At 56.3% G+C, this 113664-nt stretch carries 104 protein-coding genes, 9 tRNA genes and 2 pseudogenes (1 of these 115 only partly in view); 56 read left to right on the top strand and 59 right to left on the bottom strand.

What is annotated here, in order from left to right:
- The 6 genes from IE099_RS04565 to IE099_RS04540 form a co-directional block, all read right to left on the bottom strand.
- Positions 1-140: the start of an FG-GAP-like repeat-containing protein gene (locus IE099_RS04565; RefSeq protein WP_189567750.1), read on the bottom strand. The gene continues 4288 nt to the left of window position 1, outside the view; the window shows 140 of its 4428 coding nt (coding positions 1-140); the start codon lies at positions 138-140; its stop codon lies beyond the left edge, outside the window.
- A 6-nt stretch (positions 141-146) separates the two neighbouring features.
- Positions 147-1466, bottom strand: a complete 1320-nt coding sequence (locus IE099_RS04560; protein ID WP_189567748.1) for a FecR family protein — start codon at positions 1464-1466, stop codon at positions 147-149.
- Positions 1459-1995: a sigma-70 family RNA polymerase sigma factor gene (locus IE099_RS04555; RefSeq protein WP_189567746.1), complete on the bottom strand. Its 537-nt coding sequence runs from the start codon at positions 1993-1995 to the stop codon at positions 1459-1461. The genes IE099_RS04560 and IE099_RS04555 overlap by 8 nt, the downstream gene beginning before the upstream one ends.
- Before the next feature lie 71 nt (positions 1996-2066).
- Positions 2067-2579 (bottom strand): septal ring lytic transglycosylase RlpA family protein, encoded by a 513-nt coding sequence (locus tag IE099_RS04550; protein WP_189567744.1) that lies wholly within the window; start codon positions 2577-2579, stop codon positions 2067-2069.
- Between the two features lie 31 nt (positions 2580-2610).
- The gene (locus IE099_RS04545; protein WP_189567742.1) at positions 2611-3105 is read right to left on the bottom strand and encodes an SRPBCC family protein; all 495 of its coding nucleotides are present in this window, start codon (positions 3103-3105) and stop codon (positions 2611-2613) included.
- A gap of 67 nt (positions 3106-3172) precedes the next feature.
- The gene (locus IE099_RS04540) at positions 3173-3556 is read right to left on the bottom strand and encodes an HU family DNA-binding protein (RefSeq protein WP_229809385.1); all 384 of its coding nucleotides are present in this window, start codon (positions 3554-3556) and stop codon (positions 3173-3175) included.
- A 178-nt stretch (positions 3557-3734) separates the two neighbouring features.
- Here IE099_RS04540 and IE099_RS04535 point away from each other — a divergent pair, with 178 nt between their 5' ends.
- Entirely contained in the window at positions 3735-4757 is a 1023-nt protein-coding gene (locus IE099_RS04535) for an A/G-specific adenine glycosylase (protein WP_194598367.1), read from the top strand.
- A 20-nt stretch (positions 4758-4777) separates the two neighbouring features.
- Here IE099_RS04535 and IE099_RS04530 read toward each other — a convergent pair whose 3' ends face one another.
- Both IE099_RS04530 and IE099_RS04525 read right to left on the bottom strand, forming a co-directional pair.
- Positions 4778-7366 (bottom strand): PH domain-containing protein, encoded by a 2589-nt coding sequence (locus IE099_RS04530; protein ID WP_189567738.1) that lies wholly within the window; start codon positions 7364-7366, stop codon positions 4778-4780.
- 93 nt (positions 7367-7459) lie between these two features.
- Entirely contained in the window at positions 7460-8623 is a 1164-nt protein-coding gene (locus IE099_RS04525; RefSeq protein ID WP_189567735.1) for a hypothetical protein, read from the bottom strand.
- A 204-nt stretch (positions 8624-8827) separates the two neighbouring features.
- On the opposite strand from IE099_RS04525, the gene IE099_RS04520 reads away from it, so the two are divergent.
- The gene (locus IE099_RS04520; protein ID WP_189567733.1) at positions 8828-9496 is read left to right on the top strand and encodes a cyclase family protein; all 669 of its coding nucleotides are present in this window, start codon (positions 8828-8830) and stop codon (positions 9494-9496) included.
- A complete protein-coding gene (locus IE099_RS04515; RefSeq protein ID WP_189567731.1) occupies positions 9493-10989 on the top strand; it encodes a GMC oxidoreductase in 1497 nt (498 codons plus the stop codon). Before IE099_RS04520 ends, IE099_RS04515 begins: the two co-directional genes overlap by 4 nt.
- 64 nt (positions 10990-11053) lie before the next feature.
- Here the strand turns inward: IE099_RS04515 and IE099_RS04510 are convergent, their stop codons facing one another.
- From IE099_RS04510 to IE099_RS04500, 3 genes are all read right to left on the bottom strand, one after another.
- Positions 11054-11947 carry an SDR family oxidoreductase gene (locus IE099_RS04510; RefSeq protein ID WP_189567729.1) on the bottom strand — a complete coding sequence of 298 codons (894 nt, stop codon included), beginning with the start codon at positions 11945-11947 and terminating at the stop codon, positions 11054-11056.
- A 104-nt stretch (positions 11948-12051) separates the two neighbouring features.
- Positions 12052-12513: a DUF2383 domain-containing protein gene (locus tag IE099_RS04505; protein WP_189567727.1), complete on the bottom strand. Its 462-nt coding sequence runs from the start codon at positions 12511-12513 to the stop codon at positions 12052-12054.
- Positions 12514-12772: 259 nt separating this feature from the next.
- On the bottom strand, positions 12773-13267 hold the full coding sequence (locus IE099_RS04500) for a redoxin domain-containing protein (protein WP_189567725.1): 495 nt from the start codon (positions 13265-13267) through the stop codon (positions 12773-12775).
- Positions 13268-13351: 84 nt separating this feature from the next.
- Here IE099_RS04500 and IE099_RS04495 point away from each other — a divergent pair, with 84 nt between their 5' ends.
- Entirely contained in the window at positions 13352-14614 is a 1263-nt protein-coding gene (locus IE099_RS04495; RefSeq protein WP_189567723.1) for a valine--pyruvate transaminase, read from the top strand.
- Positions 14615-14618: 4 nt separating this feature from the next.
- Positions 14619-15692, top strand: coding sequence for a peptidylprolyl isomerase (locus IE099_RS04490; RefSeq protein WP_189567721.1), 1074 nt, complete (start codon positions 14619-14621; stop codon positions 15690-15692).
- 17 nt (positions 15693-15709) lie between these two features.
- On the opposite strand, the gene IE099_RS04485 is transcribed toward IE099_RS04490, so the two are convergent.
- Positions 15710-17527, bottom strand: a complete 1818-nt coding sequence (locus tag IE099_RS04485; protein ID WP_189567719.1) for a glycoside hydrolase family 36 protein — start codon at positions 17525-17527, stop codon at positions 15710-15712.
- A 285-nt stretch (positions 17528-17812) separates the two neighbouring features.
- Here IE099_RS04485 and IE099_RS04480 point away from each other — a divergent pair, with 285 nt between their 5' ends.
- The 9 genes from IE099_RS04480 to IE099_RS04440 all read left to right on the top strand — a co-directional run bounded on the left by IE099_RS04480 (position 17813) and on the right by IE099_RS04440 (position 22160).
- The gene (locus IE099_RS04480) at positions 17813-18028 is read left to right on the top strand and encodes a hypothetical protein (RefSeq protein ID WP_189567717.1); all 216 of its coding nucleotides are present in this window, start codon (positions 17813-17815) and stop codon (positions 18026-18028) included.
- Positions 18029-19784: 1756 nt separating this feature from the next.
- A tRNA-Asn gene (locus IE099_RS04475) sits at positions 19785-19858 on the top strand.
- Positions 19859-20364: 506 nt separating this feature from the next.
- Positions 20365-20440: transfer RNA gene (locus IE099_RS04470), tRNA-Leu, on the top strand.
- Positions 20441-20566: 126 nt separating this feature from the next.
- The gene (locus tag IE099_RS21135; RefSeq protein WP_377047526.1) at positions 20567-20704 is read left to right on the top strand and encodes an SEC-C metal-binding domain-containing protein; all 138 of its coding nucleotides are present in this window, start codon (positions 20567-20569) and stop codon (positions 20702-20704) included.
- 6 nt (positions 20705-20710) lie between these two features.
- Positions 20711-20786 (top strand) — tRNA-Arg (locus tag IE099_RS04460).
- A gap of 404 nt (positions 20787-21190) precedes the next feature.
- Positions 21191-21265: transfer RNA gene (locus IE099_RS04455), tRNA-Lys, on the top strand.
- Positions 21266-21300: 35 nt separating this feature from the next.
- Positions 21301-21376: transfer RNA gene (locus tag IE099_RS04450), tRNA-Glu, on the top strand.
- A gap of 7 nt (positions 21377-21383) precedes the next feature.
- A tRNA-Pro gene (locus IE099_RS04445) sits at positions 21384-21458 on the top strand.
- A 108-nt stretch (positions 21459-21566) separates the two neighbouring features.
- Positions 21567-22160 carry a GNAT family N-acetyltransferase gene (locus IE099_RS04440; RefSeq protein WP_229809384.1) on the top strand — a complete coding sequence of 198 codons (594 nt, stop codon included), beginning with the start codon at positions 21567-21569 and terminating at the stop codon, positions 22158-22160.
- A gap of 551 nt (positions 22161-22711) precedes the next feature.
- Here the strand turns inward: IE099_RS04440 and IE099_RS04435 are convergent.
- A complete protein-coding gene (locus tag IE099_RS04435; RefSeq protein ID WP_189567716.1) occupies positions 22712-22951 on the bottom strand; it encodes a hypothetical protein in 240 nt (79 codons plus the stop codon).
- Positions 22952-23101: 150 nt separating this feature from the next.
- Between IE099_RS04435 and IE099_RS04430 the strand changes: the two genes are divergently transcribed.
- The 4 genes from IE099_RS04430 (at position 23102) to IE099_RS04415 (ending at position 26439) form a co-directional block, all read left to right on the top strand.
- On the top strand, positions 23102-23722 hold the full coding sequence (locus tag IE099_RS04430; RefSeq protein WP_189567715.1) for an HNH endonuclease: 621 nt from the start codon (positions 23102-23104) through the stop codon (positions 23720-23722).
- Between the two features lie 72 nt (positions 23723-23794).
- A tRNA-Phe gene (locus IE099_RS04425) sits at positions 23795-23849 on the top strand.
- A gap of 183 nt (positions 23850-24032) precedes the next feature.
- Positions 24033-24800 (top strand): slipin family protein, encoded by a 768-nt coding sequence (locus IE099_RS04420; protein WP_189567714.1) that lies wholly within the window; start codon positions 24033-24035, stop codon positions 24798-24800.
- Between the two features lie 64 nt (positions 24801-24864).
- On the top strand, positions 24865-26439 hold the full coding sequence (locus IE099_RS04415; protein WP_189567713.1) for an RtcB family protein: 1575 nt from the start codon (positions 24865-24867) through the stop codon (positions 26437-26439).
- 63 nt (positions 26440-26502) lie between these two features.
- Here the strand turns inward: IE099_RS04415 and IE099_RS04410 are convergent, their stop codons facing one another.
- On the bottom strand, positions 26503-26946 hold the full coding sequence (locus IE099_RS04410; RefSeq protein ID WP_189567712.1) for a 23S rRNA (pseudouridine(1915)-N(3))-methyltransferase RlmH: 444 nt from the start codon (positions 26944-26946) through the stop codon (positions 26503-26505).
- A gap of 113 nt (positions 26947-27059) precedes the next feature.
- On the opposite strand from IE099_RS04410, the gene IE099_RS04405 reads away from it, so the two are divergent.
- Entirely contained in the window at positions 27060-28649 is a 1590-nt protein-coding gene (locus IE099_RS04405; protein ID WP_189567711.1) for a solute:sodium symporter family transporter, read from the top strand.
- Positions 28650-28714: 65 nt separating this feature from the next.
- On the opposite strand, the gene mntR is transcribed toward IE099_RS04405, so the two are convergent.
- On the bottom strand, positions 28715-29161 hold the full coding sequence (gene mntR / locus IE099_RS04400; RefSeq protein WP_229809383.1) for a transcriptional regulator MntR: 447 nt from the start codon (positions 29159-29161) through the stop codon (positions 28715-28717).
- Between the two features lie 158 nt (positions 29162-29319).
- On the opposite strand from mntR, the gene IE099_RS04395 reads away from it, so the two are divergent.
- From IE099_RS04395 to IE099_RS04375, 5 genes are all read left to right on the top strand, one after another.
- On the top strand, positions 29320-30546 hold the full coding sequence (locus tag IE099_RS04395) for a hypothetical protein (RefSeq protein WP_189567709.1): 1227 nt from the start codon (positions 29320-29322) through the stop codon (positions 30544-30546).
- Between the two features lie 109 nt (positions 30547-30655).
- Positions 30656-31561 carry a 30S ribosomal protein S6--L-glutamate ligase gene (gene rimK / locus IE099_RS04390; RefSeq protein ID WP_189567707.1) on the top strand — a complete coding sequence of 302 codons (906 nt, stop codon included), beginning with the start codon at positions 30656-30658 and terminating at the stop codon, positions 31559-31561.
- Positions 31562-31567: 6 nt separating this feature from the next.
- Positions 31568-32641, top strand: coding sequence for a succinylglutamate desuccinylase/aspartoacylase family protein (locus tag IE099_RS04385; RefSeq protein ID WP_189567705.1), 1074 nt, complete (start codon positions 31568-31570; stop codon positions 32639-32641).
- The gene (locus IE099_RS04380; RefSeq protein ID WP_189567703.1) at positions 32641-33258 is read left to right on the top strand and encodes an NUDIX hydrolase; all 618 of its coding nucleotides are present in this window, start codon (positions 32641-32643) and stop codon (positions 33256-33258) included. Before IE099_RS04385 ends, IE099_RS04380 begins: the two co-directional genes overlap by 1 nt.
- 197 nt (positions 33259-33455) lie before the next feature.
- Positions 33456-34448 carry a hypothetical protein gene (locus IE099_RS04375; RefSeq protein ID WP_189567701.1) on the top strand — a complete coding sequence of 331 codons (993 nt, stop codon included), beginning with the start codon at positions 33456-33458 and terminating at the stop codon, positions 34446-34448.
- Between the two features lie 107 nt (positions 34449-34555).
- On the opposite strand, the gene IE099_RS04370 is transcribed toward IE099_RS04375, so the two are convergent.
- The 4 genes from IE099_RS04370 to IE099_RS04355 all read right to left on the bottom strand — a co-directional run bounded on the left by IE099_RS04370 (position 34556) and on the right by IE099_RS04355 (position 37709).
- Entirely contained in the window at positions 34556-35770 is a 1215-nt protein-coding gene (locus IE099_RS04370) for a hypothetical protein (RefSeq protein ID WP_189567699.1), read from the bottom strand.
- Positions 35767-36375, bottom strand: a complete 609-nt coding sequence (locus tag IE099_RS04365) for an RNA polymerase sigma factor (protein ID WP_189567697.1) — start codon at positions 36373-36375, stop codon at positions 35767-35769. Before IE099_RS04365 ends, IE099_RS04370 begins: the two co-directional genes overlap by 4 nt.
- 77 nt (positions 36376-36452) lie before the next feature.
- Positions 36453-37004 carry a hypothetical protein gene (locus tag IE099_RS04360; RefSeq protein WP_189567695.1) on the bottom strand — a complete coding sequence of 184 codons (552 nt, stop codon included), beginning with the start codon at positions 37002-37004 and terminating at the stop codon, positions 36453-36455.
- A gap of 78 nt (positions 37005-37082) precedes the next feature.
- A complete protein-coding gene (locus IE099_RS04355; RefSeq protein WP_189567693.1) occupies positions 37083-37709 on the bottom strand; it encodes a carboxypeptidase-like regulatory domain-containing protein in 627 nt (208 codons plus the stop codon).
- 396 nt (positions 37710-38105) lie between these two features.
- Between IE099_RS04355 and IE099_RS04350 the strand changes: the two genes are divergently transcribed.
- Positions 38106-38411 carry an HPF/RaiA family ribosome-associated protein gene (locus IE099_RS04350; RefSeq protein WP_189567691.1) on the top strand — a complete coding sequence of 102 codons (306 nt, stop codon included), beginning with the start codon at positions 38106-38108 and terminating at the stop codon, positions 38409-38411.
- A 17-nt stretch (positions 38412-38428) separates the two neighbouring features.
- Here the strand turns inward: IE099_RS04350 and mgtE are convergent, their stop codons facing one another.
- Positions 38429-39802 carry a magnesium transporter gene (gene mgtE, locus IE099_RS04345; RefSeq protein ID WP_229809382.1) on the bottom strand — a complete coding sequence of 458 codons (1374 nt, stop codon included), beginning with the start codon at positions 39800-39802 and terminating at the stop codon, positions 38429-38431.
- Positions 39803-39882: 80 nt separating this feature from the next.
- Positions 39883-40656 carry a phytanoyl-CoA dioxygenase family protein gene (locus IE099_RS04340; RefSeq protein ID WP_189567687.1) on the bottom strand — a complete coding sequence of 258 codons (774 nt, stop codon included), beginning with the start codon at positions 40654-40656 and terminating at the stop codon, positions 39883-39885.
- Positions 40657-40762: 106 nt separating this feature from the next.
- Here IE099_RS04340 and IE099_RS04335 point away from each other — a divergent pair, with 106 nt between their 5' ends.
- A complete protein-coding gene (locus tag IE099_RS04335; RefSeq protein ID WP_189567685.1) occupies positions 40763-42469 on the top strand; it encodes an ABC transporter ATP-binding protein in 1707 nt (568 codons plus the stop codon).
- Between the two features lie 731 nt (positions 42470-43200).
- Here the strand turns inward: IE099_RS04335 and IE099_RS04330 are convergent.
- From IE099_RS04330 to IE099_RS04315, 4 genes are all read right to left on the bottom strand, one after another.
- Entirely contained in the window at positions 43201-44265 is a 1065-nt protein-coding gene (locus IE099_RS04330) for a 3-deoxy-7-phosphoheptulonate synthase (RefSeq protein ID WP_189567683.1), read from the bottom strand.
- 117 nt (positions 44266-44382) lie between these two features.
- Positions 44383-44760, bottom strand: coding sequence for a DUF3127 domain-containing protein (locus IE099_RS04325; RefSeq protein ID WP_189567681.1), 378 nt, complete (start codon positions 44758-44760; stop codon positions 44383-44385).
- A 65-nt stretch (positions 44761-44825) separates the two neighbouring features.
- Positions 44826-46739 (bottom strand): selenocysteine-specific translation elongation factor, encoded by a 1914-nt coding sequence (gene selB / locus IE099_RS04320; protein WP_189567679.1) that lies wholly within the window; start codon positions 46737-46739, stop codon positions 44826-44828.
- A gap of 94 nt (positions 46740-46833) precedes the next feature.
- Complete coding sequence (locus IE099_RS04315; RefSeq protein ID WP_189567677.1) at positions 46834-47067, bottom strand: hypothetical protein; 234 nt, start codon at positions 47065-47067, stop codon at positions 46834-46836.
- Between the two features lie 144 nt (positions 47068-47211).
- Between IE099_RS04315 and IE099_RS04310 the strand changes: the two genes are divergently transcribed.
- The 4 genes from IE099_RS04310 to IE099_RS04295 all read left to right on the top strand — a co-directional run bounded on the left by IE099_RS04310 (position 47212) and on the right by IE099_RS04295 (position 52579).
- The gene (locus tag IE099_RS04310; RefSeq protein ID WP_189567675.1) at positions 47212-48066 is read left to right on the top strand and encodes a hypothetical protein; all 855 of its coding nucleotides are present in this window, start codon (positions 47212-47214) and stop codon (positions 48064-48066) included.
- A 46-nt stretch (positions 48067-48112) separates the two neighbouring features.
- Complete coding sequence (locus tag IE099_RS04305; RefSeq protein ID WP_189567674.1) at positions 48113-48631, top strand: exonuclease domain-containing protein; 519 nt, start codon at positions 48113-48115, stop codon at positions 48629-48631.
- A gap of 259 nt (positions 48632-48890) precedes the next feature.
- The gene (locus IE099_RS04300) at positions 48891-50738 is read left to right on the top strand and encodes an ABC transporter ATP-binding protein (protein ID WP_229809381.1); all 1848 of its coding nucleotides are present in this window, start codon (positions 48891-48893) and stop codon (positions 50736-50738) included.
- A complete protein-coding gene (locus IE099_RS04295; protein ID WP_189567673.1) occupies positions 50735-52579 on the top strand; it encodes an ABC transporter ATP-binding protein in 1845 nt (614 codons plus the stop codon). Before IE099_RS04300 ends, IE099_RS04295 begins: the two co-directional genes overlap by 4 nt.
- An 18-nt stretch (positions 52580-52597) precedes the next feature.
- Here the strand turns inward: IE099_RS04295 and IE099_RS04290 are convergent, their stop codons facing one another.
- Both IE099_RS04290 and IE099_RS04285 read right to left on the bottom strand, forming a co-directional pair.
- The gene (locus IE099_RS04290; RefSeq protein ID WP_189567672.1) at positions 52598-54316 is read right to left on the bottom strand and encodes an arylsulfatase; all 1719 of its coding nucleotides are present in this window, start codon (positions 54314-54316) and stop codon (positions 52598-52600) included.
- Between the two features lie 104 nt (positions 54317-54420).
- A complete protein-coding gene (locus IE099_RS04285) occupies positions 54421-55068 on the bottom strand; it encodes a fatty acid desaturase CarF family protein (RefSeq protein ID WP_189567671.1) in 648 nt (215 codons plus the stop codon).
- Positions 55069-55220: 152 nt separating this feature from the next.
- On the opposite strand from IE099_RS04285, the gene IE099_RS04280 reads away from it, so the two are divergent.
- Positions 55221-55793 (top strand): hypothetical protein, encoded by a 573-nt coding sequence (locus tag IE099_RS04280; protein WP_189567670.1) that lies wholly within the window; start codon positions 55221-55223, stop codon positions 55791-55793.
- Positions 55794-55883: 90 nt separating this feature from the next.
- On the opposite strand, the gene IE099_RS04275 is transcribed toward IE099_RS04280, so the two are convergent.
- Genes IE099_RS04275 through IE099_RS04260 form a run of 4 tightly spaced genes read right to left on the bottom strand, consistent with a single transcriptional unit; the run spans position 55884 to position 60899 of the window.
- A complete protein-coding gene (locus tag IE099_RS04275) occupies positions 55884-57338 on the bottom strand; it encodes a DUF4340 domain-containing protein (RefSeq protein ID WP_189568147.1) in 1455 nt (484 codons plus the stop codon).
- Between the two features lie 54 nt (positions 57339-57392).
- Positions 57393-59360, bottom strand: a complete 1968-nt coding sequence (locus IE099_RS04270) for a Gldg family protein (protein ID WP_189567669.1) — start codon at positions 59358-59360, stop codon at positions 57393-57395.
- A 42-nt stretch (positions 59361-59402) separates the two neighbouring features.
- Complete coding sequence (locus IE099_RS04265) at positions 59403-60137, bottom strand: ABC transporter permease subunit (RefSeq protein ID WP_189567667.1); 735 nt, start codon at positions 60135-60137, stop codon at positions 59403-59405.
- A 33-nt stretch (positions 60138-60170) separates the two neighbouring features.
- Complete coding sequence (locus IE099_RS04260) at positions 60171-60899, bottom strand: ABC transporter ATP-binding protein (RefSeq protein ID WP_189567666.1); 729 nt, start codon at positions 60897-60899, stop codon at positions 60171-60173.
- 388 nt (positions 60900-61287) lie between these two features.
- On the opposite strand from IE099_RS04260, the gene recF reads away from it, so the two are divergent.
- Positions 61288-62334, top strand: a complete 1047-nt coding sequence (gene recF / locus IE099_RS04255) for a DNA replication/repair protein RecF (RefSeq protein WP_189567665.1) — start codon at positions 61288-61290, stop codon at positions 62332-62334.
- Between the two features lie 170 nt (positions 62335-62504).
- Positions 62505-63434, top strand: a complete 930-nt coding sequence (locus tag IE099_RS04250) for a hypothetical protein (protein ID WP_189567664.1) — start codon at positions 62505-62507, stop codon at positions 63432-63434.
- A 141-nt stretch (positions 63435-63575) separates the two neighbouring features.
- Here the strand turns inward: IE099_RS04250 and IE099_RS04245 are convergent, their stop codons facing one another.
- The 6 genes from IE099_RS04245 to IE099_RS04220 all read right to left on the bottom strand — a co-directional run bounded on the left by IE099_RS04245 (position 63576) and on the right by IE099_RS04220 (position 69298).
- The gene (locus tag IE099_RS04245; RefSeq protein WP_189567663.1) at positions 63576-64343 is read right to left on the bottom strand and encodes an SDR family NAD(P)-dependent oxidoreductase; all 768 of its coding nucleotides are present in this window, start codon (positions 64341-64343) and stop codon (positions 63576-63578) included.
- Positions 64344-64524: 181 nt separating this feature from the next.
- On the bottom strand, positions 64525-65211 hold the full coding sequence (locus tag IE099_RS04240) for a beta/alpha barrel domain-containing protein (RefSeq protein WP_189567662.1): 687 nt from the start codon (positions 65209-65211) through the stop codon (positions 64525-64527).
- A 278-nt stretch (positions 65212-65489) separates the two neighbouring features.
- Entirely contained in the window at positions 65490-66365 is an 876-nt protein-coding gene (gene lsrF / locus IE099_RS04235) for a 3-hydroxy-5-phosphonooxypentane-2,4-dione thiolase (RefSeq protein WP_189567661.1), read from the bottom strand.
- A gap of 17 nt (positions 66366-66382) precedes the next feature.
- Entirely contained in the window at positions 66383-67609 is a 1227-nt protein-coding gene (locus IE099_RS04230) for a Tm-1-like ATP-binding domain-containing protein (RefSeq protein ID WP_189567660.1), read from the bottom strand.
- 5 nt (positions 67610-67614) lie between these two features.
- The gene (locus IE099_RS04225) at positions 67615-68475 is read right to left on the bottom strand and encodes a phosphoenolpyruvate hydrolase family protein (protein ID WP_189567659.1); all 861 of its coding nucleotides are present in this window, start codon (positions 68473-68475) and stop codon (positions 67615-67617) included.
- 91 nt (positions 68476-68566) lie between these two features.
- A complete protein-coding gene (locus IE099_RS04220) occupies positions 68567-69298 on the bottom strand; it encodes an AraC family transcriptional regulator (RefSeq protein ID WP_189567657.1) in 732 nt (243 codons plus the stop codon).
- Positions 69299-69450: 152 nt separating this feature from the next.
- Here IE099_RS04220 and IE099_RS04215 point away from each other — a divergent pair, with 152 nt between their 5' ends.
- Positions 69451-70161, top strand: a complete 711-nt coding sequence (locus tag IE099_RS04215; RefSeq protein WP_189567656.1) for a hypothetical protein — start codon at positions 69451-69453, stop codon at positions 70159-70161.
- 89 nt (positions 70162-70250) lie between these two features.
- Complete coding sequence (locus tag IE099_RS04210; protein ID WP_189567654.1) at positions 70251-70691, top strand: Dps family protein; 441 nt, start codon at positions 70251-70253, stop codon at positions 70689-70691.
- Between the two features lie 130 nt (positions 70692-70821).
- Here the strand turns inward: IE099_RS04210 and IE099_RS04205 are convergent, their stop codons facing one another.
- The 10 genes from IE099_RS04205 to IE099_RS04160 all read right to left on the bottom strand — a co-directional run bounded on the left by IE099_RS04205 (position 70822) and on the right by IE099_RS04160 (position 79430).
- Entirely contained in the window at positions 70822-71193 is a 372-nt protein-coding gene (locus tag IE099_RS04205; RefSeq protein WP_189567652.1) for a VOC family protein, read from the bottom strand.
- A 52-nt stretch (positions 71194-71245) separates the two neighbouring features.
- A complete protein-coding gene (locus tag IE099_RS04200) occupies positions 71246-72115 on the bottom strand; it encodes a sugar phosphate isomerase/epimerase family protein (RefSeq protein ID WP_189567650.1) in 870 nt (289 codons plus the stop codon).
- Positions 72116-72143: 28 nt separating this feature from the next.
- A complete protein-coding gene (locus tag IE099_RS04195) occupies positions 72144-73604 on the bottom strand; it encodes a sulfatase family protein (RefSeq protein ID WP_229809380.1) in 1461 nt (486 codons plus the stop codon).
- A 21-nt stretch (positions 73605-73625) separates the two neighbouring features.
- A complete protein-coding gene (locus tag IE099_RS04190) occupies positions 73626-74405 on the bottom strand; it encodes an alpha/beta fold hydrolase (RefSeq protein WP_189567645.1) in 780 nt (259 codons plus the stop codon).
- Between the two features lie 23 nt (positions 74406-74428).
- A complete protein-coding gene (locus tag IE099_RS04185; protein WP_189567643.1) occupies positions 74429-74794 on the bottom strand; it encodes a hypothetical protein in 366 nt (121 codons plus the stop codon).
- A gap of 217 nt (positions 74795-75011) precedes the next feature.
- Positions 75012-75803, bottom strand: a complete 792-nt coding sequence (locus tag IE099_RS04180; RefSeq protein WP_189567641.1) for a 3-keto-disaccharide hydrolase — start codon at positions 75801-75803, stop codon at positions 75012-75014.
- A 127-nt stretch (positions 75804-75930) separates the two neighbouring features.
- On the bottom strand, positions 75931-76284 hold the full coding sequence (locus tag IE099_RS04175) for a type I restriction endonuclease subunit R, EcoR124 family (protein WP_268244899.1): 354 nt from the start codon (positions 76282-76284) through the stop codon (positions 75931-75933).
- Between the two features lie 110 nt (positions 76285-76394).
- A complete protein-coding gene (locus IE099_RS04170; RefSeq protein ID WP_189567637.1) occupies positions 76395-77477 on the bottom strand; it encodes a Fic family protein in 1083 nt (360 codons plus the stop codon).
- Between the two features lie 471 nt (positions 77478-77948).
- Positions 77949-79127, bottom strand: coding sequence for an ImmA/IrrE family metallo-endopeptidase (locus tag IE099_RS04165; RefSeq protein WP_189567635.1), 1179 nt, complete (start codon positions 79125-79127; stop codon positions 77949-77951).
- 15 nt (positions 79128-79142) lie between these two features.
- Positions 79143-79430: a type II toxin-antitoxin system HigB family toxin gene (locus IE099_RS04160; RefSeq protein WP_189567633.1), complete on the bottom strand. Its 288-nt coding sequence runs from the start codon at positions 79428-79430 to the stop codon at positions 79143-79145.
- Positions 79431-79683: 253 nt separating this feature from the next.
- On the opposite strand from IE099_RS04160, the gene IE099_RS21060 reads away from it, so the two are divergent.
- Positions 79684-79956 (top strand): DUF2188 domain-containing protein, encoded by a 273-nt coding sequence (locus IE099_RS21060; RefSeq protein ID WP_345778121.1) that lies wholly within the window; start codon positions 79684-79686, stop codon positions 79954-79956.
- A gap of 273 nt (positions 79957-80229) precedes the next feature.
- On the opposite strand, the gene IE099_RS04150 is transcribed toward IE099_RS21060, so the two are convergent.
- From IE099_RS04150 to IE099_RS04140, 3 genes are all read right to left on the bottom strand, one after another.
- Positions 80230-80721 (bottom strand): type I restriction-modification system subunit M N-terminal domain-containing protein, encoded by a 492-nt coding sequence (locus IE099_RS04150; RefSeq protein ID WP_189567630.1) that lies wholly within the window; start codon positions 80719-80721, stop codon positions 80230-80232.
- Positions 80722-80951: 230 nt separating this feature from the next.
- Positions 80952-82613, bottom strand: a complete 1662-nt coding sequence (locus tag IE099_RS04145) for an SMP-30/gluconolactonase/LRE family protein (RefSeq protein WP_189567628.1) — start codon at positions 82611-82613, stop codon at positions 80952-80954.
- Positions 82614-82805: 192 nt separating this feature from the next.
- Complete coding sequence (locus tag IE099_RS04140) at positions 82806-84437, bottom strand: divalent metal cation transporter (protein WP_189567626.1); 1632 nt, start codon at positions 84435-84437, stop codon at positions 82806-82808.
- A 140-nt stretch (positions 84438-84577) separates the two neighbouring features.
- On the opposite strand from IE099_RS04140, the gene IE099_RS04135 reads away from it, so the two are divergent.
- From IE099_RS04135 to IE099_RS04120, 4 genes and pseudogenes are all read left to right on the top strand, one after another.
- Positions 84578-84841: a hypothetical protein gene (locus tag IE099_RS04135; RefSeq protein ID WP_194598366.1), complete on the top strand. Its 264-nt coding sequence runs from the start codon at positions 84578-84580 to the stop codon at positions 84839-84841.
- Between the two features lie 15 nt (positions 84842-84856).
- Positions 84857-85228: pseudogene (locus IE099_RS04130) on the top strand (thioredoxin family protein); the annotation flags it as partial.
- A gap of 35 nt (positions 85229-85263) precedes the next feature.
- Positions 85264-86565, top strand: a complete 1302-nt coding sequence (gene hflX / locus IE099_RS04125) for a GTPase HflX (protein WP_189567623.1) — start codon at positions 85264-85266, stop codon at positions 86563-86565.
- 130 nt (positions 86566-86695) lie between these two features.
- The gene (locus IE099_RS04120) at positions 86696-87697 is read left to right on the top strand and encodes a L,D-transpeptidase family protein (RefSeq protein WP_189567622.1); all 1002 of its coding nucleotides are present in this window, start codon (positions 86696-86698) and stop codon (positions 87695-87697) included.
- A 202-nt stretch (positions 87698-87899) separates the two neighbouring features.
- Here the strand turns inward: IE099_RS04120 and IE099_RS04115 are convergent.
- Both IE099_RS04115 and IE099_RS04110 read right to left on the bottom strand, forming a co-directional pair.
- Positions 87900-88070 (bottom strand): annotated as a pseudogene (locus IE099_RS04115) (Rdx family protein); the annotation flags it as partial.
- A gap of 97 nt (positions 88071-88167) precedes the next feature.
- The gene (locus IE099_RS04110) at positions 88168-88563 is read right to left on the bottom strand and encodes a hypothetical protein (RefSeq protein WP_189567619.1); all 396 of its coding nucleotides are present in this window, start codon (positions 88561-88563) and stop codon (positions 88168-88170) included.
- 404 nt (positions 88564-88967) lie between these two features.
- On the opposite strand from IE099_RS04110, the gene IE099_RS04105 reads away from it, so the two are divergent.
- Positions 88968-89783 carry an HAD-IIA family hydrolase gene (locus IE099_RS04105; RefSeq protein WP_229809378.1) on the top strand — a complete coding sequence of 272 codons (816 nt, stop codon included), beginning with the start codon at positions 88968-88970 and terminating at the stop codon, positions 89781-89783.
- Between the two features lie 112 nt (positions 89784-89895).
- Here IE099_RS04105 and IE099_RS04100 read toward each other — a convergent pair whose 3' ends face one another.
- From IE099_RS04100 to IE099_RS04090, 3 genes are all read right to left on the bottom strand, one after another.
- Positions 89896-91029, bottom strand: a complete 1134-nt coding sequence (locus tag IE099_RS04100) for a hypothetical protein (protein WP_189567617.1) — start codon at positions 91027-91029, stop codon at positions 89896-89898.
- Positions 91030-91164: 135 nt separating this feature from the next.
- Positions 91165-92880 (bottom strand): hypothetical protein, encoded by a 1716-nt coding sequence (locus IE099_RS04095; RefSeq protein WP_189567615.1) that lies wholly within the window; start codon positions 92878-92880, stop codon positions 91165-91167.
- A gap of 110 nt (positions 92881-92990) precedes the next feature.
- On the bottom strand, positions 92991-94457 hold the full coding sequence (locus IE099_RS04090; RefSeq protein WP_189567614.1) for a leucyl aminopeptidase: 1467 nt from the start codon (positions 94455-94457) through the stop codon (positions 92991-92993).
- 317 nt (positions 94458-94774) lie between these two features.
- Here IE099_RS04090 and IE099_RS04085 point away from each other — a divergent pair, with 317 nt between their 5' ends.
- The 9 genes from IE099_RS04085 to IE099_RS04045 all read left to right on the top strand — a co-directional run bounded on the left by IE099_RS04085 (position 94775) and on the right by IE099_RS04045 (position 104596).
- Entirely contained in the window at positions 94775-98071 is a 3297-nt protein-coding gene (locus IE099_RS04085) for a Calx-beta domain-containing protein (protein WP_189567612.1), read from the top strand.
- Positions 98072-98172: 101 nt separating this feature from the next.
- Positions 98173-99066 carry a heme o synthase gene (gene cyoE / locus IE099_RS04080; RefSeq protein ID WP_229809377.1) on the top strand — a complete coding sequence of 298 codons (894 nt, stop codon included), beginning with the start codon at positions 98173-98175 and terminating at the stop codon, positions 99064-99066.
- A gap of 63 nt (positions 99067-99129) precedes the next feature.
- A complete protein-coding gene (locus IE099_RS04075) occupies positions 99130-99861 on the top strand; it encodes a hypothetical protein (protein WP_189567608.1) in 732 nt (243 codons plus the stop codon).
- Positions 99858-100562, top strand: a complete 705-nt coding sequence (locus IE099_RS04070) for an SCO family protein (protein WP_189567606.1) — start codon at positions 99858-99860, stop codon at positions 100560-100562. The genes IE099_RS04075 and IE099_RS04070 overlap by 4 nt, the downstream gene beginning before the upstream one ends.
- Positions 100563-100568: 6 nt before the next feature.
- Positions 100569-101132 (top strand): DUF420 domain-containing protein, encoded by a 564-nt coding sequence (locus tag IE099_RS04065; protein WP_229809376.1) that lies wholly within the window; start codon positions 100569-100571, stop codon positions 101130-101132.
- Between the two features lies 1 nt (position 101133).
- Entirely contained in the window at positions 101134-102423 is a 1290-nt protein-coding gene (gene hisD / locus IE099_RS04060) for a histidinol dehydrogenase (RefSeq protein WP_189567604.1), read from the top strand.
- A gap of 42 nt (positions 102424-102465) precedes the next feature.
- Positions 102466-103074 (top strand): TPM domain-containing protein, encoded by a 609-nt coding sequence (locus IE099_RS04055; RefSeq protein ID WP_189567602.1) that lies wholly within the window; start codon positions 102466-102468, stop codon positions 103072-103074.
- Positions 103071-103814, top strand: coding sequence for a hypothetical protein (locus IE099_RS04050; RefSeq protein ID WP_189567600.1), 744 nt, complete (start codon positions 103071-103073; stop codon positions 103812-103814). Before IE099_RS04055 ends, IE099_RS04050 begins: the two co-directional genes overlap by 4 nt.
- A 20-nt stretch (positions 103815-103834) precedes the next feature.
- Positions 103835-104596 carry a hypothetical protein gene (locus IE099_RS04045; RefSeq protein WP_189567598.1) on the top strand — a complete coding sequence of 254 codons (762 nt, stop codon included), beginning with the start codon at positions 103835-103837 and terminating at the stop codon, positions 104594-104596.
- 4 nt (positions 104597-104600) lie between these two features.
- Here the strand turns inward: IE099_RS04045 and IE099_RS04040 are convergent, their stop codons facing one another.
- From IE099_RS04040 to tsaB, 3 genes are read right to left on the bottom strand one after another with little or no spacing between them, the layout of a single operon-like run.
- Positions 104601-105542, bottom strand: a complete 942-nt coding sequence (locus IE099_RS04040; protein ID WP_189567596.1) for an aldo/keto reductase — start codon at positions 105540-105542, stop codon at positions 104601-104603.
- 54 nt (positions 105543-105596) lie between these two features.
- Positions 105597-106013, bottom strand: a complete 417-nt coding sequence (locus IE099_RS04035) for a hypothetical protein (RefSeq protein WP_189567593.1) — start codon at positions 106011-106013, stop codon at positions 105597-105599.
- Positions 106010-106681 carry a tRNA (adenosine(37)-N6)-threonylcarbamoyltransferase complex dimerization subunit type 1 TsaB gene (gene tsaB, locus IE099_RS04030; RefSeq protein WP_189567591.1) on the bottom strand — a complete coding sequence of 224 codons (672 nt, stop codon included), beginning with the start codon at positions 106679-106681 and terminating at the stop codon, positions 106010-106012. The genes IE099_RS04035 and tsaB overlap by 4 nt, the downstream gene beginning before the upstream one ends.
- 121 nt (positions 106682-106802) lie before the next feature.
- Here tsaB and IE099_RS04025 point away from each other — a divergent pair.
- The 3 genes from IE099_RS04025 to IE099_RS04015 all read left to right on the top strand — a co-directional run bounded on the left by IE099_RS04025 (position 106803) and on the right by IE099_RS04015 (position 110682).
- A tRNA-Val gene (locus tag IE099_RS04025) sits at positions 106803-106878 on the top strand.
- 173 nt (positions 106879-107051) lie between these two features.
- On the top strand, positions 107052-109073 hold the full coding sequence (locus tag IE099_RS04020) for a TonB-dependent receptor (protein ID WP_189567589.1): 2022 nt from the start codon (positions 107052-107054) through the stop codon (positions 109071-109073).
- An 82-nt stretch (positions 109074-109155) separates the two neighbouring features.
- Complete coding sequence (locus tag IE099_RS04015; protein ID WP_189567588.1) at positions 109156-110682, top strand: hypothetical protein; 1527 nt, start codon at positions 109156-109158, stop codon at positions 110680-110682.
- A 20-nt stretch (positions 110683-110702) separates the two neighbouring features.
- Here IE099_RS04015 and IE099_RS04010 read toward each other — a convergent pair whose 3' ends face one another.
- Positions 110703-112004 (bottom strand): bifunctional UDP-3-O-[3-hydroxymyristoyl] N-acetylglucosamine deacetylase/3-hydroxyacyl-ACP dehydratase, encoded by a 1302-nt coding sequence (locus tag IE099_RS04010; protein ID WP_189567585.1) that lies wholly within the window; start codon positions 112002-112004, stop codon positions 110703-110705.
- A 103-nt stretch (positions 112005-112107) separates the two neighbouring features.
- Between IE099_RS04010 and IE099_RS04005 the strand changes: the two genes are divergently transcribed.
- The 3 genes from IE099_RS04005 to IE099_RS03995 all read left to right on the top strand — a co-directional run.
- Complete coding sequence (locus IE099_RS04005) at positions 112108-112860, top strand: Nif3-like dinuclear metal center hexameric protein (RefSeq protein ID WP_189567583.1); 753 nt, start codon at positions 112108-112110, stop codon at positions 112858-112860.
- A gap of 144 nt (positions 112861-113004) precedes the next feature.
- Positions 113005-113075 (top strand) — tRNA-Gly (locus IE099_RS04000).
- Between the two features lie 44 nt (positions 113076-113119).
- The coding region (locus IE099_RS03995; protein WP_189567581.1) for a hypothetical protein at positions 113120-113664 on the top strand (545 nt) is incomplete at its 3' end.

The raw sequence follows: 113664 nt of genomic DNA, 5'->3' as shown, positions 1-113664 counted from the left end.
GTCGGATTGAGGGTGGGCGCTTGAAACTGGCTTTGCCAGATGTCGGAAAAACCGTCTCCGTCACGGTCGAGAGGATTGGCAAGAAGGCAGGGGGGAGCGACAAGGAGAGCCGCTGCCACCCCGGGTGCGAGGGGATTCATGTTGTTTTATGGGGTTAGGGGTTCGAGGACGATGCGGCCTTCGCCCGAGGGCAAAATAGCGATGTCATCCAGGCGAAGGTCGCGCTCGGGTTCCGGCGAGCTGACGTAGAGAGTGGTGATGAGAAGTCCCGCCTCGGGAGGAGGACCGTTGAAGCTGCCATCGCCCTGTTCGCGGAAGGCGGACAGGGGGATGGTGGCCTGGTTCCACAGGTCGCGGACGTAGCCTTTGTTGCGGAGCTGAGCGGGCGCGAGCTTGTAGATCTTCACATCCAGCGTCTCCCCCTCGCGCAGATCGATGGCGTGGATGAAGGTGTTGAACCAGTAGGGTTGTCGCGTGCGGAAGGTCATCTCCAGATGGCTGTCATCCGTGATTTGGCAAAGTCCGGTGAGGTAATCGCGGAATCCGATTTGATAGAAATAGCGACCCATACCCTCAACAAAGGACGCGGTTGCGAGGGCGCCACCGCGTGAGCCAGCGGGCAGGTCGGAGGTGATGGGAGTGCCGAGATAATCCTCCGGGGAAGGTTCTTCGAAGTCGTACTGCCAGGAAAATTGGGAGCGCTGACTGGAGGAGACCTCAAAGCGGCCCGCGCCCTTTCGTTCAACTTCGACTCCGGTGGCAAAGGTCTGGACCTTGCTCTGGGCGAGGTCCTTGAGTTTCACCTTTCCCTCGCTCACCACGAAACGTGTTTTGTCTGAAGCCATCTCGAGCGCGAAGCGGCTGCCGGGAGCTTCCAGTCGCGAAGTGGGGGTGACCACGAGGAAGGGGGAGTCCGTTCTATGGTCGCTCATGGAGGCGTGGACGACACCGCTTTCCATCTCCACCCCGCGGCGCCCTTTATCTAACAGGGTCAGCTTGCTGTCACCGGTGAGGAGGAGCTGGCTGCCATCGGAGAAGGTGAGGTTGGCGGACGAGTGTTCCCCGTTTAGCTGCACCGTCTGCCCTGAGGTGACAATGGAATTTTGATTCGCCGCTTTCCCGTTGATGAGAAGTGCTCCGTGCGAGGCTCGGATCGAAGCCTGTTGGGAAGAGGGTGCTGGGGTGCTCTTTGGGAAAAAGAGAGCCAGTGCAATCCCGGCGGCAGCGGCGATCCCAATGGCGGGGAGCCAAGTCTTCTTGTGGTGGCGCTGGGGCTTCGCTTGGTCGAGAGTCTCTTCGGGGAGTTCTTGCAGGAGGCTGATGAGGGCGGCTTCCTCCAAATAGGCGGTGCGCAGCGCGGGTGAGCCTTCGAGCTTGGAGACCAAAAGAGCTCTTTCCTCGGAAGAAAGGTCTTCCTCGAAGAAGCGCGTGACCAAGAGCCGGTCGTCTGGAGAGAGTTCAGGCATGGGTGCGAAGGCAGAGGAGGAGCTGCTGGTGGGTTTTGTTGAGGAGCTTGTAGATGGCCATGCGGGTTCGCTGCCAGCGGGTGGCGATGCTTTGCACGGGCTCGTCACGCAGGTAGCGCTCGGTGATGAGCTGCTGCTGGCGGGGGGAGAGCTGGGTCAGGCAGAGTCGCAGCGGCTCTCTCATGTCAGCGAGGGGGAGGGCGAACGCTTCCGCTTCGTCGGCGAGGGCGTGGAGGGTTTCTTCCTCGATGGGCAGCGGGACCCGCTTCTGCTGCCGCCGCCATTCCAAGACGGAGAAGCGGGCGATGCTGAGCGCCCAGCTGGTGAAGTTGGTGCCGGGCTCGAATTGATCAAACTTGCGCCACAGGACGGTGCTGACCTCTTGCAAGATGTCGTCGGTGGCTGTTTGGTCGCCGACCAGCGAAAAGATGAAGCCCCGGATCCGCGGCTGGGCGGTCACCAGGTGGCGGGTAAACTGATCACCCCGTTCGATGGGGATCAATTTGTCTCTGTCGCGGTCGGAATTCATCTCTCATCTAGGCAACGACCTTGAGAGAGTGATTTGTAAACCGCGAATCTCATTTTTTTCCGAAAGAACTCCTAGAATGGCCACAAGCTGAAGCCTCGCTTGGCCTTGCGCTTGTATTTGCCATCGCCGATCGAGATGACTTCGACCTCGCAATCGGTGAGGCCCTGGTCCGCGAAGCCGAGCTTGCGAGCGGCGCGGGGAGTGACGTCGATGATGCGTCCGGCGATGAAGGGTCCCCGGTCATTGACCCGCATCTTCAGGCTTTTCCCGTTCTTCAGGTTCGTGACCTTGACCACGCAAGGCAGGGGGAGGGTCTTGTGGGCGGCGGAGATGTGCCACGGCATGACCTTTTCGCCCAAGGAAGTATTGCCGCGTTTGAGCCCGAGGAAGGAGGACTCGTCATACCACGAGGCGATGCCGCGTTCGCGGTAGGTGAGAGCCTGCTCCACGCTGAGCGGTTGGTAGTGCTGACCCCGGATGGTGTAGGAGCGGGTCTGGTAGCCCTTGTAGTCTCCGCCGCCACAGGAAGTGAGCAGGAGAGCGAGGAGTGGCAGGAAAAGAAGAGGGGAGAACAGCTTTTTCACCCCCGCAGGCTACCCGCGATGCCGTGGGCACTCAATCTTCCAGCGGTTCATCCTTCAGGAATTCTCGCCACTCTTCTGATTCGGCCACGCGCTTGATGACCTTGTTGCGCTCGGCCAGGAAGCGGCGCAGGTGAGCTGTTAGATACGAGTTCTCGATGAACCAGCCGAGAAGGCCGCCGCGGGTGGAGTAGTCGAACTCGTCGATCATCGTAGTGACCTTTTCATCCGATTCCTCGAAGCGGTGGACGTGCTTCATGTGGGAGAAGGGTCCCTTGACCATCTCGTCGGTGAAGCTGTCCGGGCGGTGGAACTCGGTAATCTTTACGGTAAGCGATTGCCGGAACCGCAGGTGGGAGCCTTCCCAAGTCAGCTCTTGCCCCTCGGTCATCAGACCGGTGGTGATTTCTCCAATAGCGCGCTCGTTGGTATCACCCGCGCTTTGCAGGTGAAGCTCGATGCTGCGCGAAAGATCAAAGACCCGCTTTGCAGGGGCCTTGATTCGGGTGGTTTGAGTGATGAGAGGCAAGGGGACAGAAAAGCGGTGCCTGTGGTCCGAGGCAATCGAAAAGAAAGGCTTTTGCTGCAGGCTGGAGCTACTCGCCGCGCTCTTGCACGATGGGCAGGACGGGTGCGACCTGCTCCTTCATCTCTTTCCCGGGCTTGAACTTCACCACCGCACGAGGTGGGATCGGGACGTCCTTGCTGGGGTCCTTTGGATTGCGGCCCACCTTGGCCTTGGTCACCTTCACTTCGAAGGTGCCGAAATTGCGCATGACGACGGTATCACCCTTGGCGAGATCGTTGGTGATCTCATCCAAGGTCTTCTGAATCACGTCGAAGACTTGTTGCTGAGTAAGGCCAGTCAAATTACTAATGCGATTGACTAGATCGCGTTTGGTCACGGTAGGCATAGTTGAAAACGTTGAGTAATGTTGAAAGGGTTTTACTGAATTTGTCTCATTTTCAGAAATCTGCAATGAATGATTAACTTTTCTTGCACTAATGGAATGAGGTAATCGTTCAGTGAGCAGCTTCTGTGCCGCTGAATGTTAAATTTCAAGGAAGAAAGCATGTCGATTTCGTTGCGGAGGTTTCTTCTCCGAGAGTTGGCCGGACTTCTGCTTGAACCCTGGCTCCGAAGGGCGAGACTGGGTTGTGCTCAAACCGGAATACTTGTCGAACGCCCTTCAGAATGCGGAGCGGTTTCGGGCTTGCTTGCGAGAGTGGTTCGAGGCCGACGGGCAGGACCATCCATGGAGAAAAACGACCGATCCCTGGGCTATCCTGGTCTCGGAAGTGATGCTGCAGCAGACCACAGTTGCGGCGGTACGGGCGGGGCGACGCTTTGAGCTCTTTCTTACTGAATTTCCGGATCTTGCGACGATTTCCGTGGCGCCTGAAGAACAGCTTTTGAAGGCGTGGGAAGGACTTGGTTATTACAATCGGGTCAGGAATCTTCAGAAGACCGCACGAGCCGTTTTGGAGGATTGGGGAGGAGTTTTTCCTCGTGCCGTGCCTGACTTGTTGGCGTTGCCCGGGGTGGGACCCTACACCGCCGGCGCCATCGCCAGCTTCGCGTATAACGAGCCGGCTCCCATCGTGGACGGGAACATCGCCCGGGTGCTGGCCCGGGTTTTCGACGACCTGACTGAGGTGGATTCCAGTCAGGGAAAGGCGCTTCTCTGGAATTGGTCCGAGGAGCTGTTAGATAAAGTGAATCCCCGTATCTTTAACTCGGCTTTAATGGAAATTGGGCAAGTTTTTTGCCGCCCAAAGAACCCCAATTGTATGGTTTGTCCGATTGCAGAGTTTTGCATAACTCGGGTTCCAGATAGGCTTCCGAATAAGAAAGCAAAAGTAAAGACAATCGCAGTCGTGGAGCATGCTCTTGTTGTTCGCAAGGCCGGGAAAATTCTTTTGGCCAAGGAGGAAGGGTCTCGTCGAAAGGGCTTTTACCGTCTTCCTCTCCGGACTGCGGAAGAGGTCGCGGACTTGGAACTCCTGCGGACAAGTAAATACGCGATTACGAAACATCGCGTTACCTTGCATCTCTATCGGGCGCTCGAAGCGGCGGGCCAAGAGCTGCGGAAAGAGGAGAGATGGGTCCCGCTCAAGGAGGTGACCGAGCTTCCCATGGCGTCGCCCGTCCGCCGGGCATTGGAGGAGGTGTTGTCCTAGTCGTGTGTATTTACGCCCTGCTAACCTTTGCGGGAGAGCTGGCGGATCTCATCATAGAGATTTTTGTAGGATTTGGCGGCTACCATCACCAGGTCGGGCTTGCTGCTGCCGGCGGTCATGATGCTGACGTTGCCGTTTTTGAACATCTTGTTCAGGAAGCCCTGCCGTTGTTCCAGACTGTCGACCCGGTCCAGCAAGATGCTCGCCCGCTTTTTGAAAAGCAGACCCCAGGATGCCACCATGCGACCCCTTTCCACCCGATAGCGCCACCTTTTTGTCGCTAGGATGGTGAGGGGCAAGGTGATGGGCAGGAGGAGAATCATGGGGACAAGGAGCAGACTCCAAAGGAAAAGGAAAAAGACCGCATTGCCCAGTCCCCGAGTGGACTCGGTGACCAGTTCGAGGGGTTCGGCGGGTTCACACTCGGAGGTCACTTCGACCCGTCCCCCAAGAATATCATCGAGGAGCTGACCTTGCTTCATCGCGTCCGGGAGGAATCCTAGAGTGAAGGAGCAGGGGACAGGGATTTGCTGTTGGCCCTTTTTCTCCGACTGTTGCCCGATCATCTGTTCGCCTGCGACGAAGATCTGCAAGGACCCGTCTGTCCCGCCGGGGTAGGTGGTCACCACGTTCTGCTTCACGTTGCGGTAGCGGACGAAGTAGCTCTTTCGAGCGATGATGCCCTGTGCTGCTTCGATGTGGTGATCCTGAAAGATGAGCTGCTGCCTGGAGTAAAAAGTCCAAGCGTAGGCAAAGCCGACAAGCACGAGAAGCGGGAACAGTCCTGCCGCGAGGTAGAACAGGCTTTCGTCTGTGAGGACGGCGGCAACTACTAGACCAATCGTAGCCAAGAGCGAAAAGCTCAAGCGATACAACCGGGCCCGCATCCAGGCGAAGGCCCCGAAGCGAGAGGGAATGAGGCGGGATTGTTCCGAGGCGTTGGGAATTCCGATTTGTCGAAGCAATGCATCCAGATCGACCAGCGAACGGTGGACATGGGCCAACTCCAGAGACTGTCCCGAACCGATGGACCAGAAGCGCAGGGTGAAGGTGCCGAAGAGTCGATCCCAGAGATTCTCCTTGATAACGAGGCCCGTAATCTTGTCGTAGGCGAACTCGCGTTCGCTACTTGTTAGAAAACGGTAGGAATGGCCGATTGAGCCCGCCCGGACTTCGTAGGTGGTGCAGGTCATCTTGATTGCCCATTGAATCATCGCCACAATCCAGAGGGGAAAGATGGGCAGCAGAACGAGCAAGGGAACGAAGACGCGGGTGGGGTGCATGCCTAGGTCGGCGATCCAGGCCTCGCCGGGTGCAACGAGGTCCGGCTCCTGACGGCTGGGGATGGCGGGTTCCTCCAAGTCCGAGCGCCGGGCAGCCAAGCGCTCGGCGGGGGAAGGCTTTTGATTGGCCTCGGTGACCAGCTGTTCGATGAAGTCCGAGAGCTGGACTCCTTCCTTGAGCCCGCGAAACTTGATCACGGTCGAACTACCCTGACAGCTGACGAGAACATCAAAGATGTTGAAGACCTGATCGAGGAAGGTTCGTTTGGTGGCGGCGTCGGCAATGTTTTCATAGGGGATGAAGGCGCTTCGTCGCGTGAGAAAACCTTCCTCGTAGACCACGGCATCGTCGAAAACGCGGTAGGTGCGTCTCCGCATATCGAGAAAATAGACGAGAAAGAACGCCAGAGCCACCACTGCAAAGAGGCCGATAGCGATGGGCGAAATCCACGCCAAGCCGGTTTCCGTCAGTTGCTGGTGAAGGCTGGCCAGCGTCGAACTACCGAAGATCAAAGCCAGGATTGTGCCCATCACCATTTGGAAAGAATGAACTAGGATACCTCGAATCGCTGGGCGTTCTTCGTGGAGGAGTTCTTTCTTTTTCAACTGATAGCCGTTCCGTTGCATTCGCACGGTCAGGCGTTCATAGACTCCCGCAGGGTCACAAATGGCTTTCAGAGCGACTGGCTTGGAAGTCCCCGCCGACTCGATTTCAATGGTTCCAATTCCGAAGAGCTTGTGTCGTAGCCATGGGCGCTTCATGGAGACATGGGTGATGTTGCAAATTTCCACCTCAGTGGTCTGGTCACTCATGAGTCCGCCACAGTGCCGAAGGACGGTGGTGTCGGTGAGCTCGTAGCGCTCCTTGCGATAGCACACGAGGGCAGCGAAAACAGTCAGGATGGCAAAGAGGAGAAAGACTGCCGCTCCAATCAATGGCGGTTGCTGGAGGGCCAAGCAGGCAATCACGGCGATGAGGGAGGGGATGAGGGAAAGCGCGAAACCGACAATCAGCCGGGGAAAAACGAATGAACCCCAGCGGGGCTTGTGTGATTCGTCTGGCAATGGCTCGGGTTCGTTAGCTGGCGAGGGCTCGGGAGTTGGCTCGGGAGCGGTCTCTTTGGGTGAAGATGTTTGTTCGGGGATTAGGCCAGCTAATTGACGGGCCGGGACCCATGCCTCATACCCATTGCTCCAGATCAAGGTGTCTGCGAGGATAACGCCCTGATCGGCAAGCTCTTTAAATTCCAGAACCGTGTAGGGTCCTTGCTTTTCGCGCTGGCTATCCACATAGAACCAGACAGCCGTTTGGGCTTCCGTTGACATGCTTGGGAATTCTAAAGTATTTTGGAAGTCCTGAGAATCGGGAAAATATCTTTTTGGTGGAACGTTCTTTCGCGTCGGAAAGCGGCGCGTCCTTTAGACAACCCGGTTTTTTCGTTTGGTCAGTTTGGTCAGGCGGTAAACTAGAATTGCGAGGAGAGCGCAAAGGAGCAAACCGATAGCGACGAGTAGCAGCGAGGCGAATCCGTTGAGAGATCGAAATTCCTCAAAAAGCGGATCCTCGGGGAGTTCGGGGAATTCCGGCTCGGCCCATCCTTTCCAAAAGTCAGGGTCTGTATCCGGATGGCGACCGCTTGCGAGGCGCCCTTCCAGAAAGGAACTGAGCTGGGTATCTCTCTCTTCAACCGCAACTCGAGCCTTCTCATAATACTCCAAAGTAGCTGGGATGCGCCAGTTTTCGAGCCTGGTGTTAAAGGGGGGGAGAGCTTCTGCCGGGTCGGTAAACAGCGGTTTGGTGTCCGGCGAAAGAAAGGTCCCACCTCCAGCGACCAACTCGGCAACTCGCAGGTTGGCTAATAGGCGGGGGTGTTCCATCTGTTTACACGCGTAGGTATTTTGCAGAAAGTAGAATACATCGGGGCTTTCCCACGCGGCGCCCAATCGGATGAGTCCCAGGAGACCCTGGTCTAAATCTGTCAAGTCCCTTCCCTCTTGGTTGAGTTGAATCCGGGGAGCTGCTTTTTGCTGGAGCTCGCTGAAAATGTTCTTTTCTCCATTCAACCATTCTAACAGCAGTAGTTGATACTTCTCGCGATTGAAATGGGCGGCGGGGTTTTCTTCGATGGCTTGGCGCACAAGTTCGATGGCTATTTCCAAATCGGCTCGGTCCGGATTCTTTCCCGCCTTGGTTTCTTGGATCCATCGATGGGCGTGGAAGGTTCCGAGGTTGGCGAGGGTCTTGTATCTGGTGCCAGGTTCTCCCTCGGCCACCTTTTCCTCTTCGGCGAACTGTTCCTTCTTCGCCATCCAGGCGATGGCTTCGGTGGGATTCCCCCGACGGTCACAAGCCACTGCGGCATCATCGTAGAGAGATGCTTTCCCCGGATTCTCCAACAGTTCCTCCGTCACCCGCTGCAATCGCATTTCATAATAGAGGGGCGGATAGCGGTTGAACCACCCGACAATGGTCTTCACCGCACCCATATTTCCCGCAAGTTCCTCCCGAATCGTGTCGCGGTCCCACAGGCAGGCTTGGAGGGGGAGGGCCATGACCAAAAGGGCAACGAGGAATTTTCTCATCTTGTTAGCATTGCTTCTGAGGAAAGAGAGGCAAGCCGAGAGTCCCCCTGTACCCGGGTTATTCGGGATTCTTGCATGGGACGATCTTGTTCATTGCACGGTTACCGGAATATGTGGGGAACAGTTGGGGGGCGGTCTCGTTGTCGGTTGGTTGCGAGCGGGATCCTGGTGGCGGTGGTATGTGGCATGCGAAGGGGATCTTCGATGAAGCTCACTCACGACTCCCCATGGCTCGACTTTACGGCGCCACTCAGCGACCGCTTGCCGGTCTGGCCGGACAACCCCGAATTTAGCCACGAACGCAAGCAGTGTCTCGAACACGGGGACGATGCGAATGTCTCGCGCCTGGCTACGGGAACTCATACGGGGACTCACATCGACGGGCTCAATCACTTCATCCAAGGGGGGCTCGCCATTGATGAGATGCCGCTGGATTTGATGGTCGGGCATTGTCTGATTATCGAGGTAGCCGATCCGAAGCAAATCAAAGCCCGGGAAATTGCACCCCAGTTGAGAAAGGCGACCAATGAGGGTTTGGCGCGAAGGGTCTTTTTCAAAACCGCCAATTCGCGAAGACCCTGGTATCGCGAGAAGTTCGATGAGAGCGCGGTGCACTTCTCGGTGGACGCGGCGCGACTATTGGCTGATTCGGGGGTGGAGTTGGTGGGGCTTGATTATCTTTCGGTCGGTGGGTTCGGTGGCAATGTGGTGGAGGTTCATCATACGTTTCTCGGGGCCGGGATGTGGTGCGTGGAGGGACTCTTGCTGGGGGAAGCGGAGCCGGGCGCCTACGAGGTGGCCTGTTTGCCGATTCGTCTGGAGGGCGGGGATGCCGGTTTGGCTCGGGTAATTGGGAGAAAGGTGGAACGATGAAAGAGATTGAGTTTCTCGTAATCGGGAGCGGCCCTGGAGGGACTTCTGCGGCGCTCAAATTGGTTGCGGCCGGGCGACAGGTCTTGATGATCGAGCAGGGAGATTTTCTACCAAAGGAAAAAGAGAATCGCGATTCCCGTGAGGTCTACGGCGAGACTCGTTATCGGACTCAGGAGCGCTGGAGGGATCAGGAAGGGGAAACCTTTCAGCCATGGATGCACTTTCACGTGGGTGGCAATGCGAAGCTCTACGGATCCGCTCACTTTCGCTTCCGAAAGGCGGATTTCGAGGAACTGGAATACCCCGACGGCTTGAGCCCCGCCTGGCCTCTGGCCTACGAAGACTATGCGAGCTACTATGACGAGGCTGAAAAGCTCTATCGAGTCCATGGCGAGCGCGCAGCTGACGACAGCGAGCCCACGGATCGGGCCTACCCCTATCCGGCGATAGGTGACGAGCGGGACATTGCTTTGTTGCGTGAAGGTTTGGGTGCAGTGGGTGTCTCGACCTTTCCTCTGCCTCTGGGGGTTGACCCGGAAGGCGAAAGCGAGGGGTGGAAGACAGATTTGGCGCACTTCGATGCCTATCCTGATCCATCCCTTTCCAAAGCTGATCCCGAGGCGGTGGCATTGGAGAGCTTACGAAAAGGGAGCTTTGAGTTGCAGACCAGAACGAAGGCGCTGAGGTTCCTTCGCGATGGTCGACGGGTAGTGGGCTTGGAAGTCGAGCGGGAAGGAAGAAAAGAAATTCTACGTGCGCAAAATTATATCTGCAGCGCGGGTGCAATCCAGAGTGCGCGCCTTTTTCTCCAATCCGAGGATGATGGCCACTTCGCCAACTCGTCGGGACAGGTGGGCCGCAATTACATGGCTCACCTTTGCTCCACGGCGGTGGCCACCTTTGAGGAAACGATGACTTCCGATTTTGCGAAAACCTTTGGGACGAACCACTGGTATCAACCTGACAGAGGCGGGTGTTTGGCCGGTTCGATTCAGACGCAGGGGAAGTGGGATGCGACCCAGTATGAACTGGAAGAGTGGACTCGCGATGTTGAGTTCGGTCCCGAGGGGTTGGCGAAACAGGGGTTGGAATTTTTTTTCATGACCGAGGACCTTCCGAAGGCGGAGAACCGGGTTCTGCTCGATGGGAAAGACGGTCTTCGCTTGCATCGGGTCCTCACGAACAAGTCTTTGCATGAAAAGTTAGTGCGCGAGTTTGGTGAGAAGCTCCGCGGCCTGCCTGAGGGAAGCTTGACCCTGCGCCGGTACCGCTCCCGGATGATGCCTTTGGCGTGGTGCACCCACCAATGCGGGACGCTTCGATTTGGCGACGATCCCGTGAATAGTGTGCTTGACCGGAACTGTCGGACTCATGACCTCGAGAACCTGTGGGTTCTGGACGGTAGCTTCTTTCCCTCCAGTTCGGCTCTGAATCCGACTCTTACCATCGTGGCGAATGCCCTGCGCGTTGGAGCACAACTTGCAAACCAATAAAAAAAGCGGACTGAAAAGCTCACTCGAGCTTTCACAGATCGCATTTTGGGAGTTGGAAGAATCTTTAGTAAGGGGTCTTGCCACCAGTAGCTCCCACGACTTCACCTGTCATGTAGCTGGAGTCCTGAGAAGCGAGGAGAACGTAGATGGGAGCAATCTCCACTGGCTGGCCCGGCCTGTCGAACAAGGTGGAGGAGCCAAATTCGGTCACGTTGTCCTGGGGCTGTCCCCCCGACGATTGCAGTGCGGTCCAGAAGGGGCCTGGAGCGACCGCGTTTACTCGGATACCCTTGTCCATCACCTGCTGGGCCAAAGCCTTGGTGAAAGTCACGTTACAGGCCTTGGTTTGCGCATAGTCGAGTAGCATTGCGGAGGGGCTGAAGGACTGGCTGGAAGCTGTGTTGATAATGGTGGAACCCGGGGGCATCAGTGGAATCGCTGCCTTCGAGATCCAGAAAGGGGCGTAGACATTGACTTTGAAAGTGTTGTCAAACTGCTCGGTGGTCAGTTCGTCAATGGTCTTTTGAAAAGTCTGGCGGCCGGCGTTGTTGACCAGAATATCGAGTCCACCAAGAGCCTCATGAGCATCGGCGACAAGCTTCTTACAAAATTCCTCATCAGCAATATCACCGGGGAGAGCGACCGCCTTTCGACCTGCATCCTCAATGAGCTTCACCACTTGTTTGGCATCCTCGGACTCACTTTCGAGGTAGTTGAATGCCACGTCGGCACCCTCCCGGGCGAAGGCAATAACCGCGGCGCGTCCGATGCCAGAGTCGCCACCTGTGACGAGGGCCTTGCGACCTTTCAGCCGACCGTAGCCTTTGTAGCTTTCTTCCCCGTGGTCGGGGGTCGGGGTCATGTCTTGGGCGAGTCCGGGTCGTTCTTGGGGTTGACGAGGAAAGTCGGGCTTGGGATGCAAGTCCTTGGGATCTTTGAGTTCTGGTTGAGCTATCATGTGTTTTGTCAGTTTAAATGTTAGGTTTTGTTTGAATGAAAAGACGAAGGGCCCGGTTAGTTTCGATCGTCACTATCCGGGCCCCTTGGAATGCAGTGGCAAGATTAGGCCGCCTCTTCGAGGGCGTCCAAAATCTCTTGGTTACGGCGGCAGCGGGGGAGCAGGGTGGTCTGGATCAGCGCCCGGGCCTCCGGCATGATGTCCTTCTCCAGCGCGTTTTCGTAGTCTTTCTGACCATAGGCCTCTCCGGCCTCGAGGGAGGAAAGAGCAGCGTTGTCGCCGAAAAAGTTCGCTGCAGATTGCACACCGTTGGCAAAGTTCCCCCACGCTCCTGAGTCGCTCTCGGGATTACCGTTCATTTCGATGACGTGTTTGCGAAGCTCGGACACACTATCCATGTGGGACCGTTGCAAGTCCTTGAGTTGAGTGACGAACACGTCGTCGTCAAATTTATCAATGGCCTTCTGATAGGTCTCGACTGCAGAGAGCTCTCCGCGGAGGAGGCTGTTGCAAGTGTCGATACATTCCTTAACAACTTCGTTTGGTGCGGTAGTGTTTGTATTCATAGCACCTTCTCTTGCGCATAGGATATGCCACCGGTTCGGGTAGGGTTCTAAGTTGCTGACCTTCAGGGGAAAGAGGCGGACGAAGGAATCGTGCCTTACCGAATCCAACCGGCGGCGTCATGCAGAACGAGTAGGCGGGTTTGCAAATTGAATCATGGCTGAACGAAGGTTTATGGTTTCTCCGAAAGAGAGAGCATGGCACGAAAAAGGGCGAACAGTCACCCGCTCGCCCTCTTTGGAAAAAATCTTTGGCGAAAAATTAAGCCAGACCTTTGAGGGTCTCCTTGATTTTGTCGAAGTCAGGCATGTCCTTGGGATGCTCCTGGGCTTCGGAATACTGGATAACGCCTTCTTTATCGATGACGAAGGCCGAGCGCTTCGGCACGCCACCCATGATGAGGTTGGCGTCGGGGAGGAAGCTTTCGTAAGCCACGTCGTAGGCCGCAGTAGTCTTGTGCTCGTAGTCTGAGAGGAGGGTCAGCTTGATGCCTTCCTTCTCGGCCCACTCCGCTTGCGCGAAAGGGTTGTCGCCGGAGATGCCGATCACGGTGGCGTCGAGCTGGGTGTATTCGTCGAGCTCGTTGGTGACGGAGCAGAACTCGGTTGTGCAGCCTCCGGTGAAGGCCATGGGCACGAAGAGAAGGACGATGTTGGACTTCCCGATGTGCTCGGAAAGAGTGAAGAGTTCAGGGCCTTCCGCACCTTTGGTGACGAGGGTGAAATCGGGGGCTTTAGTTCCAGTTGCAAGTGCCATAGTAGTATTAGTTGAGGTTAGGAGCCGCACTTTAGGCAGGGAGATGAGTTTGCCAAGCGGGAAGGCAGGGGATATGAAAAGTCCATGACGAATTGGGAATGGTCGGAGTTCGGCCGCCGCTTGGGACAGGGGAGTGGAATTGCGGAGTTGATGACGAATCTCGGCGAGGCTTTGGCCAGCGGGGGAGATGTCAAGATGCTCGGCGGCGGGCAGCCGGCCCACATTCCGGAAGTCGAGGCAGTCTGGGAACGACGCTGGCGCGAGTTGGATGAGGCGGGCGAGCTGCGCAAAGTTCTCGGTAGTTACGAAGCCCCGGCGGGAGGTCTCCCTTTCCGTACCGCGCTCGCCGCCATGCTGCGTCGCGAGTTCGGCTGGCAGGTGGGGCCCGAGAATGTGGCCGTCACCGCAGGCGGGCAGACCGCTTTCTTTTTCCTTTTCAACTCCCTGGCGGGAAAGATGCCCGACGGTCGCCAGAAGAAGGTTCTCCTGCCGCTGGTGCCGGAATACATTGGCTACAGTGATCAGTCGGTGGGTGGGCAGCTCTTCAAAGTGTTCCGTCCCCATATCGAGAAAACCGGACCGCACGAGTTCAAGTATTCCATCGACTTCGATGCTCTGGAGGTCGACGAGGAGATCGCGGCGATCTGTGTTTCCCGTCCCACCAATCCTTCAGGGAACCTTCTGTTAGATGAGGAGATTGCCCGCCTGCGCGAGTTGGCTCGCGAGAACGGAATCCCGCTCATCATCGATAATGCCTACGGCGCGCCTTTCCCGAATATTATCTTCGGCGAGGCTACCCCGGTCTGGGATGAGGACCTGATTGTGACGATGAGCCTTTCCAAGCTGGGCCTCCCCGGCACCCGCACCGGCATCGTGGTGGCCCATCCCGATATCGCAAGAGCCTTGTCCGAGATGACGGGCGTCGTCGGGCTGGCCAATGGCAACTTGGGGCAAGCGATTGTGAGTCCTTTGTTAGAAAATGGGGAGCTGCTGAGATTGTCCAATGAGGTGATGAAGCCCTTCTATCAGGAGAAGTCCCGCCAGGCCCTCGCATGGGTGGAGAAATTTTTCCCCGAGGAGATGAGCTACTATGTTCATCGTAGCGAGGGCGCGCTCTTCCTCTGGTTCTGGTTCGAAGACCTGCCGATTTCATCGAAAGAGCTTTACGAGCGTTGCAAGAAACGCGGGGCTCTCGTGGTGCCTGGCGAATACTTCTTCTTCGGCGAAGAAGAGGACTGGCCCCATGGGCGGGAGTGCATTCGGGTGACGTTTACCATGGATGCCGAGGTCGTGAAGGAAGGCCTGCGTATCATCGCCGAGGAAGCCATCGGGGCTTACCAATCTTGAAGCTATGAAACTCGATTCCGGAGCCCCGGTGCGTGCCATCCTCTATGGAGTGGCGCTTATCTACTTGTTTATCGACCTCTTTGTTTTCAAGGGTCCACTTTACAAGGCGATCAAAAACTCCGATCCCCGGAGCGAGCAAGCCATTCGCGAAGAAACCGCGCGAGGCGTGGCGGCCCGGGTCTACTATCAGCCCATTCTCCTGACCCAGATTGATCGGGAGGTGGAGCGGCGTCTCTGGCTGCGGGGAAAGAGCGCGGCGGGTCTCTCGGCTACTGAACTCCGGAGTCAGCGGATGGCGGCGCTCAATGGACTCTTCGAGCGTCACCTCCTGCGTATCAAGGTGAAGTTCAATGCCGCCGAGATTTCAGTCTCTGATGAGGAAGTCGCCGAGGGGGTGAAGAGGTTCAAGCGCCGCTTTGCCAGCGAGCCTTTGCTCGACGGAGCAATCACGAATCAGGGTTGGGATGGTGAAGCCGAATTGGTCGCAAGGGTGCGTGCCAAGTTGGAGCAGGAGGCCTATCTGGAGAAATATATCGCGCTCGAGACCTCCGAAGCCGAGTTGAAAAGCTTCTTCGAGGAGAATCAGGAGCGGTTTCGTCTCCCCGAACTCGTCGAGTTGCGGCACATCTTTTTCGCGGCGCTGGATCATCCCAATGGTGAAGCGCTCGCCTTGGCGCAATCGGCGAAGCTCTCTTTGGAGCAGGGGAAAGACTTTGCGGCCTTGGCCGCCGAGTTGAGTGAAGACCCGGCAAGTAAAGAGCAAGGTGGCTACCTGGGATGGGTGAGCCGGAATCGATTGCCGGATGACTTCGGTGAGGCTGTCTTTGCCCTCTCGGGTGCTACGGGTAATCTAGTAGAAACGAGTCTGGGCACCCACGTGGTCGAGGTGATTGCGCGCGAGCCATCCCGTTTACGCGAATACGAGGAAGTGCGGGATGAACTCGCGGAAGCCTTTTCCAACCAGCGCCGGGAGGAAGGCACCACGGAATATCTCCGTATCCTCCGCCACCGCGAGTCCGCGAACGTCGAGATCTTCACCGAGGTGCTCGAACGTCCGTGGAGTCTGGGGCAGGAGTAAGTCCGGGATCAGGAGCCCTATTTCGAAAGACTCAGCAACCCCGAGCGAGGCACTTCGAAAGAGGCCAGTCCACCCACCGATTGCGTGGTGCGTGAAACCTCTTTTCCTTGAGAGTCGTGCACGACTATCGTGACCTCTTCCATTGCGGGAAGTTTGAGGACCAGCGTGTCGCTTGAAGTTGCGTTGACGACATCAAACTGACGCGAACCCAGTTCCTCCAGATCCAAATAGTTCTCGGCATAGAGCGCGGCGATGGTTTTTTCATCTCCATGAGCCAGAACGACGGGATAGTTCTCGTGCGGCCGGCGGGCTTCCAGCTGCCCGTCTAACAGAATGCCCTGATTCGCCCGCCAGTAGCCGGTCCAGAAGGCGACCATTTCGCGGTGTTCGGCGGAGATAGTATCGAGTCGAACCGAGAGTTGTGGAACAGAGAAGAGGATGTTCAAGAGCTGCTGTGCGGCGTTCTCGACGGTCTCCTTGGGATGGAAGAGATACATGTCGGAGTGAACGGCAGTGGTGCCGGAGAGGAGGCGAAGCTCGATGGTGCTGGAGCGGTTCACGACGGCCATGTTCGGGCAATCGACCGCGCGGAACATGTTGCCATACTTGCGCATCAGAGGCCCAATGTAGCTCTGGCGGAACTCGATCATAATCTCGGGGTTAATTGCTTTTAGTTCAGTCATCACGTCTGACATCAGGCGATCGAGTGCTTCGTTGACCGAGCCATAGTCGCGTCCGTCTTCGGCTGTTAGATCGGCTCCTTTGGCAGGAGTAAAGGTGCCGATGAAGTCGAGCTTGAGTCCGTCGAGGTCCCAATCGGTGACGGCGTTCTTGTAGGTCTCAATGAGATATTCGCGCACTTCCGGGTAGCGGGGATCGAGAATGGAAGTTCCTTGTCCGGCCCAGTCGCGGAGATATTTTCCTTCGAACTTCTCATAGATCTCAGCCTTCTTGCCAACGAACGGGACGGAGTACCAGAGAAGGACTTTCATATCGAGGGCGTGGATCCGGTCTGAAAGCCCTTTCATGTCGGTCAGGCGCTCCGGCTTCCAGTCACCAGTGAAGGCATACCCCCTCTGACTATCGAGTGTCTGCCAACCATCGTCGATGATGATTGCGTCAAATCCGAGGGGCTTCGCTCTTTCGCACTCGGCAACCAAGGTGTCAGCATCCAGAACCTGATGGAAAGCATACCAGGTGGAATACATCGGCATACGGGCGGCTGCCGGAACTTCTGCTGGGGTATAGCCTTCTTGTTGCTCCCACCAAGTCGCAACTTCGCCAAGCGACTTGGAGTAATCAACCTCACGCAGGTCAAAGCGGACCTCGGCTTGATAGGATTTTGTCGCGCTTTCGGGCTCGGAAAAGAACTCCAGATAGCAGTGAAATTCACAGTCCTCTTCAATCAGGTTCGCTCCCATATTCAGAGTGCGCAGGGCATCGGAGGCGGCAAAGGTGAGACGATTCTTCCCGGCCAAACTGTAAAGAGACAGCACCGGTGCTCGGTTGGCCGCGCGGGATGTCAGGCGGCTCTTGTAGTAGCTCACCTTGTCGATTGAGTTGGTGGGGGTCCAGAAGCCGTGCACATCCACGGAGGGGACCTGCCATTTCAAGGTGAAGTTGGGTGGTTGAGCCGCTTCCTCGGAGACCAAATCAATAGTCGCAATCCAAAGCCCCGGCTCAACTTCTTCACTGGTGAGCGAGGATTGGAAGCTGCCGAGTTCGCCTTCAAGCTTGAGAGACTCCGGATTGAAGGGAAGAGGGGCCGCTTGAGCTTGCGCGAGAAGGGAGCAGCCTAGAATCAGGCCGTTGAGGGGATTGAGTAGTTTGAGCACGGCCAAGTATTTGCCCTGAATCTTCGTTTTTACAAGTCGGTTCTAAAAATGATGAAAAGTGACTTTCAGCCGCTATTTGAGCAGACGCGAACAGAATGAGTTCGAACCGGCAATTGTGGTTATCTACTAGAAGTCTAGTAGTTCGATTTCTTAATGAGATTCAGATCTCAATAATCAAATGATAAAAAAGATGAAGAAAGAGGTTGACCGATTAGGTGTCGTTCTATAACTATTCCGCAAGTCGCAACTGAAGCGGCAGAACCGCAAGGAGGTAGATTTTCCATCATGAACCATTCAAGCCATATCAAAACCAACTCGCTCGCAGCGGCCCAAGTGCGCTGTTATCGCGGCGTGTCCGGTTCGTTGTTTGGTGGTTCAAATGGCCTCCAGATTCAACCGACAGAGCTCGATTCCGCGCAAAACTTAGGGAGTTATTCCAAGGGGATGCCCGCAATGGAAACCGAGCTGAGCGAGAACAAACTGGTAAGCAGGATTACGTAAATCACTGGTAAATAAGGATTTTTACGGCCCTGCTTCCCCCCACGGAGGCAGGGCCTTTTTGTATTCAACCATTGAGAAGAAACCAAGAAATTGAACTAAGAACGAGAAAAGAGGGTGAGCCCGGGTCCGCTAGCGAAAGCTAGTGAAGTGACCTGAATGGCCAGACCCTCGAGAGAGATTTGAAAGACAGAACCTGAAAATGAGGAACCGCCCCCAGCTGCAACTGGCGACGGCTCCGACAGCGCTGCCGGATGGAATCCGACGAATCAACTGCACAAGATGATTCTAATCGAGATAAAGTTTCGGTCAAGAAAGACTTAACTTCACAGATAAGTGAATGGAGGGAATTCATGTGCTCATTTCCAGGCCAAGAAGGCTTGTTGGAAGATGTGCCAAAGGAAACATCGAAAGGTCCGCCGAGAAATCCCCGCGGCCACGGTTCGAGAGAACGGTGACGGTGTTTGTTCCTAGAAAATGAATTTTGGAAGGGGAGCGTCAGATGATGCTCTCCTTTCCAAATCGAAGTTCTCTGGAGTTGGAGCACGGCTTACGTTGAGCCGTCGCATGCTCATGCTCACAGAGGATTTCGATTTGGAGAGAAATTCCAATGGCGGTCTGGCGTCATGAGATGGGCGTGTTGAAAGGCACGTAAAGGGGCAGCAACCCTGTCTGCCCGCCCTCTTCCCATTGGGGAGAGGGACAACCAGACAAACCTGGTTCCAATGGCTTCGCGGCAGTCTGCGGCGGAGCGATGCTGGAAGATGGGAGATGCTCCATTGCGGACGGCAAGTGCTCAAGCAATGGTGGGTGTAGCAACCCACGGAGTCTCCACGCCAAACATCGACAGTTGAGAACGAAGGGGAGTCATCGGGTGCGAGGCTTAGCGGCCAAGAGCCCGGTGGCAGTCGAGTGGTGCGGGGAACGGAGAGGGGTCTTTCAAGCCCGGAACCGTCCCCAAGTCGCGAAGACCGTAACGCCTGTAGCAACGGGCGGGACAGGAGGCGTGTGGAATTTTGTTGCCCAAAAGGCAGCGAACCCACCGGACGCACACGTCTCACAGAAGGGTATTGGATAGTACGAGAGGAAATCCCCAGATTAAGGATCTGTTTCAAACGCAAAGATGCGTCCTTGATTGTGTGAAAATGGCTTAAGCCCTGACCGAGTATTCGGAATCAGGGTCCGCGAGGTCTCGCAAGGACCTCAAGGATTGATGGAACGCCGCACGGTGGAGTAGCTCTCCTTCGTGGCCCAGCAGGGTCGACGGTAGGTTGAACATCGAGAAGCGCAATCAGAAGGGAGAATCGCCACTTCCTCATCAAAGGCAGTCAGGTAGGAATACAAAGGGTGGGCCCCGTGTGCCCTCCTTTGTGGAAGACTTGGGAAGGCGGGCCGTCGCTGGCTTGCGATAATCCAAGGCAAGTTCCTACATGCGAGGGTGTCCTTCTCAACCCTTGCCTCCTATTTTCTAACAGCGGGGAGAGTGTTGGTATCTCAAGGAGGTTTCATAAGCCACCATCCGCGGGTTCGATTCCCGCCTCCGCAACCAATTTCACGGAGCAAGGACATTCCTGTCCTTGAGCTGAGCCCCGGAGTCTCAGTGGCAAGGTTCTGCTGACGATTCGGTGTCCAAGGACAGGAATGTCCTTGCTCCAACAGGGGTTGCTCCGGCCAGTAGTCTGTAAAACTGCCGTCTCTAAACAAGGTCGGAAGTCGACGAGAAGAGCGTTACTTCCAGCCCCTACCATTTTTCAAGAACTGGCCTGTAGTGAAGCGGTATCACACCGGATTGTTAATCCGGAATCCATGGTTCGATCCCATGTTGGTCAGCCAATTTCAGCGTAGCTCACGCGAGCGAGCGCTGGTTTGAAGAACCGGAGAGAGGGGGCCGACTCCCCGGCAGCCAGATTTTCTAACGGAGCAAGGACATTCCTGTCCTTGAGCAGAGCCCCGGAGAAACGATCCGTCGCTCAGGGACAGGAATGTGCCCTGCTCCATCTAACAACGGCGCGCAAACATTGCGGTGATGTGCCTGACTTGCCCTCGCTCCTCTCACGCCATGCGCAGTGCGACTTCCTCCTCCGGAAGTTGGGCGATGAAATTTCTCATAGATGAGAAGCGACATTCCAATCAGGAAAACGGAGTTCGAGTTTGCCTTTGGCTATGCCTTCTACCTGTTTTCAACAGACTGTTTTGAAGGACGCTTTTGCGCGTCTGGCATTCCGGCGTGCTACCAATTTTCTAACAAGTGTGGACTATGGTGTATGAGTTGCATTCGACATTGTGAATGTCGCGGAACGGGTGCGAATCCCGTTGGTCCTCCCATTTTTCAGTCAAGTGCCTGCGTAGCCCAATGGCAGAGGCGGCCGGCTTAGACCCGGTCTGGTGTTGGTTCGAGTCCAACCGCAGGTACCAATTTTTCTAACAAGGAGGTTAACATGAGCGAGAAACATAACTACGAAGATCTGCCCTTTCACCGAAAGGACCAGTAAGCGGCGACGCGGGTTCCCATCAGAGACGCAAGTCAAGAAGGGCCACCGTGTGGTGCAAGGAGACAAAGTGCTTCAGGAAAAATTAGGACGGAACGATCTGTGCCCTTGTGGCTCCGGTCGGAAGTTCAAGCAGTGTTGTCTGCGTGAGGGGCGATTCGATGGCTCGCTGCGCGACGACTACTTTTAGAGAATAGCTCCCGTAGCCCAATGGCAACGGCGCCTCGCTTCGAACGAGGAGATTGCAGGTTCGAGTCCTGCCGGGAGTGCCATTTTTCAAGGATTCCAAACCGGACAAGCGTGCTGGTCGTGTTTGCTAAACACTGAGTTGCCAAAATGTAATGGGGTGCAAGTCCTCTGGGCTCCGCCATTCTCAATCGCAGCGCAGGTAGATAATTGGTAGGTCGTGCTTCGCCGAAGCCGACCCTCTCGATCACCGGAAACACCTTTGCAGGCAGACGATTTCGATCCACCGCAATGAATCGTCCATGATTGGCTTTCACAAAATCATGAGGCCCACGCTGAACTCTTCGAGATCAAGAGGGTCGGCTTCGGCGAAGCCCGACCTACCGGCTATGAAGACCAGGGTAGGCGCTACGTCTCAAAGGATCGCTTGTCCTTGCTCCGCGCAGGGCTTGTGAAGTGTAGGTTTGGCTTTCAGTTACTCTATTTTTCTGGGTCTGTAGCTCAATTGGTAGAGCAGCCGGTTTTTACCCGGTCGATGCGGGTTCGAGACCCGACGGACCCACCATTTTCACGAAGTCTTCCGTGTGGAGGTACTTCAAGGATCCTGTCAGCTAATCGGTTAGGCTATCGCACTTTCACTGCGAAAACCCGGGTTCGAATCCCGGCAGGATCGCCATTTTTTTCGGGGGGTAGTTCAATCGGAGAATGCGCGCTTTGGAAGCGTGAGGTTGTCGGTTCGAGCCCGGCTCCCCCGACCAACTTCTAACAATTCCCGGATAGCTCAATTGGCAGAGCACTCGACTTTGACTCGAGCAGTGTGGGTTCGAGCCCCACTCCGGGCACCAATTCTAACAAGACATGAAACCATGATACAATTAATGACTGCGAGAGACCCTCGCCCAACCCTGGAGACCGAGCGTCTTCTCTTGAGACCATTTCAACGGAATGACGCGGCCGAGGTGCGCCGACTGGTGGGAGATATTCGGGTGGCCAGGAATCTATCCCTGGTTCCTCACCCTTATCCCGAAGGCCTTGCCGAGACTTGGATTGAGGGGCAGCGCGCGGCCTATGAAGCCGGCACGCACTTGACCTTTGCCATCACTTTGAAGGGGACCGGTGCGGTGATGGGGGCCATCAGTCTTCATCCGAAAGAAGACCTCCTTCGCGCGGAAGTCGGCTACTGGGTTGGCGTTCCCTTTTGGGGGAAGGGCTACACCACCGAAGCGCTGGAGGAGATGTTGCGCTTTGGTTTCGATGACTTCGCGCTGCAACGGATTTTCGCCACTCACTTCGTCAACAACCCGGCCTCGGGTCGGGTGATGGAGAAGGTCGGTATGACGCTCGAGGGCGTGATGAAACTGGGCATCTCCCGCTTCGGAGTGCTCAGCGATAGTATGCAACGTGCGATCATCAAACCCGATTGGGAGCGCCGGAGACAGGCGGAAGAACTTTACTGCTAGACCGTGTCGTGTGTGAAAGCGGCGGGTGGGTCTTTGCCAACCCACTCGCCGCAAAATTCTAAGAAAAAATGAATGAAAGAAACAATGTTCGGCGTGAGAAAAGTCGCCGTATTCAAGAAAACGATCGAAGGCTTTTGCGACTGGATGAAGAGAGGCGCGAGCTTTGGAGTCAACTTCGAAATGCTCCGCTGAGAAAGTTGAAAGAACCCTATCAGAAAGGATGGGAACGCTTCTTTGATCTCAGCGAACAAGCCAAAAGACGTAAGGACTCTGATGAACTGGAAGCAGCTTTGCACTTGATTCGAAACTACCAGAGATGCTCGGTGAATCCCTTTCGCCAATTTCAGTGGAAGAGTCGTCGAATAGTTCCGTGGGAACACAACTTGAGTGGTCTTTCGCTTCGGAGGATCCTATCTGAGCGGATTCCCTTGGAGTATCTCAAGCACTTTCGACTGCGGCTCCGGGAGCCCGTTACGCAAGCCCGTCTGCGGGAACTTTTGAGGTCGGGTTGGACTGGGCTATTCTGGTTTCGATACCCTGAGTATGCGATCTCACATGTGCAGCCCTTTTTGATTACCCACACGAGGGTGGCTTTGCCTGAGGTTGAGCGGCGTCTTGCTGAAATCGAAGCGAACTTGCAGAATAGAGGAGATACCTTCCGCCTGAATCACTTGAAAGATACCGGAGCTCACCGCTGGGATCGCATCAGTCAGGTTTTGGCCGAGCGCCAGAGCAGCACTGTGGTAAAGAGGGAAATCTTTGAGGCCCGACTTGAGTTCAATGAAGGCCACTGGAACGAGCGGCGGCGGCCCTTCATTTTTCTGAATTGATTTTCAGACGGATGAAGGGCCGTCGTTTCTCGCTAGGAACAAACACCAGGGGATTCCGGCGGAGCTTTCGATGTTTTTGGAGGGCTCTTTCCCAAAAAAACGAAAACGACCATGAAGACCGTAATCAATAAATCCGTCGTGCTGGTTCTGAATAGGAATTGGCAGGCCGTGAATACCACCACCCCCGCGGAAGCGTTCTCATCCATGATGACCGATGCTGCCACAGGCTTGGATGTTCATGGGCCCGACTGGATGGTTCCGGTGAAGTGGTCGGATTGGGTGCAGCTGCCTGTTCGGGAAGAGGACTTCTCGGTCGGAACAGTGGAAGGTTTGATTCGGGTTCCTACCGTGATGGTTTTGAGCAACTTTGACCGCGTGCCGCTGAAGCGTCCCAGTTTTTCGCTACGGGGGCTGTGGTTGCGGGACGGAGGTCGTTGCCAATACACCGGGCGGGAATTGAAGATGGGCGAAGGCAATATCGACCACGTCATCCCGCAATCACGGGGTGGTGAGACCTCTTGGGAAAACTGTGTGCTGTCCGACCGCGTGGTGAATAACCGCAAGGCCGCGCGCACGCCGCAGGAGGCAGGTCTCCGGTTGATGCGTCAGCCCTTTCGCCCGCCCACGGTGCCGGTCACGCAATTACTAGAAAACCAGTATCAAATCCCCGAGTGGGAAGTGTTTCTGGGTAAAAGAAAAACTGAAAAGGAAAAATCTACGGCTGTCGTCTAATTGTCAGTGGCTCGGAAGGGAGTTCCCGGATGAGTTCCACCCATCGGCTGGGCGCGGCTGTCTACATGAAGTAGCTCAATGGTAGAGCAGTCCCTGAAAAGGATTGGTTGCAGGTTCGAGTCCTGTCGAAAAAGAAGCTCCTTCGGGTTCTGGCCCGCCCATTCGGGTAGGCAACCGGGGAAGGGCTTTGCGAGGGGGACCTCTCGTGATTCCGCATCATGCCGAATCACTGACGTCCCTTCTCCCGCCCGAAATTGGTGGGACGCGAAGGAGTTTTCTTCAAAAAATTTAACAAGACAAAGAAGGTAAAATGAATATTTGGAATTTAATGGAATGGGGAGCCTTGGCTTTGGCTCTCATCGTGATCTGGCGAATGGTTTCTGACTTTCGCAAGCGGGTTGTGGTGGAGCAGCACGAGCGGGCGCTGCATTTCCGCAACGGAGTTTTTCGGGGTCTGTTGGAGCCTGGAGTCTCCATTCTATGGGGACGCGGAAATGAAGTCACCCGACTGGATCGGCGCTGGCAGGAGATGGTGGTGCAGGGACAAGAGTTCCTGACTGCCGACCGGGCCGGAGTGAAGGTGAGTGGGGTGGTTCGCTACCGCATTGTGGACGGGCTTCGGTTCGTGACCGAGTCGGCGAATCCTGTCGGGACTTTGCATGCTGCGACCCAGATGGCACTTCGTGATGTCATCGGGGTTCTGGGGCTGGAAGCGGTGCTGGAACGCCAGGCCGACCTCGGGCCCCAGCTCAAGGAACTGGTTCAATCCGTGGGTCAACAGATCGGGATCGAAGTCGAAACCGTCGTTGCCCGGGACCTGATGCTCAACGGGGACCTCAAGCGAGTCTATCAGGCCAGCCTTGTCGCCAAGCAAGAGGCTCTCGCCGCTTTGGAAAAAGCGCGAGGAGAAGCCGCCGCGATGCGAGTGATGGCCAATGGAGCCCGGGTCTTTGAAAAGAATCCCACCCTTTTTCAGCTGCGTGCTCTCGATGTCGTGAGCAAGGCAGGCGAAGGATATAATAACCACCTCGTCATCGGCTCCCTGGAGACCCTGATGAGTGCGATAAAAACCGATTGAGGATGCAAGCTCCGGACCCTGTGGTTCGGAGCTTTTTGCATCTGAACAAGAATTTGATAGAGTGATGAAAGCGTTGAAGAAGAAGGATTTGATTGAGGCCGGGTGGCCTAAGGGACCGCAAATGGCGGAGATGATGGAGAAGGTGCGCGAGCTGCAGGAACGCGGAGTGTGCGACCGGAAGTATCTCTTTAAATTGCTGGTGCGGGACTTTGGTGCCCCGGAGCCCAAGGTGAAGATGCGGGAGAAACCCGCGCCTTTGGCCGAGGCTATCCTGGGCGAAACCAAGGAAGAAAAAGAGAACGTCGCGAAGGTGCGGCAGAAGATGGAGCAATTGCTCAAGGTGCCTGTGATTGCGCGGGGGGCGGTGATGCCGGATGCTTGTCCCACTGGGCCGCAACCGGCGGTGATTCCGGTGGGTGGGGTGATTGCGGTGGAGAACGCGATCATCCCGAGCGCACACTCGGCGGATATCTGTTGCTCGATGTTTGCGACTTTCTATGAAGAACGAAGCAGCGTGAGCAATGAGCTCGACAGCCTGACCACGGCGACGCGCTTTGGGCCCGGGGGGCGGCATTATGATGATTTGGTGCATCACCCTGTTCTGGATGAAGAGGTGTGGGACAATCCGTTTCTTTCGGGTTTGCGGGAGCGGGGAGTGATTCACATCGCAGACCAGGGGGACGGAAATCACTTTGCCTTTCTGGGCGAGGTGACAGTGGATGATGGTCTGTTAGAAGAGTTGCGGAAGGTGGGTTATGGCGTTCTCGCTAGCCAACTGGAGAACCCGAAGCAAGAGGGGCAGGCTGTGGCTCGCAAGTTGCGGGTGCTGGTTACTCACCATGGTTCGCGCAGTGTGGGATCGCATCTTTACAAGCGGGGTCAAGGGGTTGCGCTGAAGCAGACCGAGAAGTCGGGAGCGCATATTCCGGCGGCAGGTGCTTGGATGGATGCGAATTCGGATGAGGGCCGACACTACTGGGAGGCGCTACAGTATGTGGGTCGCTGGACGAAGGCGAATCACGAGGCCATTCACGAACGCTTTCTGAAGCGCATCGGGGCGGAGAAGGTGGCGGCCTTTGGCAACGAGCACAACTTCGTCTGGAAGCGGGGCGATCTGTTCTTGCACGGCAAGGGAGCGACTCCGGCTTGGAAAGACGCTGGTGGGCGTCCGCTGTTGGGATTGATTCCGCTCAACATGGCGGAGCCCATTCTGATGGTGCTGGGAAGTGATAATGAGGACTTCCTGTCTTTCGCGCCTCATGGGGCGGGTCGGAATGTGTCGCGCACCAAGTTGATGCGCCGCTATCCCGATGCCGCGACGCGGAAGAATGTCTTGGAACATCACACCCGCGATATCGATGTGCGCTGGTTCTGTGGTCAGCCTGATTTGAGCGAGTCACCGGTTGGATACAAAAATGCCGAGCAGGTGCGTTCTCAGATTAAACACTTCGGACTCGCTGATGTCGTGGCAGAAATCCGGCCCTTGGGCTGCATCATGGCAGGCAGTTCCGGCCGCAGCTGGAAGCAGATGAAAGAGGAAGAACTCACCCCCAAGCAAAAACGCCAGATTGTCCACCGTGCGGATCGGCGGCGCATGAGGCAGGATCTGGGGAATTGGGAAGGCTTGGATGAAGGATAGGAGCGTGCGTCGTTCTGACTTTTCCGGCCGTTCGAGGCTCTCCAGTGGCGGGAAATGCCGAATTCAGTCGCGATGATAGGGCGTGCCGGCGTGGATGGTGGCGACGCGGTAGAGCTGTTCGGCGAGGAAGAGGGTGGCGAGTTCGTGCTGGAGAACGAGGTTGGAGAGGGAAAGGACGTAGTCCGCGGCATCCCGGGTGGCGGGGAGGTGTCCGTTGGAGGGCCCGATGAGGTAGGAGATCTCCTTAATGTCCGGGCGCTCAATCCATTGCGTCATCTGGTCGGCGAGCTGGCGGGTGGTGGGTTTCTTGCCTCTTTCGTCCAAAATAATGCGAAAGGTGCCCTTGGACGCGTCGAGTAGCCGCTGGGAGACGACCTCGGCTGGGCCGTCTTTGAGGGTCTCCAGGGTGAATTTGCCATGGCGCTTCAGCCGACGAAGGTATTCTTCAATGCCGCTTTTGGCGAAAGAGAGGGCCGGTTTGCCGACAACGATGATGCGATGGGTCACGGTGGTGGAGAGTGGCGCTAAATTTCCCCCTTTCCAAGAGTAAGCTTGAGTCGCTAGAGTGCGCGACCCTCGGCGTTGGCCCGTCGGGGTCAAGCAACACAACAAAACCACATATGCTCACCATCATCTCATTCATCGCCTTTACGGCGTTTGCTGCAGTGCTCACTTGGTGGATCACGCGAAAAGACAAGACCGATAGTTCGGACGGGTTCTTTTTGGGTGGCCGCAGTTTGACCTTTCCAATTATCGCGGGCTCTTTGCTCCTAACCAACCTTTCCACCGAGCAAATGGTGGGGCTCAATGGCGCGGCGTTTAAAAGCGGCCTCATGGTGATGGCTTGGGAAGTCGTCGCGGTGATTGCCTTGGTGCTGATGGCTCTGTTCTTCCTACCCAAGTTTTTGCGGACAGGAATTACCACCGTGCCGCAGTTCCTCGAGCAGCGATATGATACGCGAACCCAGTCTATCGCGAACACGATTTTCCTTTTGGCCTACGCCTTGATTCTCATTCCTTTGATTCTCTATACGGGTGCGATTGGTCTCATCAATATGATGGACTTGGCGACCCTCACGGGGATTGAAAATGAGACCACGCTGCTTCGTCTAACCGTCATCTTCATTGGTGTGGCAGGCTTGCTTTATTCCCGCTTTGGCGGAATGAGAACACTGGCGGTCTTGGATACCATCAATGGTGTCGGTCTCTTGACCGGTGGTTTGATGATTGCTTGGTTCGCTCTCAAGGCGATGGGCGGTGATGATGGAGTCGTAGCAGGTTGGACGGCTCTCAATGAAGTGCATCCCGAGCGGATGGACTCGACGGGTAACAAGGGCTCGGACCTTCCTTTCTCGACTCTTTTCACCGGAGTCGCACTCCTCAACTTGTTCTACTGGTGCACCAACCAGCAAATCATTCAGCGGACCTTCGGCGCGAGCAGTTTGGCCGAGGGGCAAAAAGGGGTTCTGCTAACAGGAGCCTTGAAATTGCTTGGGCCGCTCTATCTCGTTCTGCCTGGTCTCGTGGCCTACCACCTCTATTCCGCTGAAGGCATTCGCCCTGACCAAGCCTACGGGACTTTGGTTTCCCGTCTTCTGCCCGAGCACCTGACCGGATTCTTCTCGGCAGTGATGGTCGGTGCGATTTTGAGCTCCTTCAACGCGGCATTGAACTCGACTTCGGCCTTGTTCAGTCTCGGTCTTTACAAGCACAGCATCAACCCGAACGGAACCGAGGAACAAACGGTCAAAGCGGCTAAATGGTTTGTGGTTGGAATCGCAATTGCGGCCATGATTGGCGCGCCGTTCCTTGCGGGTCAGGAAACAATTTTCGGTTACCTGCAGAAGATGAATGGCATCTACTTCATCCCTATTTTCTCAGTGGTTGTGGTTGGAATGCTTCATTCCCGAGTGCCTTCTTCCGCAGCTGCCATTGCGATGCTGGCTGGCGTTTTCATCATTGCCGTCGGCTACTTTGTTCCTCCTGTTGCCAATGCGATGTCAGGTCTGAATGAGTTCCATTTCCTCGGAATCGTCTTTGCGCTTTTGGTCATCTTCCTTCTGGTGATGGGGAGCGTGGCACCACGAGCGGAAGCTTGGAAAATCGAGACCCGCAATACCATCGATATGACTCCTTGGAAGGGGGCTTACATCGCCAGCGGAATCTTAGTTCTGCTCGTGCTAGCGATTTACATCAGCTTCTCCAAGTAAGTCACTTGGCGTCTTTTTTAAAAGGCCTGCCCTCCCGGGGGTGGGCCTTTTTTATTGGCTGCAGCCTAGCTCTTTTTCAAATCGGCCCGAATGCGTTTGACGGCTTCGGGGGAGGTTTCGAGCTCGCGCATGAGGGCTTCGAAGACGCGCATGGTGGGGCTGGAGATGTGGTGCTCCATTCCTTCGACATCGTCGTAGATGGTCTCGTCGTCGATGCCAAAGAGTTGCAAAAAGCGGGTGAGTAAATCGTGGCGGCGGATGATGTAGTCGGCCACTTCCTGTCCGCGGTCGGTCAGGGTCATGCCCCGGTAGCGCTCGTAATTGACGAGGCCTTCCGCATCCAGCCGCTTGACCATATTGGTCACGCTGGCCTGCGAGATGGAGAGCCGGTCCGCGATGTCGACCACGCGCGCATAACCCTTCTCCGCAATGAGGCCGGAGATCTGTTCGAGGTAGTCTTCCATCGCAGTGGAACCAATTCGGGCAGGAGCTGGAGAGGGTGACTTCGGCACAGGGAGGGAGGTTAGGGACTTTGCGGGGGGAGTCAATGAGTCCTCGCCAGCATGAGCCGGGGCCTCGTTTTTCGTCTTCTTGGAAAAGACCGTTCGTCACTGCGGTTGAGGGAGATACCGCCCCCAGTGGGCCTGCTGTCCTACCACCTTCCCGAACGATGAAACTTCCCATCCACCTCTTTCTTCTGACCGCCGTTTTGATTCTGTTAGGAAGCTGCCTGGCCTCTGGCGAGCTCAACCGTGGGGTGTGGTTCTGGGGGACGACGACTACCCCGGATGGTCCTAGTCCCTATGGCTCAACCGTGGTAGTGGGGGATAGCGCCAAGGAGGATGAGACCATCGCCTTTTTCAATACCCATGGCGTCAAGCGGGTCTATGGGAGCTATCAGAATCGGCCCGTGAGTGATACCGCGGCGATTGCGGCTTGGAACGAGAAGCTGGAATACAATTTCATCGAGTCCCAGCTTCTCTTTGGCTTTGTAAATATCGATGAGCCGACCCAGGTGGCGACTTTGCTTTCCAATATCCAGAGCCGATTCATCGACTACAACAATGGCTTCTACGACCTCCCGCAGTATCGCTTTGATGCCCTGCACCTGGACATCGAGCCCCAGGGCACAGATGCTTGGGACGATGGCGATGGCACGGTCAGGCGGGCGATGTTGGAGGACCTGAAGGATCTGTATGCGGACATTCGGGCCCTCCTCGTGACAGAAGGGATGGGGACGGTGCCCATCTACGCCGACATCCCCTACACGTGGGACAAGCTGCCGGTGGATGGAGGCTCCATCGCCTGGGCGGATGCGGCGGATCGCGATGCCTGGTTCGCGGGGATCGGGGACTCGCTGAACGGGATTTCCATCATGACTTTTTCCAAAGACACCGTGCCCGAGTTGACGGTCGCGACGGAGTATGAGCGCACGGGCTCTTTCCCCGGCTATGCGCGTATCGGGATTCAGCCCAAAGGGTGGCCGGGTCAGCAGTGGGAGTCGATTTGGGAGGTCAATAGCATCCTGAATGACTTGGAAGATATCCATGCTCCAAACCATGCGACGGATCTGGAAAACTACGGATTCTGGCGCTACTCCATCGAGGAGTCGAAGCTCGACCCCGTGATTGTGGACGTCGATATCGTGATCTTCGAGGACGCCCCGGGCATTCCATTCGGGGAGATCTGGACCGGCCCCGCCATCTATGTGGGCGGAGAGGCGGGAAAAATCTACACCGTCAAGCAGGCCTCCGATCTGAATGGGCAGTGGAAAGAGATGGCGCAACTGAAAGTCCGCCAGGGGCAGGACAGCGAAACCTTCCGCGTTCCCATCACGCTCTCGGACTCCAGAGCCTTTTACAAAGTAGAGGTCGTCGCCGAGAGCGCCCAGCGATAATCGTGCAACTTGCGCTCTTGATGAAATTGAGCTTCTTCTCTTTCCAACTTTTTGGAGCGGAATCACTTCGATGCTGGCCAAATCGGCTGGGGACAGATACCGCTCGGTTGTGAAGATCGGAATCCTTTCAAGAAATCCCAAACTCTACTCAACCCGCCGCCTGACTGAGGCCAGCAAAGAGCGTGGCCACGAAGTTGAGGTCATCGACTATGCGCGCACGCATATGAACATCGCGGCGCACAATCCCAAAATCTTCATCGGGGACAAAGACCTTGCCGGATTCGATGCCGTGATTCCCCGCATCGGTGCCAGTTATACCTTTTTCGGCACCGCCGTGGTGCGCCAGTTCGAGATGATGGGGGTCTACTCCGTCAACGAGTCGGTGGCCATTTCCCGCTCGCGCGACAAGCTGCGCAGCCTCCAGCTCCTCGCTCGCAAGGGCGTGGGTCTTCCCGTGACGGGATTTGCCCGGGACCCGAAGGCGACCAAGGACTTGATCAAAGTCGCAGGCGGAGCGCCGCTGGTGGTCAAGCTGCTGGAAGGCACCCAAGGAGTCGGGGTGGTCTTGGCCGAGACCAACAAGGCGGCCGAGTCGGTCATCGAAGCCTTCCGGGGTCTCGACGCCAACATCCTGGTTCAAGAGTTTATTAAAGAAGCGGGCGGAGCGGACATTCGCTGTCTGGTCATTGGCGACAAGGTCGTGGCGGCCATGAAGCGTCAGGGCAAGGAAGGCGAGTTCCGTTCCAATCTCCATCGCGGAGGCAATGCCACTGTGGTCAAGATCACTCCCGAGGAGCGTGCCACCGCAGTGCGCGCCGCCCGGGTGATGGGTTTGGGGGTTGCGGGCGTCGACCTTTTGCGCAGCAACCATGGACCCGTCATTATGGAGGTGAATTCCTCTCCCGGCTTGGAAGGCATTGAGACTGCGACCAAGAAGAATGTGGCTGGTTCGATTATCGAATATATTGAAAAGACAGCCGCTGAAGGTAAAACAAAGACCCGCGGTAAGGGTTAACAATTTATGGGCAAGAATCTGTCGTTTGAGTTCGAAGGAACCAAGGTGCTGGGTGGCCAGCGCGCTTTGGTGACCCTGCCGATTGGTCGTTTCCTCACTGGACAGAACTTCGGTCTGCCCGTTCATGTAATTCAGGGAAAGAAGGAAGGCCCTGTTCTTCTTTTGACCGGCGCGGTGCACGGCGACGAGCTCAACGGCATCGAGATCATTCGACGTATCCTGACCAACAATACCCTGCGTTCTCTACGCGGCACGGTGCTGGCTATTCCGGTGGTCAATGTGCCCGCCTTTGGCGACCGCTCGCGTTATCTGCCTGACCGTCGGGACTTGAACCGACTCTTTCCAGGGGGAGAAGGGGGCTCGGTCGGAGGCCGGATTGCCCGGGCGCTCACCGAGTCCGTGATTCCTCATGCCGATGTCGTAATTGACCTTCACACGGGGGCAGTCAATCGACCCAACTTGCCTCAACTCCGCGTCACGCGGGGGGACCAGGCGTCTATGGATTTGGCGAAAGTCTTTGCCGCTCCGGCGACCCTGTTGGCGGGCGAGCGCGATGGCTCCTTCCGGACGGAGTGCCGCAAGGCCGGCAAGCCCTGTCTTCTTTTCGAAGGAGGAGAGGCCATGAGGCTGGACGCGAGCTCCATCAAGTATGGTTTGCGAGGCATAACGCGGGTGATGCGGCACCTCGGGATGCTCCCCAAGGCGCGCGGACTGACCAAGGCCATCGAGACGGTCTTTTGCCCTCGCAGTGGATGGGAGCGTTCTCCTTCGGGAGGCCTCTTTACCCCCCTGATGGCATTGGGGCGGGCAGCTCACGTCGGCGACACCTTGGGCTTTGTGGCCGATGTCTCGGGCGGGGGAGAGCAGCCGGTGATTTCCACGCGAAATGGCATTCTGATTGGGCGCACCAACGAAGGCGTTGCGGACGAAGGCGATGCCCTGTTTCACATCGCGGAGGCTGGTGATCCCGGTAGCGCGGAAGGACAGATTGCCGAAGGGGGAGAAATCTTGCCGGAGACGTGGCGCGAGGTGGAGGACGTTCCTGTTCCCTACGACCCGGTCGGTGATACGGTGGTGTGATGAATAGCTTGGAACTGGCCCGCGAATTGGAAGCCCTGGCTCAAAGCGGGCTGCACTACGGCAAGGACCCCTACGACCGCGAGCGCTACCAGCGCTTGTTAGAACTTTCCGCAGAACTGTTAGAGCAGAACGGTACTCTGACTCGCGACGAACTGCACCAATGGCGTGCCGCCGACTTCGGCTACGCCACCCCCAAGGTGGACGTGCGCGCCTTTTGCCTGCGGGATAACAAAGTGATGCTGGTCAGCGAGAAAGCCGATGGCGGGCGTTGGACCTTGCCAGGCGGCTGGGCCGACGTGAACCAGTCCGCAGCGGAGTCCGTGGTGCGCGAGGCCAAGGAAGAGTCCGGCTTCGACGTGCGAGTCAAACGCCTCCTCGCAGTCTGGGATCGGGAAAAGCAAGGTAACCCGCCGCCCTATCCCTACAGCATCTACAAAATGTTCTTCCTCTGCGAAATCACCGGAGGAGCCGCTACCGAAACCCTCGAAACCTCCGGGGTCAAATTCTTCGCGCTCGATGAGCTACCCGAACTTTCCCAAGCCAGGGTCATCGAGAAGCAACTGCGGTGCTGTTTCGAGAAAGTGCAGCAGGGCGACCTGAGCACTGATTTCGATTGAAGGATTTGGGGTCTCTGACTTGTTAGGGGTCTAGTCTTTCAATTTGATACAAAGCGCGAACTTGTTGTGGATCGGTGTAAACTCTGGCCAACTCCGAAAAGTGGTTTTCACTGCGCGTCGGTATTATAAATGAGTTTAGAAATAAACCATTGTCCACAATGTTCACATCTACTATTCTCCACTTAATGACACTAGTCTTGAGTTACACCCAAAAAGGAGAGGCTTTTCAGATAATCGATCGTCAAGTTTCTATGGTTAGAGGTAGCGCTGTCTGCGGGATTCATGACGACAATTTTAATAAGACTGTAGTTTGTCACGGTTCTGATGGAGTTTGTTCGATTTCCTTTACAGGCAACGCCTATTTAAACAAAACGCCTATGGATCAAGCAATTGCCGAATCTTTGTCAGGCGGTCCTCTCAACCCAAGTCTCGTAAAGTGTTCAAGTCCAGGAGTTCCGGACATGGAAATGTTTAGGATTCTTGAGTCCGGATTTTCCGAGCTCTGGTCTAGAATAAACCTCGAAGCTACTCTTCCTATTAGCCTCACTGCAGAGTGTGTTGGAATTCAATACAAGAACTCCAAGAGAAGGTTTATTCCGTTCCTTAGGCGATACTCTTTTCGGAAAGGGACGCTGAAAAAAATGAATGTTCTCAAATTTAAAGAGTATTCAAACACTTCGACGATTTCAGCAATTGGTGACTTCCAGGGAGTTTTGACGGAAGAGATTGTTAGGTCTTTCGAAGAGAAAACAAACTCTCAGAAACGGCTTAGTAATCTTTTGAAAGCACTGAGTGAAGCAAACTTGAAGAAATCTACTGTTGGAAAAAGTGCTTTGATCGTTCAAATGCTCCCATCTGAACTAATGTTCCCTGAGAAATATGGAGCTAGTCCTCAGTCGACGGCTAGCACGGCAATAGCTTTCGATTCCGAGTATGAGGATGAACAGGGGCTAATTTTCACTCCATGGATCCTCACCTCGAAATCATACCAAGCTCCAAGCGCTCAACAGTGGGACGGTGCAAACCTCGCAGCTTTTATGAGGCGTCGAACAGGTAAAGATGAAACTCTTTTCAGTGAGATTAGTCCAATTGGAGCGATGTTGGCTTTCCCTAGAAAAAAAGCTCCTCCTACTCCAAAACCCGGCTTCGTAAGCGCAGACATTTCCGCTTTTGAAATTCCGTTGAGTTGAGGGTCAAAAAGTGGTCGAACCTATTCTGTACCTTTATCCAAATGAGACGCAGTAGTATGGAATCGTATGTTCGGTGGTGTAAGAGGATGCAAGGGTGAGCCCGCTGTCTACTCAATGCCTGACTCCATGAGGATTCTCTCGCCCCCATCGGGCAAGGTGGCACCGAGGGTGAAGCCTTGCGAGAAATTCACTCCACCTAGGGAGAAGCTTGCTACGGAGGAGTTCCCAAGAAGACTAGCCTCAATCGATTGTTGGGTGAGGAATCCGTCGTCGGAGATGAAGCGGGCAAAGAGTCGCCCCTCCGCGGCTTCACTCGGAAGGTCCTCTAGGATGAGGGTCGCCTCGCCGCTTTCCTCATCCTCAATAACATAGCCTTCCACAGGTTCACTTCTATCGGGACTCTCTCCCTCAGCTGCCCACAGCGACTCTTGCCCGGTTTCTGTCGGTGGCATCCAATCAAAGGGAGAGAGGTCGAGATTTTTACCTGCGGCGCGTCCAAGGTAGCCCCCACCGTCTTCGGCGGGAGACCAAAGAAAGTGACTGTTAGGATCATAGTAGTCCCCGTTGGGAGCAATCATAAGCTCTTGCCCGGCTGTTGCTCCGAGGAAATCGCGATGGCGAATGAGCAAGTCTTCCTTCCCTGCAAAAACCTCGGGGTTCCAGCCTTTTTCAATTACCAAATCAACGGGGTCCTCTTCTCTGCGGAGAAGATCCTCTTGCAGTGCTTTGGCAAGCAGTGACAAGAGGCGAGCCTCCCGTTCAGCCGGCGATGGAGAGGATTCGGAGCCTGGTGCTTGCAGAATCAAAATTTTCTTGGAAGCGATCCGGTTGGCTGTCTGCTGCTGGCCGAGTTGTTCTTGTAAGGCCATCAGTTGTTCTCGTAGCCGTCGATTGTCCCTCTCAAGCGTGCCTCCCGCTGACTTTGGTTCCCGGCTTTGCACGGTCACACGCGGGTTTGGAGAGGACTTCCCGTTGCCAACTAAAGGGAAAGATTTTTCACTCTCTACTGGACTTGGCCAGAAAAAGAGAACGGCAAAGACGAGCGCGGCAGCCCAACCCAAGGTCGCAGAAAGGGGAAGGGAATACCGATGAAATCGACTCGAGTTGGGAGTTAATGCGGCCTCGATGTCCGACCACAATTCTTCAGGAGCTGATTTGAGAGGAGAGGAAGCTTGCCAGAGATCAATTGCTAGTTTCTCCGTCTCGCAGAATTGCTCAGCGAGGGCACGGTCTTCCGCCACCAGCGCCTCGACCTCTGCCCGATCGCGAGCTGGCAAACGACCCAATGCTCCTAAAGTGACTTCTTCAGCGGGTTTTTTCATGGCTTCGTGTGGGAGGTGTTTTGAAGTTGGCGCAAGCAAGTGCGAAGCTTGCTCATGGCGCGATGAATTTTCGTTTTGGCGGTGCCCAATGGAACATTCCAGCGTGCCGCCAATTGGGCATTGCTAGCGGGATCGAAGAGGGCGTCTCGCACCACTTCCCGTTCTTCTTCATCCAAGATCGATAGGGCTTGGCGTACTTGGGCGATGGAATCGTGAAACAAGATATCGGCTAGCCCGTCGTGAGTGGTGCTGTTCGCGAGCAGAATCTGACCGCCCGGGAGGTCTTCTGCTAGGGCGGGGCGGCGGCTCTTCTTTCGCAAAAGATCGAGGCACTTGCCTCGCAAAATCATCGCACACCAGGTGAAGGGCTGAGAGCGGGCGGCATCGTAACGTGCCGCTGTTTCCCAAATGCGCAGCACGGTATCCTGCACGGCTTCTTTGGCGAGTTCGCGATCATGCAGCCAGTTCAAGGCCATGGCATAGAGTCGATCCCCAATCGCAAGATAGAGTCCCTTGAGCGCGGCTTCATCCCGAGCAGCGATGCGCTCCAAGAGGTAGACCCCTCGCCAGGCGGGAAAGCGATTTTCTCCGGACTCTTCGCTCATCAGCTGGCTCGTTTTCGGAGAGGTCGATTCAGTTTGCCCATTGGTACCCATAAAAATTCGCGCTTCCTACAACATCTTCAAGACCTCACCTGCGAACGATGCCTACGTCCGAGAGCAATCATTGTCGATAACATCAACAGCGTGCTGCCAGTAGGCTCGGGAATAACCACCGTGGTCACCTCTCCCCAAGCCACGTCCAAATAGGTAGTCTGGCCAGGGCGAAACCTTGAGAACGATATCTCACTGGTCTCGGAGGCTCTCGGTTCAGTCAGCTTCAGCAAATGCGATTCTCCAGAATCGAAGATGAGGGGACTATCGAGTGCGAGAGTAGCGCTCCAGAGGCCGCCTGGCGTAAGTTGCTGAAATTGGAGCCCCGAGATTTCTCTACTCTCACCGTTCCGCACATCGGTAAGTGTTCCCAAGGTTGGAGAAAAGGTCGCGCTCTCACCCGCGAAACTCTCCGTTTGAAACAGACTGGCCTCCGGCAGCAGGATTCCCAGACGATACCCCACCGTGACCTGATTGAGGAAGAAGGGGGGATTGGGTGAAATTTGCTCGATGTGGAATCGGGTTCCCCCGTTTTCACCTGGACTGACAGTGACCACCAAAGCGGCCGAAACGAAACTCATGCCCAAAAGGAGAAGGAATAGTGTGACGATCGTTTTCATTATGTTTCAAAGCGAGTAAGTGGTTAAATTGAGAAGGGCCTAGTTGCCGAAATCGATTACCTGAAAATCCTCCGTCGCCACCGTACGGTAGAACGCCCTTTTCTCGCTCCGGCCAGCGGGATCAACGACTCTAATGGGAGGGTTGAGAAGCAGCACCGTGCCGAGTGATTGCCAGGTATGAAGGTCGGTCGAGCGCTCTACCCGAAAGCCGCGGAGAAGAGAAGGCTGCAAGCCCTCCATCCACTCAAAGTCCAACTCCAGTACCACTTGCTCCCCTTGTAGGATCTGCTTCAGTTCCGGATAGAGCGGAACTGCTACGAAGGTGAACCAACCCGTGGTGGGGAAACTGATGAGCCCACCGCCAATCCCAATCCCAATCCCCGGCACACAAAAATAACCAAGGTTCAAGATGTCTGCCGGGTCGGCCTCGATTACCCAGTCCCCATCCGGCAGGTCAAAGGAGAACTGGCCCTCTTCGTCAGTCACGGTGCTCATCTCGAGTTCGTAGGGGGCAGGGCGAGTGGCTCGGATGGTGATGCCCGCCAAGGCCTCGCCAGAAGAGGTCCGGAGCACATGCCCGATCTCGGCTCCTCGGGACACTTGGCAAAAGAGCAGCATGAGAGTGGCAAAGTGGACCCAGCGGGCGAGATAGAGTGATGTTGTCATTGGTTCTCTCTCTTCTCCGCCGGAACTAGCCTGCTGGTTTCACAAAAGGTGATCTTTGCGCAAATCACGTCCACTCAGTCAGCCCCAGCCGCGTTTTGGGATTCTTATAGAATTGTCTATGAAAAGTACTTTTCCTTCCCCCCATTTGGCACAGGAGTTCTTCAAGCACGCATAGGGACGGGAGGGAACGTTTTCTCACCTTTTGCCTGCCGCTCTGAGGAAGGCACCCTTCTTCATTTTACAGAGTTCCTGAGATCGACTAATCAAATTGAGTTCAACTTGGTTATGACTTTTTCCAGCGCTCTGAGATGAAAAATCAGGAATGTGAAAAGGGGAAGAAGCGTCACACTTTTACAGTTGTTTTGGCACGGATTCTGTTAGCTAGCAGATTGCGCTATGAAAACGACAATCAACTGCACGAAGCATCTCGACTCGAATCATACCCGAGTCTGGGATTCCACCCGGGAACTCATCGAACGCAAGCATGAGCACCTCCGCCACGTTCATCCCGACCTGTTCAAGGCCGAGCTTCATCTTCGTGCGTTTGGTCGTCAGTCAGAAGTTCACCTTCTGGTGCACGACACCCGTCATCGTGTCATCGAAGCTCATGCCAGTGGAGACATCTTGGACAAAGCCATCATCCTCGCCTTCAAGCGGGCCGAAGTTCAGTTGGCCAAGCCCAAGCACTTGCAGAATCAATAGTCCGACCGTTTGCGGGGCTAGAGGCCTAGGAAAAGCCGGGCAGTTGTGAAGTAAATCAGCATCCCGGTGACATCAACAATCGTGGTGATTGCTGGGGCCGCAATCACCGCCGGATCCAGTTTGATGGTTCGGGCTCCAATCGGGAGCATCGCGCCAATCAGGGTGGAGGCCGAAACCTGAATGGTCAGCGCACAGGAGACGGCCATAGTGAATTGAGGGAGAGCGACTCCCTTCACCGAATTCGGCAAAAAGACGGGTAGCAAAAGCAGGCAGGTGAGGGCCAGAGCCCCTCCGAGAATCAGTCCCTGCAGCATGCCCAAGCGCAGTTCCTTCCAAGCCACCAACCAAGAATCCTTGGCTTCCAATTCGCCCAGGGACATGGCCCGAATGACCATGGTGGAAGCCTGGCCCCCGGTATTGCCACCTGCGGCCACGACCATGGGGAGAAAGAGTGCGAGCAAAAAGACGGAATTGAGAACGGGCTCGAACTGAATCATCACATAGCCCGAGGCGATGGCGAGAAAGCCCAACACGAGCAGCCAGCCCACCCGGCGTTTGAGGTGCACCACGATGCGCGTGCGCAGATAGCTTTCCTCGGATTGCTCCCCTGCGATACCCGCCTGTTTCTCAAAGTCTTCGGTCGATTCCTCTTCCAGAATCTCCATCGCATCATCGTAGGTGATCGCTCCTAACAGCCGGTGGCTCTCATCTACCACTGGCAGGGCCAAAAGATCGTATTTGCGCACCATGTTGGCTGCTTCCTCCTGATCGGCGGTGGCGAGGATAGTCTCTTTGACATCGAACATGATGTCCCGCACCGGGGTGCCCCAGGAGGCAAAGGCGAGGTCGCGCAAACGGATGAAGCCGATGGGGCGCTCGCGCTCATCGACGATGAAGATTCGCGATAGGGTCTCTGCCGAGTCTTGCAAGACCTTGAGTTTCTCCAAGGCTTGTTTGACCGAGAGGTCGACCGTGATGCGGGCAATGCTGGTCGTCATGCGACCCCCGGCGGTGTCTTCCTCGTATTTGAGGAGGGTCCGGGTGAGCTCCTCTTGATCGGAGGAAAGAAGGTCTAACAGACTGGCGCGAACCTCTTCCGAGACATCTTGCAAAATGTCCACCCGGTCATCATCGGAGAGCGCATTGAGAAGCTCCCGTTGCTGGGCGGGTTGGTAACGGAGAATGGCCTCCTCCCGCAAGGAGTCCGGCAAATCGGCGAGAATATCGGAGAAAGTAACCGGCGAGAGAGTCTGGGTGATAAAGTTGCGGTCCTCGTCATCTTCCAGATTGGCATAGAAAAAGGCCAAGTCCGCATAGTGCAGTTCCTCGGCCGCCGCAAGGAAGGCAGAGCCGTCACGCGAGTCGAGCGCAGGTTGAAGACGTTCAGGCACGCGGGGAGACAAGCACGGGAGGGCCGCCGGAGCAAGGCTGGCCGCAGGCTGGCGACAACAAAATTGCGATGTGCGATTGGCTAGGACTTTCGCTCCCAGACGAGCGGGCAAACCTTTTCATCTGAAAAGTCGGGAGCTCCATTCGGCTTCGCCACAAGTCTTTCGTTTAGGTGGGAAAACTTGCCGTGGGGCCGATAGCTGAGCCCGTCGATCGCATAGTGGATCGCAATGGCTCGGCGGGGGCCGGTGGCGAGGTTGGGTGGATTGCCGTGGACGGTGTGCCAGCAGAAGAGCGCGGCGTCGCCGGGTTGCACGGGCGAGGGAAGAATCTCTTCGGGCCGGGGCTCCCAACCGTCGGGGAGCTCCAGCCAGCGCCGGGCGGCAGTGCCGCGTGCCATGGTGATGGGCCCCATCGTGGGCTCGACTTGGGCCAACGGAATCCAGGCTGTCACCATCAGGGGCGACTGGCAGGTCTTCCAGCGGCTGCGCTCGGTGTGCCAGTGGTAGTTGAGGTCGGTTCGACGGGCGGGTTCCTCCCAGAGCAATTGGTCGAACCAAAGCCGGATCGAGCGGGCGCCGGTTTCGCGCGCGATTCTGTTCAAAAGCTGGGGCGACCGCGCCAAGCCAGCCAGTTCGCTACGAAAGTGGGTAGAGTAGGGGAGCTTCCACGACCGGGCCTTGCGCGCCCGGGGTGCGGGCCAGTTGAAGGCGGGGGCGATGTCGGCCTGACCGTCCATCAGGGCCTCCTGTCCATGTCGGGCCGCAGCCAGTTCTGCCGGGGTGAAGACGTCTGTTAGAAAAGCAAAACCTCCTGCGAGGGCAGGGGTGCTGGAACTGGGGGCGAGAACAGACACGCGGGGTCTTTAGAAAATGGGGACCCATCGCGCAAGCCCGTTTCGGCCTCGCTGGCGTTGGGGTAAAGGGCTTGTATCTTTCTGCTGAACTCCAGACTCTTGGCGCATGGCAATTTTGCTCCGAATCTTTCGCAACGTCGGTCGCTATCCCGCGATGGCGCTGGGCGTGCTCTTTCTCGCGATTGGCAGCACTTTGTTAGTCCTGGTGCCACCCCTGATGACCAAGCGCTTTCTGGATGTCATCATCAAGGACCTGCGGGGAGACCTTATTTGGCAAACGGCGGGTCTGGCGGTGGGTGCCATTGCGCTGCGGCAGGTAATGGTCATGGGGCGCACGGTGCTGAATACCGCCTTCGAACAACGGGTTGTCCATGACCTGCGACAGGAGCTTTTTGATAAAATCCAACGCATGCCTCTGCGCTTCTTTGATAAACGCACCAGCGGCGACATCATGAGCCGGGTGGGTTCGGACGTGCCGGCAATGGAAAAGGTGATCATTCAGGGCATTGACCAGGGGTTGAGTGGCATTATCCAAATCGCGGTCATCCTCGCCTTCATGCTCTATCAGCACGTGGGGCTCACGCTGGTGACCCTTGCACCCATGCCTTTGGTGGCGCTGATCACTTGGCTTTATTCCAAGTTTGGAGCCCCTCGTTATACCCGCGTGGCGGAAGCGTCGGCCGACCTCAATGCCTCTTTGCACGATAGCCTGGCGGGGATTCGCCAAATCAAAGCCTACACCGTGGAGCCCGAGAAATTGTTGGAGTTCTCGGAAAAAAGCGACGAGGTCCGCGCTGCCCAGATGCATGTTGTGCGCGCCAATGCGGTGACCTGGCCTACGGTCAGTCTCGTAGCAGAGTCGGGCATCGTGATTATGTTGGCGATGGGATCCTATTGGCTCATCACGGACGGCTCGGTGACTATCGGGGTGATCGGGGCCTTTCTCTTTGCCTGGGGTTATCTCTTCGAGCCTATCTCGCGCCTCAGTCAATTAGGCAAAACCTTCACCAGCGGCTTGGTCTCGGGCAAGCGGGTCTACGAGGTGCTGGATGATGTGGAGGAGAGCAATTTATCGGAAGGAAAGACTCCGGACGAGTTGATCGGGAACGTTGAATTCGACCAAGTCCACTTTGGATACGAAAAAGATGAGCCCATTGTGCGGGGAGTGAATCTCTCGGTGAAGAAGGGGCAGACCGTCGCCTTCGTGGGGCCGACCGGTTCCGGGAAGTCGACGTTGCTGAACCTGTTGACCGGCTTTTATCATCCCGAGCAGGGACGCATTCTCATCGACGGGGTGCCGGTGCGGGAGCTTTCCAAAAAGTGGCTTCGGCAGCGAATGGGGTTCGTGACCCAGGAGAGCTTTCTCTTCAATACCACCCTGCGGCAGAACCTTTTGCTGGCTAAACAGGGAGCTACTGATGAGGAGATCTGGGCTGCGCTGGAGGCGGCGAACGCGGCGGACTTTGTGCGCGAAATGCCGGAAGGGCTCGACACTGTTACCGGCGAACGCGGGGCCAAGTTGAGCGGTGGTCAGCGGCAGCGAATCTCGATTGCGAGGGCCTTGTTGAAGAATCCACCTATCCTGTTGTTAGATGAAGCAACGAGCGCAGTCGACAACGAGACCGAGCGTCTCATTCAGGAAGCGCTTGGTCGTCTGCGTGATGATCGCACCAGCTTCGTCATCGCGCACCGTCTCAGCACGGTGCAAGACGCGGACCTCATCTGCGTTCTCGTCGCGGGAGAAATCGTGGAGCAAGGCACCCACGAAGAGCTCCTCGCACAGAACGGAGTCTACGCCGGATTGCAGGGTTGATCTTCTCGGAGTGCGGTCGCTTGCCACCGCTTTGGTGGAAACGAGTGAGTTCTTAGGTCGGCCCGTGAAGAGCAAAGCTTGCTTGCTCGAACTTCTGGAGGCGTCGCAGGCTGGATGGGGAGGGTTGTGAGATAAGCTTTCGCTTGTAGGAGAGAGGGTGCGGGGAGGTTGGTCTGGTTGGGGGAAGGTGTTCCCTCTCTGATTCGAAGCCGATTCGAGCTCCGGGCAAGCAAGCTTTGCCCGTCGCGGGGACGTCTTTCACGAGGAAGACTTCCGGCTGCAAAGCGGCAGCAAGCGACCGCACTCCGAGAAGGCCTGCGAGCGGGGTGTGGGGAAATTGGTGAGGGGGGCTTCCGTCTTTGATTCGAAGTTCGAGCCGGAATAGAGGGTTGATTTTCTCGGAGTGAGGTCGCTTGCCACCGCTTTGGGGGAGATGAGTGAGTTCTGAGACCAACCCGTGAAGAGCAAAGCTTGCTTGCTCGAACTCCTGGAGGTGTCGCAGGCTGGATGGGGAGTGTGGAGTAGGGGGAGGGTTGTTAGGTGCCCTTTTGCTTGAAGGAGAGAGGATGCGGGGGAGGATGTTTGGATGGGGAAGGGTTTTCCCATCTTTGATTCGAAGCCAACCCGAGCTCCGGGCAAGCAAGCTTTGCCCGTTGCGGGGGCATCTTTTACGAGAAAGGCATCCGGCCCCAAAGCGGCAGCAAGCGACCGCACTCCGAGAAGGTCTTCCGTTAGGCGCGGCGCTTTTGGACGGCTTTGGCGAGGACTTCGAGGACTTCTTCGGTGGTGTCCCAGCTGATGCAGGCGTCGGTGACGGATTGTCCGTAGGTGAGCTTGCTGAGGTCGCCATCACCGAGACTCTGGTTGCCTTCGACGAGGTTGGACTCGATCATGACCGAAGAGATCGCGGTGGAGCCGTCTTCGATTTGATTGGCCAGCGCTTTCACGACCAGAGGCTGGTTGCGGTAGTCCTTGCGGGAGTTTCCGTGGGAGCAATCGACCATCAGGTAGGGGGGCAGGTTCTGCTCCTCGAGACAAGTGACCGTCTCCGCAATGCTTTCGGCATCGTAGTTGGGACCACCTGACCCTCCGCGCAGGATGATGTGGCAGGAGTCATTGCCTGTGGTCGACACGATGGCAGAAACGCCTTGCTTGGTGACCGAGAGAAAATGGTGGGAGCCCGCCGAGGCCCCAATGGCATCGAGCGCGAGTTGCACCGAGCCGCCGGTTCCGTTCTTGAAGCCCACGGGCATGGAGAGTCCGGAGGCGAGCTCGCGGTGAATTTGGCTCTCCGTGGTGCGCGCTCCAATCGCACCCCAGGCGATGAGGTCGGCGATATATTGTGGGGAAATGGTATCGAGAAACTCCGTCCCGGCCGGAATCCCCAGTTCGGCCAGTTCCAACAATAGTCCCCGTGCCACCCGCAGGCCGCGATTGATGTCGAAGGAATTGTTGAGATGCGGATCGTTGATGAGACCCTTCCAGCCGACCGTGGTGCGTGGCTTTTCGAAGTAGACTCGCATCACGATTTGGAGGTCATCGGCGTATTTGTCGATGAGGGGCTTGAGCTTTTTGCCATACTCGATGGCAGCCTCGGGATCGTGGATCGAGCAAGGTCCGATGACGACCAGCAGGCGGTCGTCTTTTCCATGCAAAATGGCGGTGGCCTGCTCACGAGCGGACGAGACCAACTGGGCCGCGTTTTCGCTGATGGGCAGGTAGTAATTGAGGACGGCTGGCGAGATGAGGGGGTTGATGCCCTTGATGCGCAGATCGTCGGTAGGAGGGGTGCTCATGGGAGAAAGAGAATCCAGTTTCCAGAGACCAGAAGCCAGACCTTTTCGGTAAAGGTTTTCTTAAAAGTGATTGCTAGAGGGCCGCTTGCTTGCGACCGGGTTTTTGCTCCCAGGATCCTAGAAGGGAGGCTCGTCGTCCACGCGGTCGGCGGGGTCGGGCTCGTTGTCGAAGGCTGCTTCGAGGGAGGACAGGGCGCGGTTGGTGGCGGGATTCGGGTCTCCGCCGTCGCCTTTCAGGATTTTCCAGGCATGCAAGTTCACGTAGTGGCGGCCTTTGTGCTCGGAACCGCGAATGTTGAAGTGCACTTGCACCTCATCGCCCTTGGAAAGGTTGTTGAGGAGATCGGCCTTTTCCTTAATGCAGTCGAACTTAATCTCTTGCGGATATTTGCCGTCCATGGCTTCGAGAACGAATTCGCGCTTTGAGAATCCGCTGGGAAACTCTTGTAGGTCGCTGATGGAGATGATTTTGCCTTGGATTTCGAAAGCAGACATGGCCGAGAGAGTTAGGATGAACGCCTAAAGAGTCAAGTTCGCTTGAGATTAAATCGCGGTGCCGCCTATTTGAGAAAACGCAGGTCTCCATCCCGTCGGGTCAGTCCCTTGGCGTCGAGATGTTCCAAAAGAGGCATCGCAACCCGTCGCGAGGTGTTGAGAAGCTGTCGGAGGTCGGAGGCCGTGGCGGACTCGTGGGTCGCGAGGTGACTGCGGACGAGCTCGGAGGCGGCGTCGACGGAGTCAGCATGCACCACCGTCTTCTCGTCCAAGGAGACGACTTGGCCGACGCGGATGAGAAAGGCGAGAGCCCGCTGGGCGGCGGGAGTGGGGGCGAGCTCTTTCTTGTTGGGTGCGTTGAGTTGTTCGGTGGTGAGGACCTTGAGGATGTCCTTGGCCTCTTTTTTCAATTCCGGCGGAATGTCGGTCTGGTGGGAAAGGGCTTTTAGGTATTCACCCTCGTTCTGAATGTCTTTTTCCCGCAGGGCGGCGAGGAGATTGTCGAAGAGGTCGTGCTGGGCGAATTCGCGCGCAAAGTCATTGCGCAGGGTCTGGAGCTGGATGCCGGGGAGGTCGGGGTTGGTCTGGTGATAGTCGTTCACTGCGGCGATGGCTCGCTGCAGGATGTCCTCCCACCAAGCGGCATCGATGTGGCCCTGGTCGAGACGGGCGATCTGTTTCTTTCCGCTCAGGTCTTTTAGCGCGTTCTTGTATGAGCGGTTGGAGAAAGGGAAGTTCTGGGGGGCGGGCTTGGCGGGCAGGTAGCGGTGCTTGTGGATGAGGTAGGTGAGAAAGGCCTCGGGGGTTTCCGCCTCGGAAAGCGCGCGCAACTGGACCTGATGATCTTCTTTCCCCAAATGCCGCCGCGAGCCGTGGGCATCGAGGACGCGTGCCCCTGCGAGGGTGGCTTCGCCTGACCAGTCGCGCACCACGATGCGGTCGTTGGCGAAAACGAAGAGAGCCTCGTCGAGCCGAATCTGGGCGAGCCCGCTCTGGCCCGGAAGCAGTTCTCCATCTAACAGCCGGACGCGTCCATTGACCCGACCGGAGCCGTAGTGGAGGCGAATCTTCTGGTTGTTCTTCACCGGACGCTCGCTGCCCGGTTGACTGGGGATGGGGCGGGGCAGTCGGGTGAGAATGACGTCGATGGTATCCGAGGGGGTCCCCGCCTCGGGTAAAGTGAGAATCTGTCCGCGCTTGACCCCGCGTTCTTTCCGCGAGTCCAGCGCGACATCGGGGATGTTGACCGCAGTTCGCATTCCCGGGCGTGCGTGTTCAATGCTCTTGCTATGGTTTTGAATCGCACGGACATGAACGGCGTGGCCCTGTGGCTGCAGCACGACCTTGTCCCCGGTGGAAAGACCTCCGCGCGACAGGGTGCCGGTGACGATGGTGCCCATGCCTTTGACCGAAAAGGCGCGGTCGACGGGCAGGCAAGGAACGCCGAGATCTTCGGGTTCGGGGGACTCGGTTAGGGCGGTTGCGATCGCTGTCCGCAATTCGTCGAGGCCCTCGCCAGTGTGGGAGGAAACCGGGAGAATTGGGCATTCTTCGAAAGGGCTGCCCACCAGAGAGTCTCGCACGAATTCGAGGGCGAACTCGGGATCCTCCGCGATGTCGATCTTGGTCAGGGCAATGATGGCGCGGGTCATGCCGAGGTAGGAAAGGATGTGCAGGTGTTCCTCGGACTGCGGCATCCAACCATCGTCTGCGGCCACCACGATGAGGGCGAGGTCGAGAGCTCCGACCCCGGCGACCATGTTGTTGACGAAATCCGCGTGACCGGGCACGTCGACAACTCCGACTTGCAGGTCTTGTCCCTCGGGTCCGGTGAGGCCGAGGTGGGCAAAGCCGAGCTCGATGGTGACTCCGCGTTTTTGTTCCTCGGGCAGGCGGTCGGGATTGGTTCCGGTGAGGGCCTGGACCAAGGAAGACTTTCCATGGTCAATGTGGCCGGCGGTTCCGAGGATGAAGTTCATGCGCTCCTGACCGTCCGCGAATCAGGCACGGGATTCAAGCGGGATATGGAAAGAACGAGACGGTATTTTTTCGACGCTGGGTCGTAGAGAATTCTCAGGAGTTAGTCTCAGCCTCTTTGAGGACCGCGACGATGCGGGCTTTCTCGAAGTCGAAGGAGGTCATTTCCACCTGCACCTCGGCACCGGGCTTCAGCTGAGGGCGAAGGGGCAGGCCAGCTTTGGCCAAATGCCCAAGGGTGATCTTGCCATTGCGCAGCGCCAGATAGACGGTCCGTTCATCTCGTTCTTCGGTGACGGTGGCGGTGGTGACGATGGGTTCGGTAGGCATGGTGCGGAGGTTTTTTGCCCTATCATCCAAGGGTTGGCAACTTCCTCTTTTTGGCGGGTGAGCCAGTTGCCGGCCTTTCCTGAGTCGGTCTGGATTGTTTGGAAATCGCCGTTCTTCTCTGCGGTTTCAGAAAGTAGAAGTGTGATGAAAACGAAGCTCCTGTCTCTCCTGCTGATGACTCAAACGGTTTTTGCCATCGATCTTGAGCGGGGCGAGAGCGAAACCCTGGAGGGCGTCGGCAACCTGACTCACCCTGAATTTACAGGGAACATTCTCCAGGACAAATTGATTCCCTTTGAGATTAAAGACTCATTGGGTGAGGTCATCTTGACTGGGAACTATCACTCACGAGTGTTTCGTTCCAATTCCACGGGCAAGCTCGTCTTCGCTGGACGAGTCCGCGATACGAGCAATCCCGACGGGACGTTCGGTTGGGTGACACACGTGAGATTGCAGGGCTTCGGCTTTGTGGATGTCGATGCGGAAGCGGCGCTCGATTCGGCTTCCGCAGGGAGTGTGAGGGCGTCCCGGGCCAGTCGAAATGTTGCTGGAGATGTGCTGAGTTATACCATTGGACCGGGGTTGTTGAATCCACCGGACGAGAGCACCTTCTTCTTTGCCGGCACGCAGGCGGAGAGTTACACGGAGGATGGCAGGGTGACGATCTTTGCCTCCAACGACTTTGGCGGAAATAGTTTCTCGGTGGAGTTGGAAGGCACTCTGGTTCCGGTAAAACCTCCACTGTGTTTGGAATTGGGGGAGCGTTTTTTCTTCGAGACTTCTTACTACTATCCCATCGACGTCACGGGAGTGGCCAAGGGTGTGCAGCTGCGGGTGGAGACAAGTCCTGACCTCACAGCCGAATCGTGGAGTCTCACCAGCGAGCCTCTTCGCACCGTGACGGGTGAGATCACCCGTGCCTATGGAGAGGTCTACGGAGACTATGACGGTAAGCAGTTCTTTCGGGTGGTCTGTTCGCTTCCCGAGGAGGGCCGGTAAGAAAAGTGGTGCATGCGCAAAGCTCGCCCAATAGAGTGAAGCCGCAATGTCCTATATCATGGTTGATGTCGAATCCGATGGTCCCATTCCGGGGGATTATTCGATGATTTGCTTCGGAGCAGTTGTTGTGGAGGATGGTTTGGCGCGGAGTTTCTACGGACAATTGCGGCCCATCTCCGACCAGTTCATTGCCGATGCCCTGGCGGTGTCGGGCTTTTCCCGGGAAGAGACCTTGGCCTTTCCCGAGCCCCAGGAGGTGATGGAGTCTTTTGCCAAATGGCTTGGAGAGGTTGGCTCGGACCGCTTGATGTTTGTCTCAGACAACAACGGGTTCGACTGGCAGTTTATCAATTGGTATTTCCATCACTTCACAGGCTGCAATCCTTTTGGTTTTTCCTCCACCAACTTGGGTAGTCTTTATAAAGGTCTGGTGCAGGATACATTCAAAAACTTCAAGCACCTGCGCAAGACCAAGCACACCCACCATCCCGTGGACGATGCCAAGGGGAACGCCGAGGCTTTGCTCGCGATGAAGGAAGAAATGGGCTTGCGAATTCGCCTCTAAGTCGGGCGGTTCGAACATTCTGCTTGTTTCGCCAAGGAGGCTCCTTTATCCGTTTTCCCGAACCGAAACATCATGAACATCTATCACTCCATTTTGGACCGAGTTTTCTGCCCGACAGAAAACAGCGCCAGGTAGTGATTTTCCAATTTCCCTCCAGCGCTCCAACACCCCTCGCGGACCGCTGATTGACGATACTGAATTTTTCCGGCCCGCTCCCCAACAGCGGGCCTTTTTATTGATTCTCAACTCTTTCAGCACCATGCCAGCAGACCCGGAAAAATCCGAAGACCGACAATCGCAAACACCCCAAGCCTTGCTGTGGGATTTGATGCGTGGCTATCGGGGAAAGTATGCTTGGGCCATCGCGGCGCTCTTCGTCTTCACCGCCATCAACTACCTGCCTCCTCTGATTGCGAGTGCGGCGATCGACCATGCCTTGTCGACGGAACCAAAAGACGGGGTTCTCACCAACCAAATCACCGCGCTGATGGGGGGCGCGGACTTCATCCGCGAGCACCTTTGGTTGCCTGCCTTGCTGATGGTCGGGCTGACGATTCTGGCGGGTGGGTTCAGTTACCTCAAGGGACGGTTGGCGGCGCAGGCTTCCGACGGGTTGGCGCGGGGGCTGAAGGACCGGCTCTACGACCACTTGCAGCGTCTGCCTCTTCGCTATCACGACCGCGCGGAGACTGGAGACTTGATTCAGCGCTGCACCTCCGATGTGGAGACGCTGCGACTGGCGTTGGCCTCGCAGGTAGTGGAGGTGAGCAATGCCATCCTCCTGCTCTTTACCGCCCTGCCAATCATGATTCTGTTAGACGGGTGGATGACTCTGGTGTCCTTTGCTTTGATCCTGCCACTTATTGTTTTCGGCTACTTCTATGTCGGGAAAGTGAAGCACCTTTTCCAAGAAGTGGCGGAGGCCGAGGGTGAGGTGACGAGGGTGGTGCAGGAGAATCTAACAGGCCTTCGCGTGGTGCGTGCTTTTTCGCGGGCCAAGTTCGAGAACGAGAAATTCGCGGTGCCCAATCAGGAGTATCGCGACCGGAGCTTGAGGCTTCTGCGGCTGATGTCGTTCTATTGGTCGACCTCGGATCTGTTCGTTCTCTTCCAGCAGGGAATCACCCTTTTCACGGGCATTTATTTCATCTCGCAGGGGACTCTGACGGTGGGGACGCTCTTTGCCTTCATCATGTTCCTCAACATGCTGCTGTGGCCTGTTAGACAGATGGGGCGGACCTTGACCGAGTTGGGCAAGTGCACGGTGGCTCTTTCCCGCATCGGGGAAATTCTCTCGGTGAAAGAGGAGTCCTCGCCCGCGAAGCCAGTCACCCCCGATGGGCGGGCGCAGGGTGCGATCGAGGTGGAGGGCTTGTCCTTTGGCCATGGTGAGGACGAACCCACGCTGCGCGATGTGAGCTTTTCGGTTCGGGCGGGGGAGACCCTGGCCATCGTGGGACCTTCGGGTTCGGGGAAGACCACTTTGATGAATCTTCTTCTCCGCCTCTACGATTATGAGACCGGGAGTATTCGCCTGGATGGCAACGAGCTCTCCGACTTGGATCGGCGGTGGGTGCGATCCCAGTTCAGCATCGTGATGCAGGAGCCCTTTTTGTATTCCAAATCGGTGGCCGAGAACATTCGGCTCGCGCGACCAAGTGCCCTCGACGAAGACATCCATGATGCGGCGCGCCTGGCCGATATTCACGATACCATTCTGAACTTCACCGACGGTTACGACACCTTGGTGGGGGAAAGAGGGGTGACCCTTTCCGGTGGTCAGCGGCAGCGGGGCACCCTGGCGCGGGCAATTCTGCAGGATGCTCCCATTCTCTTGTTAGATGACGCGCTCAGTGCGGTGGATGCGGAAACCGAAGCCTCGATTCTCGCGGCCCTGCGGCAGCGTCACGGGACGCGCACCAGCATTGTCATCGCGCATCGTCTCTCGACCTTGGCCCATGCCGATCGGGTGATCGTGCTGGAGGAAGGGCGAATCACTCAAAGCGGGACCCACGCGGAACTCATCGCCGCCGATGGGCTCTACCGGCGTCTCTGGACCATCCAAAATGCCACCGGAGAAGAATTGTTAGAAAAAGGAATCTCATGAAAAACGAACCTGAAGAAGACGTCTTCAGTGAGCGTCTCGATCTGAAGCTCTGGGGCCGGGTCTTTCGCCACGCGTTTCCCTACAAGCGCCTGCTCATTCCGCTCGCGATCTCGGCGGTAGCCATTGCGGTGGTGGATGCCAGCTTTGCCCTCGTGACCCGTTGGGCGGTGGACGACGTGGTTGCGGCCTCGGGTTCGGTAGCCCTGGGACCACAGATTGCCACTTATATCTTTTTGACCTTTGCCTTGGGGATTGGAGTGTGGATTTTCATCAACGCGGCGGGTGGCTTGGCCAATAACATGAGCCACGATATCCGGCGCGAGTGTTTCAAGCGGATTCAGGAGCTGGAGTTCGCTTACTTCGATCACCGGCCCACGGGCTGGCTAATCTCGCGATTGACCTCGGACTGCGACAAGCTTTCGCGAATCATCGCGTGGGGAAGTCTGGACCTGGTATGGGCCTTCTGTCTGGTGATTATTATCTCCATCATTTTGTTAGCTCTGAACCCCTTGTTAGGGTTGATGGTGCTTTCGGTGCTGCCTCCGCTCATCTTTGTGAGTTCCTACTTTCAGAAAAAGCTTCTCCTGAGCTCGCGCGACACCCGCAAATACAACTCCCTAATCACGGCCTCCTTTGCGGAAGCCTTGCAAGGTCTGCGAACCAGCAAGGCGCTGGTGCGGGAGGAGGCGAACTTGCGCGAGTTCGAAGGGCTTTCCACCAAGATGTATCAGTCCTCGATGCAGAATGCGCTGCAGTCGGCCATCTACATTCCCATCGTGCTCACCATTGGCAGCATCGCTGCCGGGATCGCCTTGTGGCGGGGCGGAGCAGGGGTGCAGGCGGAGACTTTGTCGCTGGGAACTCTGGTGGCCTTCATTTTCTATGCCGGGCAATTCTTCAACCCCATCAACCAAATCGCGCAAGTGCTCGTTCAGATGCAGGGAGCGCAGGCGGCCGGGGAGCGGGTGTTGAGCTTGCTCGATACCGTGCCGGGAATTGCCGACAGCGAGGCGGTGCAAGCTCGCATCGCCAAGCATCAGCAGGCAGGCGACGATTCAGACGGCCTGGCCCCCGATGGAGGGCGACAGGACTTTGAGACTCTCGAGTTTCGCGACGTGGGGTTTTCCTACACCGATGGCGAGACGGTGTTGGAGGGATTCAACCTCGTGGTGAAGGCGGGTGAAACCATCGCGCTAGTCGGGGCAAGCGGTGGAGGAAAAAGCACCATCGTCAATTTGGCCGCGCGCTTCTACGAGCCGACCCAAGGAGCGATTCTCCTGAACGGGGAAGACCTGCGCGACCGGAGTCTGGACTGGTATCAATCGAATCTGGGAGTGGTTCTGCAAGGTCCGCATCTCTTCAGCGGATCGGTGCGCGAGAATATCCGCTACGGGCGCTTGGAAGCCACCGATGCCGAGGTTGCAGAAGCCGCGGCGAGAGTGAATGCCCATCAATTCATCACCGAGCTAGAAGAAGGCTACGACACCGATGTAGGGGAGGGCGGTAACCGTCTTTCCACCGGGCAAAAGCAACTGGTTTCCTTCGCCCGGGCCCTCTTGGCCAATCCAAAGCTTTTCATCATGGACGAGGCGACTTCCTCGATTGATACCGAGACCGAGAAGTTGATTCAGGATGGTTTGCAGTCGATTTTCGAAGGGCGAATCAGCTTCGTGATTGCCCACCGCCTCTCAACGATTCGCACGGCGGATCGAATTCTGGTGATTGAGAAAGGGAAAATTCTTGAAAGCGGCACCCACTCCGAACTCATCGCCCGGAAGGAGCATTACTACGCGCTCTACACCCAGCAGTTCAGCCAAGAGCAGGTGGGAATGAGCGTTTAGGAGTTTGTGTCGAGGCCGCTACTTTGCGGCGCTGATTTGCACTTCCTTAACGCCCCACAGCTTGTCCCCGATGAAGAGTTGCGCTTCCATGAAGCCGGTTCCTTCGGCGAGTTCAATGTCCTCGAGGGTGACGCGTGCGGGGACTTTGTCGTAGCTGTTTTCAAGCACTTGGTCTTGCCAGATGAATTTGATTTTGGCCGCTTTGCCAAGATGGTTTTTCTGCGGGATGATGGTCACGTCGAAGCGTTCGATTTCGCCAGGATTGGTCATCATCCAACGTCCGTAGGCCGTGGGGCGCCAGTTGGCGTCGGGCCCGAACCAGCATTGCCAGGTGAAGCGGTAGTCTTGCTTCTGAACGGGGTCCAGGATGTAGGGGGAGGGCGTTCCTCCGGTGCGCTGCAGATCGGCGGTGACCTCATCGAACCACTGTTCATATTCGGTCACAAACTCAGTCACCATCTCGGGGTGCTCTTGGGCGATGTTGTTTTCTTCGCCGGGGTCTTTCTCGATGTCATAGAGTTCGAACTTCGGGTTCTTCGGCACCTCCTGAAATCCCTTTCCGATGCCCTGCACCACTTTGAAGGGCCCCTTGCGAACCATGAAGTTGCGATACTTTTGCGGCACGTTGGCACGGTTGTGCTGCATGAAGAGATAGCGCTCGGGCAGGGATTCCGTTTCTCCGGTGAGCAAAGGCAGGATGCTCTTTCCATCCAGCTTGAGTGCGTCGGGTAGTTCGATTCCGCAGGCCTCGGCCAAGGTGGGCAGGAGGTCGATGTGCATCGCGGGATCCGTGAGTTTGCGACCGCCTTTCATCGCTTCTGGCCAGCGAATGACGAAGGGAGAGCGAAAGCCATTCTCGTAGACGCTGCCCTTATTATCCCTCAGGCCGGCGGTGTAGTAGACCGAGTTGGGTCCGTTGTCCGACATGAAGATAACGATGGTGTTCTCCGCGAGCTCCATTTCGTCCAGCGCATCTAACAGCCGTTGAAAAGCCCCGTCGAATTGAGTGAGCATCCCGTAGATTTTCGCCGTCCATTGCCGTTTGCCTTTGTCGCGAACTCCTTGGGACTCGTAAGGCTCGAGGAACTCTGCATCGACGTCAAATGGTGAGTGCGGGATGTTGAGTGGCAGGTAGCAAAAGAAGGGTTTTTCGCGGTTGTTAGAAATGAAGTCGATAGATTCGTCGATGAAGACATCGGTGCAGTAGCCCTCGGCCTTCTTAAAGGAGTCGTTGTAGAGCAGGGTCGGATCCCAATAGGTATTGCCCGGGTAATCAGCGAACTGACCAATTCCTCCGCCGCCGTGCACCACGACCTTTTGGAAGCCTTGGTCCTGTGCTCGCATGGGGTAGTTTTCGCCCAAATGCCACTTGCCAAAGATTCCGGTTTGATAGCCCGCGTCGGCAAAGATTTCCGCGATGGTGGTTTCCTCGGGATTCATGTTGGACCTCCCGATGTAGGTGTCGTGGGCCCCGGTGCGGAAGTGATAACGCCCCGTCATCAGGGAGGAGCGAGTGGGGGTGCACATGGGGGACACATAGAAGTGCACCAGCTCCGTTCCTTCCTTGGCGAAGCGATCGAGGTTGGGCGTTTGGAGGACTTTATTGCCATGAAATCCAACTTCGCCATATCCCTGATCGTCGGTCATCAGCAGGACAATATTGGGTTGCTTGCCCCGCTCCGCGCCAAAGGAAGAGCAGGAAAGGACAGCGAGTAAGGCGATGGGAAGGAGTTTCATGGAATGATTCAGAGTCAGGGTGGGAAAGTATCCCGTAGCTTACTCACTCAAGCGAGTCTGACTATCACGATTTAGGGTGAGGAAGTTGCCCTCTCGTTTCACCCTCAAGCCGCCTTCTTCAGTTGGCACTTCGCACATTGGGCACACTGGCCGCCGCAGCACTTCTTCTTGTTCTTCGGAGGGCGGACGGATTCGTCGATACGGCGCTTGAGCCCGGTGGTCTTCAACACAAATTTTTCAATGCGGGCGAAGAAGTCGACGCCATCTAACAGAGGGTTGAGCCAATCGGTGACGGTGCAGTAGCTGCGGTCCTTGGGGTCGGTGTGGTGGGTGGCGTGGCCGCGGGGGCTTTGCAGGATCTTGGCCTTGTGGAGAAAGGTGATCACTTTGCCGTTCTCGCGGGGTGAGCGGTGGGCCCAGCAGTGAATCTCGTTGGTCACGCCACCAATGAGCGCGGCCAGGGCCCATGTCCAATGGAACCAACCGAGAAGCGAAATGACCGCAAGCACGCTGCCAGACAGGACCAAGGTCGCGGCGTTGCGTTTCCAGAAATTGGACTTCGTAAAGTGGCGCGGCTCGAAGTGATGGCGGATGTTGGGCTCGATGATCCATTTGCCGACTATCGGCCACTTTTTACTCCCGTAGGAGTCTTCCAGCCAATGGACGATGCCGGAGACAAAGTCGACCGCGAGAATAACGCCGATTGTTTGCAGCACAATCAGCCCGACTTCCAAAATGAGGTTTGCGTTCATCACTGCGAAGACTGCCTCTGATTCGAAAATCAGGGAAATTGACTAATTTTGAGCGTTCATCGATTCAATCAATGAAAAGCGGGGTTGAATTCGGAGGGAGAATGACCATCGGGGCGTTTGCGGGGGGATGGGGTTTAGGATAGAAGGCAATTATGAAATCCAAGTTGTCGCTCTTCTTGCCCCTCGTTTTCGTCCTCGGTCTTGCCGTTGTGGTGAGCTGTTCCTCCAGTGGGAGCAAGGGAGGGATGGGGATTGGGAAGAGTTCCCGGCAGCGTCTGGCCATTGCCTTGTTAGAAAGTCCCCGCGCGCAATTCGCCAACTATCACGTCAGCGGACGTCGCGACAATGCCACCGCTTTGGACAACATGAAGCAGACTGCGGCAGGAGTTCCCGCCGCCCGCAGCTCCTACGGCACGGCCCCCGGGGGATATGTTCAGTTGCATCCCGAGATGCTGCGCGCGATGAAGATTCTCACCGACAAAGGCTACTCGTTTCACGTCACCTCCATTGCGGGTAGTTCGCACAGTTCTCGCTCGCGTCACTACTTGGGCACCGCCTTTGACATTAACAAAGTGAACGGCGTTCCCGTTCGTTCTGGCTCACCCTATTGGCGCGAGGTGATTCGTATTTGCGAGGGCTTGGGAGCTACCGAGACCCTTGGGCCTGGCGACCGTGGTCATAGCACCCACATTCACGTTGCCTGGCCTCGTCCTCCCGGGATGTAGACCTGGTTTTTAACTCACAAAAAAAGCGAAGCCGCAGTCCTGCAGCTTCGCTTTTTTGTTTTGAGTCTCGGAGCTTTCCCGAATCGTTCTTTACTCTTCCTCCGCTTTTTCAGCTTCCTGTCCTTCTTCGATCATCCGCTTGATGTCTTCCTCGCTAATGGCGCTGAGGGCATCTGAATTGTTGGAATCAGGCGCGGCTTCTTCTTGCTCCTTGTCCTCCGCTTTGGGTGCGGGGGGGATGGCGATGGGTGGAGTGACCGCGGAGGTCGGGGCCTTGGGTGTCGGAGCAGGCGTGGCTGGAGATGCAGGGGCCTCGCCAATTTGCTGGCTCTGATTCGGGGCCATGGGGCCTTCGTATTTGGGAGTTGGTGCAATGGCTTCGGTCTTGCTCACAGCTTGCGCGATTTGCGAGAACTCCAGATTGACCGCCGACATGGTGTAGTCGGGAAGGAGGAAGTAGCGGTCGGCGAAGGCCTGCTCCTTCTCGAGCTTGCTCTTCAGTTCCTTCTGACGCGCGGCGAAGGCTTCTTCAGCCTTCTTGGCGTCCTCCTCGCTTTCTCCCTCAACCTTTTCCCGTTCGGTAGGCAGGTCGGCGGTGACGGTGACTTTGGCGATAAAGTCTACTGGGGCACCCGGGCTGATGGGGTCGTCTTCTGTAGGCTTTGCAGGCGCGTAGTCGATCTCGTACTTGAACCCTTCGAAGGTCTCGATCGTCAGCTGACGCGCCTTGTCTCCATTGCGGCGTTTGTCGCCTTCTTCGGCGGATAAGACATCTTCGAACTGAGGGCTCGAGAGCACATTCTTCAGCGGAGTCAGCTTGTCGTTATCGGGCTCATAGCTGGCAGGCAGGTTGTCGACAGTGAAATCCGAGCCAGCGTTCTCGCGGGAGACACTCCAGCTCTTGAACTTTTCGTCATTGGCCGATGCCATTGCGATGGACTCGATGCCATTGATTTGGATAAAGCCGCTTTCGAGCCAGTCCGCGGGATTGGCGCTGAGGTCGTAGAAGCCCTCGTTGACGGCATAGACCGAAGACGGTTCGTTACCGAGGCGAACATACTTGCCTGCGGAGCCTCCTCCAGTGGGGGAGTCCGTGGCAGTGCTCTTACCAATGGAGAGGGACTTCAGTTCCTTGCCATCTGCTCCCAGGAAGGTGATTTGGTAACCGTGGTCTTCCTGGTTGGCGGCCTCGCCGTCCATTCCGAAGCGGGCATTGAAGGCCGGACCGGCCTGACGACTCTGCGCCACCGATGCCTCGGTCAGTGACCGGAGCAGGCGGGTCAAGCGGGCGAAGTCCGCCTCGTATCCATCACGCTCCACGACCGACCACTGGGTCTTGTCGTTCTTGATCGTGACGGAGTCATCGGCGCCTTCGATCTTGATGGAGCTGACTTTGTTGAGGGGCAGGTCCTTCAGGATTGCGTCACCTGTTGCCAGTGAGGTCGGGCTCTTTTGCTCTTTGCCTTCGTTGAATAAGACCAAGATGGTCAAGACCGCGAGAAGTCCGGCGATGGACCAGAGGATGGTTACTAATCGTTTGCTCATGAGTAAACTGGTGTTTCTAAATTAGGAAAAATGGTTTCGTTAGAGAGTTTCATTTCAACGGGCTGAGGTGGCGAACCGGCGCTTCAGGAAGACGCCTAGTCCGAAGAGAATGACTACGAGAGGAACGATGAGAAGGTTGGCCAAAGTGTATTTGGTGGCCAAGGAGTCCTTCTCTCGACGGAGATCTTTTTCCAGCTCGCGGAGGCGTTTGCGTGCTTCCACTTGTTTGGCGATGGCCTTGTCGTATTCGGTTTTTAGCTCGCCTTCCAGAACGACTTGGCCGTTCTTCTGTTGTGCTTGAATCAGTTCGTTGAGGCGGGTGCTGATTTCGTCGAGCTCCTTCTGTTCTTTCTCACGCTTTTCGCCAAACTTCTGTTCGAAGTCGGACTCCATCTCCTGCACGACGGTGAAGGGGCGGCGGCTGTCTCCGCGGGCGCGGGAACCGATGAGGTGCTTCGAGCCAGTGACTTGGTCGAGGATGTTCAACAAGAAGGCCACGTTGTCTCCCTGTGGAGCCATCAGGCCGCCGAAGACCTGTTGGTAGGCGAAGCTGTCGCCGAGGAAGTCGCTATCGGCAATCAGGAATACGTTGCCGGGTTTTTCGGATTCTGCGAGACCGGTTTCCTTGGGCTCGCTTTCTTCCTCTGCTTCCGCTTCTGCTTTTGTGGCTTCATCAGCGATGGAATCTTCTTCGTTTTCGTCCTCGTCCGCTTGATCTGCGGGATTGCCGTCAGGGTAGGCGGACTTGAAGGTTCCCTGGATGTGCACTGCGAGGTCGTAGGCTTTGTCGTCCATGCGGATCGCTCCGAGAAGGGACGGATCCAGACGGGAAGCACGCATGCCATCAACGAAGCCCGACTGGGTGGATGACCGGATGAGTGAAGTGTGGCTCAGACCGTCCTTGCCTTGCGAAGTGATGGCTCCGGCCAGGACCAGGAAGAGGTTGTCCAAGCTGTCCGTGATCAAGCTATCCTTCTGTGGCAGTGCATCCTTGGTGAGGGAAAGGGCGGAGGTGGAAGCTCCGTCGCGGAACTGGGTGCGATAGTTCCCGTCGGCAAGCACCTCGTCCGAGATGAAACTCACGCCCCAGGAGTCGAGGAGTTCTTTCGAGAAAGTGGAAGAGGTTGGCAAGCCGGGCTGGCCCATCATGGGATTGCCTCCTCCGGTTTGTTGGGCAGTGATGGAAAAGGCGTCCAGCGCTGCCACCAGAGTGCCACCCTTGAGGAGATACTGGTCGAGAAGGTACTCGGTCTCGGGAGTGATGCCGGCGGGGTGCACGAGAAGGACTGCAGAGAGGCCATCGAGGTCGGCCGCTGTCGGAGTCATGCCAATATCTCTGATGTCATAGAGCTGCCCCAGCTGTTCGTAGATGACGAAAGGACGGCTGGGTGGCTGGCCGGGCATGCCCATCGCGGGGGCGCTGCCAGTCATGGGAAGCGCGGACATCAGGCCCAAGGTGGGGCGGTTGGTGCGGGCTACGCGCGCAATGGCTGAGGAGAGCTGGTATTCCAACTGGGTCTCGGCTTGTGGCGATAGGAATGGGATGGTCGCCTTTTCATCCAGAAAGGAAACGCTGAGGCCCAGGTAGAGGTTCTCATCGTTGAGCTGCTGACCCGCGATGCCGTCGAGGTTGGCGGAGTCCTCCGCGTCGGTGTCGGGCTTGGGATCCAGATTGACGATGCGCAGGTTGTCACCGGCAAGGGCCTGATAGCGCTTGAGCAGGCCATCGACCTTTTTCATGTAGAGCTCCAGGTCGCGGGGCATGAACTCCGCGTCCCGGGTGGCGTAGTAATTGATGACAACCTCGGCCTCGCTATCTTTCAGATCGGAAAGGATGGCCTTGGTGCCGTCGGTCAGGGTGTGGACCTTGTCTTCGGTGAGGTCGAGGGTTCGATTGCCAGCGGATGAAAGGGCCATCAGCCAGTTGGCGAAGAAGGTGATGAGGACCAGGGCGATAATGCCCAAAACGGCATTGAGCACCGGATTGTTAGCCTTGGTCTTGGATTGGACTTTGCTACTCATAATGGTTTCTCGTTATTGGAAAGTTGTGGGTTGAAAAGTGGATTAGCTGCGGCGGGCAGTGAGGATGGCGGAGGTGCCTAACAGGGAGGCCACGATCATGGTGGCGAACCAGACAAAATCCTGCAGGCGGAAGGCTCCGCGCATGAGGGAATTGAAGTGGTCCCAGACCCCGAAGGCGACGAGGGCTTCCACGCCGCTGTCGGGCAGGGCCTTGGTGGCCTCGATGATCACGGCGTCAAAACCAATCATCACCATAAAGACGCACACTGCGACTGAAACGATGAGGCACACCACCTGATCGCGGGTAAAGGCGGAGACGAGCATCGTGATGGCCAGAAAGGTGCAGCAAACCAGGAAAGAACCCAAATACCCGGAGAAGATGGTCAGGTTGTCGGGGTCGCCCAGCCGATTGACCGAGATCCAAAGGGTGAAGGTGAGGGCGATGGCGATGAGGCACACGGTCGCGGCGGCCAGATACTTGCCCAGAATCGCGGACCAAGTGGAGGTCGGAAGGGTGCCTAGCAGCTCAATGGTGCCGGTGCGTTGTTCGTCTGACCATAGGCCCATGCCAATGGCGGGAGCGAGCAGCATGAAGAGCCAGGGGTTCCAATAGAAGTGAGCGTAGGCCAAGTTGGCGTCACCGATGCGGAAGAACCCTCCGAAGGTGAAGGTCAGCCCCATGGAGAGCAGGAGATAGATCACGATGATGGCGTAGGCCGTTGGTTGCGTGAAAAAGGCGGTGAGCTCGCGTTTGTAAATAGTGAGAACGGATTTCATCTGATTGAAAGTTTAATTGGGTGCAGTGGATGGTTAGGCAGCGGCCTGGGCATCGGTGGTAGTCACCTGGTGGAAGAGGTCGTAGAGGGATCCTCCGCCTTTGGTTTTCAGTTCATCGGGAGTGCCGTCCGCGACGATCTTCCCGCGGTCGACGATGACCGCGCGGGAGCAAGCGGCTTCCACTTCCTCCAGAATGTGGGTGGAAAAGAGGACGGCCTTGTCTTCGCCCAACTTCTTGATGAGTTTGCGGACCTCCTGCTTTTGGTTGGGATCGAGGCCGTCAGTGGGCTCGTCCAGAATGAGGACCTCGGGATCGTGAATGAGCGATTGTGCCAGACAAGTGCGGTGGCGGTAACCCTTGGAAAGAGTGTCGATGGCCTGCTTGGCCACTTGCTCGAGAAAGCAGGTCTCGATCACCCGGTCGACAGCCTCCTTGCGGGCCGTGCCGGAGAGACCGCGCATCTCGGCGATCCATTTGAGAAAGCTGGAGACGGTCATGTCCTGATAGAGTGGGGCGGACTCCGGGAGGTAGCCAATCTTGCGCTTGGCCTCTTCCGGATTGTCGATCATCGAGATCCCGCAGATTTCAATGCTTCCCGCGCTGGCGGGGAAGAATCCCGTGACCATGCGCATGGTGGTCGATTTTCCGGCTCCGTTGGGTCCGAGGAAGCCCAGAACTTCGCCTTTCTTTACGGTGAACGATAAGTCGTCAACGGCCACTTTGGGGCCGAAGCGCTTGGTTAGATTTTGGACGTCAATCATAGGTTAAGAGCTTACGTTTCAGTATGGGAATGCCAATACAGGGTAAACGGCGGCAATCTTAGTCCTTGTTCTCATTTTTCAAGGGAAAATTTAGAAAGTATTGTGCGGAAATAATCCTCCCGAAGAAGCCTCGGCAGGGCGAGTTCCGGGGGCGGGAGTCCAGGGGATGATGCCCCTGAAAAGTTAGGCTATAGAAAATAAGAGTCCCGAGCGTGAAAGAGAATGTCCCGAACTGAAAATCTCGCGAGCAGGCATTCTGGCTTTAGAGTTTTTGAACTTGGGTGATTTCCCCCGCTAGCGAAGCCAGACCGGCTCCCAGACCCCGGGAATACTGTTCTAGCTATCGCGCAGGCTTGCGGACCGCGAGATGTGCTTCCATCTTGGCGGCGTGATTGAATCCCTCCGCCTCGCCGACTTCCGCTGTATCGCGGGGCTGTCGTTGGAGATTCCGGAGCAGGGACTCGTCTTTGTGGGAAAGAATGCCCAGGGCAAGACCAGCTTGTTAGAGGCCATTTGTGTATTGGTGCGTCTTCACTCCCCGCGCACGCGGCGGCCCAATCAAATGGTGAAGTTCGAGGCCCCCCGGTTCGGGGTTGCGGGTCAGGTCTGGGGTCGCGAGCGCCGCGTCGACTATTGCAAGGGAACTTATACCCTGAAGGTGGATGGAAACGAGCGCGGCTCGCAGGGCGAGTATCTCGCTGATGGGGGACTGGTGGTCTGGATGGGGAATGAGGATCGCGAGCTCGTCACCGGGCCTTCCGAGGGGCGGCGGCGTTACCTCGATTTCCTCGCCTCGCAGATCGTGCCGGGTTATCGGCGCGCTCTTTCGCGATATAAAAAGGCCTTGCAGGAACGCAACGCCCTCCTGCGGGATGGTCGGGGAAGTGGCCGCGAGATGGACTCCTTTACCAAATTGCTTGTCGAACACGGGCGCGAAGTGACCGCCGGGCGCGCAGCCATGATTGCCAGTTTGGAAAAGCCTGTCACCTGGGCCCAGGGGGCAGTCGGCGGCAACGAGGAAGCGGTCGGTCTCATCTACAAGGCGGCATCGGGGGACGACTTCGAAGCATCCCTCGCCATGGTGCGGGAGAAGGAGCAACGGCAGGGCATGACCCTGGTCGGTCCGCACCGGGATGACGTCAAGCTGACCTTGGGGGGGCTCAAGGCCTCGGATTTTGGTAGCGAAGGCCAGCAGCGCACCCTTGCCCTCGCGCTTAAGCTGGGCCAAGGCGAGCTCCTTCGCGAGCAAGGAGGGAAGACTCCGGTCTATCTGCTGGATGATATTTTCGGCGAGCTCGACAAGGGCCGCCGCGAACGCTTCCTCGCCAGTTTGCCAAAAGGCGCCCAAGTCATCGTCACCACCACCAATGCCAGCTGGCTGGGGGAGGGGATGGACCTGGAGGTGCGGGAGGTGAGCGGCGGGACGATCCGATAAGTTGTCGACTGGATTTCTCTAATTCTCTGAGAGTAAATTGATGAGCGAGCCTGCGAAATCGGGTCGGGGGAGAACTTTTTCAGCTTTCCTGTATAGAAAGAAGTGGGCTGGAGGTTGATTGCAAGAGGGGCTGTTGATGCCCCGATTAACGATATCCTAAAAATCCCAACATGAAATCCACTCGACCGACCTTTGCCTTGCTGACTCTTTTGTCATCCGGGCTTCTCTCTTCCGGTGCTACGGCAGCACTCGTCTTTTCCAGCAACTTCGACAATGGCACTTCCGGCGCTGTGGATGCGATCGCGGATCTGGGGACTCCTGCCGTAGGCAGTTTTGCTTTTGAGAACCCCGCAACTGCGAGCTACGGCTTTGTGAGCGGAGGGACTGACCGCGCCTTTACCACCGGCAATGATGGCAATACCCGCATTACAATTGCAGGGGCTGATGGGCCGCTGAATACCGCGTTTCAAGCTTCTCCCGGGACTACCTTTGGTAGTCAGACTCCGGATAACCGTCTCTACGCCAACTTTGCGGCTTCCAGCCTGACTGGGGGGAATGGTGCGACCGTTAGCTTTGATGTGGGTTCTTATGGAACGCAGAACAGTGGTGCCTTCAAGGCTATGGTCATTCGCGGCTTGAGCTCGACGAATGATGAGGTTTTTGAAACCTGGATTGGTATGGGCAGCGCCGCAGGAACACGTTTCGTCTACGCTCGGGAAGCAGGGGATACCACCTATTTGCGGACCGCCAATGGTGCGGGAACTCCGGCGGGGACTCGTGTCTATGGTGGAATGCCTGGGTGGAATAGCACCAACAATGCATCGGCTCCTGGTGGCATGGCGACGATTACCATTTCGATACAGGATGGGATGGTGACTTACGGCGCTTCGGCTGGGAGTCCGGGTGGGACTTTGACCTTTGGCCAGAATTCGGGTGCGACTGATATCGCCCAGTTGGAGTTCTCAAGTGTGAACTTCAACCAAGGAGGAAACTCCGGCTATTGGCTGGATAATGTAACCGTCAATACCGTAGTTCCCGAGCCTTCCGCTGCTCTTCTCGGTGGTCTGGGCTTCTTAGTCTTGCTCCGTCGTCGCCGATAGAGCTTCGCCATCAATTTTCCAAAAGCCGGCAGAGGACCTCCTTTGCCGGCATTTTTGATCTCTTTTCAGCGGTGTGACCGCAAAAAAGCCTGAGTGGAAACTCAGGCTTTTTTTCGAAAAGGAGGGTGTCAGGATGGTCCCTTAAATCACGCGGTCGTTTCCGCCGTCGATTGGGATCTGGGCGCCGGTGGTGGCGTAGAAGACGGGGCCGGCGACGGTGCTGACCATGGCGGCGACGCCGGGGGAGGTGATCTCGGCGTGGAGGAGGTTTTTGGTTTTGTATTCCTCTACGGTCATGCCGTAGCGCTTGGCCGATTTTTCGAGCGCTTCCTGGGTCCAGATTTCGGTGTCGAAGACGGCATCGGGATGGAGCACGTTGACGCGGACTCCGAATTCGGCGAGCTCGAGAGCAGCCACGCGGGCGAGTTGGGTCACGCCGGCTTTGGTGACCGAGTAAGCCGAAGCGCCTGGTCCGGGAGCGGCGAAGTTACGCGAGCCGATGATGATGATGCTGGGCTGCTTGTCGCTCTTCTTGAGTGCGGGGATGGAGTACTTGAGGAAGCGCTGGGTGGCGGTGAGGTTGATCTTGAGGTGCAGGTCCCAAGAGTCGGTTTCCGCATCGATATACTCGCCGGATTTGAAGATGCCGGCATTGGCGACAATGAGGTCGAGTCCGCCGTGGTCGGCGATGACCTTGTCGACGGCGGCCTTCAGGGCTGCATCGTCGGAGATGTCGCAGACGGCTCCGGAAAGGCGCTCGCCAGTGAGGTTGGTGACGACGTCGGGATTGATGTCGAGGCCGACAACGGTGGCTCCGTCGTTGCGAAGGCGTTCGGCTGTGGCGCGACCAATGCCACCGCAGGCTCCGGTGACGATTGCGATTTTATTGGCATGGATTTGTTCGGACATGATGATGTATTTGTTAGAGTGGAGATTTTTTCTCAAACCGCGGAATAACGCGGGATGAGGGTTTGGTTGTTAGACTTGATTTTAGGCCAGGATGAATTCGATAGATGGGGTTTCTCGGTTCTGAATCTTATCTATCCTATCCATCTTGGTCGGTTTTGCAGGATAAGCTGCGGTTAAATACTTATTTTTTCGCCGCTGCGATGAAGGCTTTCATTTCGACGATGTTGGCGGCGGCGTCGTTGCCGTCGAAGACCGCGCTGCCAGTGGCGATGAAGTCGGGGCCCATTGCGGCGACGTCGCCGACGTTGTTCTTCTTCACCGCGCCGTCGATAGTAATGAGGAGTTCGGGCTTCCATTCGCGCAGTTGCGCGACCTTGGCGGGGAGGCTTTCGAAGAAGGTTTCGCTGCCGGTGTCGGGTCCAATGGCGAGGAGAATGACGAGGTCGATGTGCTCGAGGTGGCCGCGGATTTGCTCGAGGTCGGTGGAAGGATTGAGGGAGACTCCGCGCAGGATTTCAGGACCGTTTTGTTCGATGAGCGAAAGAGTGGCGGCGAGGTCTTCGGTGTATTCGATCGAGAACGAGATGATGCCAGCTCCGGCTTGCGCATAGGCGGCGATGTGGTTCTCGGGCTTGTCGACAAGGAGGTGGACGTCCTTGAGGAGGTCGGTGTCGAGGCTGGCGACGAACTCGGGGCCGACGGTGGTCTTGGACCAGATGATACCGTCCATGATGTCGACGTGGAGGAGAGGAATGTCTCCGCTGACGAGGGTCTGGATGGCGGCAGGTTGGTCGTCAGTGGTGAGGGTGCCGATGCTGAGTTGCGGCTGACCGGTGCGGAGACGAGAGATGGTTTGGGCGCGGGACATGAGATGATTTTTTAGACGGAATTAATGAAATTAGACAGAATTATTATCTGTTGGGTGGGGGCGATGAGAGGGTGTTTTTTTGACAGGATTTGCAGGATGGAGCAGGATTTGTTTTTGAGGGGTGATCAATCTGGGAGGGGGTGATGCTGCCGGTTGTTCGCTGCTTTTGGTGGGCTTTGCTTTCTCTTTGGGTAGAAGAATTTAGTGAGAGGAAAGCCTTGGCATAAAAAAGTCCCCGCAGCTGTTCTGGCTACGGGGACTTTGGGTAAAATGAATTGTTAGGCGTTCTTCTCGGTGTTGAAGAGGTCGAATGCTTCCGCAGGCTTGAGGTCGTCGTGAACGACGGCCTTCACTGCGTTCATCATCGCGAGAGGAGCCTCGGACTGGAAGACGTTGCGACCCATGTCGACGCCGGAGGCACCGCACTGGATGGCGTTGTAGCAGAGCTCGAGGGCTTCCAGCTCGGGGAGCTTCTTACCACCGGCGATCACGACGGGCACGGGGCAACCGGCCACGACTTTCTCGAAGCCTTCAGTGTAGTAAGTCTTCACGATAGAAGCACCGTTCTCAGCGCATACGCGGGAAGCGAGACCGAAGTAACGGGCGTCGCGAGCCATGTCCTTACCAACGGCGGTCACACCCATCACTGGGATGGAGTAAGTGTTCCCGATGTCGACGAGCTGGCTGAAGTTGGCGATGGTGGAAGCTTCGGTCTCCGCGTCGCCGATGGCGAGCATGGCGGCCATGGCGGACGCGTTCATGGAGATGGCTTCTTCCTCGGAGATGAGCACGTTGTGGTTCATCTCAGTGAGGATGGTGGTGCCGGTATCGGTGCGGAGACAGATAGGCTTCTGGTTGCTTGCGGGGATGCAAGAACGAATCATGCCGCGGGTGCCCATGAGGCAGTCGGCGTGGTCAGCGAGCGAGGCGATGAGAAGGTCGATACGCTCAAGACCGGAAGTCGGTCCCATGAGGAAGCCGTGGTCGAAGGCCAGCATGACGGTGCGGCCGGATTTTTGGTTAAAGATGCGGGACATGCGGTTCTTCGTTCCCCAGTCCGCGCCGTCCAAGCCATTCAAGTAGAAGTTGCTGGATTTTGCCGGAGTATTGAGTCCGAAGTTGTCGCCGTCTCTGATGTCGTCTAGGTCTGCCATAATGTTGTTTTGTTAGATTAGTTTTGGGGTTTTTCGATCATGTTGATCAAAGTGGAAACCGCGTGCTCCACGAATTCGGGATCTTGCGCGGTGCAGTTGAGGGCCTCGACGGTGATGGTGTCGGGGAGATACTTTTGCAAGGATTCCCAGTAGGCGGCATCGAGCTCGGGTTTGTAGAGCTCGCCCCCTTCCGCGGAATAGCTGCTCACGCCTTTCAAGGGCATGAGGAAGACGGTGTCCTTGGTGGAGTGGGAAAGACGCTCGCCAATGACTTTGGCTACGCGGTCTTGCTCTTCCGCGTTGAGGCGGGGAACGAAAACGACGGGCGCGTGCCAGGTGATGAGGTGGTCTTCCCAACCGGCGGGAATCTTGTGGGGCTCGTGGGTGAGGATGCCGAGGTGCTCGGAGCCTCCGGGGCAGATGACCTGCGGGAGGCCCAGCTTGCCGGCGACGGTGAGGCGCTCGGGTCCGGCCGCGCGCAGCACGTCCCAGACTCCGTCCGCGATTTCGCCGAGGGCGTAGTCGAAGACGGCGGTGATGATTCCTTCCTTCATCATTTGCTCCATGGCCGCGCCACCGGCTCCGATGGCGTGGAAGGTGATCACTTCATAGCCCGCCTTTTCAAAGAGCTCGATGGCATGCATCGCGCCCTTGGTGAGAACGCCCAGATTGCTCATTCCGATCACCCCTTTGGCGGTGGACTCGGTGATGCTCTGTTGGCTCTGGGCCATGCCCCAAGCAGCGGCGGCGGCATTGGAAAGGATTTTGCGGGAGAAAACGTTGAGTCCCAGAATGTCGCTCACTGCGAACATCATGGTGATGTCCTTGATACCGACGAAGGGGGCGGTGTCGCCCGAGGCGGCGGTGGAAAGCATCACCTTCGGGAAACCATAAGGCATTGCCTGGAGGATCGGGGCGCACATGGACGTGCCCTGCGTTCCGCCAAGGCTCACAACGGCATCGACTTTGCCGGCCTGATGCAGGTCTTGCAAAATCTTGGTTGCACCTGCCGTGATGAACGGGGTGGCTTGGTCTCGGCTCGGTTTCTCGAGGAGTTCTGCGAGGTTGCCTCCACCTGCGGAGACGACTTCTTCCTTCGTGACATCGGCTTTGATGTCGGAAGAACCGACGAGGCCGAGGTCGATGAGGAGTGCTTGCCCTCCGAGGGACTCGATTTCACTCCGCATGAAGTCCGCTTCCGCAGCCTTCGTGTCGAGAGTGGCTAGAATTGCTACGACTTTCATGGAAGTTAGTCGTTGAAGGTGAGTTCGGCGAATTCCTTGGCGGCAGCGCTGACGGCACGTTCGATGGGCAGGCGCTCGGTGGAGGAGCCGGTCCAGAAGCCGTGGCCGCTGGTGTGGTCGAGCATGTACTGCGCGTCCTCGGGGTTTTCCATCGCGGCGCCGTGGGCGACGAGGATGGTGTCGGGGGAGAGTTCGCGGCACTTCTGGTAGACCTTTTCGGTCTGGGCAGCGGTTTCCTCGATGGTCATGCCGTTGTCGTAGCCTTTGATGCCGCCCTTGGTGGTGCCGGCGTGGTAGCAGAAGATGTGGGGCTTGGCCTGCTCGCAGATGGCGTAGGAGTCTTCTTCAGTAAAGGCCAGTCCGACGGAGACCATGTTCATCTCCTCCTTGGCGAGGATGAGCATGTCGATCTCGTTCTGCAGGGTGATGCCGGCGGAGGTCATCACTTTGAAAATCTCGGAATCGTGGTCGATGTAGGAAATGGAGGGTCCGATGTTGGAGACGGACTGCACGCCCATGTCGAGGCACTCCTGCAGAACCATGCGCATGTCCTTGAGAGGGTCGTTGGCGTTGAGGCAGGCACAGACGAAGGCGTCGCCATTGAGGGCGGGCATGATGTCTTCGCGGGTGTAGTCGAGGGTCTGCTTGTTGGAGTCGAGGATGGGCCACATCATCGCCATGGTGCCCATTCCATTCGAGCGTAGACGCGCTCCGGAGAAGGTGTTGACGCAGTCGGTGCCCGCGCTTTCCAGCAGTTTGGCGACCAATCCGCTACCGGCCGAGGAAATCATGATGGGCTTTCGGGCGGCGACTTTTGCTTGCAGTCGGGCAAGAATCGTTTCGGTGGTGAGACGTTTGGTTATCATGTTGCTCCATCCTGAATAGATGGGTTGACGACTTTTGTCATGAATTCTTTGGGTAGAACCATGAACAAAATCGTCAAATGCGGAATCGCGTTCAAATCCTGAAGCGGGAGCGATAGGCCGAGGGAGGCTCCTTCATGATGCGGGTGAATTCGCGCGAGAAGTGACTCTGATCAGCGAAGCCGCATTTGTAGCTGATTTCCGCAAAGCTGTTGGTGGTTCGCACGATGAGATGGCAGGCCTCCTGTACGCGCAGATGGCGGAGGTATTCCTTGGGGGTCATGCCGAAGCAGGCCTTGAATTTGCGTAGGAAAGTGCTGAGGGAGAAGTTGCTCGCCTTGGCGAGTTCGCTGATGGGAATGTTGTCGTGATAGTTCTCGTGCAGGAGCTTGAGAGCGGCTCCCAGTTCTTCGTTTTTCGACAAGGAAGTGGTTCCCTGTAGGAAGGGTCGAGTGACGCCGATGATGCCGCAAATCTCGCCACTCTGGTTGTAGAGCGGCTTCTTGGTGGTCGTGGACCAGTCGACAAATCCGTCGCCCCGGGGGACCAATTCGACCTGGTTGATGATGGAGTTTCCGGTCGATAGAATGCGAAGATCGTCCTTGCGAATCTGTTCGCGAATGTGCTCCGGAATGTAGTCGTCATCCCGCCGACCGAGGATTTCCTCGTCTTGGGAGGCGTTGAAGATTTCGCAGAGACGCTGGTTGTAGGCCACGTAGCGAAGGTCGCTATCTTTGATGAAAAAGATGAAGCCGGGGAGGTCGTCAAAGATGGTCGAGAGGCAATCTCCGACCTGGTGTCTTTGAAAGAAACGGTCATCCTGCATTCCGCGAGTGAAGCGTAAAAAGCGGTCTGCGACAACCTTGCCAATTGGAAAAAGTTCGGAGCAGGGGGCTTTTCTTCGTCGTGCTTTTCAAGGCGAAAAGAAGTCCGTGATGTGCTCTTTCCATGGAGAGGTTCTTCTTCTAGCGTGAGCTGATGACGACTCGCGACCTGACCAGCCAAGGTCCACGTATTAAGGAGGTGGCTAGCTTTGAGGAGTTGGTGTCGGGGTCCTTCTCTGATGGAATCAATGCCTTGTGTTGGCGGAGGACTTTGGCGGGCGATTTTGCAGAACTCGTCGCGAACTTGGAGCCTCAGGAAGGAATCCTGCCGCTTGATGAATCTCTTTTGAAAGAGCTTCCTTTGGGTGTAGGGGGCAAGCGAGCGGTGGCCGAGATTCTGGAGGATTACCACCGTCTCCAGGCCTTGGAGCGCGAGCCCTTGATCAATCTAATCGACGGCTATCCCCGGGATGAAAGACCGGGTCCGGTTGCCACTGATGTCTTTTCCTATCATGCCGACAGCGCGCCTGTGGAGGCGGATACCTGGTTGTGCACCTATCACGGAGCGCCCAGCGAGGGACTGCGGAACGAGGAGGCCGTGCGCAAAGTGGAGATCCCCGAAATCCGTCAGGCTTTGCTGGAGGAATATGGCGGTCCGGACGACGAGGAGTTCGAGGAATACCTGCAGGACCTCTGCTTCGACCTTCATTACGATCCGTTGCCCGAGGCCCGGCCCTATTCGTTCGGGGTGGGGCATTTGTGGAGAATTGCAATCGATTGGCCGGGGAGTCTGGTGCCACCCTGCATCCATCGCGCGCCTTTGACCGAGCCGGGGGATCCGGTGCGGCTTCTGTTGATTGGGTGACAGGGCAAATCTCGCCTTGCGCAAAAGATGCCTACTGTTTCGCAGACTGCCGGTTGCGGGGTGGCAGGTTCTTGCTATCTTGGGCGAGAATGAACAAAGAAACTGTTGTAAATGCTCTTCGTCAGGTGGTTGCCGATTCCTATGCTCTCTTGGGGCAGACCCACTTGTGCCACTGGAACGTGCGTGGTCCCGGATTCTTCGCCCTCCACGCTGCCTTCGAAGAGCAGTATACCGAGCTCTTCGCGGCCGTTGATGAACTCGCGGAGCGGGTGCGTGCCTTGGGTGCTCTTGCACCCGGGGGCTTGAGTAATTTGGCGAGGATTTCCGGCATGGAGGAGATCGCCGAGGACACTCCCGCCGACCAGATGGTGGCTCATCTCGCCAAGGCCAACCGCAAGGTGATTGCCAGTTTGGGCGAGGCTCGCAAAGCCGCCTCCGAAGCGGGTGACGACGAGACCGAAGACCTCATGATCGCCCGGACCCAGATCCACGAAAAGACCGTCTGGATGCTGGAGGCCTACCTCGCCTGACAAACGACAGCTTGAAAAAATCATTTCCCTCGCTCGGGTCGCCAGTTCATGAATTGGCGGCCTGATTTTTTTATCGGGAACGGGCAAGGGGTAGTAGAGCGCAGAGCTCAGCCAGTTGGGCATGTTTCGCTCAACCGTGTCCTGGCTTGCGCTTGTGGATGCCGATGGAGTTGCCGTCGGGATCGCGCACGAAGGCCATGTGACAGACGGGTGTTTCCATGGGGCCAAAGTTGAATTCGATATTCGCGGCCTTGAGCTCGGCCACGGCGGTGTCGAAGTCATCGACCTCTAGCGCGACGCTGCAACCGTCCGGACTCGGGTTCATGCCGGGGGCGACTCCGATGGCCAGGGTGCCTTCGCCGATGTCGAACTCCACCCAATGGCCGCCCTCCATCTCGTGGTCCATGGTGACCTTGAGGCCCAGGACTCCTTCGTAGAATTCACGGGCCCGCGCCATGTCGGTGACGGGATAGCAGGAGAAGGCGATTTCGTTGACTTTCATAGCAATTCACTAGCTACCACAAGGCGGGGCCGGGCGTCTAGTCGGCTTTCTTCTAGTCGGCTTTCTGCTTCCGCAGTTTGACCAAACGTTCCATGCCCTCGCGATTGGCAATGGCCAGCGCGGGATCCCCGTTGACCACGCCGCCACGGGCTTCGAAGAGCATCCACTGATCGTAGCCGACTGTATCCAAGGCCTGCGCGAGCTTGGGGAGGTCGGTCTTTCCTTTGCCAAAGTGGATGTTGCCCTCGGGCTTGAGATGAAGCTCGCAAATCGCTCCCTCTCCGAGGGCTTTGATGGTGGCGTAGACGTCTTCGCCGGCCCGCATCATGTTGCCGGTGTCGTAATACATTTTTAGGTTCGGCGGATTGCCCAGGCGTGCGAAGAGTTCATTCACCCGTTGATAGGTGATGGGGGATTCGATTCCGAGGGTGACGCCGTGCTTTTCCGCGATGGGGAGGATCTCTTTCGTGAACTCCGCCACTCCCGCAAGTTTAGCATCATCGTCTTGAAAGTTGGAAGGGCCGAAGAAGGGGTAGAGCAGGATCTTGCAACCGAGTGCCTCGCAGGCCTCGATGGACTCCTTCATGATAGTCAATCCGTTTTCGCGGTCCTTGCCTTCTTTCCAAATCACCAGACGGTTCATGCTGCCTGCACAGAGCGAGATGATCTCCACCTCATGCTCTTGGGCCGCGGAGAGAAATTGCTTTTGCAGGTCTTTGTTAGAAATGGTGAGGGTGCCATCTTTCTCCAGTTTGCCGGTGTGAAGTTGCACCCCGGCAAAGCCCGCTTCCTTGGTGAGGGCGATGCTTTCCACCATGCAGCGTTGGCCAAAGGCGGTCTCCATGACGCCGAGACGAATGGGTTCTGCCGCGAGGGAGGAAAGGCTCAGAAGAGCAACGAGGGAAGGGATGAGGAGTTTCATGGTTTCTTGTGAGATCGGAGTGGATGCTTTACTTCTTTCTGTTCTTCTTTCCGCCGCCCCCTCCGTAGTAGGGATGACCGTCGAAGCCGGTGTAATCGGGGTCGGTCGCACGAGGATCTTTTCCCGCTACGAGACGCTCCTGCAAGCGGAGGCGCAGCTTTTTCAGGATGGCTTCCGCCTCATCGGTGCCCGCGATGTTGTGGATTTGGTCGGGGTCCTTTTGCAGGTCGTAGAGTTCCTCCGCTGGACGCTTGGCAAAGCACAGATTGTAGGCGCGACGATACTGCTCGTTCAGGTCGCGATTCTCGATGATGTCCTTCTTGCTGGGGCCTCCGTCACAGTCGGCATACCACTGGCCGGGAATATTTGTGAGCTCGCTATCTCCCGTTCCCATGGGCCACAGCTCGGGCTGATAGTTGCGAATGTAGAGGTAATCGGGAGTGCGCAAAGCGCGGGCGGGGTAGCCTCCCATGTTGGGTTTTTCCTGGGCGGGCACATGACGCTCGCGCCCAAAGATGATGTCGGGTCGGCCTTCGGGATCGAGGCGGCCGGACTCCTCTTTCATCAGCAATTTGGCAAAGCTCTTTCCGGAAAGATTGTCCGGAATCTCGGTTCCGGTGGCCTCTAACAGAGTGGGGGCAATGTCGATGAAGGAGACGAAGTCCTCCAGCGAGCGCCTGCCCTGGACCCGGGCTCCCCAGCGCACCGCAAAGGGGACCCGCACTCCCGAGTCATAGAGATTTCCTTTTCCGCGGGGAAAGGGCATCCCGTGATCGCCCGTCATCACGATGATGGTGTTTTCTAACAGGCCGCGCTCTTCCAGTTCGGCAATGGCCTCTCCGACCAAGCTGTCCCAGCGCTGCACCTCGAAGTAATAATCGGCGACGTCATTGCGGATCACTTCGCTATCGGGAAAGTGTTTGAAGAGGTGGGCCTTGGCGGGGTCGATGCCCGCTTTTTTTCCAGACCCTTTCACATAACCGCGATGGGGATCGCTGGTCGCGAGCCAGAAGCAGAAGGGTTGTTCGACTGCCTCTTTCTGCGCGAGAAACTGTTTGAAGTTCTTGTAGGTCGGACCCGCGGGGTCGGTGCCGTGATGCGCCTTCCAGTCCTGAATTCGACCCGGCCCCCAGGTCTTCGGCGGGTTTTGTCCGATGGCGTAGCCCGCATCGGCAAGGAGGTGAAGGAAGCTCTCGTGCTCCACGGGGAGGGTGGACCAGAGGTTCGCGCCGGGACCGAGCTGCCAATGATATTTTCCCGTGATCACTCCATTGCGACTGGGCGTGCACGAGGGGCTGGTGGTGTAGACGTGATGAAAGAGCACTCCCTCGCGAGCCAGTCGATCGAAGTTCGGCGTGGCTACGCCTTCGTCACCATAGGCGCCCGCATGCGGCCAACCCCAGTCGTCGGCCATGCAGAACAAAATGTTTGGGCGATTCTCCGCAATGAGTTCGGCGGTGAGCAGCAGTAGGGTCAAAAGAGGACGCATGCTGACCATACGCGAGGGGCCCTAAGCTTGTGTCAAAAACTCCCGGACGTACCCGTTCAAGGACGTCTGATAGGCCGGAGCCTCATGATAGCGGGGAGGCAAAGTGTGAATCTGGCAGTTTGGAAGCGCGCTCGCGATGGCGTGCGCGGTGGTCTGGGGATGGAGTTCGTCGCGAGTGGTGTCGAGAACCAGCACGGGGTTTTGAACCTTGGAAAGTTCGTCGAGCGAGCTGAAGGGGCGACTCTGCCACATCTTGAATAACACCTGCGTGCTGGCGGCATCCTTGCGGCGATCCAACAGCGCGGTCACGGACTCCGCCACCGGAACGTTGGACTCCACCATTTCCTGATAGTCGGGATGAAGGGCCAGATTCATGGTCGCCTTTTCTTCTCCGGATTCCTGCAGCCACTGACCCACCCGGGCCACGAGACTGAGGTGCGGCGGCTCGACTTCATCCAGCCAAGAGGGACGCAGGACCACGATTTTCTTCACTCGCTCGGGATAGCGCAGGGCAATGTTCAGCGCGATTCCTGACCCCATGGAAAGGCCGCCCATGTCCGTTGATTCGATCCCCAAAGAATCTAACAGTTCAATGACGAGGTCGGCGAAATAGTCGAAGGAAAACTTCTCCGGATCATAGTCCAGGGACCCGCCATGTCCGGGTAGGTCGGGAGCGATCAGGTAGTGCTCGGGCAGGCCAGTCAGCGCGGAAGTGATCTGTTGGCTGGACGCCCCGAGACCGTGTAGAAAGATGAGAGGGGGCTTGTCGGTGTTTCCAATGAGAGAGTGAGCGAGTGGCATAGAGTGGTTAGGACGGAGGGACCCTAAGGGACTTTCGGGAGGTCCTGCGAGAATTTTTGCTGATCGATGAGGGCCCGAAAGTCTTTCGCAATCAGAACGACTCCGACTAACAGGAAGATGGTGGTGACCAAATCAATGGCACTGAGTCCCAACCAGATCAGCTGAATGTCTTCGTAGTCGATGTAGTAATTTTTTTCAAAGTAACTGATTGCGACATACAGCAGACTGATTCCCATCTTGCCGATGCAACAGGCCAGAAGGAGAAGCGGGCCAGCGTTTCGGGTTTTTCTGAGGAGTAGGATACTGGCATAGATGCCAATGACCTGAGCCAGCGCATAGACAGCCGAGTGGATATAGGAGAAGTAAAGGTCGAGGAATTGGTCGAACATGGCCGCCTGCTAAGTTGCCTCTTTTGCTTCCGTCTGACGATCTCAATTCGCCCCTCTGCGAACTTCTTGGGTTCCGTTGGCTGATAGGTTTTATCAAAAGTGCCGCGAACATTCGGGGAGGCTCCCCAGACATTCGCGGCACTTGGTGATTCTTGTTCGACAACTGTCTGTTGCCTCTGGATTCGTCCCGGACTCCTCCAGAGGTCGGAGCAAATCCTTACTCCGCTGTCAGTTCTTTAATGCGGATGTTGCGATACATCAGTTCCGCCCACTCGGCCTGGATTCCGATGCGGCCTTTCTCGAGGGGAACGGTTTCGCCGTCCGCGTTCTTTTGGGTGAAGTTCGAGATCTCGTGCACCACGACGCCATTGAAGATGAAGGTTGCCTTCTCCGAGCCATGGACGCGGATTTCCATCTCGTTCCACTCGCCCTTCGGCTTCTCGACTCCCAAGTTGGTTGGGTAGGATTTGCCGTTCTTCACCTCGCCCTCGGGATGGTAGTAGCCATCCTTCCGCTTGGTGTCGACGCGCAGATCTTTGCCCAGTACAAAGAGGTCGCCGGTGTGGAAGCGTCCTTCCGCTCCCTTGCCGTGCTTCTTGTCACCGGGGGATTCGCCAATCTGCATCTCCAGGCACAGCGGCCAAATTTTCTTCAAGTCGCCATGGACATGAAAGAGCAAGCCCGCATCGCGATCATATTCCTCGCGAGGCGCGAAACGCTTGTCCAACCACTTGTATTCCATCTTCAGGATGAAGTGGCTGTATTCCTTCTCGGTATTGAGGCAATCGGTTTCCTGCTTCGAGCCTGCCTCGCGACCGGCATAAACATGAATCGCCTTTTCCTCTTCATTGACTGAAAAGGCTGATTCCTCCCCAGCCAAAACCCGGGCCGAAGTCCAGCCGTTGAGAGTTTTGCCATCGAACAAAGGCACGAAACCTTCCTCCTCCGCAAAGGACGGCAGGGCGGAAAAGAGACCAACAACAAGGAGAGAACGGAGCGTATTTTTCATCAGTGCAACTGCTACCCTAGCGCCGCAGAAAATCTTGCAAAGCATCGTCGCGAGGAAAATTTGCGCCGAAAAATGTTAAGTTGGGGGAGGCTTCATTCGCGATGGGCCCCGCTTCTGACAATCGGGCCTACGCCGCAATTCCCCGGATAAAGGTTTCCACAAAGTCTACAATCTTCTGGGTGAGTCGTTTCCTCGTCGGACTGCGCTCTAGAATTCCAACGGGATGGTCGATGATGTTTACAATGTCCGGGTCGATGAGAGCCTTGTCATCGCGGTGAATCAGCCCTCGCTCGAAATCAATGTTTTCCAGAATGGAGGCCTTCTCCGTCTGGTTGTCGGTCTTGACCTTGTCGTAAAGGTCAAGATAGGTGCTACGATATTCGGCAAAGCGCTGGGCGGGGAGGGGAGGGTCATCGTCTTCGAACTCGGAAAACGATTCCAAGATGTTTCGCAATCTCATTAACTTGCGAAAAATCTTCACGAACTTCAAACTGCCCAACCTAGCCTAATCCGTCACCGAGGCCCGCTCGTATCCCTGTCCGATCAGTTGGGCGACGAGGTTGTCTTCAAGGACTTGTTCGGATTGAGTGCTCATGCTCGATGCGGGGGCAGTTTGATGGTGGTGAGGAGGAGAAAGAGTGGGCGGTTGATGAAGAAGTTGGTGCGCCCGATCTTTTGTTTATGGAGAAAGCCCGCTTCGGTCAGGAGGCCGAGATACTTGGTCGCAGTGGGGCGGGAGACTCCCAGCTCCTTTTCGATGAATTCGATCTTGGTATAGGGATAGCGGAAGAGGTTATTGAGCAGGTCCTGACTGTAGATTTTGGGAAAGGCTTCGCGAATCTTGGTCTTCGTCTCCTGCATGAGGTTACGCAGCTCTGTGATGAGGGTGACTTCACTGCGGGCGGCGCGGGAGATGCCGGTGAGCAGATAGACGCACCATTCTTCCCAACGGTTTTCTTCGCGCACCGTTTGGAGGAGCCGGTAGTAGTCGGACTTGGTCTCGTTGATGTAGCGACTGAGGTAGAGAATGGGCAAGTCAAGGAGGCCCTCGCGGACGAGAATGAGAATGTTGAGAATCCGACCGGTGCGGCCGTTGCCATCGTAGAAGGGATGGATGCTCTGGAACTGATGATGAACGATGGCCATGCGGAGGAGTGGATCGAGAGAATCATCTGCGTGAATGAAGTCGATGAGGTTGCCCATCAGGGCAGCCACTTCGGTTCCGTCCTGGGGAGGCTCGAAGATGGTTTCTCCGCTCACGGCATTGCATAGCACGGTGCCGGGAACTTTGTGCAGGCCCGCGCGGTTTTGCTCCACCTCGGCCTGCACCGCCAGAATGGTTTCGAGCCGAATCAAGCCGCTTTCCTTCACTCGAGAATAGCCCACTTTGAGCCCCGAGAGATAGTGCTGCACTTCCTTCGCCGCTATCCCGACGGCAGAGTCCACTTGGGAGGCATAGAGCTCATCGTGAGTGGTGATGATGTTCTCGATTTCCGAACTGTCTTTCGCTTCTTGGATCGAGAGCGTCTCGGCCAGAATTTGCGGATTTGGCAGCGCCGCGCAGAGTCCTTTCAATTCTGCCAAATCCCGATGGGCGGTGAGTAAGGCCTGCCAGATCTCGCCCGAATTGAGCTCGGCGAACTCAGGAAGGGGAAGTGGAGACAGGCTGGCCATAGGCTGTGGAGGAGTAAAAAAAATAAGGACTTTCTTTCCGTATGGCAGACCATGTGTAAAGAAAGTTGTATTTTCTTATCCCTTTTAGGTCGAGGTGGAAAGATTTTAAGGGAATGTTTACATGAGAGGCTGCGCCTCAAGGTCTGATCGATGGCAATTGGTCAACCTTGAGCCAAGGACTCACTAACTGGACGAGTCACCGGCAGTCAGACCATCCTCGCTCTGAGCTAGAGGGGCTAACTTTAGACGTGTTTAGACGTCTAAAACAGGCGCCCGTTATGGGCAAGTGTCTTGTATTCAATGAGCTAGAATTAGACGTCTAAACAATCGTTAGCCGAGCTCTAGACGACTTTAGCTCCCGAAATGTCCTTCGGGGAATCATTCATAGTAGAACTAAGTTCAAAGATTTCTGATTCGTCTGACAACGCCAGCTTGTTCAAGCTGCAGCTGTCCAAACCAGACCTACAAGGCTCATTGAAGTCCAAACTGAGCTTTGACTTCTCCCTGTCCGATAAGGGTGCGGTGTTTACTGTAATCCTGAGCCTCCCTTCTTAGTCGTCCCGCCAAAATCGCGGGATGAATCGCCAATTGATTGGCAGCTTTGCGAATCTCTTTGGCGGTAGTTAGATGCCTGACTTCTTCCCAGTCTTCAGGAGTGATGAACTGATTGAGAGCAAAGGTGTCTGCCTCTTGTTCGATCTTTTTCTCAGATGCAGAATCGATGTCGGTATCGACAAATCCTTGAGGGTTCGAATCTAGATGTCTGCGGACATGGCCGAGTTCGTGGAAGAGGGTGAACCAAAAGTTGTCGAGCCGATTGTGGCGGAGAGAAAGGCCAATGACTGGAAATCCGTCGGGATGCCAAAGAGCTGCTCCATCCAAACGTGTCTTGGTCAAGTGCGGCTCAATCACGACCGCTACCCCTGCCGCAATCAGACGATCACGAACAAGCAAAGGACCCGAGTCCATCGCGCTAAGAGCAGTCAATTGAGAGAACAGCGCCTCATTGAGATTTTCACGGCTGTAAGCTCCACGCTTCATTGTCTTTGCATGGTCCAATACTCGACAGCGCCATGCCTGAACGGCAAACTGATCGATGTTAGTTTTCCCTTTTCCTTGTCTATTAAAAGCTAGGAACAGCTCCTTCTCTCGGCCTCGGAAAAAGGTGTGGAGAAGCTCTTCCGCTCGCTCCTTGATCTCCGTGACCTTCTTTCCACACACTTCGGGAAAGTAGCCTGCCTTGTGCATTTCGTTGAATGGGAAGCTCGCAACATCGATTTCTTCAGGCAATTCTTTCTGTTCTTGGAAAAGAACATTGAGAGGAATCTTAAACTCGTGGTGAAGAGCTCGAATCATCTTGAGCGTCAGCTCACGTTTGCCGGACAGGATTTCCGACACTCGCGCCTTGGAGCCAATGTAAGGCACCAAGTCCTGTTGCTTGAGGCCTCGATCCTCCATTACGTAGCGAATCACCTCTGCGGGTGAAACCTCAGGAAGGGTGACCGTGCGCTTTTCATAATCTGCGATGAGGAGGGCCAAGAGTTGAATTTTTTCATCCTCCTCAGACCCCTCAGGAGGGTCGCTCACCATCAGCGCTTCCAATTCGCGCTTGGCTTCCTCGTGTTCTTTGGTGGTCTTGATGATTTTCATTGTGTTGTGGGTTCGTTAGTCGAGTTTCCATCGGTCGTACTCGGCGTGAGTTCCTATTTTTTGAATGAGTAGGATTCCATTGCGGTAGCGTGCCAAGACGACCAAGCGGTAGTTGTTGCCTCCAATATTAAATACGATGCGGTTTCCCGAGAGGATGTCCGCCGAGCGAATGGTGTCTTTCACATCCTGCGGGCTTTTCCAGTCGGCTCCTTTGGCCATCGCAAGCCAAGCACCAAGAGAGGTCCGGGCATTGGCATGCTTACGGATGAACTTCTCGATTTTATCCGCTGCGAGGACCTCCATGGGATGAGACTAGTCTATTCTTGGAAATCTCAATAAGAAACAAAAATGTTCCACATTTGGGAACTTTTTCTGACGTTGGGCAGAGATTGTGAAATTAACTCTTGTGCGAGCGGCTTCGATCCTTTTGGATGATTCCCATCCAAGAAAAAGGACAGGTGCTTGTAACACCTGCCCTTTTTTCCCGAAAATATTCCAGCTTCAGCGGGAACGTTCCGAGAGTTAGTCTGAGTGGACTGCACTTTTATTGGCCGTGATGGTCAGGCGCGTCAAGGATGAAGCTGGGTTTAATCCTAGGATTATGCCAAATAAGAAAAACGTCCATGTTGTTAAGCATGGAGAAGACTGGGCCTGGAGACGTGAGGGATCATCACGTGTCTCAGGCATCGCCCCTACGCAAGCTGATGCTATCAAAGGAGGTCGGCAAGCCTCTCGCGCTGGTAAAGGCGAACTCTTCATTCATCGTCCTGATGGTCGCATTCGCGACCGAGACAGTCACGGGAATGACCCAACTACGAGCCCTGGTTAATCAAGATGAGAAAGAACTATAACATCTCCTCTCGCTCGGATATGAGGCGGTTTGAGAAAGACCTTCAAAAGGAAATTCTCAGCTCCGCCGAGGAGGGAGTCCGCAAGAAGCTTGGCTCGACTCTGAGCAGACAACTCAAAGTCAAATGCGATGGTCGCTCGAAAGTCACGGTAGAAGGCCCTGACGATCTTATTCAGCAGGATCGGAAGCGGCTTTCGTAAACAAAAAGGCTGCAAGCAGGGCCGTCGGAGAAATCCGATGGCCCTTTTTTCGTTATACGAACATTTGCTGGAGGAGGCCGCGTTTGAAGGTTTGGGTCTCGGTGATTTGGGTGGCGACGGTTTCGATTTTGCGGTCGAGGGCTGTGAGGAAGTCGGCGATTTTGGTTTGTTCGGCGAGGGAGGGCTTTGGGATTTTGAAGAGCCTAATACTTTGAAAGTTGCTCTCCATGCGCGCGCCTTTTTCCGCCAGCTTGTGGAAGAGTTCGGTGGGCTTGAGGAAGTAGCCGAGGCGGCCAATGGATTCTTCCTGAATGGCGGTGAGCATGGCCTGTCCCTCGGCGGTGTTCTCGTCGATTTGGTCGAAGGTGAGGCCGTCGTTCTGGAGGATCTCGTCGGCGAAGAGGTTCATGCGCTCGGAGAGGTATTTGTAGAAGATGAAGCCGAGGATGTAGTCGCGGAATTCATCGGCCCCCATCTTTCCCCGCAGGGTGTTGGCAATGTCCCGGAGGCGGGACTGGAGGTTCTTCTTGTGGTCTTCAGACATGAGTGAAAAGGTGTTTGCGAATGGGGCCAATGAGCCCTTAGGTTCGCTACCGCAGGGTGAGGAATCGAAGGAGTAATGTCGATTCGGGAGTGAGTCTGGAGGGACAGGCGGACCGGTTTCGCCCCTGTCGGCCTGGAGCCTCAGGGTGATCGCGCATGTTAGGCCGCCCCTCTGGGGTTCCAAAGAGCTGCGCCGGGCGAATTGGGGCTGCTGGCTTCAGGGGTTAGGCCTCAAGGCGCTCCCTGGAGTTTGACCTGGCGTTTGTAGATGTGGTCGGCGGTGGCGAGGTAGAGGGTTTGGCGGTTGGGGCCGCCGAAGGTGAGGTAATTGGTGCGGCGATCCCCGGGATGGGGGCGGGGGATGATGAACTTGCTACGGCCTTCGTCGTCGAAGATTTGGATCCCGAATTCGGTGCCGCAGAGCAGTTCGCCGGAAGCAGCACTCGCCATTCCGTCGAGGCGGCCTTCGGTCATGTCGTAGGGAAGGTGGGCGTGGAAGTAGGGCTGCTTGTCCTTGACCGAGCCGTCGGGATTGATGGTGTAGTTGTAGATCATGTTGCCGGTGAAGTGGGCGACGTAGAGCCGGCTGTGGTCGGGGCTGAGCCCGATGCCGTTGGGGCGTTGGAAGTGGGGGTCGGCGGGTTGGCGCTTGCCGGTGGTGAGGTTGACGTGCCAGACCTTGTTGTTGCCAGGGTCGGTGTAGTAGAGATGCCCGTGTTTGGTGACCACGAGGTCGTTGGAGCCCGTGCCGCTCGCGACCACGTCCCACTTTCTACTAGAAATCTCGTAGCTACGGATTTCCTGCGCGCCGGAGGAGGCGAGGTAGAGGGTCTTTCCATCGGGGGAAAGAGCCAGCCCGTTGGCGCGGCCGGTGTCGTCGGAGAGAAGGGTCTGGGTGCCATCGGGGGTGATTTGATAGAGCTCCGAGTCGGGGACATCGGTGAAGTAGAGGGTGCCATCCGGAGTGACTTGCATGCCTTCCGCGAATTGGTGTCCGGTGGTGATGCGCTCCCATTCCTCGCCCTCAATCAGCCAGTTCTTGGCCGGGGATTGCGAGTTGGCGACGTGGGTTGTGACTGGGGTTTGGCCGTGGTCTTTCCAGAGCCAGCGCAGGGCATCGGGTAGGATGGCGCCGGAGTGCTTGTGATTGTGCCCCTCTTCGCCCCACTGGTGGCTGACCTCGTAGCCGGACCATTGCAAGGCGCTGAGCATGGTCTGATTGGCGAGGAACCAGTTGCCGTAGGCATTGTCGAGGTCGTTGGAGCCGTCTTCCAGAAAGATGCGCAAGGGCTTGGGTTCGGTTTTGCGAATGAGGGTAGGGTAGTCGCCGCCACTGCGGATATCGACATAGGTGCCAATGGCAGAGAAGACGCGGCGAAAGGCGTCCGGTCTTTGCCATGCCGCGGTGAAGGCGCAGATTGCTCCCGAGGAGGCCCCGGCGATGGCGCGGTCGTCGGGATAGGAGGAAACCTTCAGTCCGTGTTCACTCTCTAACAGAGGAATCATTTCCTCGATGAGAAAGCGGGCGTAGCGGTCGGTCATGGAGTCGTATTCGAAGCAGCGATTCTTGCGGGGCTTTCCGCCTTCGATGGCGGCGGAAACGACCCCGGGATTGATGAAGAGTCCGATGGTGACGGGCATCTCGCCAGCCGAGATGAGCTCGTCAAAGCGCTCGGGCACACGGTCCTGTCCCTTGGGATTGACGTAGGCGTGACCGTCTTGAAAAACCATCAGGCAAGCGGCTTGGGTGGCGTCGTATTGTTCGGGAACGTAAACCCAATAGTCGCGTTGGGTGCCGGGAAAAATGTGGGAGTCGGTGAAGGAGTGTTTGGTGACCTTTCCAGCTGCCAAGAGTGGGGTGATGAGTAGGAATAGGATACTGAGGCTGCGCATAAACGAGTTTTACGTCATCGGCTTCCTTGAACCTACAAGCAAAAGTCGCTCTGGCATTTTTTGTTTGTAGCCCGGTATCGAGGCCAACTTTTGCGATGAAGAATCATGAATCCTAAAAAGAGAAAAACCCGCCCTGGTGAGAGGGCGGGTGAGAGGGGATCGGTTGAGCCGAAAAGAGTCTTTGCCAAAGATCTAACTGGCTTCCTTCTCGTGTTTGAGGAAGGAGAAGAGGCCAACCACAAAAAGGATAACGAGGAAAGCTACTCCCAGCATCCCGGCGGGGAAGCTGCCGAGCTTTTTGCCATGAATGGCCCAGATGGAACCGAAGGTGGCGATGGTGGTGGCGGTGATCATCAGGGTGTTCCAGATGATGCGCGCTTTGCCTTCAGGGCGCTTGTCACCGAGGACCTTCTTGGAATTCATCAGAAGTAGGAAGGTGAAGTAGGCAATGGGGATGAGCGCTCCGCCAATAACGGAAGTGGGGACGGCGAGGTAAGGTGCCGCTCCACCCCAGACGAATGGTCCGAGGGAACCCGCGCCACCAGCGATGAGGCAACCGAGGAAGTATGGCCACTTCTGCGCGATGAGGCTTCCGCCTTTGGCCCCGGCCGCGGCAGTTTGCTTGGCGAGGAGTTCGCGGAAAGCAATGCCGTTCATCAGCATGAGAATAATGATGGTGGAGACTGCCATTCCGAGAACCCCGACGCCGAAGATCTTTTGGGAAACGGCTTCGCCAGCCAGAGGTTCGAGAGTCGTCGCGAGGGCGAAGGAGTCGCGGCTGACGAGCATTGCGGCCAATTCGGTGTCCACTTGGGTGGGGGACTCGAGGCCTTTGAGGGTCTTTTCAACCACTTCGACCATTTCGGGACGAGGGGTTCCATCGGCGAGTAGCACGTCATCCACTTTGCCATGGAACTGCGAGGCGGCGGCGATGACCACGCAAGAAGTCGCCAGGAAGAAGGGAATGAACAAGCCAATCGACAGGTCGACAATGGAAAGTCCGCGATGCTTGGCTCCCCAGCGCTTCTTGAGCAGAGTGTAGGGAAGGAGCCAGGTCATGTTAATGCCAACAGCAGTGCCGAAGGCGGTGAAGATGCGGTCCTTTTGCTCACCGATGATGCGCTCGTTCCACCAGGTCGAATTGGAGGACTGTTCAATAAGCCCGGTGAAGACGGAAGCGGGGCGATTGAGCAGAGAGAAGTCGGGGAGGTAGCCCGAGAGGATTTCACCCCAGGGCAGGGCACCGTTCTTACTCAAGGTGACGACCACCAGGAAGAAAGAGAGAACGATGATTGCGACCATGACCTTGATAATATTGTCGAAGACCTTGATGCCCTTGGCTCCCGCCTCGTATAGAAAGTTGACGTAAAGACCGATACCGAGAAGGACCGCTACGATGAGCCCCTTGGGGACAGATGCGGAAAAGAGGTTCTGCTGAATCGCTCCGGTCGCCAATGCGAACTGGGGCATACACCAGACGATGTTGGCCAGGATGGTGGCAAAAATCCAAGAGTAGCCGAGGAGGGGGGAAAGGTTGCGGTTGATCTGTTGGAAAGGCTTTTGCTCAGTCGCCAAGGTTACGTAGGCAATTGCCGACAGCATGATGATGCCGCAGATCATGGCGAGAGGCTGCAGCCACATCAGGCCGTATCCGGAGATGATGCCCATGTAGAGGGCGCCGGCTAGAGAGCCGCCACCCAAGGTGATGGCTCCTTGGAGCCAGCCGGGGCCGGAGAGCTTGGCATAGGCCCCAAACTTTTTCAAAGGAGGGGCATCGGCTACGGATTCAATAATTTGGAGTTCGCGGTCGTGTTGGTCGGGCATGGTTTTTTTGTGAGAACGTGTTACCCACGTTTTTGAACGGATTTTACAGGAATGAACAGATTAAGATTTTCCGATCTCGGATGAAGGAGGGTTAGTAAAGATGTCTTGAGTATTTTTTAAAATGATTGTATGGCGGATGAATGAGCGGAGCTTTCAAGTTGACCATTCTGACACTCGCTGTGGTGTCTGGTTTCGGTTGCAAGCAGATCAAAAAGAGTCTGAGCGAGTTCGCAAGTGCGGGCGAAGAGATGGCCGCTCCCGCTCTACCGGATTCCGAGTCATTGGCCGGAGTGGATGGTTTGCCGGTGGTGAAGCGTTTCTCGACCATCACTCCCTCTACGATGCTATCGTTCATCGCGGCGGGTGATCGGATCTCGGTAGTGGAGTTCTATTCTGATACTTGACCACCCTGCAGAAAGCTTTCCTCCGTGATGGGGAAACTCGCAAGTCAGGGCCAGCCCGGGGTCCAATACGCCAAGGTCGATCTCGGTAAAAATCCGCAGATGGGACAGGAATATGGAGTGAGAAGCATTCCCGATACCCGGATCTTTCATAACGGAAAACAGATAGGAAAATTCGTGGGCAGCTGCAGCGAGAAGGTCTTGAAGAATATGGTGACGAACTACCTGTCATCCGTGCGGCCGGTGGAAACAGCTCCGAGTGAACCGAGCTCCAATCTTCCAGAAGAGGGGCAGGAAGCGCCCGTAGCCGCTCCGGTGGTGCCGGCGATTCGACCAGCGGTGCAGAATGACGGTCTGCCACCGGGGATTCAGCGGATTCCTGCCCCTTGATACTGCGGGCGATCCGGTGTTAGCTACTGGCAACAATGTTTGAGGTTCGCGAAAAGCCCGACCAAGTGGAACGGGCGCTGTTGGTCGGTTTCTACTTTAAGAGTGATGAAGAAGCAGAGGCTCGGGCCCTGCTGTTAGAATTGGAAGAGCTCGTCGATACTCTAGGGATTGGGGTCGTCGGGATGGAGCTCATTCGAGTTCGCGCCCAGCACAAGGCCTTCATCTGTGGCACGGGCAAATCGGATGAGGTGGTGGAACTGGCGCGGGAGAAAAACTGCGACTGCCTGATTGTGGACAATGGTCTGTCGCCATCCCAGCAACGGAATTGGGAAGGGAAGGCGGGCATCACGGTGATCGACCGTGAGGAAGTCATCCTCGATATCTTTGCCAAGCGGGCTTCCACCAAGGAGGCCCAGTTGCAGGTGCAGCTGGCCCGGATGGAATATGCCCTGCCACGAATGGCGAAGATGTGGGGACACCTCGACCGCGAAGGAGGCGGGGGGGGCGGAGGCGGCGGCGGAGCTTCGCGAGGAATGGGAGAGCAGCAGATTGAGATCGATCGCCGTCTCGCCCGAAACAAGATTACCCAGATCAAGAAAGACCTGGAGATCGTCCGTCGTCAGCGGGCCACTCGCCGCAAGGATCGCGATCGCTACGATGTCGCTTCTTCTGCCATTGTGGGATATACCAATGCGGGAAAGTCTACTTTGCTCAACAAGCTCTCGGGTTCGGAAGTTTACGAAGCGGACCAACTCTTTGCGACCCTGGATCCCACGACCCGTCGCATCGAGCTGCCCGGAGGCCAACCTCTTCTTCTAACAGATACTGTTGGTTTCGTGCGCAACTTGCCCCACCGCCTGGTGGAAGCGTTCAAGTCGACGCTGGAGGAAGCTGTGCTTGCCGACTTTCTCATTCATGTTCTGGATGCCAGCGACCCGGCGGTGGAGGTCTTTTACCGCACGACTTTAGGAGTACTCGAGGAATTGGGAGCGGGGGACAAACCGGCTCTGACCGTACTTAATAAAGTGGATCGTCTGGGAGTGGGGGCGGAACTGACTCGCCTGCGGGAAAGCTTCCCCGATGCCATTGAGATATCAGCTCGAACGGGATTCGGGATGGAGGAGTTGATCAAGGCTGCGGAGGGCCAACTGGCCGACCGGGTGAGAAGACGAATCTATCGTGTTCCACAAAGTCGCGGAGATATGGTCAATCTGTTGCATAATGAAGGAAAAGTCATCAATACGGACTTTGAGGGCAACGATGTCATCGTCACTGCGGTGGTATCCCCAACATTAGATGGAAGATTAAAAGAATTTCTGGAAGAAAAGGCCGGTTGAGAACGTCACACAGTTATCAGTGACTTGGCACACTGCCCGCAGTAATTCTGAGGGCAGAGCGAAATTTTTTAGAATGTTTTGTGTTTCTTAAATAAATTGCTAGTGTCTCCCTACCGACTTTTCCCTCCTCATGAAAACTTTTCTGATACCCCTTCTTCTGCTCACTCAATTGGTCTCTGCGACGGACCAGACCCTCGGTGAAGAACGCGATGCAGCTGTCCGGGTCCAGATCCTCTTGGATCAAAAAATGTTTGGGCCGGGCTTCATCGATGGAAAGCCCGGCACCTTCACCAAGCGAGCGGTTGCCGCGTACAACCGTTCCATGGGGCGGGCGGAGGATGACTTGGTGGCGATCCAGCTGGAGGCCGACGCTCTGGTTTCCGCCACCTATGTGACCGCGACCGTGCCTCGTGATGCCAAACGGTTCGTCAATGCCAAGTTACCCACCAAGCGTGAGGAGCAGGCCAAGGTCAGTGCGTTGAGTTATCGTTCATACTTCGAGTTCATGGCCGAACGATATCATACTTCAGAAGATGTTCTTTATGAGTTGAATGGGCGTAAAAAAACATGGGGTGTTCTCCCAGGTAAAACCTTGGTGGTGCCGAATGTTGAGCCTTTCAAGATCGAAGATATCAAGCCGGGTCGTATGCATAGTGGTAAGAATAGTGAACTGTCGAAACGTCAGGTCATTATCGATACCAAGGAAAAGCAGATACAGATTTATGAGCCGATTGACACTTCAGTGGCGAGCAACGGAGAGGCGATCTCCAGTGGGGAGACCAAGTATCGACTTGTGGCCAGCTTCCCGACCACGCCGGGTCAGGAAAGATATATCCACCGTGGGACTTGGACCCTCCGCAATGCAATCGAGTGGCCGACCTGGCGCTACGACAAGCAGCTTTTGAAAGAAGGAAAGCGCGGTAAGGAAGCTCTCAACATCCCGGGAGGTCCTAACAATCCCGTTGGGGTGCTGTGGGCCGGGTTGAGCAAGAGCGGCATCGGAATTCACGGAACTGATAGTCCACGCACCATTGGCCGGTCGCAGAGCTCGGGTTGCTATCGCCTGGCCAACTGGGATGCGGTTCGGATTCCCCAAGTCATTCGTCCCGGCGCGACTGTGATCGTCAAGTAGGGGTCGCGTGGCGCGCATCACTTTTCGGTGCCCAACTCTTTTTCGACCCAGGTCTGTTAGACCCCTTGGACTTCGGAGTGATCACCGTTGAGGCTGGTCTCCCGAATTGAAAAAAGCTCTTCGAGGTGAAGAGCTCTGGATAAGGAGATACCTCGAAGCTCTGTTGGTCAGGCAAGGGCCAGAGCACCTCGGGAGCGGAGGCTCATTGGAACAGGGTTGCAGCTTCGCCTTCCAGCGGGAAACCTCCGGAGCGGAGTTTCTTGAAGAGGAGTTCGCCGTCTTTCCGAATTTCAAAAATACCACCTTGGCCGGGAATGAGGGTGATTTCCTCGTTCGACACGGTCTTGATTTCAGCCGACACCCGGTCGGCTTCTGGGAGGTAGTTTCACTTAGCGCAATATTCGATCTCGATCATGGTTCGCAAAGATGCCGTGCATCCTGGATTTTGCCAAAGATTTTTGCGCGCGAAGTCAGTTTTGATTCTGGCTTCGTTCGGTGATGAGAGACTGGGTCAGCTCCTCGAGTTCTGCAGCCCGACGGGCGGTTGCACCCCAGCGGGCGCAGAGTCCAATCAAACCTGCCGCATAGGCCAGGCTCCCGAATAGGGAACCGAGCCCTGCGATTGCCATGAGGACAATTCTCATCGAGGAGCCAGTTCCTCTAGCCATCGGCGCGGTGCTCCCGAGATTGCTGTAAATTATCGCCATGGAAGCAATCATTCCAGCGAGACCAATGACGACGAGAATACTTCCAATCAGCATCATCCACGTCGCCCAGAACGCCTTTCCCCGATGGGCGAGAATGCCAGCGATCAACATCACTACGGGAATGATGAGATAAATAAGGAGAGGGAGAATGCTGACCATGGGAGAATCTAATCGAATCTTTCGGAATCCGGCAAGCTCGCCAAGCCCCCGGAGACATGGGGCTTACGGACTGAGGGGGACCTTGCGCCAATGGGTAGGAGTGTTTCAATTCTTGGATTTCGTACGAGATCTGTGCGTGAAGCTGCAGTCGACTGCCCGGGAAAATGCCCCGCAGAATCTCCTGTCAGGCGAATTTGGCGGTTGGAAGCGGAGAGGCTTTTTCTTTCTTTGTAACTACATTGAGTCTCAGAGGTCTGCAGTCTTGGAGCCCGGCAACGAAGGGAAGAGGAAATTCCTGTAGCAGTCCCCTGCTCATAGTGAACGAGTTACAAGAAAATAGACAAAAACGACTGAATACTGCGGAAAATCGTCAAATTTGGCACGGCATTCGCTAAATCGATGTCATGTACGAAACACCAAATCGGGTCGGACTTCTCTTAGACATGGACGGAGTCATTTATCGCGGCAAGGAGCTGATCGAGGGGACTGCATCCTTCTTGGAAACCATGCGTCGGATGGGAGTGCCCTACCTTTTTCTCACCAACAATAGTCAACGAACCCGTCGGGACATTGTGAAGAAGCTGAGCCGGCTGGGAATTCCTTCTACTCCGGATCAGATCTTTACCTGCGCCATTGCCACGGCACGCTTTCTCGCCCAAGAGAAGCCCGAGGCCACAGCCTTTGTAATTGGGGAGAATGGTCTCGCCAGTGCCTTGCACGTGAACGGAATTTCAGTCGTGGATGACGATCCGGACTACGTGGTGGTGGGTGAGGGCCGGAACGTCAACTACGAGATGGTAGAGGCTGCGGTGAGGATGGTTGCCAAGGGCGCCAAGCTGGTCGCGACCAATATGGACTTTTCCTGTCCGACCGAGTCGGGGATTCGGCCGGGTTGCGGAGCGATTGTCGCCATGATTGAGAAGGCGACCGGAATCGAAGCCTTCAGTGTTGGAAAGCCCAGCCCCGTCATGATGCGGATGGCCCGGAAGGAGCTTGGACTGCGCACGGCTGAAACCGTGATGGTGGGCGACACCATGTATACTGATATTCTCGGGGGGGTGCAGATGGGATATCGCACCGTGCTGGTGATGAGCGGCCATACCCGCCGTGACGAGGTCTCCCGCTATGCCTATCAACCCGACCTCATCTCCGAACGCTTGTCCGAAATTCCGTTGGAGTGGCTCACTGGTACCCGCGCAGAAGAGAAGCTGGTCGCCTAGTGCCATTCCCGCGCGCTGCTCGCGAGGGGAAGAGGGAAGCTCAACCCCGTGGAGTGGACAAGACGGGACGGGAAAAGGGAGCTAAAGTGCGGGGTTTCTTTTTTGGACCGTGCTAGCGGTCCCTTGGATCGCGGTAGGGCTCTGGCACTGAGGGAGGAACGTCATTTGGGGGCTCCATGTTGTTTGCTTTCAAAAGGGAGACCGCGAATTCACTAACAGGAAAGTTCTTGGCGGTGCGGTCGCCGTATTTGAAGCCGTTCTTGTAGTCGATCTCGATGATGCGGTAGCCGCGATGGCGGGCTGCCTTGAACCACAAGTCTTCATTGAACCCCTGCTCAAGCGCGAGCAACATCCGCAAGAGGTTGAGAGACAAGGCGGGTTCTTTATCCAGTAGGAACTCCTCCGAGTGCTGGGAAATCTCCCGGTAAAAGTAATTCTTCAGAGGCGCGAGGAGGAAGGTGAATGCGGCCGCGTCTTTCGTTACCCGTGGGGCGCCGCCCGCAAAAACATGGAGGGGATCCCGGTCTAACATCATGAGCCAGAACCGACGTTCTTTCTCACACACCTTTTGACCCGATTGGGCGGTGGATCTCGCCAATCCCCAGAAAATGGTCTTCTGCTCCGGCTCATTGGCCTCCGCCGCAATCTTGAGCACGTCCGCCACCAGCCCGCGGTTGATGAGACTGAGCAACAAGCCCTTTCGGATCCCGGGCTCTGTGATCCCGGCGAGTGCTTCCCGGATTTCCTGGTCATCGAAGAGGCTGTCGAGCTTACGAGTCATCGCGAACCAATTCGAACAAGTCTCGGTATCGATTGCTCGCTGATAGATTTTCTTTTCATCCTTTTTCGAGAGTTGCTCGTTTCTCAGAAGTTGAAAGGGAGTGTTCTGATAGACTTTCAGTAGCGGAGGACCTTTCTCCTGCATGGTGAAGCAGTAGTCGACCAGGGTTTGTGGGGACGCTGCGGGATGATGGTTCTGGGCGAGAAGCTCGCGGGCGCGCTTGGCGTAATCCTCCAAATTGGAAAACTCTGCGGAGAGTGCCTCAAGGTTTTCGCAGAAGGTTTCGTAGTTCGCCTCGTTGGCCGGGCTGGGCGGGTAGTAGCGACTGAGCTGAATTGCCAACAAGGCTTCTTCCAGGGTCTCGTCTTCAAGTCCGGAAGCAAGCTGGCGCCGAAAGTAGTCACGGTCGAGGAACAAGCCTTTGCACCAAATTGATACCGGCCCATCATAACTTGGCTTGCTCATGTGATCGCCACGATGGCGCAGGGGGAGGAGTTTTCAAGGTTTCAAAAGGAGGCGCTTTTTCCGAACCTGAACGACTGGGGCAAGGTTCTGCCGGTTGGGTGCTTTGAAGCGCTCTCCTCGAAAATCTTCGTGAACCTATTTGAAGACCGAATCCAGTCCCATCGCCGAGTTCCTCATCGTCTCCGGAAGGGCTTCCTGCGAACGGTTGCGGAAGAGGCGATAGAGAAAGGAGAGGAGATTGAGGGTGAAGAAGTGGTCCATCACGCGGCGATAACCTCGCTGACGGCGTAGCAGGAGCTTGGACATCAGCATGAGGGTGCGGCCCTTCAGCGGTGAGGGGGAGAAGTCGGTCTTGATGCGGTAGCGGGCCCGGCCCTTCGCTGGCCAAGCGGCCTTGTAAGCGCGCTTGGCGGCTTTGATTTCGGCAACGAGTTCTTCGTTGTAGCTCGAGAAGTAGTAGGTGCGGGCCAAGTGGATGAGGGCGCAGGTGTCGCGCATGAAACGAAGGTCATCGACGGGCCAGCCCACTTCTTCGCCCAGTTCCAGCACGCGGGGAAAGCGTTGCATCGCCCCGGCGGATTCCTGCAGGGCGGCCTCGTGGTCTTTCACGAAGTGGCGCAGAATTTTGCGAATGGGAGAGTGGATATAAAGCGAGTCCCAGTAGATGTGCAGAAGGGGAGGAATGCGCACCCGGCGAAAGAACAGTTTCTGGCGGGCGAATTCCGGGATGTAGTAGAGGGTCTCCACGATGTGCCGGGTGTGTTCTAACAGCTCGGTGGCGGCGGGTCCTTTTTCCGGACCCACCAGCTTGGCAATCGACTGGTTGGCCGAGAGCTGGCGGCGAAAGATATCGATGGCGGCGCGGGTGTTCACCTCGGCCCAGAGGGCGTTCTCGTCCAAGAAAGTCAGGCGCGTGAAGCGGTGCCATCCGCCGGTCTGACACCAGACCGAGACGCCTCGCATGTTGGTGGCGGAGGCGAGCTCGTCGCGCATTTGTTCACAGTCGGGACCGATCCAAGAAGGGAACTCGCCCGCTCCCTCGTATTCGCGGCGGGCCTGCAGTTCGAGGATCTTTGGACCGGGGTAACCGAAGAAGGCCTTGTTGAGCGGCAGATGGCGGAAGAAGTCGGACTCGGCCGGCTTCATGGAAAGGATGAAGTGGTCGGACTCGATGCCTGCCAGCGCTTCGGAGAGTCGTCCGCGGTGCCAGATGAGATCGCCGATGCGGTGGGCCCCGACCGTCCAAGTGCGCAAGATGATTTCCTTGCCCCGGGATTCGGCATGAGGGAGGAGTCCGCGCAGAAAGAGGTTCACCTCCTTGGCGGATCGCACGTGCAGGTTGGAGCGCAACTCGTCCTCCACGTCCAGGCCATCCGACTCGCCAATGCGCAGGATGAGACCTTGCACGCTGGGGTGACGATCGCAGAAGCGGTTGTAAAGATCGTAGAAAAAGGCGGTGCGCGCCTCGAAGTCATTGCCCACTCGCTTTTCTGCTTCGGGCGAAAGGGTGATGACGTCGGCGGTGACCCAAGCCTGCAGTTCGAGCTCTGTTAGAATCGCGAAGAGGCGCTCAAATTTTTTCGCGAAGAACTCGAGCTTTTGGTTCATGGCCTCGCCGTGCCAGGGGTGGGGCGTGAGGTGGGCGAGGTCATCGAGGGTGAGGGCATTGTAGCCCAGTTCTTTCGCTTGAGTTGCCAACCTGCGGAAGTCCTTTTCCAATTGGTCCCAAAAGGAAGCACCCTCCGGCCCGTCGAGGGGGAGATGGGCGAATGGGATCTTGGACCAGTTGATGCGGGGCTGGTCGAGCGCTCGAAAGAACGGGCCGATTGCGTCGAGGAGGAAGAGGTTCACGTAGGAAGGTGGTCCCTCAACCTAATCGACGCCGGGAGGGAACGAGAGAATGATTCGTGACAAATTCGTCACTTTTCCGCCAAGTTTCCGGGCACGAAATCCGGTCGGACTCAGCCTTCGTAGTGGTCGGCGATCCATTGGTTGAGCAAGCGGACGCCAAAGCCGATGGCGAAGGATGGTTCGCGTGGATCGGAGCGGGAGTTCTTGCTGGAAGTTCCCGCGATGTCCAGGTGGACCCAGGGGGTCTCGTCCACGAAGCGCTGGAGGAATTGAGCCGCAGTGATTGAGCCGGCTTCGCGTCCGCAGGAATTCTTCATGTCAGCGGTCTCGGAATTGAGAAGCTTGTCGTAGGCGGGTCCCAGCGGGAGGCGCCAGGTTTTTTCATCCGCGGTCAGGCCGGATTGCATGAACTCGTCGGCGAGCTGATCGCTGTTGGTGAAGAGGCCCGCGTGCTCGTGCCCGAGAGCCACGAGTACTGCACCTGTTAGAGTGGCGAGGTCAACCATGGCGCGTGGTTGGAAGCGTTCCTTGGCGTACCAAAGCGCGTCGGCCAGGACGAGTCGTCCCTCGGCGTCGGTGCTCTGTAGCTCAATGGTTTGTCCCGACATGGAGGTGATCACATCGCCGGGGTTTTGTGCCCTGCCGTCGGGCATGTTTTCAGCCAAGGCGACCAAGCCGATGACGTTGGCCTTGGCACCGCGCTGGGCGAGGGCCTGCATGGTCCCGACCACGGCGGCGGAACCACCCATGTCCCCCTTCATATCCCACATGCCACTGACGGGTTTCAGGGAGATGCCGCCGGTGTCGAAGGTGATGCCTTTGCCGACGAGGCAGAGAGGGGCCTCTGATTTTTTGCCCCCCATCCACTTCATGATGACCAATTGAGATTCCCGCGGAGAGCCTTGTCCGACTCCCAGAAGGGCGTTCATCTTGAGGGCCTTCATTTCTTTCTCTCCCAGGACTTCGACCTCCAGTCCCACCTCCTTTAGCGCCTTGATTCTCTTTGCGTAGGCTTTGGGAAACAAAACGTTTGCAGGCTCATTGACGAGGTCGCGGGCGAGGAGTTGGCCCTCGCACACGGGGCCTGCGAACCGTTGATAGGCGGAGCGGGTGGCCGAGCGATTGTCGCCGGCGATTCGCAGGTGGGTGATGGTCGTGGCGGTGTGCGGAGCGGGCTTGAAGCGATGCTTGTCAAAGCGATAGCCCGCGAGTTGGGCTCCAACCGCAGCGCTGGCACAAGCTTCAGGAGAAAGGTCCAAGCCATCGAGTTGGAAGGTGAGGGTTTTCTCGGCTTGGGTGCGGAAGGTGGCCATCACTTCGGCTGAGAAGGTTTCGGGGTTAAAGTCCTTTTTCGAGCCGACATACCAGAGAACGAGGGGGCTGTTTTTCCTATCGGGCAGGCCGTGGAGAACAAGGTATGAGCTTGGCTTGTAGTCCAGCTTGGAGGCGGTGAGGGTCGCGGCGATTTCCTTGCGGGTCTTCTCTGGAAAGTTTCCGGCGAACTTCTTCTTGTCGAAGACGGGAAGCACGGTGAGACCGGAGGGTGAAGTTTGGGCGGACACAAAGCTGACTTTCATGGGTGGAATCAAAGCGTATTTGCGAAGAACTGGCACTTCTATTCTCTCGTGATGGGCGCTTGTTTTGATGGGATGGCGAATTTCGTGCTAGTTTGCCGTGAACGAGTTGGTGGGTGATTCTCAAATTTCTGAATTTTAAGAAGGGGTGGCGCAATATTAAGTATTCTTAACTAAAAGAGATTTAGCAACAGACTCTCTCCTTTTTCCTTATGAAATCAAGGTTTGGTCGGGGTTCCTAAATGAGGGAAGTTGCTGATTGTTAATAATCCTCAATTACTCTTGGATTTTTTTAAAAAATCTCAAAAGGTGCGCTGCCGATGAAAAAATTATTCCCCCAGATTTTTTTCACCCAAAGTCTCCTCGGAACTGTCCTGTCTCTTTACGGACAAGCAGCTCCTGTTGTGAGTGTCAGCCCGACCACAACCAGCGAAGCCGCAGGCTCCGCGCAAATTCAACTCGTCTTGTCGACGCCGGCAACCGGAGGAGAGAGTTTGACCGTGGAATTGGTGCCTGTGACTGCTTCGTCCCAGGACTTTGAGCCCCTGAGCTCTTCGACGATAGAATTTGCCGCCGGTGCGAGCTCGGCGCTGGTGACGGTTGAGTTGGTGGATGACGTTTTACCCGAGATCGACGAGAGCTTTCAACTGGTCATGTCTGGCCCGACAGGAGTCACCCTGGGGACGCCGACCACTACCCACACGATTACCAGCGAAGATGTCGAGATCGCCTTGCCTGCATTCTTTTCCGACGGAATGGTGCTGCAGCGCGACAAGGGTGCGAAAGTGTGGGGCTTTGCCTTGCCCAGTAGCGCGGTGACGGTTTCCTTTGCAGGTCAAAGCCAGTCGGCGACGACGGATGGGAGCGGGCGTTTCGAGGTGACATTCAATAATTTGGCGGCCACTTCGACGGGGAGTCCGCTTGTGATTTCCAGCCCGGGGACCACGACCCGGACCATCGCCGATGTGGTGGTGGGCGAAGTCTGGATGGGGGCGGGGCAGTCGAACATGGACTTTCCGCTGAATTTTTTGCCCACCGCAGAAAATAACAATGAGATCGCCAGTGCGAACGATCCCTTGTTGCGAATCTTCGTCCCGACCGAGCAGGCCCGACCCGAGCCGCAGGTGCTTGTGGGCGGGAGCTGGTTTGCGGCGACTCCGGGCTCGACGGCAGATTTTTCCGCCCTTGCTTACTACTTCGGCAAGCGGTTGCGCGCCGAGTTGGGGGTGCCGGTGGCGATTCTGGAATGTGCGTGGGGCGGGCAGCCGATCGATGGGTTTATTTCCGAAGAGAAGTTGGGAACCTTTGAAGAAGGGCTCAGCGTTTTGGCGGCGCGGGACTATTTCTACGGGGTCTATGCTGATGAGCTGGCTGCCTTTGAGGCGGAGCATGCGGCTTGGGTGGCGAATCCTGTCGGTCCCGAGCCTGTTTTTGACGCGGATGACCCACGGTTCGGCGCTTATATTGGAGGGCAGCTATTCAATGGGATGGTGGCTCCGATGGTGGGGTATGGGATGCGCGGTATCCTTTGGTATCAAGGGGAGGGAAACTCCTTCGCGTTCAATACCAGTGACTACGCGCCGCTGTTGACCGCGCTGGCGGAAGATTGGCGCGAGCGCTGGGGAGAGCAATTGCCCTTCTATTATGTGCAGCTTCCCAATTACGTGGATGGCAATTTGCCCTTGTGGGTGGATGTGCAGGATGCGCAGCGACGTTCTCTGGACCTCCTGCCGCGGAGCGGAATGGCGGTGACCAATGATATTGGAGATGTCAGTGATATTCATCCGGCCAACAAGTCGGACTTCGCCGATCGGTTGGTCCGCTGGCCCTTGCACAATGAATACGGGCAAGCCGCGATTGTGCCTTCGGGGCCTCTCTATCGGGGGGCGACCCGGCAGGGATCTTCGGTCATCGTGGAGTTCGACTACAGTGTGGGACTGACGACTCGCGATGGACTGGCCCCGGGCGGCTTCCAGCTGAAGCGAGCTGATGGGTCTTGGGAAAATGCTGCCGCGAGTTTGAGTGGGGAAAAAGTGGTGGTCTCGGCTGCCTCGGTCTCCGCACCAGTAGCGGTGCGCTACGCCTGGGAACAGGATCCTACTGCGGCAAATCTGGTGAACGGAGCAGGTCTGCCCGCGAGTGTCTTTGAAGCTGTTCCAACCGTGGGGGTGCTGGAGCTGTATCGCGATACTTTCAACGATCTCGTGTTGGGATTGAACCCGGATGCGGCCAACGGCTTGGTCAATATTGGAACCACCGGAGACGCGTGGAGCGAGGCGAGTGGTCAGATGACTTACTCCGGAGAGGGAGCCAACAATCGGGCATCGGTTTACACTTTGAATGACTTCGACGTGACTAGTGGTTTTACCCTGGAGGTCACTTATTCAATTGAGAGCCTCGCTGCGGGCAATAACAACCAGTTCTCCTTCGGGCTTGTGAGGGACTACGTGCCCGGTGTGAACAATCCGTTTTTGAATAGCTCGCTCAATGCGGACGGGATCGGATTTAGTATTGCTGCGGGAACAAGTGGTGGCCCCAATCAAGGGCTGATGCGGAGTGTGGCTGGTAGCAGCGCTTCGACTCTGACTCTGGAGAGTCCTTTCCAGAGCGGAACCGGTGGGGCTCATACTCTGACTTTGACGCTGATCCCGGACGGCAATGGGGGGGCGGATTGGAGCTACTCGTATGATGGAGCCGCCGCGGTGACGGGGAATTTTGCTGTTTTTGACTTTGTGGGAGGAGGCTACAGCTTCATGGCCCATGGGCGGGATGGTTTGATTGAAAAGTCGATTCAGGAAGTGTCTCTTTCCACCTTCGGAGCGGGGCTTCCGGTTTTGACCGCAACGGTATCGCCCACCAATGAGGGCCTGATTGGGCTGCCCATCACCTTTACCCTCTCGGAAGCGGCGACGAGTGAGGTCTCGTTTCAGTTCGACACGGTGGCGGGTGATGCTTTCCCTATTCAAGACTACCTTCCCTGGTCCAATGGTTTGGTGGAATTCGCAGCCGGCGAGACCGAGCAGTTCATCGTGTTGACTATGATTGATGACGCGGTCATCGAGCCGGACGAAAACTTCTCCCTCGCTCTCTCCAATCCGATCGGGCTGTTGTTGGCCAGTGACACTGTGCCCCTGGTGATCGTCAATGATGATTCCGTCCTGGATGACTTCGGGGACAGCTATGGTCTCCCGACTGCCGAGCGCATGATTGCCTCCGACGGGGATGGTGATGGGGTTGGCCTGTTTTTGGAGTATGCCTTCAATCTGGACCCGACAGTTGCGGCAACTCCCGACTATGTGCCGGGTCAATTGTTGCCCTTCAACAACGAGCCGTATGGGCTTCCGGTTCTCAGGACAGAAACCGATCCTGTCACGGGGGTGACGACCATCAAGTACCAGTATATTCGCCGGACGGATTCCGCGCCCAAGGTCACCTACATCACCGAAGTCAGCTCGGATTCTTTGAACTTCACTCCGGCAGAACCCGATGAAGTGAGGCAGATTGCGACCTTTTGGGAAGAGGTGACGGTCATCATTGGCTGCACGCAGTCGGATACCAGCCGCTGTTTCGCGCGGGTTCGGATTGAGGTGGAGGATGACGATGGTGACGGAGCTTGATTGAGTGCGGCCGGGTCGGTTGATACGACTTTGCGACCTTTTCTCTTTTTTCGATTTTCATTTTGCAGTCTTGCGGCAGTTTGGGGGCCTTGAGCGAAACGGTGTCAGAGGAAGAATTGGAAGTCGCGGTCCCGACTCTGGGCGAGGACTTGAAGACGCTGGTGAAGGCGCGTCTGAATTTGTTCGTGATCATCACGACCTTCTTTGGCTATGCGATTGCTTGTCGGGGAGGGGGATGGGAGTTCTGGACCTTGCTTCATCTCATTATCGGGACGACTGCTTGTGCCTTTGGATCGGCGGTTTTCAATCAGCTCTCGGAGGTCGATAGCGATGCTCTGATGAAGAGGACGGCCAATCGTCCTTTGCCCTCGAGGAGGATGGGGATCGTTCCGGCCTTTGTCATTGGCTGGGGGCTCTGCGCTTTCGGAATCGTGCACCTCTGGAGTATGGTGGGCTCGACTCCGGGATGGATTGCGGCTGCCACTATTGTTGTTTACGTCTTCATCTACACTCCCATGAAGAAGTGGAGTTCGACGAATACCCTGGTCGGGGCCATTCCGGGAGCGCTTCCTCCTTTGATTGGTTGGACTGCTGGGGGAGGCGGCTTGGATGAAGCCGGGGGGTGGTATTTGTTCGCGCTTCTCTTTCTCTGGCAGCTTCCTCACTTTGTGGCCATCAATTGGTTGTGTCGGGAGGAGTATGAGCTGGCGGGCTACAAAATGTGGTCGAACGGTGATGTCAGCGGGAAGCGTAGCGTGGGGCTGGCGGTCGCATTTTCGGTCGGATTGGGCGTGCTTTCAGCGGCTGTTATTCCCCTTGGTCTGGCGAGCTGGCCCTTCGTGATTCTAGGACTGCTGTTAGCAGCAATGCTGGTGGCGACCGGGCAGAGATTTTTGCGCAGCGGCGAGCGGGTCCATTTTCGCAAGTTCTTCTTGGCAACCTTGCTTTACCTGCCTCTGGTGTTGGTGGCGTTGCTGATTTTCTGGCGAGTCTAAAGGAGTATTAACTTTGCCCAAGTCTGCTTGCCTCTGCGGGAAAAGGCGTTAGCTTCCCCGCACGTGAAGTTGAGAGCCGCCGAGGGCCTGGAGCCAGCAGATGTCGATCCCGCCCAATTACGAAAGACCGCCTTTATTCTGGTAGGTCTCATTCTGATTGGGGCGGTGGCGGTGACGGCCTCTTACATTGCGACGGCAAAGAAGCAGCAGGAGGACTTCCGGCCGGCCTTTGTCTCCGAGTTGAAGGGGCACATGAAGTTCCAGTTGTCTGACGGGACTGTGGTCAACACTTCGGAAATCGAGGAAGATGTCTGGCTCTATTATCAGACTTCCTTTGAAGAACGCGACAGTCACGAGGAGCGCGAGAAAGCCCTGGCTCTTCTTCCCGAGGAAGGCGTCAAGCAGGTGGTGTTCTTTGTGGATATGGATCCCAATCGGGAAGAAGACCAAGCCAAAATGGCGACCTTGGAAAGCGAAGAAGGGGTCTGGAAAGTGGCGGCCAAGGCCAAAGTGCTCGAAAAGTATCTCAAGTCCGGATTGCGGTTTGGAACCATCCCGCATGTTAAGGATGGCAAGTTGATCTATGATTCCTCGGTGGCCGTGCTGAAGCGTGACCGCCCCGAGGGGAAGAATCCGCGGATCCATATCCGTGGTGAAATGTTTGATTTTGCCAGAGCGGCAGCCGAGGCTGAGAAGCGCGGCATGCCCGAGGCGGAGAAAGGCTATCGCGAGGACTGGTTCCTCCGCACAATCAATCACCTTCTGGAGGAAGGTGACCCTACCGATTCGAAATGACCGATAAAACGAAGATTATCCTGATGTATGCGGGGACCGCGGTACTCGCAGTGGCTTTGATTGGCACCTTCACCTGGTTGCGGGTTGCACAGGAGAATCGCGAAAAGTCCGCGATTGAGAAGCGCCTGGCAATCGATGTGGGACGAGCGGAAAAGGTCGAAATGGCTCGCTTGGAAAAGGACCTGACTGCGACCAACCAGGCGGGTGAAGAGGTGAGCATCTCGCAACTCAAGGACAAGGTCTGGGTCGCCACTCAGTTTTTTGCGGAATGCCCCAATTGCGCGGCTCGCAACGGGGATCACTTGGTGGACTTGTATAAGAAGTATCAGGATAATCCTGATTTCCAGATGGTCTGTGTATCGGTTGATCCCGAGACGGATGACGTGGAGCGCTTGCAGGAATATGCGGTCAATCTGGGAGCTGACATTTCCAACTGGTGGTTCCTCACCGGCGACCGTGAGACCTTGCATCACTACATGGAGGAGGAGATGAAGTTCCTGTCGGTGCGCGAGCGGACCAACGAGGACGACATCGCCCGCGAGGGCCGGTTTGCCCACGACATGGGGGTGGCGGTTTTTGGAAAAGGTTTGGTAATGAGGGAAAAGAAGGATCTTCTCTGGGCCCGTGAACAGAGCCCGGAACTCTACGAACACTTTGAACAGCAATTGACGAGCGCAATTGACAAAGCGCTGGCGGAATAAGGAAAGATGAGCGAACGGATGCGATATCTGGGCAAGGCGTCGAATGACGAGTTGGCCCGGAAGATGATGAAGGTGGTGTGGGTTCTCAGCGTGGTGGTGCTGGGATTGGTGGTGGCGATGCGCCGGATTAAGCTGCCTTTACCCGAGGGAGTGGACCTGACTTTTTTACCAGCAGTTAATGCGGGGTTGAATACTGGAGTGGCCCTTCTGTTGGTGGGTGGATTGGTCGCGGTTTTGAAGGGACGAATCACTTTGCACCGCATCCTGATGAGTGTGGCGGTGCTGTTCTCGGTGGCCTTTTTGCTCTGCTATGTGGCCTATCATATTACTACCGGGGAGACGACTTTCGGTGGAGAGGGCTGGATCAAGACGGTCTACTATGTGATCCTGGTTACTCACGTCGTTCTGGCAGCAGTGAGCTTTCCTTTCATCCTGATGACGCTGGTGTTTGCGGCGACCAATCAGTTTGGGAAGCACAAGCGGCTATCCCGTCGCATTTATCCGATTTGGCTCTACGTCGCGGTCACTGGCCCGATTGTCTATCTGATGTTGAAACCCTATTACGCGTGAAATGAAGTTTGTTGATTATTCCGAGGCGAGTTCCCAAGACTTTTTGCAAAGCCTGGACCGCCGTGCGGTTCCCTCCGCCCGCGTGCGCGAGGTGGTGGCCGGCATCATTGAGCAAGTGCGGTCCCAAGGGGATGCCGCCCTGATTGAATTGACGCAGAAGTTCGATGGCGCGGATCTCAGCGGGGGGCTGTTGGTTACTGCAGAGGAATGGGCTGCGGCGGAAGCCGCTACGGAAGAGCGCACCAAGGAGGCGATTGCGGCTAGTCTGCGTAATATTACTTTTTTCGCAAAAAAGAGCCAACGGCAGGATTGGTCGGACCACAATGAACAGGGCGTGCAGGTCGGGGAACGGTTTGTTCCTTTCGAACGGGTGGGTTGCTATGTCCCCGGGGGAAAAGCTCCTCTGGTTTCGACCGCGCTGATGACGGCCGGATTCGCGAAAGCCGCGGGCGTAAGGGAAATCGTGGCGGCGACTCCCTGTGGTCCCGACGGAACGGTTAACGCGGCTTTGCTCTATGCTTTGAAGGCGGCGGGGGTGACGGAGGTCCTCAAGGTGGGTGGTGCCCAAGGGGTTGCTGCTTTGGCCTTGGGCACGGAGTCCATCGCTCCGGTTCAGAAATTGGTGGGCCCGGGCAATAGCTATGTGGTGGAAGCCAAGCGGCAGCTCATCGGAGCAATTTCCATCGACCTGCTGCCGGGGCCGAGTGAGATTATGGTTTTGGCCGACGATTCGGCTCGAGCTGATTTTGTGGCCGCTGATTTGTTAGGTCAGGCGGAGCACGGACCCGATAGTGTGGTCGGCCTGGTTACTCCTTCTCGGAATTTGCTTGAGGCGGTTTTGCTGGAGATTGACAAGCAGGCGCAATCCCTTAGCCGTGGTGATTACCTCCGGCAGGTCCTCGCGGACGGGGCCTTTGCGATTGTGGTGCCGGACTTGTCGGTGGGGGTGCAGGTTGTGAATGCCTTTTCGCCCGAGCACCTTTCTCTAGTGGTGGAGGATGAAGAGAGTTGGCTTCCCCGCATTTTGACTGCTTCCGCCATCTACGTTGGATCGCTTTCCCCGGTTGCCGTGGGTGACTTCTTGGCAGGACCAAGCCACACCTTGCCTACCGGAGGGAGTGGAAAGAGTTTCTCGGGCTTGCGGGCGGACCAGTTCCAAAGGAGGATCAGTGTGGTGCGCATGGATGCTGATTCCGTGGCCCGTTCGGTGGAGGCTGTTGAGGAGTTCGCTCGGGTTGAGGGCTTGGATGCGCACGGGCAATCGGTGCGAATCCGTGTCAGTGGGGACTAAAGAAGGTTTTCCCTGAGGCTCTCCTCGCGCACTATCATTTCCGTGAAGAAGGCGAAAGAAGAGCGCAAGAAGGTCTATGCCGCGAAGAGGTTCGCGCGTGGGGCCATGATGTGCCCCTCTTGTCTCTATACTTTGGACGAGTCCGTTGAGGCTTGTCCCAAGTGCAAATTCTCGGGTCAAATTGCAGTGCAGAAATTTCCGTTTCCCGCTCCTCCGTTGGGACCGGTTCTGGACCCAAACAACTACTTGTCGGAGGAAGAAAAGTCGGCGGTCACGAAGAAGGTGCTGAAGCTCCAGAAGCGCTTTCCGCAAGTTCGGTTCTACAATTGTGTGGTTCCACTTGGCGAGGAGGTGAATCTGCGCGAATTCGGTTTCTGGCTCTTCAATGCCAGTCAGGTGAAGGAAGGGGATTCCGCCAAGTCCTTTGGGATTCTTCTTCTAGTCGACCCCAAAGAGAGGATGATCTCGGTCACGGTGGGCTATGGGATGGAGGTCGTCGTTACAGATAGCGAGTGGACCAGAATTTGTCAGGATTCCCGTGACCTGTTCTATCGGCAAAAATACGGTCAAGGGATTGAGACCTTTCTGAACCGCACTTTCGATGTTCTTTCCGAGCGAGCATTGGCGATGCAGAAGGAGGTGAAGCGATGAGAGGTCTACCGATGAGCTTTGTGCTCATGTTGTTGGCGGTCCTATCCGGTTCGCTCATGGCATTGGACCTAAAAAGTCCTCCCTCGGGTGGAATCTACGATCCGGGAGGAGCCTTGAACCAAGAGTATACCACCCTCATCAAGAATCGAATTGCCTACGAAAAGTCGCATCGGCAGTTCGAGTTGTTCGTGATCATCTTTGAGCAAGAGCCTTCCCAAGGCGCCCGGGTCTTGGCCAAGCAAGCGGGCGAAAGCTGGTCCGATGGCGAATACTGGAGTGTGGTCTATCAGGTGGGAGCGAAGGGGGAGCCGGACTGTCTGGTAGGTGGCACGATCATGGGGAGACTGCCGAAGGCTTTGCAGGATGTGAATGTGAGAGGGGCCCGGAACACGGCGCTCTTGGTGACCACTCCGCAAAGTCGCCTGGAAGCGATCGTCAACAACCTCTCGGATAATTTCGGTTTTCTCTACGTGCGGGCCAAGCAGCGGCACGAAGAGGAGGTCAAGAAGCTTGAGGTCGCCTATCTTGCTGAAAAGAAGAGAAAAGAGAATCTCGTTGCCCTTGGGACCGTTCTTGCGGTGATTCTGGTGGGGCTGGCCGTTCTGGGTTTTGTTCTTTGGAAAAAGCATCTCCGCAAGTTCAAGCCCATGGAGTTCCCCGTGACTTCGTCGCGACGTCGTCTTGCTGCTCCGAGCAGCGGAGGAGGTTCTGTCTTGGTCAAGTATAGCCGAACGCACTAGCCCCCGCCGATTTCCCCCCAATGAAGACTTTAGTTGCCACGGCATTGTTCCTGACTCTCTTCCTGAATTCCGCCTGTCGTGAGAAGTCCGGGGAGAAAGAAGGTGCTGCAAAGATGGGCGTGGCCCAAGTGCGGTTCTCTCCCGCGGAGGGAGAGACTTGGACCTATAAGGCGGAGGTGAAGCTCGATCCGTCGGCGCGCTTTCCAGCAGGTCTGATTGATACGGGGCCGGAGGGGAGCGCTTCTACTTTTCAAAAGACCCGGCGTTATCTGGGCTTGATGCCTGTGACTGCGGACAGTGATGAGAAGGCGCACTGCTTCGAAATTTCCAAAGATGGTCGGGTGGAGGAGCGCGAGTTTAGCATTTTCAATGAAGAGGGGATTCTCGCCCGAGCGTGGCAAAAGGCGGGAGGCGAACGCATGGTCATCGAGCCGACCGTATTAGTGCCCGCCCAAGAGCCTCCGGGATCAGTATGGAGCCGCGAAGTTCCTGATCCGAATAACCCCTCGGGCTCGCCCATGTTCTCGCGACAGTTCCAATATTTCGGGAAGGAGCAGCTTCAGGTCATGGGGCAAAGCCAGACTGCGCACCGGGTGAAGATTTCAGGAAAGACCGGTCCCCTGCATCTGCAACGCGACCTTTGGTTTGTGGACAATCTGGGTTTTGTGAAGGAGCGCAAAGCTTATTACCTCATCATCGAGAGTGACGCGGAGGCGAGTAGCAACAAGCGCATCGCCCTCATTGAGGAAATCCTCGTCCAACACGAGATTCCTGAAAAGTAGTTGTCTAGGCCAGTTTGGCGGCGCTTTCTTCCAGCTGGTCGAAAAAATCGGCTCCGAGAGAGGGAAGCTCCAAGGCGGCAATCGCAGTTTCGTAGTCAGCCAAATTCTTGGCGCCGAGGCAGATGCTATCGTGTTCCGGTTGATCGAGAACCCATCGGATGGCGGCTTGGGACATGCTGTAATTCTCTGGCAATTTGTCAGCGAGTACGGCGTAGCGGAACAGGTCATGGCCTGCAAGGTGTTGACTCCGGTTGTCGTTGGGGTCCCATGCGGGCTGTTGGGAGAAGTATTTTCCGCTCAGTCGCCCCTGAGCCAAAACGCCCCGCACCTGGGTGCCGATGTCATGCTGACCGCAGAATCGGGTGAGGTCGGAGGCAGGATTGAGGAGGCTGCTGGGGAACTGAACGACATCGAGAAGGCCTTCTTCGTGCAAGGCCTCGGCCATCTCCAAGCTCCCGGTGGAAATTCCGAAGAAGCGGATCTTTCCGGCGTCGCGAGCGGCTTCCAGAAGACCCCGTGCCTCCTCCAAGTCAGCTGGATCGGGAGCACAATGATAGAGGTAGATGTCGATGCAGTCCGTTTTGAGCCGTTTCAGGGAGCCTTCCAAGCTCGGCAAGATGGTGGGAGGGCTGGAGTCATCGATTCGCGTCACCCCTGGTCCCACCCGGTAGCCGAATTTGGTCGAGATGATCCACTGGTCGCGCTGCCCTTCCAAGGCCAGACCCGTACGCCGTTCGGCTTCGCCGTCACCATATTGCTCGGCGCTATCGATGAAGTTTAGCCCCCGTTCACCCAGCTCCCGGATCAAGCGGATGGCATTTTCCTTTCCTGGATCAGGATGTCCGTCGGCCTTGCCGTCAAAGTTGACCGGACCAGCCAACTGCCAGGTCCCGACACACAAGGGCGATACTTTCAGCCCCGTTTTTCCCAAGGTTCTCAACGTCATCTGCTGGCGAGCCTGCCATGCGCGACCCCTTCCGCAAATAGCGAAATCGGGACTTCAATCGCTCAAGGGCTGACGCCAGGGAAACCGGCCCCGCAAGGTGTAGAAGGCACAAGGAAGCCCGAGGGTGACGAAGGCGGCGAGGGCTGACAAGATGCTTAAGAGTTTGTCGCTCCAACTTTCGCCCGATTGCGCGGGCTCAACCACTTCTTTAAAGAGTAGAAAGGCAGTTGCTAAAAATGCGGCGGAGGTGACCACCCGACCGGCAAGGGGCACTCCCCAAAGTGCTAGTAGGGCTGACAAGAGAACAAACTCCAGCGGGAGAATAAGGAGTAGGGCCGTGTTGCTCAGCGGGATTCCGGAGGTAAACCCAATGTAGGCAAAGAAGAGCATGACGAGAATGAGGAAGGGCGAAACACTCCAACGGATGAAGCGGCTGGCTCCTCCTTGCAGCCCGATTTCGAAGATTCTCATGCTCGGTCCAAAAGGGATTTGCGCTTTCCAATCGTGATGTGGGGATCGCGGAGATAGAAGGGTTCAGCGAGAGTGGCGAGGAGAGTGTCCCTTTCCGCTGGGCTCCGTTTGGCAAAAGCTGCTGCGAGCCGTCCCGCCTCGGACTGACGATTTTGAATGAGCGCTTGCAACTCTTCTGCGAGCGGGAAGCGTTCCGCCCGATCAAAGGAAAAGACTTCCTCTCCCCGATTGCGGCTGTCCGCGATGGCGTCGGCGAGTTCCTCGAGGTTGCCGAGGGCGAAGTCGCCCTCAACCCGGCCAGTCTGTAGTCTTTGTCGTGAAAAGCTTCCCCGTCGGGCATCTCCGATAGCGAGAGCCCGGGCGGTCTCCATCGGCACGCCTTCAAAGGAGCAGATGGGGGCGACCGAGCACTGATGAACCAGTGCGATGCCTTGCGCTGCCGCGATTCCCACCCTTGAGCCATTGTAACTGCCCGGGCCAATTCCCACCACCACGGCCGAGAGAGCTTGCACCTCGGCCATCACCTCCTCCAAGGGGTCCCAGAGCGAGGCCGACGGCTTGCGTCCAGCGGGAAAAGAGCGCTCCCGCACCACTTCTCCTCCTGTCCACAAGGCCACCGAACCGGTCTCCACACTGGTCTCAATGGCAAGGATTGGGGCGTCATTCATGGGCGAGGAATAAAAGAGTGTGACAAGAAAGAAAAGAAGAGCTTGAAACTCGGCGCAGACTTCGGCATTTTCCCCGCCTCGCGAGGCCCCAGAGGGTTTCCGAGACCGGAAGGTTATAAACGGAGGCTTAGCTCAGTTGGTAGAGCAACTGGTTTACACCCAGTAGGTCGGCGGTTCAAGCCCGTCAGCCTCCACCATCCGCTCCCACTCATTGTTTCTTGTGGGGTTTTCTTTGCGGGGAATTGATACAGGGAAGTTGTCTTTTTTGAGAAGGCCTTGTTGCATGATTGTAACTCTTTCCTTCTCCAATTTTTTTATATGTTGGTTGAATCTAAAGAAGGATTTCCTACGTTCTTCCCTTCATAGTTTCATGAAAAAGCTGACGACAATTTTTCTGGTGGCTGCAGGGGTAGCCGAAGGCCAAGATGCTGTTATGGGGGTGAGCGCCCTCGAAGAAACCATCGTCACGGGAAAGGCCCAAGACGTGATTGGTGAAGTGACCACTTCCACCCAAGGGCAGGCAAATAACGAAGAGCTCAGTCAGCGTCCGTTCCTAAGACGAGGAGAGTTGTTAGAGGTCGTGCCGGGAGTAATTATCACGCAACATGCGGGGGGTGGTAAGGCCAACCAGTATTTCGTGCGAGGGTATAATCTCGATCACGGAACGGACTTTCACATCGGGGTCGATGGCATGCCCGGCAACTACCGGACCCACGCCCACGGGCAAGGTTATGCCGATCTGAATTTCATCGTGCCGGAGTTCGTTGAGCGTTTGGATTACTTCAAAGGACCATTCTTTGCCGAATACGGTGACCTATCGACTGCAGGTGGGGCCGACTATACTTTGATTCCGTACTTGGAGCAGGGAATTGCCAGTTTCTCCTATGGAGAGAATGACTATTATCGCGCGCTGCTTGGCAATAGCTGGGAAGCGGGCGGCGGTTTTTTCACCTTCGGAGGAGAGTTCACTCACGAGGATGGTCCATGGTTGCGGGGAAATGACTACAATCGATACAACGGCCTCATCAAATGGTATACGGGAGACGAGGATAACTTTCTCAGTTTGACGGCTCTGTTTCATACCGGCGAATGGAATTCCAGTGACCAGATTCCTCTCCGTGCGGTGGAGTCGGGACTACTCGATGAGTACGGAGCCATCGACGATACGACTGGTGGTGATACCGAGCGGCACAGCTTGTCCTTCAAATCCAAGCGGACCGAAGGCGACTGGGTCTTCCGCACCGAGGCATGGGTCGGACACTATGCTTTGGATCTGTTTTCAAACTTTACCTACTTCACCGATCCGGTGAACGGCGATCAATTTGAGCAAGAAGAAGAGCGGATCTTTGCAGGGCTCAACATTGCAGCCGATTGGAGCCATGGCTTGGGTTCGCTCGAGAGCCGCTCGACCTTGGGCTTTCAAACCCAGCATGATTGGATTGATGATATTGGGCTCTATACCACCAATGCGCGTGTTCGCAATGGCGTTACCAATGTGGATGATGTCTATCAGGGAAGTTATGGAATCTACTTTGAGAATGAAACTCGTCTCACTGATTGGGCGCGGGTTATCTTGGGAGCGCGAGGGGACTTCTTTCACTTTGATGTCGAGAGCGGAGATAATCCGGCCGATACTTCGCACGATTGGGATGCCATCTTCAGCCCCAAGGCGGGATTGGTGCTCGGACCTTGGAATGAGACCGAGTTCTACCTGAATGCCGGAATGGGTTTTCATAGCAATGATGCCAGAGGGGTTACGGCCGCGATTGATCCGGTCGATGCTCTGGTGCGGACCCGGGGAGCTGAAGTGGGAATGCGCACTCGTGCCATCGAGGGGGTAAGCGCGAGTATCGGGCTTTGGTGGTTGGATAGTGACAGTGAATTTGTCTACGTTGGAGATGAGGGAACCACCGAGGCGGGGCCCGCAAGTGAACGATACGGGGTGGAGGCTTCTATCTATTGGCGACCTCACGAGTGTTTCACCTTCGATGCCGAGTATGCGTGGAGTTATGCCCAGGCGGATGTGGGTCCAGGTGAGTTTTCTGCCATTGATAACTCGGTCCCCCATATGGCTAGTGCGGGGGTAACGATCGGTGGAGACTACGGGTGGTTCGGCTCACTGCGCGGGCGCTATTTCTCCCGTCGTCCACTCTTGGGGGAGAGTTCGAAGACCAAGTCCCGCGAGAGTATTCAAGTGAATTGCCGGGTAGGGTATCGCTGGGAGAATCTCGAAGTTTCGCTCGACGTCCTCAATATTCTCGATCGCGAGGATCGGGACATTGAGTATTTCTACGAAAGCCAGTTACCAGGTGAGGCTGCCCCAGTGGAGGGAATCCACTATCACCCTGCGGAACCTCGTCAGATTCGCGCTAATGTGACCTATCGCTGGTAGGTTGCGTTGGCGAAGGTCAAAATAGCGAGCATCCAAGGATGCTCGCTTGCCTCCCGGCCAAAGAAAACAGCAAGGTTTCGAAATGAGAATAGTTTTGATCTGGATGGCCCTGATTCTCACGGGACCGGGGGAGAAGAAGCTTTCCATTGAGGCCTTTTGGTTGGGGAAGGTGCGATTCTTTGAGGAGATTCGGCCGGAATATGGAGAAGAACCGATGACGCGGCACGCCCCCGAAGTTTCCGTTGGGGAGAGTCGGTTTTTCGATGAGGGCGATGTCCTGTGGGACCTGAAAGCGCACTATGAGGCGGAAGGGATTTCGGCCGAATGGTTGGTCTACAACGAGACCACGGGTTACCTCGTTGCCAAGGCTGAGGAGCATGCCTTGGGTGCTCTCGAGCTTCGGCATTTTCCGTGGGATCATCCGAAGAACATGATTCTCGAGTTTGCTCTCTTTGAAGTGGCGGACTCTCGTTCGCACTGGGTGGATTGGTCCAAGTATTGGCAGGGCGCCGGGAAGAAACTCTTGTTTGAAGAGCAGATAAGGTGTCGGAGCGGGGAAACGAGTGAGCAATCTTTCGCTTCCGGGGGTGGCTGTGCTGTCCACGTGGATTGTCAGCAGGTATTGTGGGGCGATTTGTCTGCGGTAGACGTCCGTTTGCGTCTTGAGGTTGAGGGAGATGCCAAGTCCTTCACTCAAGTAATCGCATTGAGTCTGCCTTTGGGGAAAGAGCAGTTCTTCGAATGGGGTGGGCTAGGGGAAGGAAAGACTTGGGTGGCAAAAATCACTCCCACTGCGCGCCTGGTTGGTGGTCCGTCCTTGAGCGAGTGGCATTTGGGAAAAGAGCTGACAATTGGGGTTCTTGAAAAGTCTCCGTTTCGCTGGGGTTTCCAAAGATTGCGGCCAGATGGAGAACACCAGCTGGTGATGTGGAGGGTCTATGATGGTTTTATTGACGATATAACCTTGGATGAAGAGGATCCTTTTGCTTCAGACGGGGGCGAGAAGGAACCCAAGTACTCGGTATTGACTCCCCGGAAAGTTCCAAAGGCTCTGAGAACCTATTTTCCTCGCGAGCAATGGAGGGATGTCAGTCAAGCTTTCGAGGATTCCGGGCTCGAGTTTGGCAATGGAGACGCGGCCTATCTTGGAAGTTTGAACGAGATTGTCGTCGTTCGGCACCGTGATGAAGGTCAGCTGGACCTCGTAGATCAGATTCTGATGGTGATGGATGGAGATCCGCCTTCGTCAATCAGGCTTCATGCGGCCTTGCTCTGTAATAGAGAGGGGAAGAGGAATCTAGTGGCGGAGATTGGCCAAGCCTGCCCTCCCGGCGAGTTGGTGGAATCCAGCTGGAAGAGTGACGGTAAGGATTGGAAGTTGGAAACGCAAGGAACCCTCGGAGCAGGGGGGCAATTTGTAGATGCGAGAATCTATTCCGCCTACGAACAGGAAGGGGTGAAGCAAGAATTGAATACCGGATTCACTTACGCGCCGGGTCACCCGCAGGAGTTCATACTGCATAAAACAGCCGAAGAATCTTGGATTCTCCGGCTGGAAATCGTGCGGGTGGATTCGGCTGGCGAGACCTTTGAGGACTGGCAGCCCTGAAGTGTCTGGGTTTTTCCCGCCTACTGAACCGCAAATTTGATTGTCGCGCTCGAGGCCACTTCTCCATTGAGCAGGCAGCGGCATTCCGCTTGGCCAATGCCACGACGGAAGGAAACGATTTCGGCTTCGATGAAGAGGGTGTCGCCGGGAGTGACGGGCTTGCGCCATTTCACTTTGTCCGCAGACATGAAGTAGCCGACCTTGCCTTGGTTTTCTGGAATGCGCAGAACGAGCACGCTGGCAGTCTGAGCCATGGCCTCGAGTTGAAGCACACCGGGCATCACAGGGTGGCCGGGGAAGTGGCCTTGGAAAAAGTCTTCGTTGAAGGTGAGATTTTTGATCGCGGTGCAGGTCTTGTCGGTGAAGTCGATGACGCGGTCAATGAGGAGGAAAGGATAGCGATGGGGAAGAATCTTGAGGATGTCAGGAAGGTGAAGGACAGCCTCGCCCTCGGGAATGGTGACTGGGGGAACCGAGGTCTTCATCTTGGCATACTCTTTCTTCAAGAGAGCCGCCATCTTGGTGTTGGGTCCATGGCCGGGAGCCACTGCGATGACGTGTCCCAGAATCCGCTTTCCGCCTAACATGAGGTCGCCGATGAGGTCGAGGGCCTTATGGCGGGCGAACTCGTTGCCAAATCGACGGGGCTCTTTGGACATCACGTTCTCGCCGCGGATGACGACTGCGTTTTCGAGTGAGCCGCCTTTGATGAGGCCTTTTTCCAGGAGAGGAGCCACGTCTTCGTAGAACGTGAAGGTGCGAGCGGGCGCGATCTCCTTTTCGTAAAGCTCGGGAGTCACTTCGCCAGAAAAATGCTCGGTATGAAGGTCGTTGCGCCCCACATTGGTAACGGTGAGACGAAACTTGTTGTCCGGCACGATGGTGATGAGAGAGCCGTTGCCGAGATCGAGGTGAAGAGGCTCGCGGATGTGCCAGGTTTTGCGCGGAGCTTCTTGCTGCTGAATGCCGGCTTGCTTGATGAGAGCAACGAAAGGCGCGGAGGAGCCATCCGCGATGGGGGGCTCGTTGGCATCCATTTCGATGAGGGCGTTGTCGATTCCCATGCCCACGAGGGCGGAGATGACGTGTTCGACGGTGTGGACGCGATTGGAGCCAACGGAGAGAGTGGTCGCTCGCTCGACGGTTTCGACAAGGTCGACGTTGGCAGGAATGAGCGGCTTGTCAGGGAGGTCAACCCGACAAAAGACGAAACCGTGGTCCTCGGGAGCAGGCTTGAGAGTAAGAGTGACTTTTTCGCCAGTGTGAAGAGAGGTGCCTTCCAGCGAAGCGGGCGCGGCGAGAGTGTTTTGCATGTCGGCCATGGGGAGGCGATTAATGGGGAGAGAGAGGCTTTTTGAATAGGCAAAAGTGAGACAGGCGCACAAGGGGATTGCTGGAGGAGCTCGGAACGGATTGGCTAAAGGGATGGCGAAATTAGCGGAGATAGTTGAATTTCTCGATCAGGAGCTTCGGACAAACGAGGTTCCAGACTACCCGGGAGCCCACAACGGCTTGCAATTGGAAAATGGTGGAGAAGTTGATAAGGTGGCCGTGGCGGTTGATGCCAGTCTCACGGTCATCGAAGATGCGATCTCAGTCGGAGCTGATCTTCTAGTCGTCCATCATGGCATGTTCTGGCGGGGGGTGAGGATGATGACCGGTGGAAACTATCGTCGGCTAAAGGCCGCGTTTGATAGTGGTTTGGCTATTTATAGCTCGCATATTCCTTTGGATGTTCATCCTCAATGGGGAAATAATGCTGTTGTAGCAAAAGAGATTGGTTTGGAGGTCGATACGAAGTTTCTGCCATGGAAGGGTATCGAGCTCGGGATTAGTGGGCAGTGGACCAAGACTTGGGAGGAGCTCATCGCGACTGTCGAAGCAAAGGTGGGGCCAATTATTTCATCGGTGAGGTGCGGTGAGCAGGTCGGCAGGCTTGGGGTGATTACGGGGGGGGCTGGAAGTGAGGTCGAAGCGGTGAAAGCTTCTGGTATTGATACCTTTCTGACCGGGGAGGGGCCTCACTGGAGCTTTCCGTTGGCCGAGGAGTTGGGGTTGTCAGTCATCCATGCGGGCCACTATGCCACCGAGACCTTCGGAGTTCGCGAAATCGGGCAAAAACTAGCAGAGAAATTTGGCTTAAAATACGACTTTCTGGACCATCCTACAGGGTTGTAGACCCGTGAAAAATCTTAAACTGTTGAGTCTGTGAAGATTGAGTGAAGAGAGGGACATTTGGGTCTATCAGTCACTTTCTTGCTCAACGAGTCGAAAAAAGCCTTGCGGTCTGTTAGTGGGGGCAGTAAAACATTCCCCGAAAGCGCGGGTATAGCTTAATGGTAAAGCTCCAGCCTTCCAAGCTGATCATGAGGGTTCGATTCCCTCTACCCGCTTTCCCCCTCACAATCTAAAACAGTTCATCCTAGGAGAACAAATTATGAAAAGAACACTGAAATTCGCTCTCGTGTCCGCCTTTTTGGCCGCCACTCCAGCGGTCGTTGCGGCCGACTCGGTAAAGAGCTGCAAAGAAATCCAAGCTACCGTTGAGAAGGCGGTAAAAGCAGACGAAGCGAAGGTCCTTGAAGTTGTGGAAGCGCAAGTTTCCGCGAATTCGGGTTGCGCATGTGAAGTGGTGAAGGCTGCTATCATCGCTACCGAAGCAAATAAGGAGCTTGTGCGCCAAATCGTTGAAGTGGCGATTGTTGCTGCTCCAGATGAGATGCGTCTTGTTGCTCAGTGTGCGGTTGCGGTTGCTCCTGATTCGGTGAACGAAGTTCAGAAGGTTCTTGCTTCTTTCGACCCGCAGAGCGGCGAAAGCGCTGTTAGCTCCAAGGGTGGAATGAGTAAGGGTGGTCTCGATAAGGGAAGCCCTCTTCCTGCTGGAATTGACAACCCCCTTGATGGTCCTTTGACGAAGGGTGGTCCTGGTGGAGATCCGTTCCTTCCGATCTTGCCTCCTTTCCAGCCGCCAACACAAACACA

It is taken from the genome of Roseibacillus persicicus (assembly GCF_014651675.1).
GTDB lineage: Bacteria > Verrucomicrobiota > Verrucomicrobiia > Verrucomicrobiales > Akkermansiaceae > Roseibacillus > Roseibacillus persicicus.
Note: the sequence above shows the minus strand (reverse complement) of the source record. Positions and strands in the feature narration are given on the sequence as shown.

Coding starts and splice junctions, on each gene's coding strand:
- IE099_RS04110 (WP_189567619.1), bottom strand. CDS start 88,563: ATGGTCAGCATTCTCCCTCTCCTTATTTATCTCATCATTCCCGTAGTG.
- IE099_RS04190 (WP_189567645.1), bottom strand. CDS start 74,405: ATGCCACTCGCTCACTCTCTCATTGGAAACACCGACAAGCCCCCTCTC.
- IE099_RS04020 (WP_189567589.1), top strand. CDS start 107,052: ATGAAAAAGCTGACGACAATTTTTCTGGTGGCTGCAGGGGTAGCCGAA.
- IE099_RS04015 (WP_189567588.1), top strand. CDS start 109,156: ATGAGAATAGTTTTGATCTGGATGGCCCTGATTCTCACGGGACCGGGG.
- IE099_RS04010 (WP_189567585.1), bottom strand. CDS start 112,004: ATGGCCGACATGCAAAACACTCTCGCCGCGCCCGCTTCGCTGGAAGGC.
- IE099_RS04035 (WP_189567593.1), bottom strand. CDS start 106,013: ATGAGAATCTTCGAAATCGGGCTGCAAGGAGGAGCCAGCCGCTTCATC.
- IE099_RS04150 (WP_189567630.1), bottom strand. CDS start 80,721: ATGTCTGAAGACCACAAGAAGAACCTCCAGTCCCGCCTCCGGGACATT.
- IE099_RS04385 (WP_189567705.1), top strand. CDS start 31,568: ATGGGCAAGAATCTGTCGTTTGAGTTCGAAGGAACCAAGGTGCTGGGT.
- IE099_RS04050 (WP_189567600.1), top strand. CDS start 103,071: ATGAGAGGTCTACCGATGAGCTTTGTGCTCATGTTGTTGGCGGTCCTA.
- IE099_RS04275 (WP_189568147.1), bottom strand. CDS start 57,338: ATGAGCAAACGATTAGTAACCATCCTCTGGTCCATCGCCGGACTTCTC.
- IE099_RS04295 (WP_189567673.1), top strand. CDS start 50,735: ATGAAAAACGAACCTGAAGAAGACGTCTTCAGTGAGCGTCTCGATCTG.
- IE099_RS04005 (WP_189567583.1), top strand. CDS start 112,108: ATGGCGAAATTAGCGGAGATAGTTGAATTTCTCGATCAGGAGCTTCGG.
- IE099_RS04365 (WP_189567697.1), bottom strand. CDS start 36,375: ATGAGCGAAGAGTCCGGAGAAAATCGCTTTCCCGCCTGGCGAGGGGTC.
- IE099_RS04240 (WP_189567662.1), bottom strand. CDS start 65,211: ATGTCCCGCGCCCAAACCATCTCTCGTCTCCGCACCGGTCAGCCGCAA.
- IE099_RS04100 (WP_189567617.1), bottom strand. CDS start 91,029: ATGAGCAAGCCAAGTTATGATGGGCCGGTATCAATTTGGTGCAAAGGC.
- IE099_RS04195 (WP_229809380.1), bottom strand. CDS start 73,604: ATGCGTCCTCTTTTGACCCTACTGCTGCTCACCGCCGAACTCATTGCG.
- IE099_RS04515 (WP_189567731.1), top strand. CDS start 9,493: ATGAAAGAGATTGAGTTTCTCGTAATCGGGAGCGGCCCTGGAGGGACT.
- IE099_RS04305 (WP_189567674.1), top strand. CDS start 48,113: ATGTCCTATATCATGGTTGATGTCGAATCCGATGGTCCCATTCCGGGG.
- IE099_RS04335 (WP_189567685.1), top strand. CDS start 40,763: ATGGCAATTTTGCTCCGAATCTTTCGCAACGTCGGTCGCTATCCCGCG.
- IE099_RS04105 (WP_229809378.1), top strand. CDS start 88,968: ATGTACGAAACACCAAATCGGGTCGGACTTCTCTTAGACATGGACGGA.
- IE099_RS04225 (WP_189567659.1), bottom strand. CDS start 68,475: ATGATAACCAAACGTCTCACCACCGAAACGATTCTTGCCCGACTGCAA.
- IE099_RS04040 (WP_189567596.1), bottom strand. CDS start 105,542: ATGACGTTGAGAACCTTGGGAAAAACGGGGCTGAAAGTATCGCCCTTG.
- IE099_RS04170 (WP_189567637.1), bottom strand. CDS start 77,477: ATGGCCAGCCTGTCTCCACTTCCCCTTCCTGAGTTCGCCGAGCTCAAT.
- IE099_RS04200 (WP_189567650.1), bottom strand. CDS start 72,115: ATGAAACTCCTCATCCCTTCCCTCGTTGCTCTTCTGAGCCTTTCCTCC.
- IE099_RS04160 (WP_189567633.1), bottom strand. CDS start 79,430: ATGGAGGTCCTCGCAGCGGATAAAATCGAGAAGTTCATCCGTAAGCAT.
- IE099_RS04330 (WP_189567683.1), bottom strand. CDS start 44,265: ATGAGCACCCCTCCTACCGACGATCTGCGCATCAAGGGCATCAACCCC.
- IE099_RS04245 (WP_189567663.1), bottom strand. CDS start 64,343: ATGTCCGAACAAATCCATGCCAATAAAATCGCAATCGTCACCGGAGCC.
- IE099_RS04265 (WP_189567667.1), bottom strand. CDS start 60,137: ATGAAATCCGTTCTCACTATTTACAAACGCGAGCTCACCGCCTTTTTC.
- IE099_RS04395 (WP_189567709.1), top strand. CDS start 29,320: ATGAAACTTCCCATCCACCTCTTTCTTCTGACCGCCGTTTTGATTCTG.
- IE099_RS04260 (WP_189567666.1), bottom strand. CDS start 60,899: ATGATTGACGTCCAAAATCTAACCAAGCGCTTCGGCCCCAAAGTGGCC.
- IE099_RS04145 (WP_189567628.1), bottom strand. CDS start 82,613: ATGCGCAGCCTCAGTATCCTATTCCTACTCATCACCCCACTCTTGGCA.
- IE099_RS21060 (WP_345778121.1), top strand. CDS start 79,684: ATGGTCAGGCGCGTCAAGGATGAAGCTGGGTTTAATCCTAGGATTATG.
- IE099_RS04165 (WP_189567635.1), bottom strand. CDS start 79,127: ATGAAAATCATCAAGACCACCAAAGAACACGAGGAAGCCAAGCGCGAA.
- IE099_RS04180 (WP_189567641.1), bottom strand. CDS start 75,803: ATGAAAAATACGCTCCGTTCTCTCCTTGTTGTTGGTCTCTTTTCCGCC.
- IE099_RS04300 (WP_229809381.1), top strand. CDS start 48,891: ATGCCAGCAGACCCGGAAAAATCCGAAGACCGACAATCGCAAACACCC.
- IE099_RS04495 (WP_189567723.1), top strand. CDS start 13,352: ATGACGAATTGGGAATGGTCGGAGTTCGGCCGCCGCTTGGGACAGGGG.
- IE099_RS04215 (WP_189567656.1), top strand. CDS start 69,451: ATGACGACTCGCGACCTGACCAGCCAAGGTCCACGTATTAAGGAGGTG.
- selB (WP_189567679.1), bottom strand. CDS start 46,739: ATGAACTTCATCCTCGGAACCGCCGGCCACATTGACCATGGAAAGTCT.
- IE099_RS04120 (WP_189567622.1), top strand. CDS start 86,696: ATGAAAACTTTTCTGATACCCCTTCTTCTGCTCACTCAATTGGTCTCT.
- IE099_RS04230 (WP_189567660.1), bottom strand. CDS start 67,609: ATGAAAGTCGTAGCAATTCTAGCCACTCTCGACACGAAGGCTGCGGAA.
- IE099_RS04415 (WP_189567713.1), top strand. CDS start 24,865: ATGAAAGCGTTGAAGAAGAAGGATTTGATTGAGGCCGGGTGGCCTAAG.
- IE099_RS04355 (WP_189567693.1), bottom strand. CDS start 37,709: ATGACAACATCACTCTATCTCGCCCGCTGGGTCCACTTTGCCACTCTC.
- IE099_RS04085 (WP_189567612.1), top strand. CDS start 94,775: ATGAAAAAATTATTCCCCCAGATTTTTTTCACCCAAAGTCTCCTCGGA.
- IE099_RS04220 (WP_189567657.1), bottom strand. CDS start 69,298: ATGCAGGATGACCGTTTCTTTCAAAGACACCAGGTCGGAGATTGCCTC.
- IE099_RS04285 (WP_189567671.1), bottom strand. CDS start 55,068: ATGAACGCAAACCTCATTTTGGAAGTCGGGCTGATTGTGCTGCAAACA.
- IE099_RS04500 (WP_189567725.1), bottom strand. CDS start 13,267: ATGGCACTTGCAACTGGAACTAAAGCCCCCGATTTCACCCTCGTCACC.
- IE099_RS04430 (WP_189567715.1), top strand. CDS start 23,102: ATGAAGACCGTAATCAATAAATCCGTCGTGCTGGTTCTGAATAGGAAT.
- IE099_RS04185 (WP_189567643.1), bottom strand. CDS start 74,794: ATGTTCGACCAATTCCTCGACCTTTACTTCTCCTATATCCACTCGGCT.
- hisD (WP_189567604.1), top strand. CDS start 101,134: ATGAAGTTTGTTGATTATTCCGAGGCGAGTTCCCAAGACTTTTTGCAA.
- IE099_RS04480 (WP_189567717.1), top strand. CDS start 17,813: ATGAACCATTCAAGCCATATCAAAACCAACTCGCTCGCAGCGGCCCAA.
- IE099_RS04210 (WP_189567654.1), top strand. CDS start 70,251: ATGAACAAAGAAACTGTTGTAAATGCTCTTCGTCAGGTGGTTGCCGAT.
- IE099_RS04380 (WP_189567703.1), top strand. CDS start 32,641: ATGAATAGCTTGGAACTGGCCCGCGAATTGGAAGCCCTGGCTCAAAGC.
- lsrF (WP_189567661.1), bottom strand. CDS start 66,365: ATGGCAGACCTAGACGACATCAGAGACGGCGACAACTTCGGACTCAAT.
- IE099_RS04045 (WP_189567598.1), top strand. CDS start 103,835: ATGAAGACTTTAGTTGCCACGGCATTGTTCCTGACTCTCTTCCTGAAT.
- IE099_RS04490 (WP_189567721.1), top strand. CDS start 14,619: ATGAAACTCGATTCCGGAGCCCCGGTGCGTGCCATCCTCTATGGAGTG.
- IE099_RS04360 (WP_189567695.1), bottom strand. CDS start 37,004: ATGAGTTTCGTTTCGGCCGCTTTGGTGGTCACTGTCAGTCCAGGTGAA.
- IE099_RS04065 (WP_229809376.1), top strand. CDS start 100,569: ATGAGCGAACGGATGCGATATCTGGGCAAGGCGTCGAATGACGAGTTG.
- IE099_RS04555 (WP_189567746.1), bottom strand. CDS start 1,995: ATGAATTCCGACCGCGACAGAGACAAATTGATCCCCATCGAACGGGGT.
- IE099_RS04270 (WP_189567669.1), bottom strand. CDS start 59,360: ATGAGTAGCAAAGTCCAATCCAAGACCAAGGCTAACAATCCGGTGCTC.
- IE099_RS04420 (WP_189567714.1), top strand. CDS start 24,033: ATGAATATTTGGAATTTAATGGAATGGGGAGCCTTGGCTTTGGCTCTC.
- IE099_RS04530 (WP_189567738.1), bottom strand. CDS start 7,366: ATGTCAACGGAAGCCCAAACGGCTGTCTGGTTCTATGTGGATAGCCAG.
- IE099_RS04070 (WP_189567606.1), top strand. CDS start 99,858: ATGACCGATAAAACGAAGATTATCCTGATGTATGCGGGGACCGCGGTA.
- IE099_RS04405 (WP_189567711.1), top strand. CDS start 27,060: ATGCTCACCATCATCTCATTCATCGCCTTTACGGCGTTTGCTGCAGTG.
- IE099_RS04205 (WP_189567652.1), bottom strand. CDS start 71,193: ATGAAAGTCAACGAAATCGCCTTCTCCTGCTATCCCGTCACCGACATG.
- IE099_RS04290 (WP_189567672.1), bottom strand. CDS start 54,316: ATGAAACTCCTTCCCATCGCCTTACTCGCTGTCCTTTCCTGCTCTTCC.
- IE099_RS04505 (WP_189567727.1), bottom strand. CDS start 12,513: ATGAATACAAACACTACCGCACCAAACGAAGTTGTTAAGGAATGTATC.
- IE099_RS04310 (WP_189567675.1), top strand. CDS start 47,212: ATGAAAACGAAGCTCCTGTCTCTCCTGCTGATGACTCAAACGGTTTTT.
- IE099_RS04140 (WP_189567626.1), bottom strand. CDS start 84,437: ATGCCCGACCAACACGACCGCGAACTCCAAATTATTGAATCCGTAGCC.
- IE099_RS04280 (WP_189567670.1), top strand. CDS start 55,221: ATGAAATCCAAGTTGTCGCTCTTCTTGCCCCTCGTTTTCGTCCTCGGT.
- IE099_RS04510 (WP_189567729.1), bottom strand. CDS start 11,947: ATGATAGCTCAACCAGAACTCAAAGATCCCAAGGACTTGCATCCCAAG.
- hflX (WP_189567623.1), top strand. CDS start 85,264: ATGTTTGAGGTTCGCGAAAAGCCCGACCAAGTGGAACGGGCGCTGTTG.
- IE099_RS04135 (WP_194598366.1), top strand. CDS start 84,578: ATGAGCGGAGCTTTCAAGTTGACCATTCTGACACTCGCTGTGGTGTCT.
- IE099_RS04350 (WP_189567691.1), top strand. CDS start 38,106: ATGAAAACGACAATCAACTGCACGAAGCATCTCGACTCGAATCATACC.
- tsaB (WP_189567591.1), bottom strand. CDS start 106,681: ATGAATGACGCCCCAATCCTTGCCATTGAGACCAGTGTGGAGACCGGT.
- IE099_RS04525 (WP_189567735.1), bottom strand. CDS start 8,623: ATGAGAAAATTCCTCGTTGCCCTTTTGGTCATGGCCCTCCCCCTCCAA.
- IE099_RS04370 (WP_189567699.1), bottom strand. CDS start 35,770: ATGAAAAAACCCGCTGAAGAAGTCACTTTAGGAGCATTGGGTCGTTTG.
- IE099_RS04250 (WP_189567664.1), top strand. CDS start 62,505: ATGAAATCCACTCGACCGACCTTTGCCTTGCTGACTCTTTTGTCATCC.
- IE099_RS04325 (WP_189567681.1), bottom strand. CDS start 44,760: ATGTCTGCTTTCGAAATCCAAGGCAAAATCATCTCCATCAGCGACCTA.
- IE099_RS04090 (WP_189567614.1), bottom strand. CDS start 94,457: ATGAAAGTCAGCTTTGTGTCCGCCCAAACTTCACCCTCCGGTCTCACC.
- IE099_RS04440 (WP_229809384.1), top strand. CDS start 21,567: ATGATACAATTAATGACTGCGAGAGACCCTCGCCCAACCCTGGAGACC.
- IE099_RS04315 (WP_189567677.1), bottom strand. CDS start 47,067: ATGCCTACCGAACCCATCGTCACCACCGCCACCGTCACCGAAGAACGA.
- IE099_RS04560 (WP_189567748.1), bottom strand. CDS start 1,466: ATGCCTGAACTCTCTCCAGACGACCGGCTCTTGGTCACGCGCTTCTTC.
- IE099_RS04520 (WP_189567733.1), top strand. CDS start 8,828: ATGAAGCTCACTCACGACTCCCCATGGCTCGACTTTACGGCGCCACTC.